This is a genomic window from Methyloversatilis sp. XJ19-13, from assembly GCF_024580155.1.
Lineage (GTDB): Bacteria > Pseudomonadota > Gammaproteobacteria > Burkholderiales > Rhodocyclaceae > Methyloversatilis.
The window spans coordinates 170,714-286,056 of sequence record NZ_JANINH010000002.1 but is presented as its reverse complement, the minus strand read 5'-3'; the positions used below and the strand labels follow the sequence as shown (position 1 = coordinate 286,056).

Here is a 115,343-nt window from a genome sequence, read left to right as displayed (position 1 = left end):
CAAGGAGTTGCCGGGCCCTTTGCTGGCCCGCTTGACGCAGATCGACTACGACCGCGAAATGGCGCTGGTGGCCATCACCGGTGATGGCGACAGCGAAGAGCAGATCGGCGTCTGTCGCTATGTCGTCAATCCGGATGGTGAATCGTGTGAATTCGCCATCGTCGTCGCCGACGCCTGGCAGCGTCAGGGCCTGGCCCGCACGATGATGAATCTGCTGATCGAAGCGGCGCGCGAACGCGGCCTCAAGGTGATGGAAGGCGTGTTTCTCGCCAACAACGAACGCATGCTGCGTTTCGTGCAGAGCCTGGGTTTCCACATCAATCGCGACCCGGAAGACAGTTCGCTGTTCAACGGCGAACTGGAACTGCGTCCGTCGTGAGCGCACTGCCTGCCCGCTGCAGCTGGTGCGGACAGGACCCGCTGTACGTCGCTTATCACGACACCGAATGGGGGGTGCCGGTGCGCGATGAGGCGGCGCTTTTCGAACGCCTCATTCTCGAAGGTGCGCAGGCTGGTCTGGCCTGGATCACAATACTGCGCAAACGCGAAGGCTATCGGCGCGCCTTCGACGGTTTCGACGCCGGGCGCATCGCGCGCTACGGCGACGAGGACCGCACACGCCTGCTGGCCGATGCCGGCATCGTGCGCAACCGGCTGAAGATCGATGCCACCATCGGTAACGCGCGCGCGCTGCTGGCGCTGCACGAGCGCGGCGAAACACTTGCCGGATTGCTGTGGGACAGGGTGGACGGCCAGCCGCTGATCAACCACTGGCGCCGGCCGGCCGATTGCCCGGCGACGACCGACCTGTCGGACCAGCTGTCGAAACAGCTCGCCCAGCGCGGCTTCCGCTTCGTCGGCAGCACCATCGTCTATGCCTGGATGCAGTCGGTTGGGGTCGTGAATGACCATATGGTCGACTGCTTCCGTCACCGAGAACTGGTGCGTCCCCTGGCCTGAAGCGCGCGAACCGCGCGGCGTACGGATAGTCTGTGCACCGTCTGCCTGCCCCCTTCCCCCGATGTCCGATCCGGAAATACCGTCCGACGAACCGACGCGTGCCGACATCCGGCGCATTGTCGCGTCGTCTTCGCTCGGCCGGCAGCTGCGCGCCGCGCGGGCGAAGCAGCAGCGCGAGCAGGCGGCCGGGCAAACAGGCGAGCGCGTGGCGCCCCGGCCGGCCCGACGTGCCCGGCGTGCCGGTGGTGCGCTGCCCGACGTCGCCGCACTGCAGGCGCGCATCGATGGCCTGTACGCCGAACGCGGCTGGCGCGTGTTCGATTTCCAGCGCACGGTGTGGGCACATCTGCAGCAGGGTTGCAGCGGCCTGCTGCACGCCGGGACCGGATCGGGCAAGACCCTGGCGGTGTGGCTCGGGGCGCTGCTGCGGGCCGCGGCCCGGCCCGCCCCGGGGCTGCGCGTGCTGTGGATCACACCGATGCGCGCACTGGCTGCGGACACCGCGCTGACGCTGGGCGAGTCGGCGCGCGTGCTCGGTCTGGACTGGGAGGTCGGCCTGCGCACCGGCGACACCGGTTCGGCCGAGCGCTCCCGACAGGCGCGCGCGTTGCCGCAGGCGCTGGTCACTACGCCGGAAAGCCTCACGCTGATGCTTTCGCACGACACCGCGCGCGATCAGCTGGGCGGGCTGTGCGCCGTGGTGGTCGATGAGTGGCATGAACTGATCGCCAACAAGCGCGGCGTGCAGACGCAACTCGCGCTGGCCCGGCTGCGCGAGTGGAATCCAGCGCTGCCGGTGTGGGGACTGTCCGCCACATTGGGTAATCCGGACCATGCGATGGAGGTGCTGTGCGGTCCGGGGGGCGCACGGGTCGCCAGCGAAGTCGACCGGCCGGTCAGGCTGGACAGCCTGATTCCGGCGCGCACCGAACGCTTTCCGTGGGCCGGCCATCTGGGGGTGAAACTGCTCGACGCCGTACTGACCGAACTGGACGCCAGTCCGTCGACCTTGCTGTTTACCAACACGCGGTCGCAGGCCGAGCTGTGGTACCAGGCGTTGCTGGCGGCGCGCCCGGACTGGGCAGGACTGATCGCGCTGCATCACGGCTCGCTGTCGCGCGAGGTGCGCGAATGGGTCGAAGCCGGGCTGAAGAACGGCACGCTGCGCGCCGTGGTGTGCACCTCCAGCCTCGATCTGGGCGTGGACTTCCTGCCGGTGGAGCGCGTGCTGCAGCTGGGCTCGCCGAAAGGTGTGGCGCGGCTGATGCAGCGCGCCGGCCGCTCTGGCCACGCGCCGGGCCGCACGCCGCACGCCACCTGCGTGCCCGGTCACGGCCTGGAACTGATCGATTCGGCCGCCGCGCGCCGCGCAGTCGCAGCCGGGCGCATCGAACCGCGCCACAGCCCCGAGGCGCCGGTCGACGTGCTGGTGCAGCACCTGGTGACGCTGGCGCTGGCCGGCGGTTTCGACGCCGACGCACTGAAGGCGGAAATCCGCACGACCCATGCCTATCGCACGCTGGACGACCGCACCTGGGACTGGGCGATGGATTTCGTCAGCCGCGGCGGGGCGTCGCTGTCCGCCTACCCGGATTACCGCAAGGTCGAACGCGATGCCGATGGCCGCCACCGCGTGCCGCGCGCCGACATCGCCCGCCGCCACCGCATGCAGATCGGCACCATCACTGCGGATTCGGCGGTCGATGTGCGCTGGGCGAAGGGTGGAAAGAGCGGTGGAAAGAGCGGTGGAGGAAGCGGCGGTCAGAGCGCCCCCGCGTCCGGCGCTGCGGCGCTGGCCGGTGGCCGGCTCGGTCAGGTCGAGGAATCCTTCATCGGCCGTCTGAAGCCGGGCGACTGTTTCCTGTTCGCCGGCCGGGTGCTCGAACTGGTCGTGGTGCGTGACATGCAGGCGCTGGTGCGCGCCGGCAACGCGGCGCGCGGCACAGTGCCGCGCTGGGCCGGCGGACGCATGCCGCTGTCCAGCGAACTGGCACAGGAAATCCGCACGCTGATCGCACTCGCCGCGCAAGGCGACTACCCGGAGCCGGAAATGCGGGCGCTGCGCCCGCTGCTCGACGTGCAGCGCGGCTGGTCGGCGCTGCCGTGCGAAGACGAACTGCTGATCGAAGTCATGCAGTCGCGCGAAGGGCATCACGCCTTTTTCTTCCCGTTCGCCGGCCGGCCGGTGCATGCCGGGCTGGCCGCACTGCTCGCCGGGCGCATTTCGCGCAGCCGGCCGATCACCTTTTCGCTGTCGTTCAACGACTACGGCTTCGAGCTGTTGTCGGCCTCGCCGGTCGACTGGGCGCAGGAAATCGCGGCCGGTCTGCTGTCCGGCGACGCGCTGGATGCCGACATCGAACATTGCCTGAACGCGGCCCAGCTCGCGCGCCGCCGCTTTCGCGAAGTGGCCCGGGTGGCCGGCCTGACCTTCCAGGGCTATCCCGGACAGGGCAAGAGCGCACGCCAGCTTCAGGTCAGCAGCGAGTTGCTGTTCGACGTGTTTTCGCGCCACGACCCGGACAACCTGCTTCTGCAGCAGGCGAAGCAGGAAGCCCTGCAGGATGAACTGGATGCCGAACGCATCGCCGGCACGCTGGCTGCGATGCGCGCCGCCCGGCACTGCATCACGCGTCCGCCGTCCATGACCCCGTTTGCGTTTCCGTTGCTGGTGGCGCGGCTGCGCGAGCGGCTGTCGAGCGAACAGCTGTCCGAGAGGGTGGCACGCATGGTGGCGCTGCTGGAAAAAGCGGCCGGGCCCTGAAGTCATGCTGCAGATCGACCTTGCCGGCGAATCGCTGACGCTGCTCGCCGAACGTGCGCTGTGGTGGCCGGCGCAATCCACCCTGCTGATCGCCGATGCGCATTTCGGCAAGGGTCTGACCTTCCGCGCGCGCGGTGTGGCCGTGCCTTCGGGTACCAGCGACGACACGATGGACCGGCTGGCGGCACTGCTTGCCCGCACGGGTGCCGACCGCGTCGTGTTTCTCGGCGATCTGCTGCACGCCCGCGAAGCACGCCAGCCGGCGTTGATGGCGACGCTGGCCGGGCTGCGCGCACCGGGCGTCGAGTGGGTGTTGGTGCGCGGCAACCACGACATGCACGCAGGGGTGCCGACCGAACTGGGGCTGACCGTGGTCGACGAGCCCATGCTGATGGCGCCGTTCGCGCTGTGCCATCACCCGGATGCGCGACCGGGCCATTACGTGCTGGCCGGCCACGTCCATCCGGCGTTGCGCGTCGAGGCGGGAGGCGACCGGCTGCGCCTGCCCTGCTTTGCCTTCGGCCCGGATGTCGGGCTGCTCCCGGCCTTCGGCAGCTTCACCGGACACATGACGCTGGAGCCCGACGCCGGCATGCGCTGCTTCGTCGCCGCCGCCGACCGCGTGCTGGAAGTGCCGCATGCCTCGGCACGCCGGCGCAGCAAGGCCTAAAATGCAGCGCTTGCGTGATCCGTCGCGCGGCGACTCCCGTTTCCCGGAACCCGAATGCCAATCAGCCCGAACGCCCTGAACACCGCCTCGCTGCCTGCGCTATACAGCGCAGAGGCGCTGCGGCGCATCGAGCGGCACTATGCACCGCGCAGCTCACCGCGCCTGATGGAGCGTGCCGGTGCGATCGGGGCGGCCAAGGCGATGGAAATCATGGGTGGCCGGCACGGCCGCGTGCTCGTGATGTGCGGGCCGGGCAACAACGGCGGCGACGGCTTCGTGATCGCCCGCCAGCTGCGTCAGACCGGCTTCGACGTGGTCGTGGCCTATATCGGCGACGAACATGCGCAAGCCACCGATGCCGTATCAGCGTGGGCATCGTGGCGTGCCATCGGCGGTGTCACGCTGCCGCGCCTGCCGCGCCTGCCGCAGGGCGAGTACTCGCTGGTGGTCGATGCGCTGTACGGCATCGGCCTGACCCGACCGGTCGAAGGCGAGCACGCGGCCTGGATCGACGCAGTCAATGACATGACCTGCCCGGTGCTGGCCATCGACGTGCCGAGCGGATTGAACGCCGACACCGGCCGCGTGCTGGGTCGCGCCATCCGTGCGTCGCACACGGCGACGATGATCGCGCTGAAACCCGGCCTGCTGACGCTGGACGGGCCTGACCACTGCGGCGAGCTGTCGCTGCACGATCTGGGACTCGACTGCGCGCTGGTCGCGCGGCCGTCCGGCTGGCAGGTCGGCCGCGCGCTGTTCGACCACCTGCTGCGCCCGCGCGCACGCAACAGTCACAAGGGCACCAACGGCAATGCGGTGCTGATCGGCGGCGCGCGCGGCATGGCCGGTGCCGCGTTGCTGGCCGGGCGCGCCGCCTTGAAGGTGGGGGCCGGCCGTGTCTATGTCGGCATGCTCGACCACGCCGCCCTGCCGCTCGATCCCGAACAGCCGGAACTGATGATCCGCTCGCCGGGTGAAGTCCTGACTGGCGATCTGGCGACCTGTGTCGCCATCGGACCGGGCCTGGGTCAGAGCCCGGCGGCGCTGGAACTGATGCGCGAGGCGATTGCGACCACCGCCACGCTGGTGCTCGACGCCGACGCGCTGAATCTGTTGTCGCAACACCCGGATCTGGCACAGGCGGTGCACGACCGCAGCGCGCCGACACTGCTCACGCCACACCCCACCGAAGCGGCGCGTCTGCTCGGCAGCACGACGCCGCAGGTGCAGGAAGACCGCATCGCCTCGGCCTGCGCCATCGCGCGCCGCTACCACGCCGCGACCGTGCTCAAGGGCTGCGGCAGCGTGATCGCATTGGCCGACGGACGCTGGTTCATCAACACCACCGGCAATCCGGGCATGGCGTCGGCCGGCATGGGCGATGTGCTGACCGGGCTGATCGCCGGTCTGCTGGCGCAGGGCTGGCCGGCCGATCTGGCGCTGATCGGCGGCGTGCATCTGCACGGGCTGGCCGGCGACCGTCTGGTCGCGCTCGGCAAGGGACCGAACGGCCTGACCGCTGGCGAAGTGATCGAATCGGCGCGCGCCGCCTTCAATGCGCTGATCGCCGGCACCGATCTGCAGGAAGTCAGCCATATCCCGCTCTGACCGCTCGCAGCCGCTTATCGGCGTCATGCTGATGCTGGCGGCCCTGTTCTGCTTCGCTGTACTGGACACGACCGGCAAGTACCTGTCGCAGCGTTATCCGGTCGGCGTTCTGGTCTGGGCGCGCTATCTGGTACCGGCCATCGTGCTGGGCGCCGTGCTGTACCCGCGCATGGGACGCACCCTCGTGGTCACAGCCCGCTGGCGGCTGCAGATCGTGCGTGCAGCGCTGCTGGCCGGCGTGTCCTTCCTGATCATGGGAGGCCTGCGCACGATTCCGATGGCCGAAGGCACGTCGCTGTTCTTCATCACGCCGCTCATCGTCACGCTGCTGGCCGGTCCCGTGCTGGGCGAGCGGGTGACCGGGGCGCACTGGCTGCTTGCGCTGTTCGGCTTTTCCGGCGTGCTGCTGATCGCCCGCCCCGATGGCGACCTGCCCCTGGTGCCGGTGCTGATGCTGCTGGCCGGCTCGCTGCTTTACGCGCTGTACCAGCTGGCGACGCGCACGCTGGCGCCGACCGAGCGACCTTTGACCACCTTGTTCTACACCGCGCTGATCGGCGCCGGGATCTCTTCCGTTGCGCTGCCGGCGGCTGCACACAGTGACATCCCGGGTTGGCAGGACACCCTGCTCGTGCTGTCGCTGGGCGTGTCCGGCATGGCCGGTCACTTCCTGCTGATCCGCGCGATGGCTTTCGCGCCGGCGTCGACGCTGAGCCCGCTCATCTATGTACAACTGGTCTGGGCGACGCTGATGGGCTGGCTGGTGTTCGGTGACCTGCCAGGCGCCAGTGCCATCGGCGGGGCCGCCATCATCGTGGCCAGCGGACTGCTGAGTGTCTGGCTGGCGCACCGACGCTGAGCGTGTCCGGTGTGACTGCCGCCGCATGGCGCGCACGGGCGCGATGCTAGAATCCGCCGCTTCGATCTACCGGTCACTGCCATGCGGGAAAATGAACAGCTGTCCATCGAAATCCAGCGCAATGTGTCGCAGGCGCTCGCCGAGGATGTCGGCACCGGCGATCTGACGGCGCGCCTGATTCCGCCCGGGCGTGCTGCGCAGGGCCTGGTGACGGCGCGCGAGGAAGCGGTGCTGTGCGGTCGCGACTGGTTCGAAGCCTGCCTGCGCGCGCTCGACCCGAAAGCGACGGTCGCCTGGCATGTGCCGGAAGGCGAATGGGTGGCGCCGGACCAGAAGCTGTGCGAAATCCTGTCCGAAACGCGCGCCCTGCTGACGGCCGAACGTGCTGCGCTGAATTTCGTGCAGCTGCTGTCGGCCACTGCCACGATGACCCGGCGATTCGTCGATGCGATTTCGGGTACGTCGGCGCGCATCGTCGATACGCGCAAGACACTGCCCGGGCTGCGACTTGCGCAGAAGTACGCGGTGCGCATCGGCGGCGGGCTGAACCACCGCATGGGGCTGTATGACGGCATCCTGATCAAGGAAAACCACATCATGGCGGCTGGCGGCATCCGCCCGGTGCTGACACGGGCGCGCGGCATTGCACCGTCGAACGCGTTCATACAGATCGAGGTGGAGACACTGGCGCAGCTGCGCGAGGCGCTGGACGCCGGAGCCACCATGGTGCTGCTGGACAACATGAGCATTGACCAAATGCGCGAGGCAGTGGCGATCAATGACGACCGGGCAGAACTCGAAGCGTCCGGTGGTGTGGATCTGGACCGGGTGCGCGCCATTGCGGAAACCGGGGTGGACCGCATTTCGATCGGCGTGCTGACCAAGAACGTACGCGCGATCGACCTTTCCCTTCGTCATGTCGAACGCTGAGCGTCCGGCACACGCGACAGAAACCTGCGGAGACCCGGTCTGATGTGGTTCATCCTCTATTACATCGTTGCAATCACCGTACTCATCCTGCACTTCACCGGTTTTCTCGCCCGCAACAACATCGAGTGGCTGGTGTTCGTGCTGGCCGTGACCGTGTTCCCCGCAGTGCTCTACCTGTAGTGGGCGCCTCGATCGGCACGTTTCCGGACTGACCAGCACCGCAGCGGCTGCCTGATCCGGCAGCCGCTTTCCCCATGTCGATGTCTGCCCGACGCCCTCGAGCGGGACCGGGTACGGGTGTCTGCCGCCCTCAAGCAACGGGCGAAATGTTGAATTTGGTTGAGAATCATTCAACTTCCTATTACCATTCTTGCGCAGATGACCCGGCCCATCCAAGGCATCGCCCCCGCAAGGAGCACGCATGAATCAGCCGGTCGCTGTGACCGATTCGAACCTGAAGCCTGAGCGCGCCCGAAGCCATGAAGCCGGTGCCAAGCGGAATGTGCTGGCCGGGTCGCTGTTGATCCATGGCGCGCTGTTCGGCACCGAAGTGCGCGCCACCGGCCGCGCGATGTCGCGGCAGAACCCGCTTGCCGGTAACACCTTCCAGGAAAGCGGGTTCAAGAAGTCGAACGACGTGGTGCAGCCCGGACAGAAACTTGACAATGCGCCACGCCACACCTTCATTGCGTGGGCTCGCAGCCCGCTGCCCCATGAACCGAGTGACGGTGGCGGCGTGCAATATGTCGATACCCGGAAGAACACCAGCGCCAGCAGTGCCGGCACAGTCCTCGAGGTCGTTTTCGACGACTGCGGGTCGTGCGATGCGGCCAGCGGCCAACGCATTCCGGGAGCCGGCCGAGCGGGCGCGCTACCGGGCAACCATTCTTTCTGATCCTTGCTGCCCATGCTGCTGACGATAGACGATCTGCTGGCGAACGATGAAGTCGCCCTGGTGCGCGCGCTGCTCGACCGTGCCGAGTGGTCGAGCGGTGCGGCCACCGCCGGCACGCAGGCCGTCACCGTCAAGAACAACCAGCAGATCGCCGAAGATGCGCCGCTGCTGCCGGAGTTGCGGCGCATCGTACTGGCGGCACTGAACCGTTCGCCGATGTTTTTCACCGCAGTGCTGCCACACCGCATCGTGCCACCCTGCTTCAACCGCTACGCCGACGATGCCGACCGCTACGGTGCGCACATCGACAATTCGATGCGCGCACTGCCCGATGGCAGCGGCTATGTGCGTGCCGACATATCGGCAACGCTTTTCCTGTCAGATCCGGCCGATTACGACGGTGGCGAACTGGTGATCGAAGACACCTACGGCCGTCATGAAGTGAAGCTGCCGGCCGGCAGTCTGGTCGTTTATCCGTCGTCGTCGGTGCATCAGGTACAGCCGGTGACGCGCGGTGAGCGCATCGGCTGCTTCATGTTCATCCAGAGTCTGGTGCGGGACGCCGAACAGCGACGCCTGCTGTTCGATCTCGACATGGAATTGCTGGCGCTGCGCCAGCAGTTGGGTGAAACGCCATCCATGGTCAGATTGACCGGTGTCTATCACAACCTGCTGCGCCGCTGGGGTGACACCTGAACGTGACCATCCCTGCGCCGCGTTCCATCGGCGATTATCGCGAGCTGGCGCGCACACGCCTGCACCCTGAACTCTGGCACTACCTCGACGACGGCCGCGAAACGCCGTGCGGGCGCGCCAACCGCGCAGCGTTCGACGCTGCGCCGCTGACGCCGCGCCCGCTGACCGATGTGCGCGGTGGCCATACCCGCATCGAACTGTTCGGCGAGGTGCTCGGCCATCCGATGCTGCTCGCCCCGATCGCCTATCAGCGCCTGTATCACCCGGATGGCGAACAGGCGAGTGCCATGGCAGCGAATGCGCAGGACGGGCAGATGATCATCAGCTCGCTGGCCAGTCGGCCATTCGACGCCATCGCACGTGCCGCAGAGCGCGCGCCGTGGTTCCAGCTTTACTGGCAAGGCAGCCGAGAAGCGACACGCCGGTTGCTCGATCGCGCCATCGCTTCCGGCGCCCGCGCGCTGGTGTTCACGGTCGATGCGCCGGTGAAGCAGACCGCGCTGGCGCTGCCGGTGCAGGTCGGCGCAGTCAATCTCGATGCACCTGCGCGCCCGGTCGCCATCGCCGACGGCCAGAGTCAGGTGTTCGACGGCTGGATGGCGCAGGCACCGACCTGGGACGATCTGGACTGGCTGCGCGAACGCACGTCGCTGCCCCTGCTGCTCAAGGGCGTGCTCCACCCGGACGACGCAGTGCAAGCGGTGCGTCGGGGCTGTGACGGCATTGTCGTGTCCAACCACGGCGGACGCGTGCTGCCCGGGGCACCGGCCAGCCTGGCGGCGCTGCCGGCCGTCGTGAGCGCCGTCGGGCCCGGTGTGCCGGTGCTGCTCGACAGTGGCATCGACAATGGCATCGACGTGCATCGCGCACTGGCGGCGGGCGCGCATGCGGTACTGATCGGGCGACCGTGCATCTGGGGGCTGGCCGGCAACGGTGCGCTCGGTGTTGCGCACGTCATTCGCCTGTTGCGCGACGAACTGGAACAGAGCATGGCGCTGTGCGGCCATGCCAGCGTGGCAGCTATCCGCCCCGGCAGACCCTAGCGCAGGAAAGTCCGGCTGATTTCGCGGAACTCGTCCGAGCCAGCCGCACCCAGCCATTCGAATGCCACCATTTCGCGCGACACCACGATTACGCCGTGCTGACGCATGCGGTCGATGGCCACCAGGCGGTTGGACGGGTCGCGTGACGCGATGCAATCGGCGGCGACGAACACCTGCTTGCCGCTGGACTGCAGGTCCAGCGCACTCTGCAGCACGCAGATATGCGCTTCGATGCCGCAGATCACGACCTGCGGCCGCAGCAGCCCTGTCATCGTGTCCAGGCAGCCATCGGTGACGCATGAAAAGTGCATCTTGGGCGCGATGGACTGAGCCGGTACGAGGTCGCGCAGCGCCCGCACCGTCGCACCCAGACCTTTCGGATTCTGCTCGCAGATTGAAACCGGAACCGACAGGCGTTGCGCGATGCGCACCATCCAGACGACATTGTCGAGCAGGCGTTCAGCGTCATCCATCGCGGGCAACAGGCGCTCCTGCATGTCGATCAGCAGCAGCGACGATCCGTGGCGGTCAATCAGCATCGAACACTCCGTCCATCCTTGTTGCACAAGAGCTTAACAGCCCTTGATGACAGCCGGCATCGCCCGGCTCAGAGCAGCAGCATGGACGCCACCGACAGCTCGTCCAGCCGGGCCAGTTCTTCAGTGGTCTGCCAGGCACGGTATTCGATCACGCCGAGCGCGACCGCGGCCAGCATGGAACACAGCACCAGCCCGGTCATCCAGCCACGCAGCACGCGCGGGCGGCGATGTGGTGCACCGGCAAGCAGCCGTTGCTGCAGGTCGTGTGACGGCGTCGGTTCGGGCATTTCGCGCAGCGCACTGCGCAGCGCATCGTCTGCGAACGGGCCCGACGCGGCATCCGGTGTGACACCCGGCAGTGGTTCAGTCATGTGCGTCCCCTCCTGACAGCAGGGTCTTGAGCCGGGTCCGGGCCCGGAACAACAGTTGATGGACCGCATTTTCTGCCAGCCCCAGTTCGTGTGCAATGGCCGCGATGTCGCATTCTTCCCACGCCCACATCATCAGCGCGCTGCGCTGGCGCGCCGGCAGCCGCTCGAGGGCCTCGTGCAGTCGCGCGCTGCGTACGCCCGCCAGCCAGTGCTGCTCCGGTGTGGCTGCCGGATCAACCAGATCGTCGAGCACGGATGGGTCTGCGCGCTCCACCTCGCGGCGGAAGCGGTCCATGCACAGATTGCGCACGATGGTCAGGAACCAGGTCGACACCGAAGCGCGGGGCTCGAAGCGCGGCGCGTGCTGCCACAGACGACAGAATGCCTCCTGCACGACATCCTCCGCGTCCGCCCTGTTGCCGGTCAGCCGCCACGCAAGTGCATGGGCCCGTGGCAGCAGGCGTCGCACCAGTTCCTCGGAGGCGGCCCGCGTCCCCGCATGCGCCTGCTGCAGCAACGCAGCGTCACTGCGCCAGGCGCGCGGCAGCAGGCCATCGAGTGCCGGCAGGCCGAATTCAGCAGCCACGGATGTCTGCGGCCACAGGTCTAGCGTCCGATCTCGCGCTGCCATCGGCGACGCTCTTCAGGTTTCATGCGGTCCAGCAGTTCGCGCCGCTCGCGCAGCAGGGCCTCGCGTTCTTCTGCCGACAAGGAGCGGATGTATTCCCGTCGCTCGGCACGCAGGCGATCCCGATCGGCGTCACTCATGGCTTTCCAGTCTTCGCGCAGCCGGTCAGCGATTTCGCGCCGCTGCTCCGGCGGCAACGCCGACAGGCGTTCGCGCAGACGTTCGCGAAACTTCCGGCGCTCGTCCGGCGTGGCGGCACGCAGCTTCTCGCGCAGGGCGCCGGCACGCGCATCGCGCTCGGCGGCCGGCAGGGTGCTCCAGGTCTGCGGGTCGGGTACTTCGGGCAGCGCGGCCTGTGCGCTGCCCGACAGGATCCCGAACGCGAGCACGCACACGATCAGGAGCAGGATCGGAATCGGGAGGTACGGCCGGCCCATGGCGTCGTCGGAGGAGAGTGTGAACAAGTTGGTTCCAGGCATCACGGTCACCAGCATTGAACGCGCGGGACGACGGATTCTTACGCGACATCCGGGGCCGCCGCAAAACCTTGCATCCGCTTACATACGGGCGACGTAAGGACCTGCGGGCGCGCAGCGTTCAAGCGATGCAGGCGATGCATTCGCACGCCGCTGATCTTCCGGAGACCACCATGAAAGCCCTTCCGCTCGCCGCCCTGCTCGCCCTTGCCTTCAGCACCGTGGCACTCGCTCAGCCCACGCTGTCCGATCGCATGGAAACCCGCATCGACAACCGGCAGGACAGACAGGAAACGCGGATCGACCGCGGAATCGAAAAGGGGGCGGTCACCGCGCACGAAGCCGCCCGGCTGGAACATCAGCAGGCGCATATCGATCGCGTGGACAGCCGGGCAATGGCCGATGGCGCGATCGATCACAAGGAAGCCGTCAGGATGGAACGCATGCAGGATCGCGCCAATGCCAGCATCCGGCATCAGAAGCATGATCGTCAGCTGCGTCGCTGACGGTCAGCAGCCCTTAATGCGCGCGCTGCTGGCCGAGCGCCTGGCTGACCGCCCGGTCGAACATCGGCTGATTGTCGACCACGCGTGCTTCGCCGTTCGCCAGTTGCAGCGCCAGCGCGTCAGGTGCGATCGAGGTGGCCCGCGTCGAACCGGGATTGGTGAACAGGTAAATGCCGCGTTGCGGGCTGACCCAGTTCAGGCGCATGCGTACGAAACTGCCGTCAACCTGGCGAAACTCGATCCAGTCGCCGCGCTTGAGTTCGAACACACGGTCCTGCTCCTGGATGTCGAGTGGTGACGGCAGGTTCAATGAAATGTCATTGAGCTCCAGGCCGTCCTGCTCGACATGCTCGCTGACCACTTCCGGTGCCGGCACATCGTCATTCGCGGAGTAGGCCTCGGGTACCCACTGTTCAACTGCCGGTGGAGCTGTCACCGCACCGGGTTTGAGCCACTGTGCGTGCAGGTCGAACAGGCCGTTGAGCAGCATCAGCTTGTCGGCAGGATGGGCGCCTGCCAGGTCGAAGCCCTGGTTGAGGCGGCGCAGCAAACCGGGCAGCGCCACCACGAGGGCGCGGCGTTCGTCCGCATCGGCCTTGGCCTGTACGCTCCAGATCAGTTCGTCGATGGTGGCGAGCGCCTGCTGGTAATCAACGGCCGCATCCGGACCGGTATCGACATGCTTGCGCAGCAGCCGCCGCCACACGCCATCGAGCAGACTTTGCACCACACCGGGCAGCGGCTTGCGCAACCGGTCATCAATTTCGTCGTCGGCGGCTCGCCGCGCATCTTCGCGGCGCAGTCGTTCCTGCTCGCGCGCACTGGCGATCAGCGCCGCGGCTTCCGCACGTTGCGTCTCGTCTGCTTCCAGTTCGGTGACGAAGGCGCGCAGGTCTTCGCTGCAGGCCTCGAACAGGCTCAGATCGCGATCGAAATCTCGCAGGATGCGGTCGACGATTTCCGCCAGCTTGATGTAAAGGGGGTCTTCGTGACCGACGTCGCGCCCCCAGCGCATCATCGAGTTGGAAATCAGGTCGAGCAGTCGGCGCGCCGGATGCGCCTTGCTGGAGAAGAAGCTGCGGTCCAGCATGGCCACCTTGACCAGCGGAATCTGCAGCCGGCCGACCAGCGCCTTGATCGGATCGGCGATATCGGCGTCGTCGAAGATGAGGTCGAACAGCATGGCGACGATGTCGACCGTGATCGCATCGAACTGCCCGAGATGGCGGCCCAGTTCGGAGGTACGGAAATTGCGCAGCAGATTGGGCGGAATGCCGAGGTTGAAGGACGCAGCGGCCGGCACAGAAAGGTCGGCGTCGGACTGAAGTGCGCTGAGCGCCTCGAACACGAAGGGCGACGCCAGCCCGGCCGGGTTTGCTCCGGCTGCGCCGATCGGCGGCAGCGTAATGCCCTGTGCCGCCATCTGGCCCTGGACCAGTTGCGACAGCATGGCGTAGATATCGCCGTCAGCGTCCGCAGCAGCGCCAAACGCAGCTTGCTCGCCGAAGCCGCCACTCACGGACGACATGCCGAAGCCGGGCATCGATGCGGTGAAGCCTGCGTCCTGGGCGCCGCCTGTCGAAGGAAAGCCACCCTGCCCGCTTACAGACTGCGCAAAACCACCGCTGACCATTCCCGCCGGATCGCCGGCTGCGCCATTGCCCTGCATGGGCGGTACGCCCGCCACGCCGGCGCGTGCTCCGACGTTGCGGCGGAAGCCGCGACGCAGTCCCGGCAGGACGTTCTGCCGCTGCAGTCGTACGTTGAGGTCCTGGTAAAGCTTTGAAAGTTCGCGTGAAATCTGCGATTCGAGCGACTGCAGCAGCACCAGCCGCATCTGCACGCTGGCATCGACCTCTTCGCACGCAGCGCGCAGCGCCTTGGCGACGCCTTCGGTGCCGAGCGGATTGTCCTGATCGGTCGGGTCTGACTTGCCGAGCAGTGAACCCAGACGCTGTTCGACGCCGAACAGCTCCTCGTCGCAGTGTTCCTTCAGCTTGCGGGTGAGTTCATGGACAGCCAGATCCTGAGTCAGGTCGTCTTCGCCCACCAGGCTGAGTTCGTCAAGTGAAGTCGGTACCGCTGAGCGTGACGATTCGACCGGCTCGCCGCGTACGCGCGCGTCGAAATAGCGAGTCAGGTGGTCGATGAACGTTTGTTCGATGCCGGCCCACTGCTGGCGGGCCTTGCCGCAGGTGAACATGTAGAGGTTGCGCTGGTCGCGATCGAGTTCCGCCTCGGCCCGGGCGACCAGATCTTCTTCGATCTTTTCGAGCATGCCGCGCAGCGAATCACGCAGGCGCCGGATCGTGAAATCGCGGCAGTCGCTGATCACCCGCCCTCGTTCGGGCGGTACGGCAGTCTGTTTCGGCAGGGGTACAGCGCTCATGATTCACCTTTGCGGCCGCGCACGGCGGTCGGTAAAGGCTGAAACGGGGCGCAAAGTCAGGACCGGACGCGAGGCGGGGTACAGCTTCGCGGCGGCCCCGCTGTCGTGGGGCGCCGGGGCACCCGGTAGACCGGAAACTTTGCGTCGCCACCTTTCGGTGGGTTTGCCCTGGTTCAGCTTCAATATGTCGTCACATCATTTAACGACTGCGCTGCGCCCGACTTTAGGGTCTGCAAGAATTTGATTCGTACATCACTTTTACAGTCGGCGCATCGCTGGGCAACGCGACGCACCCATCAAACGAGAACAGATCCAAGCTCTCAAATCTGCAATGTGGCGATGATGGAATCGATCTCTTCCTTCGATTCCGCAACCACCGCTTCCAGCGTTTCGTTGTCGATGTCCGAGGTCGCCGCGTCGGCGAGCAGACCGTCTTCTTCCGGCGACAGCGTGGTGAACGGATTCGGAAATGCCGCCATGCTCTCGGCAAGGAACAGCACATCACCCAGCGAACGGGGCGGCACGACGGCACCTTCGAACGACGGTGCATCGACGGCTGCGATGACCTGCTCCGGTACCTTGAGCGATTCGAGCACCGCGCGGCCGACGCTCTGGCTGAAACTGAACATCAGCCCACCCAGTTCGGCTTCGCGCTGCAGCAGCGCAGGAAAGGCCGATGCGCGGGCCAGCAGGTAGAACTGGCCGATCTCATGGACCAGACCGGCGAACATGGCCGTATCGGCGTTCAGCCGCGAAAGGCGACGCGCGATCACGTAGCTCAGCGCCGAAACGTGGATGGTGTGCCGCCACAGGTCGTGCGTCAGGACGCGCAGACGTTCGTCGGCGCGCGCATCGACCATCTGGCGGACGATGAGCGACATCGTGAGCATGCGGATCGGCTCGGTACCGACGCGCGTCACCGCGGTGCGGACGTCCGTTATTTCGTTGCCGCTGCGGTTGTAGGCGACCGAATTGGCGAGGCGCAGCGCCTTCGCGCTGAGCACCGGCTCGGCGCCAACCAGCCGGCACACCTCATTGACGTTGATATCGGGATTTTCAAGCGCCTGCCGGATGCGAAGCGACACATCAATGCTGGTCGGGAAGACGATGTCGCCCGATTCAAGTTCGGCTGAAAGCCGCTGCAGTGCCTCAAGCGATGAATTCACCGGCTCACCCATGACATGTTCTCCGTGACGCACCGCGGTGCGCATGTGGTTCGATGCCTGTGTATACGGCAGCGTGCGGTTCGGACTTGATCCCCGATTCCGCCCGCGCTGCTGCCTGCCTGCCGATTATCCAGTGTTGCGGGCAATGAAGGCCTTCATTGCGGCCACGTCGGTACCCATCACCTCGTAGCGCTGCGGCAACGATTCGAGGTGCTCCATGCCGTGCGGGCGGACCGGCTCGCAGCCCAGTGCTTCGACCACGGTTTCCGAGAACTTGGCCGGCAGTGCAGTTTCGAGCACCACCATCGGCACACCGGCTTCGCGCCGCTCCAGCGCCACCTTCAGGCCGTCGGCGGTATGCGTGTCGATGGCGCGCCCCCAGCGCTGATGCGCCAGCCGCATCGTGGCGACACGATGGGCATGGTTGCTCGAACCGGACTGGAAGCCGTACTCGGACGCGACCTTGCCGAACAGCCCGGTGCCCGACAGATCGAACGGGCGGCCGCGATCGACTTCGCCCCACATCGCCCTCACCTGCCCGGTGTCGCGACCGGTGAGATCGAAGATGAAGCGCTCGAAATTGCTCGCCTTGGAAATATCCATCGACGGGCTCGTGGTGTGCAGCGTTTCCGCATTGCCGCGCGGCCGATAGACGCCGGTGCGGAAAAACTCGTCGAGGACGTCGTTTTCGTTCGTGGCCACCACCAGATGCCGGATCGGCAGGCCCATCATGCGGGCGATGTGACCGGCGCACACATTGCCGAAGTTGCCGGACGGCACGGTGAAGCTCACCTGCTGGTCATCGCGCTGCGTCGCGGCGAAGTACGCCTTGAAATAGTAGACAACCTGCGCCGACACGCGCGCCCAGTTGATCGAATTGACGGTGCCGATGCGGTACTTCGCCTTGAAATCGAGGTCGTTCGATACCGCCTTCACCATGTCCTGGCAGTCGTCGAACACACCGCGCACCGCGATATTGAAGATGTTCGGGTCCTGGAGACTGAACATCTGGGCGCTCTGGAAGCGGCTCATCTTGCCGTGCGGACTGAGCATGAACACGCGGATGCCGCGCTTGCCGCGCATTGCGTATTCGGCGCTCGAACCGGTATCGCCCGACGTGGCGCCGAAGATGTTCAGCTCGGCACCATTTTTCGCCAGTGCATACTCGAACAGGTTGCCGAGCAACTGCATCGCCATGTCCTTGAACGCCAGCGTCGGGCCGTTCGACAGTTCGAGCAGATGCAGGTCGGGTTCCAGCGTGTACAGCGGCGTGATGTCGCGGGCGTCGGAGCCCGACACGGTGTTGCAGTAAACCTCGGGCCGATAGGTGCGTTCGATCAGCGTGCGCAGGTCGTCGGACGGCAGGTCGTCGGCGAAGCGCGACAGCACCGCGAAGGCCAGCTGGCGGTAATCCATGCCGCGCATGGACCCGAGCTCGGCCGGTGTGAACGTCGGGTAGTGCACAGGCATGGCGAGACCGCCATCCTCCATCAGTCCGCCCAGCAGGATGTCGGTGAAGCGCTTCTGCGGCGCGAGGCCGCGGGTGGATACGTAATACATTGATATTTACTGATATCGGAAGTGGCTGCAAACCAATCTGAAAAATAATAAAAATCTAGTGGCCACAGACTTTCTCTCCCCTGAAGTCTTGGTCAAGAAACTTCTTCAAGTCGCAGATAATGCACATTAAGGGTTCTCATTTCTGATGCCCATATTACAAAATAATCGCCCCTGATGGGATAAAATCGATTTTTCTGGTCGAAGGTCTCGCTCGCGTCCTGCGATATTTCTCGACGCGACACATCCTCAAGAACAAGCCGGTCAATTGAACCATCTGGGTTCAGGAAAAACTCTACGAGGCGCCCTAAATAAAGCTGGGCACTCCCTCCAACTTCAACCACTGCCGCAACCAAAACCCCATCCGGTGGCGTATCGGCATCGTAACCATTCAACAGGTAATACCACGGTGTATCAAAACGAAACCAACGTGAAAGTATTGTACCGTCCCGGTCTAGACGGAAGTGAGTGATTGCGCCGCGCAGTGCGCGGCCGACGAGAAAAGCCGCAAAGTATAGAATCAGGAAATAAGCAGCTATCGCATTACGGTGAGAAGCCACCCTGGTCACCGCATCGGCGTAGCCAACTGCGCGGTCACCCGACATCAATAACAGCAAGTCATCGACCCGCACAATCCAAGGTGTGAAAATTTCGACGGATACACTTCCCAACCCATTCAGAACGAAGGCCAGCAATATAGCGTTAGTGATCGACCGGCTAAATGGAAGGGTGTCAAGTACGGTACGTTCAGGTCGTCTGAATTCCGCCTGCAGTATAAAACCTGGAAGTAGAAGTAGAAACAAGATAACTGTCGGTAGCGCGATATTCATAAGCAGTGCTCAGCAAGCACATTCCGCTGCCGTGTTGCCACGTTGAATTGGGTGGGCTGACAGATCCTTAGTCACCACCCCGCACCGTACGAATCGGGACCACAGAGATTCGAACCTTGCCTTTACTAAGCTCTATTGTTACCTCATCCGGCTCACGGCCCGAGGTCACCGATTGCATGGCCTGGCGAAGTTGCTCCCGATCCTTGGGCACTTTCAGAAAATTCATCAGTTTCGAGCTAGCAGCCACTTTCATAGCGCGTCTCCCAGTTGTTAATGTACTGAAAATACGATTGCTCTCCTCGAATTGCAAGTCACTCAGCCGTTCAGCTCTTCAAGGCGCAGACGCGTCACGCTGCCCACCGTGCTGTCGAGTGCTTCGATGCGTGCGATGGCGGCATCGACCTTTTTCTCGCGCGTCACGTGGGTCAGCATGATGATGTTCGCCTGCTGTTCGCCTTCCGACGGCTCTTTCTGCAGCATGGCGTCGATGCTGATTTCCTGGTCGGCGAGGATGCGAGTGATGTCGGCCAGCACCCCCGGCCTGTCCTGCACGCGCAGGCGCAGATAGTAGGCGCTCTCGACTTCGCTGATCGGAAGGATGGGGGTGTCGGACAGCTGATCGGCGCGGAATGCCAGATGCGGCACGCGATGTTCCGGGTCAGCCGTGTGCAGACGGGTCACGTCGACCAGGTCGGCGATCACCGAGCTCGCTGTCGGCTCGGCGCCGGCACCGCGGCCGTAATACAGCGTGGCGCCGACCGCGTCGCCTTTCACCAGCACCGCATTCATCACGCCCTCGACATTGGCGATCAGGCGCTTCGACGGGATCAGCGTCGGGTGCACGCGCAGTTCGAAACCGTCGGCCTTGCGCTTGGTGATGCCCAGCAGCTTGATGCGATAGCCCAGCGCTTCGGCGTAGCGTATGTCGTCGGCGGTCAGTTTCGTGATGCCTTCGATGTGCGCGCGGTCGAACTGGACCGGGATGCCGAACGCGATCGACGACAGCAAGGTGATCTTGTGTGCGGCATCGACGCCTTCGATGTCGAAGGTCGGATCGGCTTCGGCGTAGCCCAGCCGCTGTGCGTCGGCCAGCGCGTCGGCGAAGGTCAGGCCCTTGTCGCGCATTTCCGACAGGATGTAGTTGGTGGTTCCGTTGATGATGCCGGCCACCCACTCGATGCGGTTGGCCGTCAGCCCTTCACGCACCGCCTTGATGATGGGGATGCCACCGGCGACCGCAGCCTCGAACGCCACCATGACGCCCTTGGCCTGCGCCGCGGCGAATATTTCCTGCCCGTGCGTGGCCAGCAGCGCCTTGTTGGCGGTCACCACATGCTTGCCATGGGCGATCGCCTCGAGCACCAGTTCCTTCGCGATGGTGTAGCCACCGATCAGTTCGACCACGATGTCGATGTTCGGGTCGCGCACGACCTCGAAGGCATCGCCGGTCACTTTCACCTTGCCACCGGTCAGCTGCTGCGCGCGGGCGGTATCGCGGTCGGCTACCGCGGTGATCTGGATCGGCCGACCGGCGCGACGGGTGATTTCTTCCTGGTTGCGGGTCAGGACCGTCCAGGTTCCGCCACCGACGGTGCCGATGCCGAGCAGACCTACATTGATGGGTTTCATGCCTTGCCTCGTGTGGAATGTCGTTGCGGGACCGTGTCCAGATCCCGCGAAAAAAGGAAACAGGCGATGTGCATGCCTTCGCGATGGTAGAAGCGGCGCGCATCGACGCGCTGTGTGCCGGAGTCAAGCCTGAGGCGCGTGGCCCCGCGTTCTGTTGCCTCGTGCGCAAGCCAGTCGAGAAGGGTCTTGCCGACCCCCTGCGAGCGAGCCGCCGGTGCGGTGACCAGGTCATCTATATAGAAGTGCACACCGCTCGACGTGTTGCGGTGACAGCGGAAGACCGCCACGCCGAGCACCTGGTCATCGCGGACGGCCACGACCATTTCGCCGCCGTCGTCGAAAATGCCCTGCAATGTGCCGACGTAATCCGCAGGCAGATCGGGCCGGAGTGCGCGATGCACCGCTTCCGCGCGCGCCAGCCAGGATGGTTCGAGAACGGCGCGCCGGGCGGCCACCCGCACGACGGTGACCTCAGCGGCCATGACGCTTTCGGAAGCCGTCGAGGAAGCGGGCGATGCGTCCGATGGCTTCGCGCAGGTCGTCCTCGTGCGGCAGGAAGACGACGCGGAAGTGGTCCGGCCGCGGCCAGTTGAAGCCGGTGCCCTGCACCAGCAGCACACGCTGCTCTTCCAGCAGTTCGAGAATGAAGCGCTGATCGTCCTCGATCGGGTAGAGCTTCGGGTCAAGCCGCGGAAAAAGGTAAAGCGAGGCGCGCGGCTTGACGCAGCTGACGCCCGGGATCTGCGTCAGCAGCTCCCACGCGGTGTCGCGCTGTCGCGCCAGTCGTCCGCCCGGCGCAACCAGATCGTTGATCGTCTGATAGCCGCCGAGTGCGGTCTGGATCGCGAACTGGCCCGGGACGTTGGAGCACAGTCGCATCGACGCCAGCATGTTCAACCCGTCGATGTAGTCGCGCGCATGACGCTTGTCGCCCGATACGACCATCCAGCCGGCGCGGTAGCCGCAGGCGCGGTAGTTCTTCGACAGGCCGTTGAAGGTGACGAACAACAGGTCGTCGGCCAGCGAGGCGATCGACGTGTGGGTGGCGCCGTCGTACAGTGTCTTGTCGTAGATTTCGTCGGCAAACACGATCAGGTTGTTCTGGCGCGCGATCTCCACCAGATCCTGCAGCAGCGCGTCGGAGTACAGCGCGCCGGTCGGATTGTTCGGGTTGATGATGACGATGGCGCGCGTGTTGGCCGTGATCTTGGCGCGGATGTCGGCCAGATCGGGCATCCAGTCGGCGCCTTCGTCACAGATGTAGTGACGCGCCGTGCCGCCGGCCAGCGTCACTGCCGCGGTCCACAGCGGGTAGTCGGGCGCCGGCACGAGTACTTCGTCGCCGCTGTTGAGCAGGCCCTGCATGGCCATCACGATGAGCTCGGACGCACCATTGCCGATGAAGATGTCGTCCACGCCCACGCCCGGAATCCGCTTTTCCTGGCTGTACTGCATGATGGCCTTGCGCGGTGCAAACAAGCCGCGCGAATCGGTGTAGCCGGATGCGTCGGGCAGGTTGCGGATCACGTCCTGCACGATTTCCTCAGGCGCTTCGAAACCGAATGGCGCGAGGTTGCCGATGTTGAGCTTGATGACGCGCTGCCCTTCTTCCTCCATCTGGCGGGCCCGGGCGAGCACGGGGCCGCGGATGTCGTAACAGACGTTGGCGAGCTTTGAAGACTTCGAAACCGGAGGATGCACGATGGGGCGATCTGGAGAGGCGATGATTGGATGACTGGGCATGGGGCAGGTTGCGGCAGTCACCGGGATGACCGCCGTCGCGCGGACTTCATTGTCCGCCGACGAAAAAAGATATGATTGTATGCGAGCCCGCAAGGCAGGGCAAAAGCCGGTTGCCGGCGGCACCCGAAGACCACCTGGATCCTCTCCGACCGAACCACCGTGAAGCTGCACCAGACCCCGCGCCCGACCACCTACCTTGTCACCGGATTCGGTGATGGCTATCTGCAGATCGGCGAGCGCCAGCTGACGCGCACCGTGGTGCTCGGCCCCGGACTGCTGCGCGAGGACTGGGGTGCCGGCAGCATCGACCAGCTCGATGCCGCCGACTTTGCGCAACTGACCTCGCTCGATGCACAGATTCTTCTGCTCGGCACCGGCCCGACACAGCAGTTCCCGCACCCTTCCCTGCTGCGTCCGTTGATCGACGCCGGCATCGGCGTTGAAGTCATGGACACGCTGGCCGCAGCGCGCACCTACAACATACTGGTCGCGGAAGGCCGTGCCGTGGCCGCAGCACTCATCCTGCCGGAGGCTGTGCCGTCAGCGTGACCCCGAAACCACTCAAGGAGAGACGGCTCAGATGAGCACCACCCAGATCGACGATTTCACACTCGCTTCCACCTCGGGACAGGACTTCAACCTGTCCGCTGCCGCCAAGCCGCTGGTCATCTACTTCTACCCGAAGGACAGCACACCGGGCTGCACCACCGAAAGCGCAGCCTTTCGCGATCTTTATCCGCAGTTCGTTGCCGCCGGCTGCGGCGTGATCGGCATTTCGCGTGACAGCATCAAGTCGCATCAGAATTTCAAGGCCAGGCTCGAGCTCCCGTTCGAACTGATTTCCGATCCCGATGAAACCGCGTGCGCAATTTTCGACGTCATGAAGATGAAGAACATGTACGGAAAGCAGGTGCGCGGCGTGGAGCGGAGCACTTTCGTGATCGGCACCGGCAACCTTATCCTGCGCCAGTGGCGCGGCGTGAAAGTGCCGGGGCACGCGGACGAGGTGCTCGACTTCGTCAATACACTCTGAAACCCGGCGCAACCGACAAAGAAAAGATCCAATGGCCACCCGACGCCCCGCCGCAGCACCCGCACCGCGCACCCGCAAGTCCGCCCCCGCCACCAAGCTCTTCATCCTCGACACCAACGTGCTGATGCACGACCCGACCAGCCTGTTCCGCTTCGAGGAGCACGACATTTTCGTGCCGATCATGACGCTGGAAGAGCTGGACAACAACAAGAAGGGCATGACCGAGGTCGCGCGAAACGCGCGCCAGGCCAGCCGGTTGCTGGATGAGATCGTCAGCGGTGCGGAAGACCTCATCGCCCTGGGGATACCGCTGGCGGCGGCGTCGAGCGACCTGGCGAGTGGCCACTTGCTGCTGCAGACCGAGGCGATCGATGGCGTGCTGCCGGCCGGACTGCCCACCGCCAAGGCGGACAACCAGATCATCGCGGTCGTGATGCACCTGTCGCAGCGCTATCCGGCGCGTCAGGTCATCCTGGTGTCGAAAGACATCAACATGCGCATCAAGGCTCGCGCGCTCGGGCTGCATGCGCAGGATTACTTCAACGACAAGGTGCTCGAAGACACCGACATGCTCTACACCGGCACGCGCGAGCTGCCGGAGAAGTTCTGGGACGAGCATGGCGGCAACCTTGAATCGTGGAAGGAGAGCGGCCGCACGCTTTATCGGGTGAAGGGCCCGCTGTGCCCCGACCTGCTGATCAACGAATTCGTTTACCGTGAAGCGGGCGCGAAGCAGGACAAGCCTTTCCATGCCGCAGTGCGCGAACGCAGCGGCAAGACCGCGGTGCTGGAAACGCTGGTCGACTACGGACACCACAAGAATTCGGTCTGGGGCATTCTGGCGCGCAACCGCGAACAGAACTTCGCGCTGAACCTGCTGATGAATCCGGATATCGATTTCGTCACCCTGCTCGGCCAGGCGGGCACCGGCAAAACGCTGCTGACGCTGGCTGCCGGACTGACCCAGGTGCTGGAGAGCAAGCTCTACAGCGAAATCATCATGACGCGCGTGACCGTGCCGGTCGGCGAAGACATCGGTTTCCTGCCGGGTACCGAAGAAGAGAAGATGACGCCGTGGATGGGCGCGCTCGAAGACAACCTCGACGTGCTGAACAAGACCGACGACCCGAACGCCTCCGGTGAGTGGGGCCGCGCCGCCACGCTCGACCTGATTCGCAGCAGGATCAAGGTCAAGTCGCTCAATTTCATGCGCGGGCGCACCTTCCTGAACAAGTTCCTGATCATCGACGAGGCGCAGAACCTGACGCCCAAGCAGATGAAAACGCTGATCACCCGCGCCGGCCCTGGCACCAAGGTGATCTGCCTGGGCAATATTGCGCAGATCGATACGCCCTATCTGACCGAAGGCAGTTCCGGTTTGACCTATGTCGTTGACCGTTTCAAGGGCTGGCCGCACAGTGGTCACGTGACCTTGCAGCGTGGCGAGCGCTCGCGCCTTGCCGATCATGCAGCCGAAGTGCTATGAGTGCCATGTGTGAAGTGATGAAGGAGCCGCAACCATGATTGATCCCATGCTTCTTGACCAGCAGTTGTGTTTCGCCCTCTATGCAGCGACGCATGCCATCACCCGTTGTTACTCGCCAGGGCTCAAGGCCCTCGGCCTGACCTACCCGCAATATCTGGTGATGCTGGTTCTGTGGCAGGAAGACGCGCTGACGCTCAAGGCGCTTGCCGAACGTCTGGATCTCGATTCGCCCACGCTGACGCCGCTGCTCAAGCGGCTTGAAGGCGCCGGCTACATCACGCGGGCGCGCAGCCGGATCGACGAGCGGGCTCTGGAAATCCGGCTGACCGATGCCGGACGCGCACTGCGGGAACAGGCGCGGCCCGTGCATGCCGGGGTGGCCGAACAGTCCGGTCTGCCGCCGGACGTCTTTGCGCGCATGCGCTCCGAACTGCACATGCTGAGCGCGCACCTGAAGCAGCATGATCAGGCCGCTCACGGCGCTGGCTGAACGAGCCGTCGCTCGCAGCCAGCCATTCAGTCGCCGAACAGTTTGCCCACCGCGTCGCCGACGCCTTTCACGACCGAACTGCCGGCACTGCCTACCCCGCGCACCAGGCCGCCGAGACTGACGCCGACCGATTCGGCGACGGCGCCGGTGACGCGGGTGGCGAATCCTTCGTTCAGCGAGAACGAAGGATCATCGATGCGGCCTTCCAGCGTGAAGTCGACGCTGATGCGCTCGTCCCTGTCCTTCATCAGCCCGACCACGGCCGCCCGCGGCAAGCCCATGAACGAGCCGCCGGAGGCAAGCTCCAGTCCTTTCAGCGTCAGCCTGCCGGGCGCTTTCAGGCGCTGTTCGACGACGACCGGCCGGATGTCCAGATCCATCGTGCCGCGCTTGACGCCGGTTTCCGCCGCCTTGATCAGATAGGGCTGGAAGGCCACCAGATCGACATCGCGCAGCGACAGTTCCAGCCGTGCATCGCGAGTCGCGGGCAGCACTTCGCCCTGCAACGTCAGGCGGCCGTCCTGTCGCACGCCTTTGACGACGCCCTCCATCTTGAGCGTGCTGGCGGTATCCAGCGCAGGAAGATCGAACGGTCCGATCTCTGCGTTCAATGCCTGCAAGGTCATCCGATGCGGTGTCCGGCGCACACTGGCGTCGTAGAAATCGAGCGCCGCGTCACGCAATTCGATGCGCGATACATGAACCGGAACGGGCTTTCGGGGAGATGCGTCCTGAGCGCCTTCCTGAACAGGCAACTTCTCCAGCAGCACCGGCAGCACCCTCAGTACGCCGTCACGCGTGCGCAACATCGACAGATAGGCGCCATCGACCGTGATGCGCTCGATGCGCACGCGTGCCGACAGCAGGTCGCGCAGTTGCGGACGCACTTCGACGCGTCGCGCACGCAGCTCGTCATCGGTCGGCCATCCCTGCTTGCCATCGCGCACGGCGCGAATGCGCACGTCGTGCAGCACGACCGACCCGAATCCGACATCGATCTTCGCAACCTCGCCGCGCGGCCCGAGGGCCGTCTCGATCTGATTGCGAAGCAGCAGCGGCGCAAGCAGGAAGGCGCCGAGCAACGACACGCCCGTCAGGGCCAGGAGCAGAACGGCGCGGCGCAGCCCGGAACGCATGTTCGCGTCAGTAGGAACCCGGCCGCGCCGCGTTGACGAAGCGGGTGTGTTCGCCCTGGAAGCCGAGCGTGACCGTGCCGGTCGGGCCGTTCCGGTGCTTGCCGATGATGATTTCGGCCAGCCCCTTGTCCTGCGTGTCCGGGTTGTAGACCTCGTCCCGGTAGATGAACATGATGATGTCCGCGTCCTGTTCGATGGCGCCGGATTCGCGCAGGTCGCTCATTACCGGGCGCTTGTTGGGTCGCTGTTCCAGTGCGCGGTTCAGCTGCGACAACGCGATGATCGGTACGTGCAGTTCCTTGGCCAGCGACTTGATGGAGCGTGAAATTTCGGAAATTTCCGCCGTTCGGTTCTCGCCATCGCGCGTGCCTGACATCAGCTGCAGGTAATCGACCACGATCAGGCCGAGCTTGCCGCATTGCCGGTACAGCCGCCGTGCACGGGCGCGCAGGTCGGTCGGATTGATGCCGCCCGTCTCGTCGATGTGGATGGGCGCTTCATGCAGCTTGCCCAGTGCCATCGTCAGCCGGCCCCAGTCATCGTCGGTCAGCCGTCCGGTGCGCAGACGGCCCTGATCGATCTTGGCGACCGATGACACGAAACGCATGGCCAGCTGGGTGCCTGGCATTTCGAGCGAGAAGATGGCGACCGGCAGCCCGATGTCGACGGCGATGTGCTCGGCGATATTCAGCGCGAACGAGGTTTTGCCCATGGCCGGACGGCCGGCGACGATGATCATGTCGCCCGGTTGCAGGCCGGCCGTCTTCGCATCAAGGTCGATGTAGCCAGTCGGCACACCGGTGACGTCGGACGGATCGTCGCGGTCGTACAGTTCCTGGATACGGTTCACCACCTGGACCAGCAAGGGCTGGATGGCGACGAAGCCGGAGCCGCTGCTGGCACCGGCTTCCGCAATCTCGAAAATCTTCGATTCCGCTTCGTCGAGCAAGGTCTTGGCATCGCGTCCGCGCGGTGACAGCGCACTCGCCGCGATTTCATCGCCCACGCTGACCAGCTTGCGCAGGATGGCGCGCTCGCGGACGATTTCCGCGTAACGGCGGATGTTCGCTGCCGACGGCGTGTTGTTGGCGATTTCGCCCAGATACGCCAATCCTCCGGTCTGTTGTCCCTCGTCGGACTTTTCGATCGACTCGTACACGGTGACGACGTCGGCCGGCTTTCCCTGTTCGATCAGCTTCGCGATGTGGCGGAAGATGCGACGATGGTCATCGCGGTAGAAATCGGATTCGCCGACCTGGTCACCGACGCGGTCCCAGGTACTGTTGTCGAGCAGCAGCCCGCCGATCAGGGATTGTTCGGCTTCGATCGAATGGGGCGGCAGCTTCAGTGCAGCGATCTGCCTGTCCTGCGAAGCCTGTGCGGCCTGCGCGTCGGGGTTGCCTGCGTTGCGCACGATGCTCATTGTGGTGTTTTCGTTTCCTGGAAGCGGTGCCGTCAATCCGGCAATCTAGTCCGGCCGGGCGTGCGGCACAACGGCACAAGCTGTGGATAAGCTGTGGGCAGCGATGTGGCTCTGCTGGAAGTACATCTGGACGCCAACTCGAAAACAAAAAAGCCACCCTGCGGTGGCTTTTTTGCTGCGACCCGGCCAGCTGGCCGGAAGCGACGATCAGCTTTCGCCGACCACTGCCACCGTGACGTTGACCAGCACATCCGAGTGCAGCGCGATTTCGAACTGGCTTTCGCCGGTCGTCTTCAGCGGACCATCGGGCATGCGGACCATCGACTTGTCGACCGGGAACGACTGGGCGACCAGCGCCTCGGCGATGTCGGACGTCGACACCGAGCCGAACAGGCGACCATCGACACCGGCCTTGCGCACGACCTGAACGGTCACGCCTTCCATCTTTTCGGCGACGGCCTTGGCGCCCGCCAGACGTTCGGCAGCCGCCTTTTCCAGTTCGGCGCGACGCGTTTCGAACACCGCCAGGTTTTCCGGCGTGACGCGCTTGGCGCGGCCGGTCGGAATCAGGAAATTGCGGGCGTAACCGTCACGCACCTTCACCACATCGCCCAGATCGCCGAGCTTGGCCACTTTATCCATCAGGATGACTTGCATGGTTGTCTCCTCGCTTACTGGTGCAGGTCAGTAAAAGGCATCAGCGCAAGGAAGCGGGCGCGCTTGATGGCCGTGGACAGCTGGCGCTGATAGCCGGCACGGGTGCCGGTCAGTCGGGCCGGCATGATCTTGCCGTTCTCGGAGATGAAATCCTTCAGGATTTCGACGTCCTTGTAGTCGATTTCTTCGATCTTCTCGGCGCTGAAGCGGCAGAACTTGCGGCGCTTGAACATGCTGCGCGATCCGCGATCGTCCTTCTTCTTTGCGTTCTTCGGTCTGAAAGCCATGGTGGTTCCTTCCATTTTTGCGACGGTTCGCGGGTCAGCGTTCCGTCACGAATTCAATGCTGTTCATGTGCATGACTGCCTGCCTGCTTCGTGCGCTGCGGGCAGCCATGAATCCCTGTGCGATCAACGCGGTTCCGAGCGGTGCGGCGGCGAGCAATCCGGCCTGGTCTCCGAGCAGCACGAAGTCTGTTTCAAGCCTGACTTCGCGCGGCACGCCGTTTTCGATCTGCTGCGAGTGGTGTTCGAGACATCCCCGCAGGATCGGCACGCCAGCCGGTGTGTGCCTCAGCGCGTCACGTTCGATCAGGATGGCGTGCAACGTGAAACTGTTGATCGCCTGACCGGACGGATTCGCCTTGCGCGCCGTATCCGTTCCGCCGTCGATCAAGCGGCCGGCTGTTCGGCGACCGGCTCGGCTTCTGCAGCCGGTGCCGGGTCAGCGGACGGTGCCAGCAGCGAACGCGACTTCTCTTCCTTCATCATCGGCGAAGGCGTCACGACAGCCTTGCGCATCTTGATCGTCAGATGGCGCAGGACGGCGTCGTTGAATTTGAAGGCGTGCTCGAGTTCGGCCAGCGTTTCGTTGTCGCACTCGATGTTCATGAGCACGTAGTGGGCCTTGTGTACCTTCTGGATCGGATAGGCCAGCTGACGGCGGCCCCAGTCTTCCAGACGGTGAATGCTGCCACTGCGACCGGTGACGAGCGTGCGGTAGCGCTCGACCATTGCGGGCACCTGCTCGCTCTGGTCCGGATGGACGATGAAAACCACTTCGTAATGTCGCATGTAATCTCCTTGCGGTTTTTGCCCGCCTGCCCTGCGGCAGACCTGGCGGTTAAGCCTCCCGGCATGCGAGTCCGGTGAGGCAAGGTAAGCCAAACATTATAGCCCGGAAAATCAAGGCCTCACAAGCCGGACCGGGCGCTGCGCTGGCGTCTGGCCTCGAACAGGCAGATGCCGCTGGCAACCGATACGTTCAGGCTTTCAACCGTGCCGTGCATCGGAATCATCGCCAGCACGTCGGCGGTTTCGCGCGTCAGCCGGCGCAGGCCGTCGCCTTCGGCGCCGAGCACCCAGGCCACCGCGCCGGACTGGTCGACGGCATACATCGACTGCGTCGCCTCGCCGGCCGCGCCGATGGTCAGGATGTCGCGCTCCTTCATTTCGCGCAGGCTGCGCGCCAGGTTGGTGACGGTCACATAGGGCACGGTATCTGCCGCGCCGCTGGCCACCTTGATTGCGGTGGCGTTGAGGCCGACCGCACGGTCGCGCGGCGCGACCACGGCATGGGCACCCGCCGCATCGGCGACTCGCAGGCAGGCGCCGAGATTGTGCGGATCCTGGATGCCGTCGAGTACCAGCAGCAGCGGCGGTTCGGACAGCGCATCGAGCACGTCGTCCAGCGAGCGATAGGGAATCTGCGCCAGCACGCGCGCCACTACACCCTGATGGCGGGCGGCCCCACCTGCCAGCCCGTCAAGCCGTGCCGGATCGGTCTGCACCAGCTTCACACCAGCCGCTTCGGCCGCGCGGACGAGGTCGCGCATGCGGCCGTCGGTCCGAGCCGTCGAAACGAACACTTCCTTCACGCTGTCCGCGGCGTGACGGATTTTTGCCGTCACCGCGTGGAAGCCGAAGATGTAACGCGTATCGCCACTCATTTCCGGCCACCACGCTTCGGTGCAGCCGGCTCAGGCGGGGTCTCGTTCGTCCCGCCGCCGTTTGCTGCGGCCGTCTTCGATGATCTGGCGGGCGACTTCGAGAGCAGCAGGGCCGCAGGTTTGCCGGCCGCTTTCGCAGCTGGCTTCGTGGCCTTCGATTTTGCAGCTTCACGCTTCGCGGGCTCCGGCTTTGCAGCCTTGGGCTTCGCAGCCTTTTTCGCGCCGCTTTTGGTTTGCTTGGCTGGCTTGGCTGGTGCGTCAGGCGCTGCTTTCGATGCCGCTTTCGGTTTCTTGCCAACGGACGGCTTGTCCGGAACAGCGTACGGGGACGAAGCGGCCGCAGACGCCTGAGCCGCCTTCCTGGCTGCCCGACCCCGACCGGCTTTCACCGCCTTCGGCGGCGGCGTGGGCTCGACCGGTTCGACGGCGACCCGCTTGCGCGATGAAGGACCGGTCGGCCCGGCTTTCGGCGTCAGCGATGCGCGCGGCACGCGCCCGAAATCGTCGCCACCGCCCGCCAGCCTGAATTCGATGCGGGTGTTGTCCAGATCGACTCGCACGACCTGAATGCGCACCCGGTCAGCGAGGCGATACATGCGTCCGCTGCGCTCGCCAACCAGACGATGCTTGCCCTCTTCGTAGTGGAAGTAGTCAGCGCCCAGTTCGGAAATGTGGACCAGCCCTTCGATGAAGACATTGTCCAGCGCGACGAACAGACCGAATGGCACGACAGCCGAAACGCTGCCTTCGAACTCTTCGCCGACGCGATCCTGCATGAAATAGCACTTGAGCCAGTTCTGGACGTCGCGACTGGCTTCGTCGGCACGCCGCTCGGTGGTCGAGCAGTGCAGGCCGATGTCCGACCAGTCACCCGGCTCGTACCGCTTCTTCGCGAGCGCCGCCTTGATCGCGCGATGCACGAGCAAATCGGGATAACGACGGATGGGCGACGTGAAGTGGGTGTAGGCCTCGTAGGCAAGACCGAAGTGGCCGACGTTGTCGGGGCTGTACACCGCCTGACGCAACGAACGCAGCATCACGGTCTGCAGCAACTGGCGGTCCGGCCGATCGCCGATCTGCGTCAGCAGCGCGGCGTAGTCCTTCGCGTGCGGCTTGTCGCCACCGCCGAGCTGGAAGCCGAATTCGCCGAGGAAGGCGCGCAGCTTCTGCAACCGGTCCTCGCTCGGGCCTTCGTGCACGCGATACAGCGTCGGCTGCTTGCTGTCTTCGAGAAAGCGTGACGCGCACACGTTGGCCGCGAGCATGCATTCCTCGATCAGCCGGTGCGCATCATTGCGGGCATACGGAACGATGCGGTCGATCTTGCCTTCATCGTTGAACAGCATCAGCGTTTCGACGGTTTCGAAGTCGATTGCGCCGCGCTTGGCACGCGCCTTCTCGAACACGCGGAACACCGCATCGAGTGCTTCGAGGCGCGGCAGCAGCGGCTGCAGGCGTTCGCGCGTCGCAGGGTCCTTGTCGTAGATCGCAGCCGCCACTTCGGTATATGTCAGCCGTGCCTTCGAATTCATCACTGCAGCGTAAAAGCTGTAGTGCTGGATGGCGCCGGTGGCCGACACATCCATGTCGCACACCATGCACAGGCGATCGACTTCCGGGTTCAGCGAACACAGGCCATTCGACAGTTTCTCGGGCAGCATCGGAATGACGCGGCGCGGGAAATACACCGAATTGCCGCGTTCGAAGGCGTCGATGTCTAGCGGCGCATCCGGCTTCACGTAGTGACTGACATCGGCGATGGCGACGATCAGGCGGAAGCCCTTGCCCTGCCGTTCGGCGTAGACCGCATCGTCGAAGTCGCGCGCGGTTTCACCGTCGATGGTGACCAGCGGCAGCGCGCGCAGATCTTCGCGCTTGCCGATGTCTTCCGGCCGTACTTCGTCGGGCAGGCGTTTTGCCGCAGCGAGTGCCTTGGCGGAAAATTCGTGCGGCATGTCGTGCTTGCGCAGCGCGATTTCGATTTCCATGCCGGAATCGCCGAAATTTCCCAGGACCTCGACCACGCGGCCGATCGGCGGCGTGTAGCGGGTCGGCTGTTCGATCAGTTCGACTTCGACCACGCTGCCGGCGGCGGCCTTCAGTGCCCGCTTGCCCTTCTCGGGCGCGGCCAGCACGATTTGCTGGCGGATGCGGCGGTTCTCGGCAATGCAGAACTGCACGCCGTGCTCTTCGACGACGCGGGCGACCAGACGCGTATTGCCGCGCTCGGTGACCTCAACCACCCTGCCCTCACGGCGGCCGCGCCGATCTAGCCCGGTGACGCGCACCAGTACACGGTCGCCATGCAGCACGCTGCGCATTTCCTGTGCGCTGAGGAAGATGTCGCCCTTGTCGCCTTTTTCGCCCTTCTTGTCCTTGCCGTCACCGGTGATGACGAAGCCGAACCCGTCCGGGTGTCCTTCGACCCGCCCTGCCACGAGGTCTGCCTTGTCGGGAATGATGTAGGCATCGCGCCGGTTGCGCATCAGCTGTGCCTCGCGCTCCATCGCGCTCAGGCGGCGCACGAAGTGCTCGCGCTCCTCGGGCTGGATGTCCAGCGCTTGCACGAGCTCGTCGGCGCTCATCGGCATGCCGGTCTCTTCGAGCGTCTGCACGATGTACTCGCGGCTCGGCAGGGGATTGTCGTAACGCGTCGACTCGCGTTCGAAGAACGGGTCGGCGCGTCGAATCTTGCTCGGTGAATTCTTCTTCTCTGTTTCTCTTGACAACGTGAATGCTTTCTTTAGAATGCGCAGCCTCTTGCCCAGGTGGCGAAATTGGTAGACGCGCTAGTTTCAGGTACTAGTGCCGCAAGGTGTGGAGGTTCGAGTCCTCTCCTGGGCACCAAGAAGCAAGGACGAAAGCCGACAGCGATGTCGGCTTTTTTCTTTTCCTGTCCGCTTTATTCCTGCCGACGTTCCTGACGGCATCGGTCACTGTACCCATTATGAACCGCATGGCCTTCACGGACATGCGGCCCCCGGCCCCGCCATCACTCACTCGAACGGATGGCGCAGCAGAATGGTTTCGGTACGGTCAGGTCCGGTGGAAATCATGTCGACCGGTACGCCGCAGATTTCCTCGATGCGCTTGAGGTAACTGCGGGCATTCGCCGGCAGTTCATCAAGCGCCTTGATGCCGAAGGTCGTGTCCTTCCAGCCCGGTAGCGTTTCATACACCGGCTCGCAGCGCGACAGCTCTTCGGCGCCGACGGGCAGGATGTCCGACAGCTCTCCTTCGATGCGGTAACCGGTACACACCTTCAGTTCCTCGACGCCATCCAGCACGTCAAGCTTGGTCACGCACAGGCCGGATATGCCGTTGATCTGGATCGAACGCTTCAGCGCGGCGGCATCGAACCAGCCACAGCGACGCGGACGACCCGTGGTGGCACCGAATTCATTGCCCTTGGTGGCCAGATGGCGTCCGGTGTCATCGAACAGTTCAGTCGGGAACGGTCCGCCGCCGACGCGCGTCGTGTAAGCCTTGGTGATGCCGAGCACGTAATGCAGCATCGTCGGGCCGACGCCGGCACCCGCCGCCGCCGCACCCGCGACGCAATTGCTCGACGTGACAAAGGGATAGGTGCCGTGGTCAATGTCGAGCAACGTGCCTTGGGCCCCCTCGAACAGCAGGTTCGAGCCCGCCTTGTTCGCTTCGTACAGGGCGCGCGGCACGTCGGCCACCAGTTTTTCGATGCGCGGCGCCAGCGCCAGCGCGCCATCCAGCGTTTGCTGGAAGTCGACCTTGGGCGCGCCGAAATACTGCGTCAGCACGAAGTTGTGATAATCGAGTATCTCCGCCAGCTTGGCTGCAAAACGCGTCGGGCGCAGCAGGTCCTGCAGGCGCAGCGCACGGCGCGCCACCTTGTCCTCGTAGGCTGGGCCGATGCCTCGACCGGTGGTGCCGATCTTGTTCTCGCCCTTGGCGGTTTCGCGGGCACGATCGAGCGCCTGGTGGTACGGCAGGATCAGGGGACAGGCTTCCGAAATGCGCAGGCGCGCCGCAACATCGACTCCGGCAGCCTCCAGTTCGTCCATCTCGGACAACAGCGCCTCGGGTGACAGCACGACACCATTGCCGATGTAGCAGGCCACGCCTTCGCGCAGCACGCCGCTCGGAATCAGGTGCAACACGGTCTTCTTGCCACCGATCACCAGCGTATGGCCAGCGTTGTGACCGCCCTGGAAGCGCACCACGCCCTGTACCGAATCGGTCAGCCAGTCGACGACCTTGCCCTTGCCCTCGTCGCCCCATTGACTGCCGACGACCACTACGTTCTTTGCCATGCTTAAACCTTTCTATCGAGCGACACGATCTGCCACTCACCTTCAACGAATTCCAATTGGCGGTCACATCCCAGTTCGGCGACATCGTCCGGATGACCCGGCAGGTCCACCACGACGATTTCGCCGGCGTCACGCAATGCGCGAACCCGCTGCATCAGCGCGGCATCATGGACATACGGCGCGCGGATGCCCGACCGCCGTTCGAGTTGCGGCGCCTGACGCGCCAGCTGGCGCAGATCCAGGCTGAATCCGGTCGCCGGACGCGCCCGGCCGAAACTCTTGCCCACTTCATCGTAGCGCCCGCCGAGCGCGATCGCCTGCGCCTGACCGGCACAGTATGCGGCGAACGTAATTCCACTGTGGTAGTGGTAGCCGCGCAGGTCCGCGAGGTCAAAACCGAGTGCATCGGCATCGACTGTCGCACCCACGCGTTCAAGTTCCGCCAGCGCGGTCGCGATTTCCGGGAAATCCGGCAGCGCTGCGCGCGCTCGCGCCAGCGTGTCAGCCTTCCCGTACAGATCGGGCAGTGCGAGGAAGGCAGCCTTGAGCGTGGCGGGTTCATCCACCAGCAGTTGCCGAAGCGACGGCATGTCCTTGGCCTGAAGCGCTGCAAACAAGTCCTGCAATCCGTCTTCGCTGCGCAGCTGAGGTGACTCCAGGCGGTCGGCCAGCGCTCGAAAAATGCCGACATGGCCAAAATCGATGCGTGCGAGCGCAACCTGCGCAACATCGAGCGCCGTCAGCAGCAAGGTGACCAGTTCGACGTCTGCCTCGATCCCTGCGTGGCCGTAAAGCTCTGCACCGAGCTGTATCGGTTCTCGCGTCGCGTTGAATCCGGACGGCAGCGCATGGACGACCGGGCCGCAGTAGCACAGGCGCACCACGCCGCTGCGGTTCAGCAGGTGGGAGTCGATGCGTGCGACCTGGGGCGTGATGTCGGCACGCAGTCCCATCGTTCGACCAGACAGCTGATCCACCAGTTTGAAGGTACGCAGATCCATGTCGCGCCCGCTGCCGGTCAGCAACGATTCGATGTATTCGACGAGGGGCGGGACGACGAGCTCGTAGCCCTGGGTCAGGCACTCATCCAGCAGGCGCCGACGCAGGCTTTCGACCTGACGTGCCTCATCGGGCAGCAGGTCTTCGATCGATTCGGGCAATAACCAGCGACGCATCACTTGAACAGCGCAATCAGCGCAATACCGATAATCATTGAGGTCAGACCGACGAAACGAAGCTGGCCGTCGGCCAGCTCGGTCGCTCTGCGGAAAGTTTCACGCCACAGGCGCGGCGCCACGAAAGGCAGGACGCCCTCCAGGACGAGCATCAAACCCAAAGCGATGAGAAGTATTGAATCCATCACGAAAAAAGCACAGCCCGCATTGCGGGCTGGTGACTTTTCATTCCGTACGGCGAATAAATAACCGGTGGACTATACAGCAGCGCGGACGCCTGGGGTTCCGATGCTCATTTCACCGGCTGCCGACCGCTGTTGTTGAGATAGCGGAAGAAATCGGACGTCGGCTCGATGACCATCAGGTCGCTCTTGTTGCGAAAGCTCTTCTGATACGCGTCCATGCTGCGGTAGAAGGCGTAGAACTCCGGGTTGGAGCCGAATGCGTCGGAGTAGATGGCCGCTGCCTGGGCGTCGCCGTCACCCTTGACCTTCTGCGCTTCCCGGTAGGCCTCTGCGACGATGATTTCACGCTGACGGTCGGCGTCGGCACGGATCTTCTCCGCTTCGGCCGAACCGAGCGAGCGCAGCTCGTTGGCAACACGCTTGCGCTCCGCTTCCATCCGGCGATACACCGATTCGGACACCTCGGTCGGCAGGTCGACGCGTTTCAGCCGCACATCGACGATTTCCACACCGATCTTGACCGCATCGACATTGGCCTTGCTGCGCATGTCTTCCATGATCTTTTCGCGCTCGCCCGACACGACCTCATTGACCGTGCGCCGACCGAATTCCTCGCGCAACCCTGCGTTCACCGTCTGCAGCAGGCGCGTTTCCGCGAGTCGCTCGTTGCCACCGACCGAGATGTAGTACTGCTTGACGTCGGTGATGCGCCATTTGATGAACAGATCGACCAGCACGTTCTTCTTTTCCGACGTGATGTAGCGCTCCGGGTCAGCGCTGTCGAGCGTCAGGATGCGGCGGTCAAACAGGCGCACGTTCTGCACCAGCGGCCATTTGAAATGCAGGCCGGGCTGCTCGATCACGGTGCGCACTTCACCGAGCTGGAACACGATGGCGTACTGGCGCTGATCGACAGTGAACAGCGAGCTGGACAGCACGATCAGCGCAACGATGATTCCACCGAAAAAAAGAGGTAGCTTTTCGCGCATCAACGCTCTCCTCGCTCACGTGCGCGCAGAGCATCGCGCGATCGCATGTCGGCCGCCGCAGCGTCACCGGACATGGACGGAAGCGTCGTCGATTCATTGCTGCGACTGCCCGCCGCGACATCGACCGCAGCGGCGCCTGCCTGTTGCATAAGCTTGTCGAGCGGGAGATACAGCAGGTTATTGCCGCCCTTCGCGTCGAGCAGCACCTTGCTCGTATTCATCATGACCTGTTGCACCGTGTCTATATACATACGCTGGCGTGTGACTTCCGGCGCTTTCACGTATTCGGCAAGAATCTGCTTGAAGCGGCTCGCATCACCCTGCGAAGTCGCAATGATCCGTTCCTTGTAGCCGTTGGCCTCTTCAAGCAATCGCGAGGCGGTACCGCGTGCCTTGGGGATCACGTCATTGGCGTACGCCTGACCTTCGTTCTTTTGCCGTTCCAGATCCTGTCCCGCCTTGACTGCGTCATCGAATGCGGCCTGCACCTGCTCCGGCGGCTGCGCGTTCTGCAGCGTCAGGCGGCTGATCTGGATGCCGGTCTGATAGCGGTCCAATATCTGCTGCATGATGCGCTGCGCGTCGGCTGCGATCTGTTCCCGTCCTTCGTAAAGCACGAAGTCCATCTTGCTCTTGCCGACCACCTCCCGCATTGCGGTTTCAGCGGCATGTACAACCGACTCCTCGGGCAGGCGGTTCTGAAACAGGTAAGCGACGGGATCCTTCAGAATGTACTGCACCGCGAACTGGATGTTGATGATGTTCTCGTCGTCGGTCAGCATCAGTGCTTCCTTGAGCACCTTGTTGCGTTCTGCACCGCGATAGCCCACTTCGACCGTGCGCACGCCGGTCAGATTGACCAGCTCGTGCGAGTCAATCGGATACGGCAGGCGCCACTGAAGTCCCGGGTCGGTCGTCTCGACAAGCTTGCCGAAACGCAACACGACGCCGCGCTGGCTTGCGTCAACGATGTAAAGACCGCTGGCCAGCCAGACGATGACGATCAGGCCGAGCACCACGCCGATGCCGCTGCCGAACTGACGTGGCGTCACCGGCGGACGGCTTTCGCCACCGCCATTGTTCGACTTGCCGCCGAAAAGCCCGGACAGACGCTTGTTGAAATCGCGCCACAGGTCTTCCAGATCGGGAGGTCCCTGGTTGCCGCCTTTGTTGCCATTGCCGCCCTGATTGCCCCAGCGGGGGTCATTCAGCGACATCAAGATCGCATTCAGCACGTTCGGATTGGACAGGTAAGGATGAAAGTTGAGGGGAGCGCTTGTCGTCTTCCGTGGAAGACATGTCACCGCTCTCTGCTGAGTTGATCACTCGGAGTGCGGAATTCGTCCGCGGTTCCAGGTTCAGGCCTCGGGGATCGTCATTTGGCTGCACCCGCTGCGCGGCGGCAATCATTTCAGCCTGTAATCGCGCTGCGATGACTGACCGCAGATCAGCCAAACCCGCACCGGTGCGAGCACTCACGCGCACTTTGCAAATGTTATCACAGCCAGCCGGATCGGCTCCCGGCTGCAGCGCAGGCATCAGGTCTACCTTGTTCAGCACCCGTATCTGCGGCACCGCATCGGCGCCGATTTCGGCCAGTACACGATCAACCGCGGCAATCTGCGCATCGCGATCCGGTGCCGACGAGTCGATGACATGCAGCAGAAGGTCGGCGCCGGCAGTTTCTTCCAGCGTCGCGTGGAAGGCCGCGACCAGTGTATGCGGCAGGTCGCGTATGAAACCCACCGTATCCGACAAAACCACCTGCCCGAATTCACCGAGGTAGAGCTGCCGCGACGTCGTGTCCAGCGTGGCGAACAACTGATCCGCGGCATAGCTGCCCGCCTTCGTCAGGGCATTGAACAACGTGGACTTGCCGGCATTCGTGTAACCGACCAGCGCGACCACAGGCGTCGACTGCCGCTCGCGCGACTTCCGGCGCACGCCGCGTTGGCGCTCGACCTTTTCAAGCCGCTCCTTCAGCGCCTTCACCCGGTGGCCAAGCAGGCGGCGGTCGGTTTCAAGCTGCGTTTCACCCGGACCACGCAAGCCGATGCCGCCCTTCTGCCGTTCCAGGTGGGTCCAGCCGCGGACCAGACGGGTCGACAGGTGTTCGAGCTGGGCCAGTTCGACCTGCAGCTTGCCCTCATGACTGCGCGCGCGCAGCGCAAAGATATCGAGGATGAGCGCATTGCGATCGATGACGCGTCGCGAGAGCGCCCGCTCGAGATTGCGCTGCTGGCTGGCCGACAACTCGTGATTGAACAGGACGATGTCCGCTTCGTTGGCATTGGCGAGGTCGAGAATCTCGGCGACCTTGCCCTTGCCGGCGAAGGTTGCCGGATCGGGAGCTTGCCGCTTGCCCCCTGCTCGCGCTACCGGCACCGCACCCGCACTCAGTGCGAGCAGCGTGAATTCGTCCAGCCGGTCCTCGTAATCGCCTTTGCCGAGATCAAGCTGGACGATGACTGCACGCTCGCCTGTCTCCGGCCGCTCAATCATGTGAACGAAGTACCTGCCGATGACCGTTTTCGCCGGTCAAGCGCCGTCGCCCTGGTCGTGCTGGATGTTCACCGGGCGCGCGGGCACTACAGTCGAAATTGCGTGCTTGTAGACCATCTGCGTCACCGTGTTCTTGAGCAGTACAACGTACTGGTCGAACGACTCGATCTGACCCTGGAGCTTGATGCCATTAACAAGGTAGATCGCGACCGGCACGTGCTCACGGCGCAGGGTGTTGAGGAAGGGGTCTTGTAGCATTTGCCCTTTGTTGCTCATGTGGACACCTCTTGTTTATTTGAAATAGGACTCTACTGGATTTTTTGATGCACCGCAGCTTCAGACCCCCGGCCACGCATTTTGATCCCCGATTGCTTCATCATTTCTTCGATGCGACGAACGGATTGTGCGCGGTACGGAATTCGACCCTAAGCGGCGTGCCCTGAAGCCGGAATATTTCCAGAAAATAGTGTTCGAGATAGCGCCGGTAACTTTCGGCAATATGTTCGAGTGCGGCGCCGTGAATGACGATGACCGGCGGATTCATTCCGCCCTGGTGGGCATAGCGCATCTTGGGCCGGAAAAGACCGTGCTTCGGGGGCGACTGCTTCTCGACCGCCGCCTGCAGCGCACGCGTCAGCCTGGGCGTCGGAAGTTTGGTCATCGCCGCTGCGTAGGCGGCGTCCACGGCACCGAACAGGCCGCTCACGCCCAGCCCCTCCAATGCCGAAATGTACAGATGGCGCGCAAAGCCCAGAAAACCCAGCTTGCGCGCGATTTCACGCTTGAAGATTTCGCGCCGGTAACTGTCCACGGCGTCCCACTTGTTGACCGCCAGCACCAGGGCACGGCCGCTTTCGACGATGAAACCACCGATATGGGCGTCCTGATCGGAGACTTCCTGCGTTGCATCGAGCACCAGCACACACACGTTCGCCTGCTCGATCGCCTGCACTGTCTTGATGACCGAAAACTTCTCGATCGTTTCGAACACCCGTCCCTTGCGGCGCAGCCCGGCGGTATCGATCAGCGTGTAGCGCTTGCCGTTGCGTTCGAACGGGATGCTGATCGCGTCACGCGTCGTACCCGCCTGATCGAAGGCGATGACACGCTCTTCGCCCAGCAGCGCGTTGATCAGCGTCGATTTCCCGACGTTCGGGCGACCGGCCACGGCAATCTTCGGGACCCGGTCATCCGGTTCCACCTCGTTGTCGTCGGCAAAGCCGCTCAGGCAATGGTCAAGCAGGCTGCGCACGCCCTCGCCGTGGGCGGAGGAAATCACGTGCAGATCACCCAGCCCGAGCTCGTGAAATTCGGCCGCGACGATTTCCTGCCGCATGCCTTCGGCCTTGTTCACCGCTACCACCAGAGGTTTGCCGACACGGCGCAGACGGGCGGCGATTTCCCGGTCATGCGCGGTCAGACCGGCTCGACCATCGACCAGGAAAATCAGTACATCCGCTTCGGCAATTGCCTGTTCGGCCTGCGCCGCCATTTCGACCATGATGCCGTCGCGTGCGGTCGGCTCGAATCCACCGGTATCGACTACGAGAAACGGCCGGTCACCGAGGCGGCCGTTGCCGTAATGACGGTCGCGCGTCAGACCGGGAAAATCGGCGACCAGCGCGTCTCGGGTTTTGGTCAGCCGGTTGAACAGTGTCGACTTGCCGACGTTGGGGCGACCTACGAGTACCAGGACGGGTTTCAAGCTATATCCTCAGCGGGCCGCCAGGGCCCGCACGATGCCGGCGCGGCTCTGCGCCACGAAAGCTGTGCCATAAGGACGCAGCGACGCATTGACCGTGCTGCCGTCACCCTTGACCCGGGCGAGGAAGGCGCCGTTCTCGGTGCTCAGCAGATGCAGCAGTCCCTCGCCATCGGCGACCGCTACAGCGCCATCGAGCGCCAGTGGCCGCCCTGGATAGCGGCGCTTGAGCTTGTCCTGCTTCCAGACGCTGGCGCCGGTCGCGCGATCCAGCGCATGAATGGCACCATTGTCGTCACTGACGTAGAGATTCTGGGCGTCGATATCGATGCCGGCGGCACTCGATATATCGCGTGTCCAGATCGATTTTCCGGTACTCAGTTCGAAGCACGCCACTCGCCCCTGAAAGGCCGAGGCGCACACGTCCCGACCGACGATGACCGGCAGGCTGGATACGTCGGCGATGCGTTCGAGCTCCGTCGCGCCACGCGACAGCGCCACGTTGGATTCCCACACCGCTACGCCGGTGCTGCGGTTGATGGCGACGAGCTTGCCGCCCGGGAACCCTGCAATCAGCAAGGACGGGGTGCTGATCAGCCCGGCGTGGGTGCGCAGCGTCAGCGACGGATTCGGTCGCTGGTAATTCCACTTGCGCGCGCCATCAATCGCCGTGAATGCCTGGATGCGGTTGTCGGCGCTGCGCACGAACACCATGTCGTCGGTTACCAGCGGCGCGCTCAGCACTTCGGAACTGACGAGACCTTCCCACAGCGGCTTGCCGTCGAGGTCGAACGCCAGCACATCGCCCTTTTCAGTGCCGACGACAAGTTGCCGCTCATTGGCGCCGATGCCACCCGACAAGGGCTTGCCGGCGTTGATCTTCCAGATCTGCCTGCCGTCGTCCAGACGGGCGATCGTTCCATCGCGCGCGGCGACGAAGATGCGGCTGCCGATCACCGCAGGTTCGAAAACCGAATTGCCGGACTGACCGACTTCGTAGCGCCATAGTTCGGTTATCGGAACACTGGCTTCAAGCGGCTCGAGTAGCGGCATCTTGGGCCTGGGCGGGCCGCTGAACGGATTGAGGCTGTCCAGGCTGTCGAGCGTTGAGCCACACCCCGCCAGCAGTGCGCTGGCCACCAGCAGAACGGTCAGTCGCGTCACCGGGCGCCACCGACCGCATCGAGCTTGATCTCGACCACGTTGCGATAGCCCTGCGGTGCAGCGTTGGCCAGCGCGCCACCTGCCTTGGCGTTGTCGTCGATCTTCGTCAGCGCGGACTGATAGGCCGTGCGCGCTTCGTCCCGCTTGTCCTGCATCAGCAGCACATCACCGCGCGCTTCGAGAAAGCGCGCTTCAAGCGCTGGGGCGACCTTGCCGTCGAGCTGTTTGTTCGCCTCGTCAAACGCCTGTTCCTCGATCAGCACATACGCCAGCCGCAGGCGGCCCAGATCGCGCAGCATGTCTTCCGGAGCGTTCGCCTTCACCCATTCCAGCTGCGCGCGCGCAGTCTTGGTGTCGCCGTTGTCGACATGCAGCTTGGCCGACAGCAGCGCGCCGAGGCTCGCATACGTACTGCCGCCGAAATGTTCGGTCAGCTGTCCGGCGGTTTCGCGGGTTTTCTTCAGGTCGCCGGCAAGGGCGGCGTCCTGCAGCGCGTCGAACACGACGCTGGCCTTCACCGCCTGGTCACGGTTGTACCAGTTCCACGCCTGATAACCGATCAGCGATGCTGACACCGCGATCACCGTCCAGGTGATCAGATTGCCCCAAGCCGCCCACCATGCCTTGATGGTTGAAAGCTGTTCCTGCTCTTCAAGATCGAGTGCTGCCATGTCCTGGACTCCTGTCCGGTTATTCCGGTTGTAGATTGATTTTCAGTGCAACAACGGTTCTTCGTCGTCGGTGTCGTCGCCACCGAGCAGCAGCATGGCGAGGTGTTCGGCCACGTCGTCACGGCTGATGCGCATCTGGTCTCCCCCGCGCAAGGGCTTGAACGTCACATCGCCCGATGCGACTTCGTCTTCGCCCAGTATCAGCGCGACCGCAGCGCCGGAGGCGTCGGCGCGCTTCATCTGCGACTTGAAGCTGCCACCGCCGCAATGCATCAGCGTGGCGAAGCCCGCGTCGCGCAGCTGCTCCGACAGCGCGAATGCCTCCGCCTGGACGCCTTCTCCCGAGTGGACGACATACGCTTCCGGACGTTCGATCAGCGCGTCGGCCTGTACCGGATTCCACAGCGACAGCAGACGTTCGATGCCCATTGCAAAGCCGGCTGCCGGGGCAGGCTTGCCGCCGAGCTGCGAAACCAGTCCGTCGTAGCGGCCGCCAGCACACACCGTTCCCTGGGCGCCAAGCTGGTCGGTCACCCACTCGAATACGGTGAGGTTGTAGTAATCCAGGCCGCGCACCAGCCTCGGATTGATGCGGAACGGGATATTGGCGGCGCGCAGCGTGTCCTGGATGGCGGTGAAATGCGCCAGCGATTCCTTGCCCAGATAGTCGGACAGCTTCGGCGCCGCCTCGACCAGCGCCTGCATGGCCGGGTTCTTGGTGTCGAGGATGCGCAGCGGATTGCTGTGCAGGCGGCGCTTCGCGTCCTCGTCCAGTTGCTCCTGGTGCGCTTCGAAATAGGCGATGAGTTCGGCGCGATGCTGCAGGCGCTCCTCGGGCGAGCCGAGCGAGTTGATTTCCAGCCGGATGCCCATCAGGTCGAGGTCGTCCCACAGGCGCTGGCACATCATGATCAGTTCGGCGTCGACATCGGGCCCGGCGTAGCCGAGCGCTTCCACGCCGACTTGATGGAACTGGCGGTAGCGACCTTTCTGCGGGCGCTCGTGACGGAACATCGGGCCCATGTACCAGAGCTTGCGTGGGCTGTCATACAGCAGATTGTGCTCGGTCACGGCGCGCACGCAGGAGGCGGTGCCTTCCGGGCGCAGCGTCAGGTTTTCACCATTGAGCGCATCTTCGAAGGAATACATTTCCTTTTCGACGATGTCAGTCACTTCGCCGATCGCGCGCTTGAACAACGGCGTGTGCTCGAGCAGCGGCATGCGGATCGGGCGGTATCCGTACGCGCGCAGCCAGTCACGCACGATGGTTTCGAAGGCTTCCCAGCGTTCTGCCTCGTCCGGCAGGATGTCGTTCATGCCGCGAACGGCTTGCAGTTTGCTCATTGTTCTTTGTTCAGGCGCCGGTCGTGCCGGCGATCTTCCGGGTGTAAGTGCGGGCAACGTAGGCGTCGACGATGCCGCGGAACTCGGCGGCGATGTTGTCGCCCTTCAGCGTGACGGTCTTTTCGCCGTCCTCGAATACCGGTGCCACCGGCGTCTCACCGGTGCCCGGCAGCGAAATGCCGATGTTGGCATGCTTGCTTTCACCCGGGCCATTCACGACGCAGCCCATCACGGCCAGCGTCATCCGTTCGACGCCGTCGTACTGCGTTTTCCAGTCAGGCATCCGGTCGCGCACATGGTTCTGGATGTCGGACGCCAGTTCCTGGAAGAAGGTTGAGGTGGTGCGTCCGCAGCCCGGACAGGCGGCGACCATAGGCGTGAAGGCACGCAGACCCATGGTCTGCAGCATTTCCTGCGCCACGATCACTTCCTTCGTGCGGTCACCGTTGGGTTCGGGCGTCAGCGACACGCGGATGGTGTCACCGATACCCTGTTGCAGCAGCACGGCCATCGCCGCGGTCGACGCCACGATGCCCTTGGACCCCATACCGGCTTCCGTCAGGCCCAGATGCAGGGGGTAATCGCAGCCCTTCGCGAGTTCGCTGTAGATGGCGATCAGGTCCTGCACGCCGCTGACCTTGCACGACAGGATGATGCGATCCGGCGAAAGACCCCACTCGACCGCTTGCGTCGCACTTTCAAGCGCCGACGTCACCATGGCTTCGCGCATCACTTCGATGGCGTCCTTGGGCTGCGGCCGGCGGGCGTTTTCGTCCATCACGCGCGCCAGCAAGGTCTGGTCAAGACTGCCCCAGTTCACGCCGATGCGCACCGGCTTGTCGTAACGGCAGGCGATTTCGATCAGCGCTGCGTACTGTTCGTCGCGCTTGCTGCCCTTGCCCACATTGCCCGGATTGATGCGCAGCTTGTCCAGTGCCTCGGCGCAGGCCGGATGTTCTCGCAGCAGCTTGTGACCGTTGAAGTGGAAGTCGCCCACGAGCGGCACATCCACATTCATCTTCAGCAACTGCTCGCGCACCTTGGGCACGGCGGCCGCGGCCTCCATCGTGTTCACCGTGATGCGCACGATTTCCGAACCGGCACGCGCCAGCTGGGCCACCTGGATGGCGGTCGAAATGTGGTCTTCGGTGTCGGTATTGGTCATTGATTGCACGACCACCGGCGCGGCCGAACCAATCGTGACGCCTGCGACCCTGACTGTACGTGTCGCGCGACGGACCAGCGCACTCATTGCTTGATCACCCATTACTCGAGCCTCAGTCGCGCGACATCAACCTTGATCGACGGCCCCAGGTCATGCGGCTGTCCATCGACCTTCAGGGTCACGGAACGCGCATTTCCGATGACCAGGGAGACCGGAAAGGTGGCATTTACCGTCCGCGTGCTGCCGCTCCGGTTCAGGTCCGACAGCAGGATGGCGTCACTGGCATCCCGGATTTCCACCCACGAGTCCGTGCTGAAGGTGAATTCAAGTCGGTGCTGCCCCGGTGCCGCCGCGGCAACGGCTTCCGGTGGCGTCGTGGTGGCGATCGCATCTGAGGCCGCATCACTCGACAATTCGGCCGGCGGCGGCAGCACATCGCTGGCCGACGCATCGACCTGATCGAAGCGGACACTGTCGGTTGCGTCCGGGGATGCGGGACCGTCGAGTGGCGACGGATCGATCCGGGAAATGTCCGCCTGCCCGGTGACCGGCACATCAGCTGGCCAGAACTCGAACCATACATAGAGGGCGAGGCCCGCCAGCACCGGAACGCTCATCGCAAGCAGCGGCAACAGCCACTTGCGCCGGGCAGACTGCACCGGCATGGCGACACCGACATTGGCCTGTTCGATCAACTGCGGCGTGGCGCGTACATGCTGCTGGTCGAGACTGCCGAGCAAAGTCTGCGCGTCCAGACCGATCAGCGCCGCGTAGTTGCGTATGAAACCTCGAACATAGGTCGGGCTCATCAGGCTGTCGAAATCGTCCGCTTCGATGGCTTCAACCTGACGCGGTGCCAGCTTGATCGCACGTCCGACACTGTCGATGGACATGCCGCGCGCTTCGCGCGCCTGCCTCAATCGCGTGCCGACCGAACCTGTGAGCGCGTCGCGCGGCAGATCGTCCACCTCGTCCTGCTCAGACATCAGTCGTAGTTCCCCTGCATCAGTTGCTGGTGTTCAGGCGTGCCCGCAAAGCGGCGGCGCAACTGGCTGGCGAAGCCGGCCTCCGACACCTTGTCGCCCAGTTTGCGTTCGATGCGCACGGCAAGCCAGAGACTTTCCGCCACCGAATCGCGCTGCGCGTGGAAATTGCTCAATTGCTTGCGCGCCTCGAGATAGCTGCCCTTGCGATACAGCAGTGCCGCCAGGTTGTAGATCGCCTGCGTATTGCCCGGATCGGCGTTGATCGCCAGCAGGAAATTGACTTCGGCGGTCTGCAGGTCGTTCCCCTGCAATGCGCACAGCCCGGCGTTCGTATAAGGACGGGTCGGGGAGGCATACAGCGGGTTCCTGATCGCCTCGTTGAACAGCTGCATCGCACGCGCGGTGTCGCCGTTCTGACACAGGAACCAGCCGTAGTTGTTGTTGATGTCCGGATCGCTCGACGCAAGCCGCAGCGCACGCTCGAAGTTGTCGCGCGCCTGCTGCTTCTCGCCAAGGTACATGTGCGCCAGCCCCATCAGGTTGTAGGCCGGACCGTAGGACGAATCGTCGCGCAGTGCGGTGCGCCCTTCTTCAAGCGCGATCGCAACATTTCCGGCCTCGAGGTAGGCCATGCCCAGCTCGGTATGCGATTTTGCCCGCGTGCGGGCCGCCCCCGTTACGATGGGTTCGATAGGCTTGTACTCCGACGACTGCGCACCGGTACGACTTTGCACGGTGGTGGTCGTATTCGGATTGCCCGTCGTGGAGCCGGTTGAATTCCCGCCCTGGCTGCCTGCGCATCCGGCGAGCAGGACGGCGAGCGACAGGATGGTCGCAACACCTGCTGAAAATCTGGTCACCGTGCTGGAACCTCCACGAGCGGAATGGTTTTCTGCGTACGTCGGGTGCGGTCGAGCACCTGGCCGGCAAGTTGCCCGCAAGCGGCATCGACATCGTCGCCGCGCGTCTTGCGGGTCGTCGTGACGATGCCTTCCGCCATCAGGATGTCTGAAAACGCACGGATGCGCTCTTTCGACGACCGCCCGAACGGCGCCGCAGGAAACGGGTTGAACGGAATCAGGTTGTACTTGCACGGCACCTGACGCGCAATCGCGACCAATTCGCGCGCATGGGCGTCGCTGTCGTTCACGCCGTCCAGCATCACGTATTCGAAGGTGATGAAATCGCGCGGCGCGTGATCGAGGTAGCGCACACAAGCGGCCAGCAGCTCGCGCAGTGGATACTTCCTGTTTATCGGCACAAGCTCATCGCGCAGCGCATCATTCGGCGCATGCAGCGATACGGCCAGTGCGACCGGGCAGGCTTCGCCGAGGCGGTCCATGGCCGGCACGATGCCGGAGGTCGACACCGTCACCCGACGACGCGACAAGCCGTAGGCGTTGTCGTCCAGCATCAGGCGCAGCGCCTTCACCGTGGCATCGAAATTGGCCAGCGGCTCGCCCATCCCCATCATCACGACGTTCGAGATCACACGTTCGCCGTCATTCTCGCCACCACGCACGGCGCCCAGCGCACGATTGGCCAACCACAGCTGACCGATGATTTCCGACACCTCGAGATTGCGATTGAAGCCCTGCTTGCCGGTCGAGCAGAACGCACAATCGAGCGCACAGCCCGCCTGGGTCGAAATGCACAGCGTGCCGCGACGCTCTTCGGGAATGAAGACGGTTTCGATGGCATTGCCGGCGCCGACATCGATCAGCCACTTGCGCGTGCCATCGGTGCTGGTGCTGTCGCGCACCGGCACCGGTGCCTCCACGCAGGCGATCTGCTCGAGTTTCGCGCGCAACGACTTGGCGACATCGCTCATCTGAGCGAACTCCCCCTCGCCGTTGCGGTGAATCCAGCGCATGACCTGCCGCGCGCGGAAGGGCTTTTCGCCAAGACCGGCGAAAAAGTCTGCGAACCCCTCGGCGTCGAACTGCAGCAGGTTGGTGCGGGTCACGCGGCGGCTCTCAGCGCGAGTAGACGTTCAGCGCGGGGAAGAAGTAGGCGATTTCGACGGCGGCGGTTTCCGGCGCGTCCGAGCCATGCACGGCGTTGGCATCGATCGAATCGGCGAAATCGGCGCGGATGGTGCCCGGCGCGGCCTTCTTCGGGTCAGTGGCACCCATCAGGTCGCGATTCTTGAGGATGGCGCCTTCGCCTTCCAGTACCTGGATCATCACGGGGCCGGAAATCATGAAATCGACCAGATCCTTGAAGAACGGACGCTCGCGGTGCACGGCGTAGAAACCTTCGGCCTCGGCGCGCGACAGCTGGGTCATGCGCGATGCGGCGATCTTGAGTCCGGCGTCTTCGAAGCGCTGGTAGATCTTGCCGATGACGTTCTTGGCGACGGCATCGGGCTTGATGATCGAAAGGGTGCGTTCTGCTGCCATGGTGAATCTCCGGAAAAGTGCTGCGGGACGTAGAAGGACAACCATAGAGTGTAGCAAGACCGGGGCTACAAGTCTTCGCTCTTGGCGTTGAGGATCGGCCGCCGGCTGTCCGATGGCGACCTCTTCAGGAAGTTATCGAAGTTTCAGTAATTACTGAAATTTGATGTACATTAATGAAACCGCAAACAGCCCTTGCAATCCACGCGTTCATGACACCCCTCGTACAGAGCTTTGTCGGCCACTTCGGCGAGATGGGCAGCCGCTGGGGCATCAATCGCACGGTCGGCCAGATCTACGCGCTGATCTTCGTGTCGCCGACTGCGCTGTGCGCCGACGAGATTGCGGACACGCTCGCCTGTTCGCGCTCGAATGTGAGCATGGGGCTGAAGGAACTGCAGTCCTGGCGGCTGGTGAAGATGAAGCATGTCGCGGGAGACCGGCGGGAATTTTTCGAGGCACCGACCGATGCGTGGGAAGTATTCCGGACGCTGGCCGAAGAACGCCGCCGGCGCGAGATGGAACCTACCCTGTCCATGCTGCGCAGCGCGCTGCTCGAAGAACCTGGCAGCGAAGCCGACCGCATTGCACAGGAACGCATGCGCAGCATGCACGATCTGATCGACCTGATGAGCACGTGGTTCGACGATGTGCAGCGGCTTGATGCCCAGACCCTCGCAAAACTGATGCGTATGGGTTCCAAGGTTCAGAAATTGCTGGAACTGACCGGCCAGCTCAAATCCGGCAGCAAGGAGTGACCTGATGGATCTCGATCCCGTCCTGCTGGCGCGCATCCAGTTTGCGGCCAATATCACCTTCCACATCCTGTTTCCGACCATCACGATCGCGCTCGGCTGGATGCTGCTGTTCATGCGCTGGCGCTGGCTGAAGACAAACCAGCGCCCCTGGCTGACGGCTTACCGCTTCTGGACCAAGGTTTTCGCACTCACCTTCGCGTTGGGCGTGGTCAGCGGTATCACGATGAGTTTCCAGTTCGGTACCAACTGGCCGGGTTTCATGGAAAGGGTCGGGAACATCGCCGGTCCGCTGCTGGGCTTCGAAGTGCTGACCGCCTTCTTCCTCGAGGCGACCTTCCTCGGTGTCATGCTGTTCGGTCATGGCCGTGTCAGCGAACGCATACATATGCTGGCCACCTTCCTGGTCGCCTTCGGCACCACGATGAGTGCTTTCTGGATCCTGGTGCTCAACTCCTGGATGCAGACGCCGGTCGGCTACGAAATCATCAATGGCGAATTCCACGTGACCAGCTGGCTGGAAATCATCTTCAATCCTTCCTTCCCGTGGCGATTCGCGCACATGCTGCTGGCGTCCTTCCTGACCATGTCCTTCCTGGTGGCGGGCGTTTCGGCCTGGCAGGTGCTGCGGCGCAAGGCGAATCCGTCCAGTGCGGTGGCGCTGCGTGCCGCACTGACGCTGGCCGCCCTGCTTATTCCGGTGCAGATTGTCGTGGGTGACATGCATGGCCTCAACACCCTGCAGCACCAGCCGCAGAAGATCGCTGCGATCGAGGGGGTGTGGGAGACCGAAAAGGGCGCCCCGTTGCTGCTGTTCGCACTGCCGAACGAGGCGGAACGGCGCAACGACCTCGCGATCGGCATTCCGAAGATGGCTTCTTTCATCCTGACCCACGAATGGGACGGCGAATTGAAAGGACTGAACGAGTTCGAGAATCATCCGCCGGTCAAACCGCTGTTTTTCGGTTTTCGCATCATGGTCGCCGTCGGCACGCTGATGTTGCTGGTCAGCTGGGTCGGCTGCTGGATACTGCGCCGCCACGGCTGGCAGCCCGAGCGGGCGCCGCGCTGGCTGATTGCGTCGATTGCCGGCATGACGTTTTCCGGCTGGGTGGCCACCGTCGCAGGTTGGTATGTGACCGAAATCGGCCGTCAGCCGTGGATCGTGCAGGGCCTGATCAAGACCGCGGACGTCGCGTCGTCGACGCCTGCGCCCTACATCGCGCTCACGCTGGCCGGCTATCTGATCACGTACGCCGCGCTGATCACCTGCTACATCGGCGTGCTGCGCTACATGGCTGAAAAGCCTTCCGACACCTACGACCCGGCGCCCACCGGCGGCGCGGCCGTGCTCGGTGGCGCGCAACTGGCGCGCAAGGCAGGTGACGCATGACCTGGGCCGAGTTTCTACCGGTCATCTTCATGGGCCTGATGGGCCTGTCGATGTTCCTCTATGTGGTACTGGACGGTTTCGACCTGGGTGTCGGCATGCTGCTGCATCGCGCCGACGACAGTCAGAAGGACATGATGATCGCGTCCATCGGACCGTTCTGGGACGCCAACGAAACCTGGCTGGTGCTCGGCGTCGGCATTCTGCTGATCGCCTTCCCGAAGGCACACGGCGTCGTGATGACTGCGCTTTATCTTCCGATCGCGCTGATGCTGATCGGGCTGATCCTGCGCGGCGTCGCCTTTGATTTCCGGGTCAAGGCGCAGGACACCCACAAGCCGCTGTGGAACCGCGGCTTCTTCATTGGCTCGACCGTCACGTCGGTGGCGCAGGGCTGGATGCTCGGACGATTCATCACCGGCTTCGCCGAAGGCGCCGTCTATGACCTGTTCGCGCTGGCCATCGCCATCGCCCTGCCCTGCGCCTACGTGTTGATGGGCGCCAGCTGGCTGGTACTGAAGACGGACGGCGAACTGCAGCGTCGCGCTGCACAGTGGGGCCGGACTGCCCTGATACCGGTGATCATCGGCATGGGCCTGATCTCGCTGGCCACGCCCTGGGTCAGCAGCACGGTGGCCGAACGCTGGTTCAGCCTGCCGCAACTCATCGGTCTGCTGCCCATACCGTTCGCCACCTTCGCCTGCTTCGTGGCGCTGTGGTGGACGCTGTCGGGCGCGCGCGCATTGGGTACGCTGTGCTGGCTGCCGTTCATCCTGACGATCGGCGTGTTCCTCATGGGGGGGCTGGGCCTGGCCTACAGCCTCTATCCGTATGTCGTGATGGACCGCATCACGATCTGGCAGGCTGCCAGTTCAACAGCAGCCCTCAACCTCATCCTTGCCGGCTGCGCCTTCACGGTGCCGGCCATACTGGGTTACACCTTCTTCGCCCATCGCGTGTTCTGGGGCAAGGCCACCGAACTGCGCTACGGCTGACCGGCTGAGGGGCAGACGCCGCATGGCCTCCGCCCCTCAGCCGCAGCGCAGCATGTCGCGCCCCAAATTCCGGAATTTCTTCGCGCAATCATCGTCCCTGCAGCGTGAAGAAATGCTTCAAGTATCCGGCCGTAGCGTCCGCTAACCACGAATCCACAGGGCGTGCCGATCGCCTTGCTACAGGTTCGCCACAAGCGGACGCATAAAGGGGGAATAAAAAAATGCTGAACAGCCTTTTCGGGTCGAACTTGCATCAGGAAATCCAGAAGATTGCAGACAACGCATCGCGTGGTGACGGCTACGCACCTCCGGCCGGTGGCGGCGCACGACAGCGCGCGTTGCTGGGTTCGCTGGCGAATGCGCTGAATGGCCTGAGAAAGGGATTGCACGACGCGGAAGAGCAGGTTCGGCAGCTGGAAGGCGATCTCGCGGCCACGAAGGCTGAGCTGAATGAAGCCCGTGAGGCGGGTGATCAGGCGCGTACGCGCAGCGAAATGATGGCATCGGTGTCCGATGCGGGTTTGTGGGAAGCCACGCCCGGCGACAGCCGCACGCTGGATACGAAAGCGCCTGTCTGGTGGTCCGACACCGTGCGTCACATGCTGGGCTTCGACAGCGAAGCCGACTTTCCGAACCGGCTCGAGAGCTGGTCGAGCCGTCTGCACCCGGATGATCGCAAAGCCACTCTGGAGGCACTGAGCCACGCCTGGTGTAACCGTCGTGATGGCAGCTGGCCCGATATGCAGTACCGGATCGCAGCCAAGGATGGCAGCTACCGGTGGATGCGTGGCCGCGTCGTGACAGCCTTAGATGCGTCCGGCCAGTCCCTGCGCATTGCCGGTTCGATGACCGACATCACGCAGCGCCGGGAAGACGAAGCCATGCTTGACATCACGTTGACCCGCTTCACGCTGGCCAGCGAAATGCTCAACGACGGCATCTGGGACCTCGACGTCGTCGCCGGCGACCCGGTCAATCCGTCGAACACCTTCTGGTGGTCGGACCAGTTCCGCCAGCTGGTCGGATTCGAGACCGAAGAGGAGTTTCCGAACGTACTCGACAGTTGGGCTTCGCGTCTGCATCCGGACGAGAAGCAGGCTGTGTTCAAGGCCTTCATCGACCATCTGATGGACCGCAGCGGCCGCACGCCCTACTGCATCGACTACCGGCTGCGCTGCAAGGACAACCAGTACCGCTGGTTCCGCGCCCGCGGCCGTACCCGGCGCGCCGCCGACGGCACGCCGCTGCGTGCCGTCGGGGCGCTGACCAGCATCGATAGCGAACTGAACGAACGCCATCTGCAGGAACTGGAACTGAACCAGCGCCAGCAGCTGAAGGATAACGTGCAGAAGATTCACGAAATCGTCACCACGATCCGCGACATTGCCAGCCAGACGAACCGTCTGGCACTCAATGCCGCGATCGAGGCAGCGCGCGCCGGTGATGCCGGTCGCGGTTTTTCGGTGGTGGCCGACGAGGTGCGCACACTGTCCGAACGCACGCGCGAAGCGACCGAACAGATTGCCCACATCATTCCGTCGGAGGAAGCCAGCCGCTGAAACAGGCGCTCAGGCAGATCGATCCGCCCCCCGGGCGTAGCGGCTACTTGATCGAAAAATCGGCGCGAGCCGGTGATGTCCTGGCATCACTTGCTTTCTCGCCGGTTTTCGCCATCGTGTTTGGCGCAATGACAAACAGCCGTGCGTCATCGATCTTCGCCTGCTGTGCAAGATAGTCCTTCACCGCCTGCGCACGCGCCAGACCGAGCAGGCGAAGATCTTCATCGCTCACTTCGGTATTGGTGAGCAGGAGTGTTTCCATCTCGCCGACCGGCAGGCTTTTCGTCAGCCCGACAATATTGCGCGGCTTCGGAAACGACGCCGCCTTGTATACCCTCTCCAGCAGATCCGGGTACTCCGCCGGATCAACCACCACCTCGTCGACCGGCACCTTGGTTTTCGCCGCCTTGACCGCCTTCACCTTGTTGTCGAGCAGAGCGCGGCGATACCCCTCGACGTCGGTCGCGCGGTCGGTACGGCCGGTGACTTCGATCTTCAGCGCCGGCCGGTCGGCCAGCGCCTTGCCGAGTGTGTCGAGCTTGCCGCGCGCGGTGTCGCCAAGCGAAGCCCGTCCGGGTTCGAACGCGACGTGGTCGAGGTCGGCCTCCGAGCCGAACAGCGACCCGAGCAGCGCAAATGGCGATGTGACGGCCTTGACGATCAGGTTCACGATCACCTTCACCACCAGACCACCGATCGAGAACTGTGGATCGGACAGCGACCCGCTGATCGGCAGATTGATGTCGATGACGCCGTTGCGGTCCTTCAGCAGCGACACGGCAAGAAGGATCGGTGCCTTGATCGCGTCCGGACTGTCGACCGGCGCGCCAAAGGTGAGCTGGTCGAGCACCACATTGTTCTGTGCCGTGAGCTGGTCATTCTCGATCTTGTAGGCGATGCTGACGCTCAGCTTGCCCTTCTCGATGCCGTAGCCCACGTACTTGCCCGAGTACGGGGACAGCGGCGCCAGCTCGATGCCGCGCGCATTCGCCTTGATGTCGAGGAACAGCGGTCCGGCCAGCGGATTGATGCGGCCCGTGATGTCGATCGGCGCCGAACCTTCGACCACGCCGCGCAGTTCGACTTCACCTGCGGTACCCGACTTCGAACTGAGGCCGGATACCCGTCCGCCGAGCTTCGAAAGTTGCGCGCGGTAGTTCGGCTTGATGAAGAAGTCGCTGAAATCGACCTGTCCGCCCTGCAGTACGATCGTCTTCACGTCAACCGGCGGCCGCGCCGCATCGATCATCTTCGCCAGCGCCGCACCCTGTGAGAGAGGTGGCTTGGGCGCCGGAGGAGGCGCGGCAACGACCGGAGCGGCCGGCGGTGCAACGGACGTGGCGGCGCTGGCCGGCTGCTTCACGATATCCTGCAGATTGAGCCGGCCCTCTTTTGAAAGAATGATGCGAGCGAAGTAATCGGACAGCGCAACCTCTCCGACCGACAGCGACGACAGCAGATCGGGTTTGCTGCTGTCGAGCTTCAATGCCACCGCACCGATGAAAAGCGTGCGCCACTTCAGCAGGTCGGAGGCATGGATCTTGTCGGTCAGATGTACATCGGCCACCGTCGTCTCGCCGTTCCACGACAGGGCCCAGGTCCCCGCTGGTGCGACCTGCACGCCCAGATCACCGCGCAAGCTGACATTGCCGCGCAGAAGTTCGGCGTTGAGCCGCTCGGCCATCCAGGGTTGCCCGGCCAGCAGGTCAAGACGGCGCGCGTCCAGTTTGAGGCTGGCTGACACCGGCTGCAGCGAAAAGCCGCCGCGCGCACCGAACAGGCCGCCCGCCGCATCGCGGAACGCCAGGTCGATACGTGACTTTAGGGTCTTGTCCGTGCCGATGTTGTCCACCGTCAGCGCGATCTTGTCCAGTTCGACCACACCAGGCTTGGCCAGCGTGCGGTCTTCGAACCGGACCGCACCCTCCTTCAGGCGGAAAGCGCCAAGCAAGGCGGTCCACGGCGCACCGTTCGGCTGAGGGTCGCCCGCTGTCGATGCCGCAGCCAGGGGCGGCGGCGCCGCCGTGACAAGTCCTGCGAGATCGATGTTGCCATCGGCTTCACGCACCGCGCGCAATTTCGGATGCACGATATCGAACGCGTCCGCCTTCACCGTGCGGGCCGCCAGATCCACTGTCGCGCCGGACAGCACGATATCGTCAGCCTGAACGAAAGGCTGCCTGGCGCCCTTGCGCACCAGCTTGAGCCCGCCGACCCCCGCTTCAGTCACCGTCACTTCACCCTGCGGCACGCCCTCGACCAGCGCGATCTTCAACTTCGCGCCGAACCGCGCCTGCGCCTGCTCGATCATGAAGTCGAGCGATGTCGGCAGATAGCCGGCAAAGCGCGGGACATCCAGGCTGGCGACGGACAGCTCCCCGTCGGCAGTCATTGTCGCGGCCGTCACACGGGCATCCACCTTGATCTGCAGGCCGCCATCGCCCTTTGCGTCCACCACCAGCGTAGCCGGCGCTTCGCCCTGCAGCGAAAAGTCGCGGAGCACGACGTCGATCGGTTCAACGACGAAGGCGAACGGGCGTAACGGCACCGCATCGACGACGCCGATGCGGGCCTGCACCACTTCGAGTAGCGTGATCCTGATGTCCGGCTTCGTGGCGGCTGCAGGCTGCGCAGTGGCCGCGGTGGTGGCCGGGGCAATATCGGTCGGCGCCGTCCCGCCCGATGGCACGAGCGACAACAGGTTGAGGCGACCGTCCTTTGCACGCGCGACATCGATATCCGGCTGGTCGATGCGAACGCTGGCGATGTCGACCTTGCCGATCAGCGGTTCAATCTCGTTCAATACGACGTCGAGCGCCGGCAGCTTGATCAGCGCGGAACCGGCCTTGTCGTCAAGTTTCAGATCATGCAGCCCCAGCGTTCCACGCAGCGTGATGCGCGGCTCGCCATCCAGCGGCTGCCGGAAACCGATCTCGATGTCGGTATCGAGCGTGCCGCTGGCGATGCGGAAGTCCAGCGGTACCGGCGAGTATTCGTCGCTTCGCGCCAGATTGAGTGCCTTCAGTTCCAGCTTGAGCGTCGCTTCGCGCTCGTCGGTGAAGGGTCGTACTTTGCCTTGCAGCGCAAACGCGGCGTCATTGACCCGCGCGGAAATCGACGGCTCGACATGAAGTGCCACGTCCGACGGCAGATTGGATACGAAGGGCAAACCGATTTCGATGTTGCTGATCGTGTGCTGACGCCCCAGAGGCTGGTCATCGATGTCGATGTGACCGCCGCGCAGCACGATGTTGTTGATCGAGAAGCGCGCTGGCTCGTCATCGGTCGAGGGCTGATCGAGAATCTTGTTCAGCACGTCGCTGAAGTTGTAGGTCGACGCATCGATGCGTGCCAGACGAATGTGCGGCTGATCGATCTCCACCGAGCGAACGATCGGCGCACCACGGAACAGCGAAGACCACTCGACATCTACCGCCAGCCGGGCAAGGCTCAGCGCCTCGGTTTCCTCGTTCGACTCCAGGATGCGCAAGCCGGCCAGCGACAGTTCGAGCGTATAGGGATTGATCGAAACCTCTTGCAGGGTGACCTGCCGGCCGAGAAATTCCGAGCCATGCTTTTCCGCCAGTGACCGCACGATGTGCGGCGCTGCAAGGAATCCGAACAGGCCGAACAGGACCAGAAAAATGATCAAACCGATCAGAGTCTTGCGAAGGCGTGGGCGGGAATCAAGAATGTGGACAGGCATGCTGCATCCATCGGGCACGGGGAAAACGGAGCGTATCACCGCCCGGCACCGTCGGCGCCCCGGGAATCCGCGATGACCGATGGCGCGGACGGCACTCAAGTGCAGGTGGATCCGGGCCGATAACCCGAACGAATCTCCTACTTCCGGACACACCGCCGTTTATGTCAGACCTCATCGGATCAGTCGCCAATCTCACCGGATACCGCGACCGTGATCTCATTGACAGTACCTTTGTTTCGGTGCTCGGGGACTGGCTCGACCCGCTGCGTTTGAATCTGTATCGCTGCGTTGGTGACGGATCAGATCTGCGTCTTGTGCTGCAGGCCGGTATGGAAAAAGGTCAAGGCATGGTTGCCGTCGACCCTTCCTGGACGCCGCTCGAAGCGCTGCCACAACTGACTTCACGCCCCCAGTTCGAGCAGGCTTTCGCACAGGACGAACCGCTGCTTGATCTGCCGCTGGACGACGACGATGGTCCGTGGCTCAATCTTTTTGCCGTCTGGGCCGGGCCGCGACGCTTCGGCATCATCGAGCTGATCAGCGAGCAGCCACTGTTGCCGGTGCAGCTGCGCCTGGTGAGCGGCCTGCTGAAGATCTATCGCAATCAGATCACGCTGCTCGATTACAGCGAACGCGACAGCCTGACAGGCTTGCTGAACCGAAAAACCTTTGACGAACAGTTCCTGAAGTGCATTGAACCGACGAAGGACGACAGGCCCTTGTCATGGTGGCTGGGCGTAATAGACATCGATCATTTCAAACGGGTGAATGACAATTTCGGCCACCTGATCGGCGACGAAGTGTTGCTGCTGGTTGCGCGCCTGCTGCGCAGTGCGTTTCGCCAGAGCGAACAACTCTATCGTTTCGGCGGCGAAGAATTCATCGTGCTGTTGCGCGCCGAACACGAAGGTGAAGCCATGCTCGCATTCGAGTTCTTTCGCGAACAGCTTTCCGGCTTCAGCTTCCCGCAGGTCGGCACGGTCACCGCGAGCGTGGGATTCACCCGGGTCCGCGAAATGGACAACGCGAGCAGCGCAGTCGACCGGGGCGACCGCGCCGTCTATCACGCAAAGAAGCACGGTCGCAATCAGGTGCATTCGCACGAGGCGCTGCTGCGCAGCGACGAATTGCTCGAAATCGACAACTCTGGCGCAATCGAACTGTTCTGAATCGCCGGGCTGCGATCGATCGCAACGAAATGCGCGTTTGAAGAGAGGGGAAAAAGAAAAGGGCCGCATGAGCGGCCCTCCCTTTGACCGAGGCACATGCTGTGCCCCGGTTATTGCTGGCGGAGTGGACGGGACTCGAACCCGCGACCCCCGGCGTGACAGGCCGGTATTCTAACCAACTGAACTACCACTCCTTGTTGGTGCCGGCACTAGCATTTCCGGACTCACTTTACTGACCAGCGGTATCACTGGCGTCCCCACGGGGATTCGAACCCCGGTACCTACCGTGAAAGGGTAGTGTCCTAGGCCTCTAGACGATGGGGACCTAGTATTTACTGCTTTTGCTGCTTCTCTTTCGCCTGGTGGAGGTAAGCGGGATCGAACCGCTGACCTCTTGCATGCCATGCAAGCGCTCTCCCAGCTGAGCTATACCCCCGTCGAAAGAGACGCGCATTATAAGCAGTCCGGACGCTTTGTAAAGTGAGCCGGGCGATTATTTTTGTCCGATCAGTACGCGTATTCCGTGTGAGTAGCGAATCTGACTATCGGCGGCCAGCGCGCTTTCAGATAAAAGGCGGTGGCAGCAGCTTGCCTGGATTCATCAGGGCTTGCGGATCGAGTGCGCGTTTCACCGCACGCATCAGGTCGAGCTCCACCGGACTTTTGCACGCAGCCAGCAGTTGCGGCTTGAGCTGTCCGATCCCGTGCTCGGCAGATACCGATCCCGCCAACTCGCGCACCGTTTCATAGACAAGTGCGTTGGCGGTTGCTGCGTCGGCCAGCAGCCGCGCGTTGTCTTCTGCCTGCGGGAAAGACAGGTTGTAGTGCAGGTTGCCATCGCCGGCATGGCCAAACACCACGATACGTATGCCGGGCAATGCCCGAAAGATGCGTTCCCCGGCCTGATCGATGAAACAAGGAATCGCGCTGACCGGCACACTGATGTCGTGCTTCACGCTGAAACCCTCGATGCGCTGCGCCTCGGAAATGTTCTCGCGCAGTGCCCACAGCGCAGTCGCCTGCGCAAGATCCTGCGCGATCACCGCGTCGCGCATCACGCCCTGCTCCATCAGCTTGCCCAGCAGCTCAGCCAGGCGTTCATCGAGCCCGGGTTGGTTGCCTGACAGTTCGATCAGCGCATACCAGGGCGAAATGCCAGGCAACGGGTCGCGCGCGTGGGGCATGTGCTTGAGTACCAGCGTCAGCGCCTCGCGCCCGACCAGTTCGAACGCGTTCAGCACATCGCTTGCCTGTGCGCGCAGATGCGCCAGTACATCGATGCCGCGTTGCGCATCATCCAGTGCCACCCAGGCCAGTGCGGAATGCGCCGGCAGCGGCGACAGCTTCAACACGGCAGCGCTGATGAAGCCCAGCGTGCCCTCGGCGCCGATGAACAGGTGTTTGAGGTCGTAGCCGGTATTGTCCTTGCGCAAGGCGCGCAGGCCGTCCCAGACGCGACCGTCGGGCAGCACGACTTCCAGCCCGAGCACCTGGTCGCGCGCATTACCGTGACGCAACACATGCACGCCGCCCGCGTTGGTCGACAGGTTGCCGCCGATTTCGCATGAGCCTTCCGACGCGAGGCTGAGCGGAAACAGCAGGCCCGCGTCGCGGGCAGCCGCCTGAACGGCAGCCAGTTTGCAGCCGGCTTCGACAATGATCGACGCGTTGTCGCGATCCAGCTCACGGATGCGATTCAGGCGCGACAGATTGACCAGTACCTCGCCCTGCCCTGCACGCGGCGTGGCGCCGCCGCACAGGCCGGTGTTGCCACCCTGCGGCACCATGGGAAGGCCGGCATCGGCGCACAGCCGCACCACGCGAGACAGATCTTCCGTCGTCGCGGGTCGCACGACGCACAGCGCATCACCGGTGTAGCGGCCGCGCCAGTCAGTCAGGTACGGTGCGGTATCGGCAGCCGTCGTCAGCACGTGAGCGTCGCCAACTACACCGCGCAGCCCGGCGAGCGCGTCAGCGAGGCGCTCGCGCTCCATCGTCAGTCCTCGATGACCAGCTCGGCATACAGGTCATGCACGTCGCAGTCGGTGATGCGTACGCGTACGAAGTCGCCGACATCGAGGTCCTGACCGTCGAGGATGTGCACCAGACCGTCGATGTCCGGCGCATCGCCCTCGCTGCGCGCCACGGCGCCATCGTCATCCACTTCGTCGACGAGCACGATCATTTCGCGATCGATCTTCTCTTCCAGCCGCTGCGTGCTGATGTCTTCCTGAAACTCCATCAGACGCTGCCTGCGCTCTTCGCGCACCTCTTCCGGCACTGCACCCGGCAGATCGTTGGCGGTCGCTCCATCGACCGGGGAATAGGCGAAACAGCCAACGCGGTCCAGCCGCGCTTCGCCGAGGAACTGCAGCAGCTCTTCGAATTCGGCGTCTGTTTCGCCCGGAAAGCCGGCGATGAAGGTACTGCGTATCGTGATGTCCGGACAGATTTCGCGCCAGGCGCGGATGCGTTCGAGATTGTTCTCGGCATTGGCCGGCCGCTTCATCGCCTTCAGGATGCGCGGGCTGGCGTGCTGGAACGGCACGTCGAGATAGGGAAGTATCTTGCCTTCCGCCATCAGCGGCAGGATGTCGTCGACATGCGGATACGGGTATACATAATGCATGCGCACCCAGATGCCCAGTTCGCCCAGCGCACTTGCCAGGTCGTACAGCTTGGTGCGCAGCGGCTTGCCGCCCCAGAACCCGGTGCGGTACTTCACATCGACGCCATAGGCGCTGGTGTCCTGCGACACGATCAGCAGTTCGCGCACGCCGGCATCGCGCAGCGTTTCGGCTTCGCGCATGACATCGCCGATCGGCCGGCTGACCAGATCGCCGCGCATCGACGGAATGATGCAGAAGCTGCAGCGGTGGTTGCAGCCTTCGGAAATCTTCAGATAGGCATAGTGCGACGGCGTCAGGCGGATGCCTTGAGGTGGCACCAGATCGGTGAACGGGTCATGCGGCTTGGGCAGATGGCGATGCACCGCATTCATGACCTCCTCGGTCGCGTGCGGACCGGTCACGGCCAGTACCTGCGGGTGCGTTTCCAGCACCTGCTGGCGCTTCGGGCCTTCGGCGCCCATGCAGCCGGTCACGATGACCTTGCCGTTCTCGGCCAGCGCCTCGCCGATTGCATCGAGCGACTCCTCCACCGCAGCATCGATGAAGCCACAGGTATTCACCACAACGATGTCGGCACCGTCATAGGTCGGTGAAATGTCGTAGCCCTCGGAGCGCAGCCGGGTCAGGATGGATTCGGAGTCTACCGTGGCCTTGGGACACCCCAGGCTGAGGAAGCCCACACTCGGATTCTTGCTCATGAAGCACTCGATAGGAAATCAACGCGCAAGTATACCGCCCCGCTCGTCCCGGACCGGCGATCGGACGTGGTCGATCATGTCGAGCGGCAAATCGGCGTGCGGCGGCATCGAATCAAGGCGGCGAAATCCCATCGATCCGAGCATGCGGAGCGACGTCAGATTGTCGCGATGCACTGCAGCATGCACGGGCCGTTCGTCGCCCAGACTGGCGAGAAACCCGAGTACGGACAGACAGGCTTCGCGGGCGAATCCGTGCCCCCAATGCGCCCGGGAGAGGAAGTAGCCGATCTGCAGGTCGCCGTTGCGCCGTTGCCCGAGTTGCAGGAAGCCGACCGGTTCGCCTGTTCTGAGACGAATCACATGCTTGATGCGGTGGGCGTCGTTGGCGACCACGCTGCGCACCCAGCGCCCGGCATCGAATGGCTGCGGAATGTCCGGGATGTACCGGAAAATCGACGCGTCGGCCGCGATCAGCGCAAGATCGGATGCGTCGTCGTGAGTCATCGGCACCAGCACCAGCCGATCGGCGAGCAGGCAGGCATTGATCAACGCGACAGCTCCGCAAACAAAAGAGCCGATCCTGCGGATCGGCTCTGAGTGGTTCGCACCATCTTCCGTTGCCGCTTACTTGGTCGGCGGCGGACCCTTGTCGCCACTTTGCGGCGGCGTGAAGCCCGGAAACTTGAAGCCGGACATCATGGAGCGCGTCTGTTGTTCGATCTGTTCCTGCATCTGCACGAACATGCGCTTGCTCTGTTCCATGTAGGCGCCCATCATGCTTTGCATGGCGGGACCCTGGAAGTTCAGGAACTGTGCCCACAGATCCTTGCTCATGGCGTTGTTGTCACCATAGATGGCGCGCGCCTGATCCTGCAGTTTGGACTGTACGTCGGTGAAGGCCTTGATGTTGCCCTCCAGATATTTGCCCATCATGCCCTGCATCGCGTTGCCATAGAAGCGGATCATCTGCGACAGCAGGTCAGACGTGAACATCGGCACGCCTTCACTCTCTTCTTCGATGATGATCTGAAGCAGGATGCTGCGCGTGAGGTCATCGCCGGTCTTCGCGTCGACCACCTGGAATTCCGCGTTCTCGAGGACCAGTTCCTTCACGTCGGACAACGTAATGTAGGAACTCGTACGGGTGTCGTAAAGCCGGCGGTTGGGGTATTTCTTGATCAGCCTGTGGGTGGAACTGGTCCCCTCGCGGCTTTGCGAAACGCTCATTGTGTCCTGTCCTCGCTCGTTGGCTCTTCGTCGGGACGGTGGGTTCCGTCCGCTACATTTTTTTGATCATACAGCAAGCAAAGGCCTTATGCGGCAGTGCCGCATAAGGCCTTTGGTTCAATGCTTGGTACAACAGTTCTTTACGATCTAACCTTACTGGTAATACAGCCCGCCGTTGATGTTCAGCGTTGCGCCGGTCACGTAGCCTGCGAGCTCCGACGCAAGATAGGACACCGCCGCACCGATCTCTTCCGGCTTGCCGAGACGCTTCATCGGCACCGAGTCGATGATGCTCTGACGGATATCGTCGCGGATAGACATGACCATTTCAGTGCCGACATAGCCCGGCGAAATGGCATTGACGGTGACGCCCTTGGTGGCCATTTCAGCCGCCAGCGCCTTGGTGAAGCCGATCACGCCAGCCTTGGCGGCCGAGTAGTTCGTCTGACCTGCCTGACCCTTGACGCCATTGACCGACGAAATGTTGATGATGCGTCCCCAGCCACGCTCGGCCATGCGGCCGGCAACCTGATGGGTCACGTTGAACAGGCTGTCGAGATTGGTGGTCAGCACGGCGTCCCACTGACCCTTGTCCATCTTCGAAAAGAACTTGTCGCGGGTGATGCCGGCGTTGTTGACGACGACATCAACGGGTCCGAAATCCTGCTCGACCTTTTCGATCATGGCCTTGCAGGATTCGTAGTCCGACACGTCACCTTCGGCAGCCTTCAGGTCAAAACCTTCCGTCTGCATCTTCGTCAGCCATTCGTCCTTCTGCGGGAAACCCGGCAGACAGTTGGCCACCACGGTGTAGCCGTCCTTTGCCAGTGCCTTGCAGATTGCCGTTCCCAGGCCGCCCATACCGCCGGTTACCAGCGCCACTCTTTTCGTCATCACTCATCTCCCAGCCAGCTGCGTCAGTGAGCTTCCACCCCCGCCGGACGGGGTGGAAGTTTTGCGCGGACATCCGCGCTGGCGGTCAGGCCATATGCTGACCACCGTTGATTGCAATGTTGGCGCCGGTGACGAAAGCGGCTTCGTCCGACGCCAGGTAGGCCACGAGGCCTGCAATTTCTTCCGGCTTTCCCAGACGCGACACCGGAATCTGCGGCAGGATCTTGCTGTCGAGAATCTCCTGCGGAATCGCCATCACCATCTTGGTGCCGATGTAGCCCGGTGAAATCGTGTTGACCGTGACGCCGTTGCGCGCCACTTCAAGCGCCAGCGCCTTGGTGAAGCCATGCATGCCGGCCTTGGCAGCCGAATAGTTGGTCTGGCCGAAGGCGCCCTTGGAGCCATTGACCGACGACACATTGATGACGCGGCCCCACTTGCGCTCGGTCATGCCGTCGATGACCTGCTTGGTCATGTTGAAGCAGGAGTCGAGATTGGTCGAGATCACCACTTTCCAGTCCGCCGCCGTCATCTTCTTGAATGTCATGTCGCGCGTGATGCCGGCGTTGTTCACCAGCACATCCACCGGTCCCACTTCCCGGGTCACGGTTTCCACGCACGCCTTGCAGGAATCGAAATCCGACACATCGCACGCGTACGCCTTGAACCCGTAGCCCATGTTGTTCATCGCCTGCAGCCATTCGGCAGCCTTCGTATTGCCCGGGCTGTGCGTGGTGACCACGCGGAAACCCAGCGCCGCGAGCTTGATGCAGACCGCTTCCCCCAGTCCGCCCATGCCACCCGTTACCAGTGCGACTCTTGCCATGCTTGTCTCCTCCGATTTTGTTGAGGGTATTTCGCTGCCGCGGCCCCCCTCTTTAAGGCCGCCATTTCTCAAGTCGTTGCAAGCCCTTTCACGTACCGTCCGGGGGCCGCTTCAATCACGGCGTACCGGGCATTTCCGGGGGCTTTCGGCGCGGCCACCTTCTTGCCGGACTTGCCCGCCAGCCACACGGCGTAGTGCTTCCACCAGCTGCCCGGATGTTCGGTGGCGCCCGCGCGCCATTCCAGCGCGGTCGATGCGTCGCCGCCTGTCCAGTGCGAGCGTTTGTCCTTCGAAACCGGATTGATCGTGCCGGCAACATGGCCGCTGGCGCCGAGCACGAAAGTGGTGTCGCCGCCGAGCAGTCCGCGCGCCAGATAGGCACCCGTCCAGGGCACGATGTGATCTTCCGATGTGGCGAGCAGGTAGGCCGGCATGTCGATCTTGCCCAGATCGAGCCGCACGCCGAGTACCTCGAGCTTGCCCGGCACGCGCAGGCTGTTTTCCAGATAAAGATTGCGCAGATACCAGGCCAGGAAGGGCCCGGGCAGATTCGTGCTGTCGCAGTTCCAGTGCAGGATGTCGAAAGGCGGGGGCGTTTCGCCCTTCAGGTAGTTGCCGACCACGTAATTCCAGATCAGGTCGTTCGGCCGCAGGCTGCTGAAGGTTTGCGCCAGTTCGCGCCCGGGCAGCACGCCACCGCGTCCGATGGTTGCTTCGCGCGCAGCCACCATGCCTTCGTCGATCAGGCAGGCAAGTTCACCGGCGTCGGAAAAGTCGAGCAGCGTGGTCAGCAAGGCCATGCTGGCCGCCGGTTTCTCGCCGCGACCGCAAGCCACGGCGAGCGCCGAGGCCAGAATGGTGCCGCCGACGCAGAAACCCAGCGTGTTCGGCTGTGCGTCACCCGTGATGTCGCGTACGACATCCAGCGCCGTCAGCGGGCCGAGACTGAGGTAGTTTTCCCAAGTCAGTTTACCCATCGAGTCGTCCGGATTGCGCCACGACACGAGGAAAACGGTAAAGCCCTGTTCCACCAGGTAACGCACCAGAGAGTTTTCCGGCTGCAAGTCCATCAGGTAATACTTGTTGATGCAGGGCGGAATGATCAGCAGTGGCTTCGCATGCACCTTCTCGGTCAGCGGCGCGTACTGGATCAGCTGTATCAGCGTGTTCTCGAACACCACCGAACCTGGCGTCACGGCGAGGTTCCTGCCGACCTCGAAGGCACCTGGTGCCGACATCGAAATGTAACCCTGCTGCAGGTCGCGCAGAAGGTTCTCCATGCCCTTGCGGATGCTTTCGCCCTCCGTGCGCAGCGCTGTCTGGATGAATTCAGGGTTGGTCGCGGCGAAATTCGCCGGCGACATCGCCTCAATCATCTGCTTCGACAGGTAGCGCATGCGCTCCTTGGCGCGTCCGTCGGCCACCGGCGTCGCCTCGACGCATTCGCGCATGAAGGCCGAGTTGAGCGCATAAGCCTGGCGGAGATAGTCGAAATACGGGCTCTCCGACCATTCCGGCGCACGGAAGCGGCGATCCGACGGATCCATCCTGACCACCGGGGTGCCCGGCTCATCGGGTTTGCGTTGTGCAAAGGCCTGCCAGAGCTGATGCTGGCTGGCCAGCCACTGCTGATGCAGGGCGTTGAAGCGCTCGGCTTCGGGCGGCGGAAAACCGATTGGCGGAAGCGCTGTCTGAGCAGCAGCGGCGCGGGCGCCATCCGGTAGCTGCTGACGAGCCATGAAATCGCTGAAGTGGCGGCTCATGGCTGTCATGATGGCCATCCAGTCCTGGGTCTGTTCGCCGTTTGGCGGCATTGAAGATGACCCGGGGCTTGCCGATTCGCTGCTCATCTATTTCGATCCCTGTCGTTCCTGATGTACCCGTATGCACAGCCAGCGACGGTAAGCTGTGGTGTCATCGGGTACGGATTTACGGCTACCGAGCATAGCAGCGGCAACATCAAAGGACCTGTCTTCGGGTCCGGCATTGCATGAATGCAGCACATTTATACCCTGCGCCATTCAGCATCGCCAAGAATTGTTGCATTGCACAAAAACTGTGTCAATCCCGTAGTGCGGAAGGAGTCACACCTGATGTACATCGTCGCCATCGCCTGGATCTACGTCGTGCTGATGATGTCGATCACCGAACACTCCATCATCGCCGGCATCATGACCTTTGTTTTCTACGGTCTGGCGCCACTGGCCCTTTTTCTGTGGATTTTCGGCACGCCGGCGCGACGGCGAGCGACGCATCGGAAATCGCTGCTCGCGCAAGCCGAAGCTTCAGTAGGCGAATCCGTCGACCAGATGGTGGATCAGCACGATGCTGCCGATGCCGGCCGAAATGAGCACCACCTGCTGAATGGTGGCGGACAGCTCGGCACGGCGGTGCAGACCGGGGATCAGGTCGGCGACAGCGACATAGATCATGCTGGCAGCCGCGATGCACAGCAGGTAGGGCACCGCCCCTGATATCGACGCCAGCGCGAAGTACGCGCCGACGGCGCCGACCAGCGTGGCCATGCTCGACAGCAGATTGAAGGCGAGCGCCTTCATGCGGCTCATGCCCGAGTGCAGCAGGACCAGATAGTCGCCGACTTCCTGCGGGATTTCGTGCGCCACGATCGCGGTGGCGGTGACGATGCCCAGCGGAATGCTCTGCGTGAAGGCAGCGGCGATCAGCACCCCGTCGACAAAATTGTGGAAGGCGTCACCGATCAGGATCAACGATGCGCTGCGCATCGATTCCTCGCTGCCATAGCCATGCGCATGGCCACCACCCGGGGAGTGGCTGTGAGCCTTGAGCGCCAAGGGTGTCGCCGCCGGCGCAACTGGCCGGTATGAATGCGCAGTCGAGCTGCGCTTCACTTCGACCGGGTCATGCGCCTCGCAGCTCACTTCATGGCAGTGCCGCCACAGCACCAGCTTTTCCAGCAGGAAGAATCCGAGGATGCCGGCCAGCAGAATGCTTGTGGCAAGCTCGACGCTGCCGATTTCGGTGATCGCCTGCGGCAGCACACCGAGCAACGATGCACCGAGCAGCGCACCGACCGAATAGCTGATGAGCAGCGGAATGCTGTGCGGCTTCGCGGCAAAACCGACCAGGGCAGCGGCACATACACTGATCACGCCACCCACGAACGAGGCGAGCACGATCCACATGAGTACAGACATAAAGTGCCGCGAGTAGCTGAAAAGAGGCCGGATTATCCTTGATCCGGCGACATAGAGGGGTTTGCAGTCCGCCAGATCAGGCTGGCCATGCGCCCGGTGCGACCTTCGCGCCGGAACGAATGGAACAGCCCGGCCTGTCCGACCGTACACAAACCGCCTCCATACACGGCCTGCACGCCGGCCTGTGCGAGCTCGAGTCGGGCCAGCCGGTAGATATCGGCGAACAGCCGGTCGCCCTTTCCGGGCCTGAAGGCGTCTTCTGCCCGTGCCAGCCGTGCCGCAAAGACACCCTTCACTTCAGGTCCGACCTCGAACGCATCCGGCCCGATGGCTGGTCCGAGCCAGGCAAGGATGTCTGACGCCGGACATCCCATGCGTTCGACTGTACGGCTCAGCACACCCGCAGCAAGACCACGCCAGCCCGCATGCGCGGCAGCCACTACCGTGCCTTGCCGGTTGCAGAACAGCACCGGCAGGCAATCCGCGGTCAGCACCGCGCACACCGAACCCGGCTGATGCGACACCGATGCGTCGGCACACGCGGTGTGGGCAATATCGGCATCCGCCACGTCGACGCCGTGCACCTGATCGAGCCACAGCGGTTCGGCAGGCAGGCAGGCGCGCAGCAGCGCGCGATTGGCCGCAACAGCAGTCGGATCGTCGCCGACGTGCGACGCCGGGTTGAACGGGCCGAACGGAGGCTGACTGACCCCGCCGAGACGGGTCGTCACGGCCGCATGGATGCCGGGCGGGGCCGGCCAGTCGGGGCGGATCAGCGGCAGCGTCATCGGGGCACTCGCAGGCTGTCGATCAGCTGCACCAGATCATCCGGCAGCGGCACCTCCCAGGCGACGTCGGCGCCGCTTCGCGGGTGGATCAGTCCGAGGCGCCAGGCGTGCAGCGCCTGCCGGCCGAACTGCGCCGCCACCGGACGTGGCGCATAGGTGTCGTCACCGAGCAGCGGGTGACCGATGGATGCCATGTGTACGCGAATCTGGTGCGTGCGGCCGGTTTCCAGCCGGCACTCGACCGCCGTGGCGTCACGCAGCCGATCGCGCAAGGCGTAGTGGGTGCGCGCAGGCCGCCCGGTCGGCACGACAGCCATGCGCGTGCGATGCACCGGATGGCGGCCGATCGGCGCATCCACCACGCCGTCGGTCCGCACGGCACCGCTGACCACCGCAATGTAGCGGCGCGACACGGAGCGTGCCTGCAGCTGGCGCACCAGATCGGTCTGCGCTTCAAGCGTGCAGGCCACCACCAGAAGGCCGGTCGTGTCCTTGTCCAGCCGATGCACGATGCCCGCGCGCGGCACCTGCGCCAGCGCCGGGCGGTGATGCAGCAGTGCATTGAGCAAGGTGCCGTCCGGCACACCATTGCCCGGGTGCACGACCATGCCGGCCGGCTTGCTGACCACCAGCAGCGTGTCGTCTTCGTGGATGATGTCGAGCGGGATGTCCTGCGGAGCATGCACGGTGTCCGGCGCAGGTACGTCGGGATCGAGTTCGAGCCGCTCGCCGGTGAAGGTGCGGCGCCGGGTGTCGCTCGCCACCTCCTCGTCCACCTTCACCCGACCCGCGCGCAGCCAGTCCTGAAGCCGCGCCCGCGAGTACTGCGGCCACACTGCAGCCAGCACCACGTCGAGCCGCTGGCCGACCACGCCGGGCGGCACCACTGCATGAAGTCGATGACCGGGCGGCTCGGCGATATAATCCTCTTCTTGAATCTCTTCCAGGGCTGGTTCGGTCATGTGGCGTATTTTAACGATAGTGCTTGTGGTGATGCTGTCCGCTGGCTGCAACATCCTGCCGAAGAAGATCGACGAAACGGCAAACTGGTCGGCGCAGCGTCTGTACACCGAAGCCAAGCAACTGCTCGACGAAGGCGCCTTCGACCAGTCGGTCAAAATGTACGAAAAGCTGGAAGCGCGTTACCCCTACGGCCGTTACGCGCAGCAGGCGCAGATCGAGGTGGCCTACGCCTACTACCGCTCCGGTGACCGCGTACAGGCGCTTGCCGCCTGCGAACGATTCATCCGCCTGCACCCCAATCACCCGAACATCGATTACATCTTCTACCTGCGCGGCCTGGTCGACTTCAACGAAGACATGGGTTTCATGAGCAAGATTTCGCGTCAGGACATGACCGAGCGCGACCCCAAGGGCCTGCGCGACTCGTTCGATGCGCTGAAGGAACTGATCACGCGCTACCCGGACAGCAAGTATGTGCCGGACGCCAAGGCGCGCATGGGCTATCTGGTCAATGCGCTGGCCGCCGCAGAAGTGCATGTGGCGCGATACTACTTCCGGCGCGGCGCCTATCTCGCCGCGGCGAACCGCGCACAGTTCGCGATCAGCAATTTCCAGGAATCGCCGTCGACCGAAGAAGCGCTGTACATCCTCACCCGCTCGTATGAACAGCTCGGCCTGAGCGACTTGCAGGAAGATGCCCAGCGCGTCATGGTGAAGAACTTCCCCGAGAGCACCTATCCGGAACTGGGCTTCCAGGACGGCAAGGACGACCCGTGGTGGAAGCTCTGGTAATCATCCTGCCGCGCAGCCCCGCGCGGCAGATCTGACTGTATCGACAGGGAGCGTCCCATGTACAGCAAGGTCCTGCTCGCCTACGACGGATCCGAATCCGGCCGCCGCGCGCTGTTCGAGTGTGCCGACATCAATAACCTGCTGCATGCCGACATTCACCTGCTGGCGGTCGCGCCGATTGCACCGACGCTATTCGTCGCCGAAGGCTTTGTCGCCGACGTGCCGCAGGAAGAGGAAAACGCACGCTTCGCGCAGGTGCTCGACGATGGCCTGGCCCAGCTCGCGGCACGCAACGTGAAGGCGGCCGGCCATCTGGTGACCGGTGACGCGGTGCGCGAGATCAGCCGCATGGCGCGCGAACTGAAGGTCGACCTCATCGTGATCGGCCACAAGCACCACCCGTCGCGGCTGGAGCGCTGGTGGAAGGGCTCGGTAGGCGCTTCGCTTGTCGAGGAAGCGCCATGCAGCATCCTGGTCGCCGTGCAGAACCCGTGACGGCTGCGGCGCGCGCGGGCACGCGCGACTGGCAGCAGTATTCGGTGCTGGTGGTCGACGACGAAGAAGGCATGCGGAGTTTCATCACGCGCGCGCTAGGTGTGCGCTGTGGTCTGGTGGAAGCCGCCGGCAGCGTCGAATCCGCGCAGCAACTGTTCGCCAGGCTGCACTTCGACCTCATCATTCTCGACATTACCCTGCCCGGCCGCAGCGGCCTTGAATGGCTCAACGAGCTGCGCGAGCAGGGGCACCAGTGCGATGTCATCCTGATCACCGCGTTTGCCGACATCGAGACCGCCATCAACGCGCTGCGTGCCGGTGCGTCGGACTTCATCCTGAAGCCCTTCCGCATCGATCAGCTGATGAATGCCGTCGGCCGCTGCTTCGACCGCGCCGGCCTGCTTCGTGAAAACTATGTGCTGCGGCGGGAGATCGCGCGCCAGACCGAAGGCGTTGAAGGCATGGTCGGCGAATCCGCACCGGTGCGCGAACTGGCCACCGTGCTGCGACGCGCCGCGGCGATGCCCAGCACCGTGCTGCTGACCGGTGAGTCCGGCGTCGGCAAGGAAGTCGCCGCGCGTGCGCTGCACCAGATGAGCCCGCGCGCCGCAGCACCGTTCGTGCCGGTCAACTGCGGCGCCATCAGTGCCGAACTGATCGAATCCGAACTGTTCGGTCACGTGAAGGGCGCGTTCACCGGCGCTCAGGACAACTCCCCCGGTTTGCTGTTCTATGCCCAGGGCGGCACGCTGTTCCTCGACGAAATTTCCGAGCTGCCGCAAGCCATGCAGACCAAGCTGCTGCGCGTGCTCGAAGATCGCATGATCCGCCCGGTCGGTTCGACGCGCGAAGTCCCGGTCGACATCCGCATCGTCGCCGCGAGCAACCGCGACCTTGCAACCGAAGTGCGCACCGGCCGCTTCCGGCAGGATCTGTTCTACCGGCTCGACGTCGTGCGCATCACCATTCCGCCGCTGCGCGAACGGCGTGAAGACGTGAAGCTGCTGATCGCCCACTTCATGGCGCAACTGTCGTGCCGCCTCGGCGTGGCACCGATTCCGCTCGACCGCGACACCGTGCTTCGCATGGCCGGCTACGATTGGCCCGGCAACATCCGCGAGCTGCGCAACCTGGTCGAACGCGCCCTCATCCTCGGCTATTTTCCGGCCGACGCCCTCGGCAGCCTGACCCCGCCCGCCCCCGCCGCAGGCGAGCGCACCGCGCTCGATGACGTCGAACGCAAGCACATCCTCGATGTGCTCACCGCCTGCGGCGGCAACAAATCCGAAGCCGCCCGCCAGCTGGGCGTGTCGCGCAAGACCATAGAACGCAAATGCGCGATGTGGGGTGTCGCCGGGGTTTAGCGACGCATGCGTCGCTCCGGCGACACGGGTCGGCTGTACCCAGCCGACCTCCCACATCCGGGGTTTAGCGACGCATGCGTCGCCCCGGCGACACAGGTGGTACGGCGGATGTGTTGGGCATCGCTGCGCTCACCCCAACCTACGGAGTGCGGCGCGTAGGTTGGGGTGAGCGCAGCGATGCCCAACAACGGGCTGAAGACGGGCGCCCGACGAGCCGTCAGACGACCGCATCGTGCTCGATGGCGCGCAGCCTCTGGCGCACGCGCCGCACCGCTTCGCTGTCGAGTTCGCTGCCGCGCTCGCGCCCGACGCACAGCGCGCCGCGAAAGCCAAGGTAGTCCGGAGCCTGCAAAGCCAGTGCGTCGATGTGCTCCATACGCAACGAGCCGGCCAGGCCGCACATGAGGCTGCGGCCGTGAGCGCGCGCAACGAAATCGGCCAGCCACCCGGAAGATGCGACATCGCACAGGCTGCGGCCCTGCTTCAGCGCGGTATCGACCATGACACCGTCGAAGCCGGCTTCGGCCACCGCGTCCACCAGTTCAAGCGGCGGGGCCAGATCGGCGAACAGGACCGCGATGCGGCGTACGCCGGGCAGCGGCTGCAGCCCGTTGAGACAGTCGAACACCTCGATGTAGCCTCGCCCGCCGTCCGCCCAGCCACGCGGAAACAGGCCGGCCTTCACGTAATCGACGCCGGTGGCCGCGATGCGCGCCATCGCTGCCTGCAGTTCGCTGGCATCCGGGTCGAGGTTGCCGGCGGTGGCGCTGGAGATCGTGCGGCCGGCAACGAAGTCGACGACTGCGCGGATGACATCGACCGGCAGCGCGCCGAGAGCACCATCGGCGGGGTTTTTCAGATCGATCAGATCGACGCCGGCGTCGAGCACGACCCGCGCCTCGGCCAGGTCTCGCACGCTGGCGAGCATGCGGATCAAGACTGCACTCCGGCGCGATGGGCGTCGATCTTCTCGATCAGCCAGCCCCAGGCCTCGCGTTCGGCCGGGCCGGCCGTCTTGTCGATGGCGATCTGTAGATAGGCCAGTTCGGCATCAATCTTCTCGATGGGCAACATGTGCAGGCGGCTGACCAGGATGGCGGCTTCGACCACGGCCGATCGGGCGCGGTTGAAACCGGGGAAGGCACCGTGACCGGCCTCGTGCACGGTGCGACAGTAAAGACGCGGGCGCACGTCGTCTTCCTCGACCTCGACCAGTTCCAGTTCGCGATGGGCCAGCGTGTTGACCAGCCGCGCGCAGGCAACTTGTTCACCGGGCTGAACCGGCCAGTCGCGCCGGCCGGTCAGACACCCGGCGAATACGCGCACATCGTCGGTGAAATTGACCACCGCCACGCGGTTGGCAAGCACGTTGTCCAGTGTGGAGGACGGGCGGAACGGCGACAGTACGGTGAGCCCGCGCTCCTCGCGGATGCCCAATGGCGTGACGTGGGTGCGACCCTGCACGTCGACGGTGGTCAGTATGGCTTCCCAGATCATGGCGTGTCCTGTATGCGGTCCTGGTCGGGATTCTGTGTGCCGTCGGGCATGCTGCCTTGCTGTGCGTCGGCCAGCCGCTCGGCGGCTTTCTTCGGCTTCTTCTTCGTGGTGCTGCCCGGCGCGCGATGCACCTGCAGGTCGACCGGCTTCGCATCGACCGCAGCGCCCCACTCCAGCTCTTCATCCTGCGCGTAGCGCTTGCCCAGCTGATACGCGATCTGCGCGCGCGCCAGCTCCACACCGAGGTAGAACGCGTGACCGGCGTCGTCCTCGACGCCCAGCTTCGGGTAAAGATCGAACGGGTCGGTCGCGACCTGGTGGCCGTCGCGGTTGTAGATATGCACGCCGTTCTCGGCGACCTGGATGCGGAAATTGCGGTCGCGCACCGCGCCGGCCACGTCGACGATTTCCTGCGGCGTGTCGGTGTAGGGGCGACGCGCATGCGTGGTCATCAGCGCACCGGAATAGTCGCGCGGCAGCGCGTTGTCCTCGCGCGCAGCAAACATGATGCGGCGCGCCCAGTCGGCCTCGCGCACGGCGCGACGCGCATGCGGGCTGACTTCGGTCGCGAGGATGGCGCCCACGCGCAGCTCCGAAATGATACCCATCAGAAGCGCATTGATGCCGCTGGTGTCGGCGTCGGTCAGTTCGGTCAGATTGCCCACGCCCATCATCATCGGAATGTCGGGGTGGCTGCGCCGCAGCTCGTGGAAACGCACGATGGACGCGGTCAGTCCGAAGTGGATGGGTTCAAGTATCGGGTCGGCGAAGAAAGGCCGGCCGCGCGCGACCATCAGGTCGACCACGCGACGCAGCGAATCGAGGTCGCCCGGCGTGTTCGGAATCAGGATGGGCGTGGCGTCGACCTCGTCGGCCACCCACAGCGTGTCTTCCTTCAGGCTGAGCAGGAAATCCGCGCCGGCATGGGCACCGCGCAGCAGGTCCTTTGGATCGAGCGAATCGACGCTGACGCGGAAACCTTCGGCCTTGAGCGCGCGCACGCAGTCTTCGAGATGCGGAAAATCGGTGTCGGGCAGGCAACCGATGTCGATCACGTCCGCCCCGTCGCGCCGGTAGCGCTGCGCACGTTCGACGACGGCAGCCACTTCGACCCGGGGCGCATCGACGATCTCGGCAAAGATCAGCACGTCGTGCTTCGACAGGTCGACCACCTTCGCCTTGCGCCCGAAGTGCAGCGGCAGGTCCTTCAGTTCGTCCGGTCCGCGCTGCACCGGCACGCCATAGTGCTGCGCCAGCGCCTCGAGATCGCCGCGGCAGCGGCCGGGCACGATGATGCGGTCGGCGGCGACCGGCGCCGGCAGGCGGCGACGGATCAGTTCGGCCGTCATCAGCCCGGCGACATTGACGCCGATGTCGAGCACCTCGGGCGCGAAGGGCAGCGGCTGCATGTCGTCGAGTATTCGGTGCAGGCTTTTCTGCGCCAGATGCCCGGTCAGGAAGAGGACGCGTTCGACGGAGCGGGCGGAGTCGTTTTCAGGCATGCCAATCTTTGCTTGAGCGCAGCGTTCAGCGCCTCGACGCTGTCGACCACGGTCACGTGTTCGAAGGTCCCGAGGGTCGCGGTATGCGCGAGGTCGATGGCGCGCGGGTAAAGCGTCACCCATTCGCTGGGCGATTCGGTGATCACCACCGGCTCGCTGTCGCAGGCGAACACAATGGTCGGAATGCGCAGCTTGCCGGCCTGCGCAAAGATATTGCTCACCAGCGTATCGGAAATGCCCAGCGCGCACTTGGCCACGGTGTTCGACGTCGCCGGCGCGATCACCACGGTGTGGTACTGCCCCTGGTAGAACAGCCCGACCGGCGCCGCGCTCGCGGTGTTGTCGCGGAAGATGCGATAGCGCTTCTTCATGTCGGCCAGCGGATAGCCGTACATGTTCAGCACTTCTTCACCGGCGCGCGTCATGAAGAGGTCGATGCCGTTCATGGCGTCCGCCAGTTCGAGCGACTCCTTCAGGAAGTGACCGGACCCGGTCAGCCCCCACGCAATGCGCGCGTCGGGCAGCAGTTCCAGCGGGTCCCACTGCGGGTCGAGCCGCGGATCAGAAGCCATCGCCGACCTGCGCGTCAGTGTCGATATCGAGCCGCTTCATCTTGCGGTAGATGGTGTTGCGGCTGACGCCCAGCTCGCGCGCCAACCCGGCGATGTTCCAGCGATGGCGACGCAGCTCGCTCAGCAGCGCGTCACGCTCGGCTGATTGCAACGGATTGAGGTTGCTCGGCGGCGCAGCTGCAACCGCTGTGGTCTCATGCGCGGGTTCGTGCGTGATGGTGGCGGGCGGCAGCGGTTCGGGCGCGTCCAGCATTTCGGCTGGCATGTCGCGCAGCGTGATTTCAGGTCCGTCGCACAGCGCGACCAGCGTGCGCAGCACATAGCGCAGCTGACGGATATTACCCGGCCAGCGGAAGCGGTCGAGCACACTCATCGCCGCATGGCCCAGGCGCACCGGCGGGTGGCGCCCGGCACTTTCCTCGCTCAGGCAGCGCTCGATCAGCGAGCGGCGGTCAGTGCGCTCGCGCAACGGGGGCAGACTGATTTCCATGCCGCGCAGACGGTAGTACAGGTCTTCGCGGAAGCTGCCGTCGCGCACCATGGCGCGCAGATCACGGTGTGTCGCGCACACCAGCTGCAGATCGACCGGCACCGCGTTCTCGCCACCCAGCGGTGTCACCTTGCGCTCTTCGAGCACGCGCAGCAGGCGTGCCTGGAGCTGCAGCGGCATGTCGCCGATCTCGTCGAGGAACAGCGTGCCGCCGTCGGCCTGCAGCACCTTGCCGCGACGGCCGTCGCGATTGGCGCCGGTGAAGGCGCCCTGCTTGTAGCCGAACAGTTCGGATTCGATCAGTGCTTCGGGCAGCGACGCGCAGTTGATCGCGACGAAAGGCCCGCGTGCGCGCTGGCTCGACGCATGAAAGGCGCGCGCGAACACTTCCTTGCCGGTGCCGGTTTCGCCAGCGATCAGCAGCGGAATGTCGCGATCGAGGATGCGCATCGCGCTGTGTACATTGCCGGCCATGCGCAGGTCGCCCAGGTCCAGCTCGGCCAGCGCCTGCGCGGCCGACGCGGAATCGCTGGCGCGTGTACCGCTTTGCGTGCGGGTACGCGAGGGTTGCTGGGCCAGCAGATGCCAGGTCTGGTGCTGCGGCATCGACAGCGCGAGCGGATGAAAACCGGCGCGGAAGGTACGCGACAGCAGTTCCGGCAGCGACTGGCCGAAAAATTCGGTCACTTCGCGTCCGAGCAGCGCCTCGCCCTCCGGCGACAGCAGTTCGAACGCAATGTGATTGGCTTCGATCACCTCACCCTCCGGCGACAGCGCAAGCAGACCGTCGACCGCAGTCAGAACGCGGCCGGCGTGGGCGTGGAAGCGGATGATGTAGTCGGCGGCATGGCGTGCCCGGAAGGCGCGGTGTTCGATCACCCGTGCCGAACGCTCGATCAGCGCTCGCAGCGCGCGTGCGCCGCCCGGAGCGAGCGAACATACCGCCAGCACCGCCGCCGCCTCGCCGACGCCGTCGTAGATCGGTGCCGCGGCGCACACCATGTCGGTATGGCGCGCAAAAAAGTGCTCTTCGCCGGCGATCACCAGCGAATGACGTTCGGCCAGCACGGTGCCGATGCCATTCGTGCCCTGCACGTCCTCGCTCCAGCGCGCGCCTTCAACCAGTCCGCGCAGCGACGCTTCACGCGCGAAACCCGGGTGACGCACGATGCTGACGATGACGCCCTCGGCGTCTGCCAGCACCAGCGCCGACTGCGGGTCGTCGAGCTGACGATGCAGTGTCTGCATTTCCGGGATTGCGCTGTCCATGACCTCACCCAGCCGGTCGCCGCGTTCGCGCCAGGCCTGGGGCGCCAGCGGTGGCGGGCTGTCTTCGGCGGCCGGGTCGAGGCCCAGTTCGTGAAAGCAGCGCAACCACGAGCGGGCCACGAGTTCGTGGCCTGCCGGGCGTTGCGGACGGCTGATGATGGCGTGAACCGAACGGACGTGTTCCGCCACCGAATTGGAAGACACCATGAATTCAAGCCTTGGGAGCCCGGGCCGCTCAGTGCGCGCCGCGGTGTGCCGGACGCATCGTTGTGCAGGCCGCGCAGGTCGTGGGAAAAGCAGCGAATGGTATCACCGGGGCAACATCCCGGGCCAGCCGGCGCCCTGCCCGAACCGACAACCGCGAGACTGCGGCCGGACCGCCGCGCGGGCGCGGCAGAGGTGATGACCTGCGCGGTGCCGGCGGTCAGTCGTAGATGTCGGTCGACATGGCGCCCGGATCGGCGCCGAGCGCCAGCAGATGGGCGACGGCCAGCCGCTGCTTCTTGAATACCGCCCAGTACAGCGCATTGAAACCGCCGCGATCCGGAATGTTCGGGTCGAAACCGGCCTCCAGCAACTGGTCGAGCACGTTCAGATGACCCAGTGAGGCCGCCAGCGACAGCGCATGGCGGCCGAATTCGCGCTCGGTCTGGAATTCCCATTGCGGCCGGTGGCGCAGCAGCACGGCCACCACCTCGCTGCGGTCGAGCATCACGGCATCGATCAGCGGCGTGTGGCCGTTCGAACTTTTGGCGTCGATGTCGGCACCGGCGCGCAGCAGCAGATCGACCACCTTGTGATGGCCGGCGAGCGCTGCCGCGCCCAGCGGCGTGAAGCCCTTCGAGCCGCGCCGGTCGACATGGGCACCGGCGTTGATCAGCGCGCGCACGAATTCGGTTTCACCGGCCGCCGCCGCATGTACCAGCACGCTGTCGCCCCACACGTCTCGTGCGTTGGCCGGCGCACCGGCCTTCAGCAGTTTCGCCGCGGTAACCCACTCACCGCGACGCGCAGCAGAGAGCAGCGCGATATCAGCCGCACGATAAGTGCGTGGTTCGACGTCGGCACCGCTGCGCCGGATGTCGGCGTACTCAAGCGCGGTCACCGGCACGGCAGCGCGCGGCCGTTCGGGCTCGGCGATGCGGCCCTGCCACTCGGGTGGTACATCCTGTGCCTGCGCGCCGGCCAGCCAGAAGCCCAGCAGAAGGAAAAATGTCTGGCGCTGCAGCATCGATATCGTCCTGTTCATGACATGTCCCGCGCCGTTTCGACGCCGCCTTCGTGTGCACGCAGCGCAGTGATCCGCGCCACGGCCTGTGCGCGGTTGGTCACGTCGAGCTTGCGCAGGATTTTCTGGATATGGTTCTTTACGGTCAGTGGGCTGATGTCCAGGATCTGCCCGATTTCCTGATTCGTCTTGCCTTCGCGCACCCAGTCGAGCACCTGCAGCTCGCGTCCGCTCAGTGTCGCCTGAAAAGGCGAGCGTCTGCCCGTGCGCTCACCCGATTCGGCGCGCTCGAACTCGACGATGCGCAGCAGTGCCAGGTGAAGATTGGGCATCAGCAGTTCGATGTGGCGCGCGTCCTGACTGGTCGGCGCCGCCGGCACGCCAAGCAGTGCAAAAAAAGTGGACTGTTCGCCGCGCGCTTCGCGACAGCCGTGCACCAGGGCATGCTCGATGCCCAGCGTGCGCAGCAGCGCCGTACTGCTGTCGCGGTTGCGCGGACCGCTCGAACGGGCCAGCGGTTCACGCGCGCCGTTGCGCCAGTCCTCGATCAGACGGCCGATCAACCCATCGACCGGATTGGTCATCTGCGCCTCGATCTCGGGCGCAAGCACGGAACGCGAAAACACCAGCGCGCGGAAGTTGCCGCGATCCAGATCACCACAGGCGCAAAGCAGGGTTTCGTGCGGCAGAAAGGTCTGCAGCGAACCCTGCGCCCACAGAAAGAACTGGAACCGCTTGACCACCCGGATCGACGTTTCGATCGTGAACAGCAGCAGCTGAACGTCCCCCTGTTCCTGCGCGAGCGAGTCTTTCATGGAGCGCCTGAACGGTCTTGTATGTCTGGACGCATGACCGGTCCGTCGTTGTGTGCGGTATGTCCGCTCCGCGAGTCCGTGATGGGCGCGAAGCGGAAAATGGGACTGAATGGCTTGCGCAGCGATGAGTGGCACGCCGCAACCGCGGATTCTCAAGGGTGAATGTTGCAATCGGGTGACGAGAGCGCCAACCCGGGGCAGGTCTTGCGTTGCACAGGGGCGCTGTGGCGCGGCGCGATGGCGCAATCCGGCAGCCCCCGGACTGCGTTCCGTCGCGTTCAGGCCGGCATGTCCTGCCGGTCGCGCGTGAGGCCATCCAGACCGGAGCGTTTCAGCCGCTCGTCGATGCCGAAGCGTTTGAGCTTCACGTAGAGCGTGCTCTTGGCGATGCCTGCTTCGCGCGCAGCGGCGGTCATGTTTCCGCCATGCTTGATGATGGCGTTCAAGATCACTTCCCGTTCGGCATTCTCCATGCCGGTCAATGGCGTGGCGACGTCCGCAACCGTCATTGCCGCGACGGATCCCGCCGGTACAACGGTCGCCGCTGCGGGACTTGGTGCGGATGACAGTGGCGACAGCACATGGGGCGGAAGATCGCTCACGTCCAGCACCGTGTTCCCGGACATGAGCAGCATGCTTTCCATCACGTTGCGGAATTCGCGGATGTTTCCTTGCCACGCGTGCTGTTGCAATACGGTCAGAACGGCCGGTGACAAGGTCCGCCCGGGCATGTCGTGCCGTTGCGACAATTGCGTCAGGAAATACTCGCCGAGCAGCGCGATATCGTCGGTGCGGTCACGCAGCGACGGGATGTTGATACTGGTGACGGCCACCCGGTAAAACAGGTCCATGCGGAATCCGCCGGACTGGATTTCCTTGCGCAGGTCGCGATTGGTTGCAGCAATGAGCCGGAAGTTCACCTTTCTCGGCTTGTTTTCACCGATGCGATAGACCTCGCCTTCCTCGAGCACACGCAGGAAATGCGGCTGCAGATCGAGCGGCATTTCGCCGATTTCATCGAGAAAGAGGGTGCCGCCGCTGGCCGCTTCAATCTTGCCGATGGCCCCGCCCTGCCGGGCACCGGTGAAGGCGCCCTCGGCGTAACCAAAAAGTTCGCTCGACAGCAGCTCGCGCGAAAAGCCACCGCAATTCAACGCGACGAACGGCGCGCCCTCCGACGTCCCTGATTCATGGATGCAGCGCGCGAACACATCCTTGCCGACGCCCGTTTCCCCCAGCAGCAGCACCGGCACGCGCGACTTGGCCAGCTGCTGGGCGCGGCTGACTGCCTGCATCAGGGCATCGGATTGACCGATGATCCTCTCGAAACCGCGCTTGTCGGATGCGTCGCCGCTGGCAGCAGGCAGACTGCTGCGGCGGCTGCCAGCCAGCATCGATCCGCGCCGGCTCGGCAGCGTCAGCACGCTGCCGATGTGCTCGCCGTTCTCGATGACGGGCTCGATCCACTCCCGGCGTATCCAGTCGGGCAGATCGTCCGGCGAATCCTTCCGCTTGTTCCAGCGCAAGGTCAGCGATGACAGCCCTTCCGGGTCGACGGCGGCCGCGTCGATGCCCAGATCGGAAATGATCGCCGACGAGCGCCCGTTGGACTTGATGGCACGCCCGCGACGGTCGAACACGATGACGCCATCGGTGGTCCGGCTGGACAGCCGGTCGACGCACTCTTCGAGCAGGCGGTAACGGATGTCCAGTTCCAGCTTGGCCAGCCGGTTTTCGATGCGGCCTGCCGTCGCGAGCACCAGCGCAAGACTGAGACGGTTGTAGGACTCGGTCAGGGCGGACACATCGACGACACCGAGAATGGACTTGTCGTACGGGTCGCGCACCACGGTCGCCGCGCAGGACCAGCGCTTGATGCCGGCGCAGTAGTGCTCCGCCGAGTGGATCTGCACGGCGTGCCCGACCGCCAGCGCGGTACCGATCGCGTTGGTGCCGCAGGCGAGTTCGCTCCAGTTGGCGCCTGACAGCAGATGCACATCCTCGGCGGCGCCACGCGTGGACATGTCGCCTTCGAGATTCAGGATCGTGCCGCTCTGGTCGGTCAGCACCATGACCGTACCTGTTTCCGCGAGGAAGTCACGCGCCGAAGCCATCACCGGCGTGCTCGCCGTCAGTAGTTCGCTGCATTCGGTCTGCAGCGAGTGCAGCGAGTTTTCCTTGATCGGCGGCGGCGCCTGATAGATCGCCGGATCGACGCTGGCGCCCTGGCAGCGTCGCCATGAATCATCGATCAGGCGGCGCAGGGCATCCGCACCACCCTCGTCGCCATTCAGGAAACGCTCCCACGACGCCATCACCTGATGATCGTTTTCCGGCTCGGAAAACAGCTGCGCTGAAGTGGTCGAACTCATGCACCTCCCTGGTTTGTCCTGAAGCACCGCCGCATCCGCGCATCGTCTTGCAGATGCCGTCCAGCGGCACGCGTCGGCAATGCCGCAGCGATCCGGAACATTCTGGCCCACATGCGGTTGATCGGACTGCCCCGCCTTGCAACGGGAGAGGAGCACAGGTCTGCCGGTGACGCCGCTGCGCTGCGCGCGTGCGCGGCGACCGATGCCACGAGAACCGCTGACCGGCTGCTTGGTGCGTCGGTGTTCCGAGGCGGACACGAGAGCGACGCGGCCCCGACCCTCTACAATGATGCCTTATACCAAAGTACGACCGCCTGCACCACGCTCGCAACCGCCACGAACGGGGTTCGGTCATTGATAACAAAGGTGAAATGCGTCGCCGAAACGGACTGGACACGCCATCGGCTGCTTGTGCGAAAGCCGCACCGGCGCCGGTCAGGCACACCCCGGTCCGCGACTTGAGTACCGTTGCAACGCGCCAGACGATTCCGGGATCCCGGAATCGCCCGCGCCGAAAGAACCTTCGGAGAAGCCCTTGACCTATCGTGTTCCATCCACTGCCCGCACCGGTTCCGCCCCGGTAGACAGGATCCCGGTGAGCCTGCTGACCGGCTTTCTCGGTGCTGGCAAGACGACCCTTCTGAACCGGCTGATGAAGCATCCGGCGATGGCCGGCACTGCAGTCCTGATCAACGAATTCGGCGAGGTGGGCATCGACCACCATCTGGTGGAAAGACTCGACGACACCACGGTGCTGCTCGATTCCGGCTGCCTGTGCTGCAGCGTGCAGGGCGATCTGGTGGCGGCACTCAAGCAGCTGCACCTCAGAAGTTCGAAGCGCGAAATTCCGCCGGTCACGCGGGTGCTCATCGAAACCACCGGTCTGGCCGACCCGGTGCCGGTCATCTACACGCTGATGGAAGAGCGCTTCATTGCCGCACGTTTCGTGTGCGACAGCGTGCTGACCGCGGTCGATGCGACACACGGCCTGGAACAGATCGACCGCCATCAGGAGGCGCTGCGCCAGATCGCCATGGCCGACCGCCTGCTGATCACCAAGGGCGATCTGGCCGACGCCGACAGCCGAACGGCGCTCGATGCGCGGCTCGACATGCTCAATCCGGGCGCCCTGCGTCTGGAGGTGCGCCACGGGCGGATCGAGCCCGACCAGCTGTTCGGCAGCGGCATCTATTCCACAGCCGGCAAGCTGCCGGATGTGACGGCGTGGCTGGGTGAGGAACGCATCCTCGATGAAAGCGCCCGGGCCGCACAGGCCGCGGCCCCGCTGCGCTGGACCGCGCAGCCGGCGCCGGCGCGTGCAACGTCGGCGCGCCACGACGATTCGGTATCGAGCTTCGTCGTCCGCTTCGAAGCACCGGTTCCCTGGTACGGATTTTCTGTGGCCATGGGCCGCATCCTGGAGACCTGGGGCCCGCGTCTGCTGCGGGTGAAAGGCTTGATGAATGTGGCCGGCGACGACCTGCCGCAGGTGATCCAGTGCGTGCAGGACGTGGCCTACCCGCCGCTGCGCCTGCCCGCGTGGCCGGCAGGCGGCCCGTTCGACGATCGCCACGGGCGTCTGGTGTTCATCACGCGCGACATCGGTGAAGACGAGCGCGACCTCATCCGCACGATGCTTGCCAATCTTCCGCCGCAGGCAGCCGCCGCGCGCGCGGTGGCCGCCAACCCTTTCATGGCGACGCGCTGCTGGCTGTCGCAGAGAATGCCGGTCGCGCAGGCCGGCGGCCTGCAGGCTGATGGCTGGGTCGTCCAGGCGCGGCGCTTTTCGGCGCGCCCCGCACCGGTTCGCGGCGGCGGCTGAGCGGCGTCAGGCGGCGCCGGCGAAGCGCGCAGACAGCGGCTCGAGATAGCGCTCCAGGAGATCCTGCGCGTTCTGCCCGAACAAGCGGATGCGGCCGGTGTTGTTCAGCATCAGCAGGCCGACGGTGTGGGCGAAGATCGCGGTGGTTTCGATCAGCGCCTCCGCTTCATTCAGACCGAGCCGGACCAGCAAGTCCTGGATCGGCTGCAGCGTGGCCTGCAACCGGCCGTTCAGCTGCCGGTTCAGTTCCGGGGTCAGGCCGCGTGGCCGCGCGCCATTGAACAGATAGAACCCGAGGTCCATGTCCTGCGGGTGCTCGCGATAGAAGTCGAAAAAAGCCATCACCCGGGCACGCAGCAACGCGATCAGCGCGGCACGCTCATCCGTCGCGGGCGCGCTATCCGCTGGCGTCGCGTCATCCACACGGCGCTGCAGACGCAGCAGCGACTCGCCGAGCAGTGCGGCGTAGATTTCCTCACGGCTGCCGAAGTAGCTGTACAGCGCGCCCGGCGTGTAGCCGGCACGCTTGGCGATTTCCCGCAGGCTGGCGCCATCGAGCCCCAGTTCCAGGAATGCGGACCGCGCGGCATCAAGAATCAGCATGCGCCGCGTTTCGTTGATGACGGCCTCGCGCAGCACGCGCGGCGCGCTTGGTGCAGCCTGCGCCGGCGCGTCGTCCGGTGACCCTACGGTTGACGTGACCATGGCCTGATTTTAACCTGACGCAATTATTTGAACAGTGTTCAATCAATGGAACACACCACACTTCCCATGCACAAGCACGCGCTACCCGGCACCGCCACGCTGATGACCGGACAGGACTACCGTGAGTCCCTGCGCAGGTACGCCCCCACCGTGTACGTCGATGGCCAGCGGATCGATTCGGTCGTCGATGCGCCGTCGCTGCAGCCCGGCATCAACGCGCTCGCAGTGAGCTACGACTTCGCGCACGACCCGGCCAGGGCCCCGCTGATGACGGCATTGCAGACGCGCAGCGGCCGCACGGTCAATCGCATGCTGCACATCAACGAGTCGTCCGGCGACCTGCTGAACAAGCTCGAAGCGGTGCGCATCCTGTGTCAGGAAACCGGCTGCGCGCAGCGCTATCTGGCGCATGACGCACTCAATGGCATCGGTCAGGCGGTGGCGCGGCTGGATGACGCGCGGGGCAACACCGAATACGGCGCCCGCTTCGCCGACTATCTGCAGCGCGTGCAGGACGAAGACCTGACGCTGGGCATCGCGATGACCGACGCCAAGGGCGACCGCAGCCTGCGGCCGCACCAGCAGTCGAATCCGGACGTCTATCTGCACATCGTCGAGCGCAACGCCCGCGGCATCGTCATTTCCGGCACCAAGGCCATCGTCACCGGTGCGCCCTACATGCATGAGTTCCTGGTCATGCCGTCGCGCAACATGACCGAAGCGGACGCCGACTTTGCCGTGTGCTGCGCGGTGCCGGTCGACGCGCCAGGCATCACCATCGTCGCCCGACCCGCCGGGCGCCCGGGCGAGAAACCCGAACACGGCTCGCCGCTGTTTTCGCGCCGCTACGGCCAGTCCACCGGCGTGGTCATCTTCGACCGCGTGTTCGTGCCCTGGGAGCGCGTGTTCCTGGCCGGCGAATGGGAACACTCGGGCGCCGTCACCTACAACTACGCCACCCATCACCGCCACAGCTGCATCGCGGCGCGCGCAGGCTTCGGCGATCTGCTGATCGGCGCCGCCGCGCTGATGTGCGAAGCCAACGGTCTGGACCCGGACCGCAAGGCCAATCTGCGCGACCCGATGGTCGAGCTGATCAAGATCACCGAAGGTTTCTACGCCTGCGGCGTGGCGGCCAGCGTCTATGCGGCGGCCGATCCGTACTCGCACACTTTCATGCCGGAGCCGGTGTTCGCCAATATCGGCAAGCTGCTGCTGTCCACCCAGATCTACGACATGCACCGGCTGGCGCACGAAGTGTCGGGCGGCCTGATCGTCGCCCTGCCCGGCCCGGACGAAGACCACAATCCGGCCACGGCCGCGACGCTGGCCGAGGTGCTGCGCGCCAATCCGGACATCCCGTACGACAAGCGGATCGAGGTCGCGCGCTTCATGGAAGACCTGACCGCTTCGTACCAGGGTGGCTGGTATTCGCTGATCAGCCTGCACGGCGGCGGATCGCCGGCCGCACTGAAGCAGGAAATCTGGCGCAACTACCCGGTCGGCGACAAGGTCGATCTGGTCGAGCGTCTGCTCGATCGCGGTGTGCTGGCCGACGAAAAGCGTTCGATCACGCGCAACCGGCAGCCCGGCCGCTGCTGCGACGCAGGCTGCAGCCAGCCCGGACAGGCCGTGATGGTGCCGCTGCCGCTCGCGCTCCCGACCGATGACTGACGACCGGGCCTGACCCGCACACCAGCCGCCTCCCGCAACGGCGGGAGACCGGCGCAACAGGAAAAAGCCAGCATGCGCATCAAACCTCGCGAATCCGTACTTCTGGTCATCGATCTGCAGGGACGCCTGCTGCCCGCCATCGATGACGGCCGGACCGTTCTCGAGAACGCGACCTGGTTGGTCGATGTGGCACAGGCGATCGGCGTGCCGATACTGGCGACCGAGCAGTATCCGCACGGCCTCGGGCCGACCGAAGCCGGTCTGCGGGCCCGCTTTCCGGACGGCACCATCGTCGAGAAGACGCACTTCTCGGCGCTTGCCGAAGGCAGACTGCTCAGCGCACCCGAAGCCGGACGCAGACAATGGGTTGTCGTCGGTACCGAGGCGCACGTCTGCGTGCAGCAGACCGTGCTCGACCGGCTCGCCATGGGTCGGCAGGTGTTCGTCGTCGAGGATGCGGTCGGCTCGCGACGCGCCCGCGACAAGGCGCTCGCGCTGCAACGCATGCAGCAGAACGGCGCCGAAATCGTCAGCCGCGAAATGGTGGCGTTCGAATGGCTCGAACAATCGAACACGCCGGTCTTCCGCGCCGTGCTGCAACGCTTTATCCGCTGAGCACAAGGCCGGCTGCCCTGACGTGCCCTGACGTGCCCGACCGCGCGAACGCCCTGCCCTCCCGCCCGGCTTTCCGTTTCCCTTTCCGCGCGGCAATCCGTCCCCCGGGGCTTGTCCTGAGCCCGACCCGAAGCGGCGTCGATATTGCGTCGCAGCAATCCCGAGGTGCCGGACGATCGTCCGGTTGGCGGACCATCGTCTGGCTCCCCGCGTAGCTCCTCCATTTTTGTTCCCATATCGATCAAGGACTTGAAAGAAATCACCGTGTGGCACAGCGCTTGCGTTAGTGCTGTCGGGAAGTCCACGAGTCACACGGGTCCCGTCCGCCGGCCGATGACATCGAAGCCGCGGACAGGCCGTGCGGCGTCGGTATCGATTTCTGATCTTCTAAAAGCGGTCTTGATCCACGAATGGATGGCGGGAGGGAATGGGGAATGGCAGTGCACATCAACATCGATAACGGTGGAACGCTCACCGATATCTGCATCATGACGGACGGCGTCGTCAAAAAGACCAAGGTGCTCACGACACCCTATGACCTGAGCAAGTGCTTTTTCGACGGTCTTCAGAAAGCGTCCGAAGTGATCTACGGCGCAGCGGATGTGAAGCGTCTGCTCGAAGAAGTGGACCTGATCCGCTACTCGACCACGCAGGGCACGAATGCCATCTGCGAACGCAAGGGCCCGCGTCTTGGACTGATTGTCGACGGCAAGTCGCGTGACCTGCCGGTCCGTCTGGCCGAGCATGACCCGGAAGTGTACGAAGCGCTGGTTGGTGATCGCGTGGTGTTCCTCGACGGTGCGGACGTCACCGGCGCCAATGCAGAAATCGAAGTGGTCAAGGCGATCAACAAGCTGACCGCGATGGGGGCCAGCCGCCTCGTCGTGAGCTTCGACGGCGCCGACTTCATGGCGGTGGAAACCTGCTTCAAGAAGGTGGCGCTGCGCAAGTACCCGCGCCACCTGCTCGGCGCGGTGCCCATCCTGTACGGCAGCGACCTGTCCACCGACCGCGACATGGTCCGCCGCACCTGGACCTCGCTGATCAATTCCTTCCTCCATCCGGCGATGGAAGCCTTCCTGTTCAATGCGGAAAAACGCCTGCGTGACTACCGCACCAAGAACCCTCTGCTGATTTTCCGCAATGACGGCGACGCGTCGCGCGTGGCCAAGACCGTGGCGATCAAGACCTACAGTTCGGGCCCGCGCGGCGGCATGGAGGGCATGAAGTCCTTCGCCCGGCTGTACGGGCTGTCGGACGTGGTCGGCATCGACGTCGGCGGCACGACGACCGACATCGGCCAGTGCCTGGACGGCAAGGTTGCCGAGGTCCAGCGCGGTCACGTGGAAGGCATCAGCGTGTCCTTCCCGCTGTGCGAAATCATGAGCGCGGGCGCCGGTGGCAGTTCCATCATCAAGGTGGTGAACGGCCGCGTCGTCATCGGCCCGGAAAGCGTCGGCGCCGTGCCCGGACCGGCTGCATTCGGCCGTGGCGGCAAGGAAGCCACCATCACTGACGCCAGCCTGCTCAGCGGCCTGTTCGATCCGAAGTCCTACTTCGGCGGCGGCATGGCGCTCGATCTGGACCGCGCCGCGACGGCTGTGCAGGTCAGGATCGCCGAACCGCTCGGCGTCGGTCTCGACGAAGCGCTGCTCAAGATGGAACACGCCTACGAAGACAAGATCGCCGTCGAACTGCACCGCTTCACGAAGATTTCGAAGAACACCGTGATGCTGGCCTTCGGTGGCGCAGGCCCGCTGAATGCCTGCGGCGTCGCCGAAAAGGCCGGCATCGACAAGGTGGCCGTGCCGAAGCTGGCCGCCGTGTTCAGCGCCTTCGGCATCGGCTCCTGCGATATCTCGCAGCGCTACGCCGTGGCGCTCAACGACCGCAGCGACAAGGCACTGGGCGCGGCGCTGGAAGCGCTGAAGGTCAAGGCGTCGCGCGACATGTTCGCCGAAGGCTTCGGCGCCGGCGAATACGACGTCGAAGCCTGGCTGGTGGGCGAGAACAGCGACGGCAGCGAAAGCACGCACGCGATCTCCGGCACGCCCACCCTGCCCGCCGCGCTGGCCAGTGCCGTCGCGGTTGAACTGCAGCTCAGGGCGGTGAAGTCGCTGCGCACCAGCGCTGCCGACACGGCACGCTTCGTCGCAGGGGGCGCCGCCAGGGCCGACGGCACACGCAAGGTGCTGATCCGCGACAAGGGACGCGTCGACGTGCCGGTCTACAAGCTGAGCCAGCTCAAGGCGGGCGACCAGGCCGCCGGACCGGCCATTCTCGAAGAAGACTACTTTACCTGCCGGGTGCTCGATGGCTGGAGTTTCGTCATCAGCGACGCGGGCGACATCATGCTGAACAGGAAGGGCTGAAACAAATGAAAGTACTGATGACCGAATATCTGCGCATCGACCTGGACACCGAGAACTGGGAATGCCGCGTGTGCGACCACGTGATCGGCTCGGCCACGAAGAGCTACAAGGAAGGTCTGCTGGTGCACAACCGTGACCCGCGCGAAATCCATCCGCCCATCCTCGACCCGGAAAAGTACCGCTTCACCTTCAGCCCCGATCCGGAATGGGTGCGCATCCTCGAATTCTGCTGCCCGTCCTGCGGCACGCAGGTGGAAACCGAATACGCCATCCCCGGCCATCCGCCGCTGTACGACATGGAACCCGACCTGCCCGCACTCAAGGCCCAGTGGGCCAGCCGCGGCGAGCAGAAGACGCCGGTCGTCGGCCCCGCAGTCGCTGCGGACAAGGGACACGGCCACTGAGCCCGGATGGTTTGCCGGCGTGCGGACCCGCAGGGGCGCCGCACGCCAGTACGAACGAATTGAGGAGATAGCATGAGGCGCGTATCAGTTGATATCGGTGGCACATTCACCGATTGTTTCGTGGTGTGGGACGGCAAGCACATCGAGGCCAAGGCCCTGACCACCCACCACAACCTTGCACTGGGCTTCAACGAAGCGCTGAGCAAGGCCTATCACGTGCTCGGTCTGGAACTGGAAGAAATCCTGTCCCAGGTCGATTCGGTCCGTTACGCCACGACGCTGGGCACCAATGCCCTGATCGAACACAAGGGCCCGAAGATCGGCATGCTGGTGACCGCCGGCTTCGAAGCGACGGTGCCGCTGAGCCGCGCCCGCGGCTACGGCGAAGGTCTGGACAACCTCGGTCAGCAGGATCTGCCGAACGCGCAGCGCCCCGAGCCGCTGGTGCTGGCACACATGATCCGCGGCGTGCGCGAACGCCTCGACTTCCAGGGCGAGCAGGTCATGCCGCTCGACGAAGAAGACGTGCGCACGCAGATCCGCGAACTGGTGGACCGCGGCGCCGAAATCATCGTCGTGGCACTGGTGAATTCGGTGGTCAACCCGGTGAACGAGCAGCGCATCGAAGAAATCCTGCTCGAGGAATATCCGTCGCACCTGCTCGGCGCGATCCCGATCATCCTGTCGCACCAGGTAGCCGGCCGCAAGGGCGAGTACGTGCGCGCCACCTCGGCCGTCATCGATGGCTACCTGCACTCGACCATGTATCACGCGCTGTCGGCGCTCGAGCAGAACCTGCGCGCCCACAAGTATGAAAAGCCGATGCTGGTGATCCACAACTCCGGCGGCATGGCACAGCTGAATTCGACCGACGCGCTGCAGACCATCCACTCCGGCCCGGTGTCGGGCATCGCGGCGTCGGAACACCTGGCCATGCAGTGCGACCTGGGCAATGTGGTGGCGACCGACATGGGCGGCACCAGCTACGACATCGGCATCGTGGTCGAAGGCGGCATCAAGCACTATGACTTCAACCCGGTCATCGACCGCTGGCTGGTGTCCGTGCCGATGGTTCACCTGGTCACGCTGGGCGCCGGTGGCGGTTCGATCGCCAGCTACGACCGCATGTACAACACGGTGAAGTGCGGTCCGGAGTCGGCCGGCTCTGACCCCGGCCCGGCCTGCTACGACCGCGGCGGCATGAATCCGACCGTGACCGACGCCGACCTGCTGCTCGGCTATCTCGACCCGGCCAACTACGCCGGTGGCTCGATTCCGCTGAATCCGCGTCGTGCCAAGGCGGCCATCGAAGACGCGCTGTGCGACGACCTCGACTGTGAGGTGATCGAAGCAGCGCTGTTGATTCGCGAGAAGGTCGATGCCAACATGGCCAACGGCCTGTTCACCGAACTGCGCGCCCGGGGCTACGACCCGAAGGAATTCACCATGCTGGCCTACGGTGGAAACGGTCCGCTGCACTGCTGCGGCATCGCGCAGAACCTGAGCATCGACAAGATCCTTGCGCCGCCGCTCAGTTCGGTGTTCTCGGCGGTCGGTGCCGGCAACATGCACCAGCTGCACATCCACGAACAGTCGCTCTACATGGTGCTGTACGACTCGAACACGCGTCACCTGTTCGACGACTACGCCCGCTTCAATTCCATCGTGGCCGAGCTGAAGGAACTGGGCACCCAGGATCTGCAGCGCCAGGGCGTGCCGCGTGAGGACGTCTGCCACAGCCTCGAGCTGGACATGCGCTACGGCAACCAGCTGGTGCAGACCACCGCCGTCATCCCGCAGCATGAAGTGCATGGCGTGAGCGACGTGATGGCCATCATCACGCAATTCTCCAACGACTACGGCAAGCGCTTCGGCGAAGGCTCGCAGGCGCCGGAAGCGGGCATCCGCATCAACACCATCCGGGTCGCCGCCTTCGTGCGCCACGAAACGGTGAAGTTCGAGAACATCAAGCCGGTACCTGCTGAAGCGCGTACGGCTGCGCCCGCCCCGGCCAGCCGCCGCAAGTGCTGGTTCGTGGGCCACGAAAGTGCCTTCGATACCCCGGTATGGAGCCGCGATGCGATCGAGCCCGGCATGCAGATCGCCGGCCCGGCCATCATCGCCTCCGAAGTCACGACCTTCCTGGTGGATCCGGGCTGGACCTTCGTGGCCGCGAAACAGGGTGCGTCCTGGTTCCTGCGCGGCTGAACGCGCGGGCATCCCGATCAAACCCATACAGATGACAGGATTGAAAATGAGCGAGACAAGCACGAAGGTGGCACCGAAAATGCCGAGCGCCGAAGAAGTTGCGCTGATCAAGAAGTTCCTGAACGACACCACGCTGTTTCTGGGCCCTGACCCGGAAATCATGCAGAACCATGATCTGATGCCGCGCAGCGCCGAAGAAGACGCCGCGATGAAGACCATCAGCGACGCGCACACCGTGGCCAAGATCCGCGACCGCATCCAGGCGGGCTGCGACGAAGGCTACGAAATGGTCGAGCAGATGGGTGCCGCACCCGGCGCCAAGTGGGGCGACATCATCACCGGCGTGTATTCCGCGTCCGGTGACCTGGCGATCGCCAGCGCCGGCGGCGTGCTGATTTTCTCGGCGCTGGTGCACCACCCGATCAAGTTCATCATCAAGAACTGGGTGAACGAGCCGACGGTGGGCGTACGCGACGGCGACGGCTTCATCCACAACGACTCGCGTTACGGCAACGTCCACAACACCGACCAGTCGATGATCCTGCCCATCTTCCACAAGGGCAAGCTGGTGTGCTGGGTGGCGTCCACCGTGCATGAGGGCGAGAACGGCGCGATCGAGCCGGGCGGCATGCCTTCGATGGCCGAAAGCCCGTCCGACGAAGGCCTCAAGATGTGCCCGTTCAAGGTGGTCGAGAACTACCAGATCAAGCGCGACATCCTGACCTTCCTGCAGAACTCGGTGCGCGAGCCCAAGCTGCAGTACGAAGACATGAAGGTGAAGCTGTTCGCCTGCCTGCGCATCAAGCAGCGCATCGAGGAAACGCTGAACAGCGACGGTCCGGAAGCTTTGGTCGCGACGCTGCGCACGACGATGGAAAACGTCCGTGCCGAAGTAAAGCGCCGGGTCAGCGAGTGGCCCGACATGACGGTGCGCACCTACATCATTCAGGACTCGACGCTGCGCGAGAACTGCGTGGTGAAGATCAACTGCAAGCTGACCAAGACCGGCGACCGGCTGATCTTCGACTTCCGCGGCTCCAGCCCGGAATTCACCAACCGCGCCACCAACACCATCCTGGCCGGCTTGAAGGGCATGCTGGCGCAGTGCTTCCTGTGCTACGTGTGGCCGGACCTGCCGCGCGGCCAGGCGGCGTTCGCACCGATCGAGGTGATCACCGATCCGCACTCCATCGTCAATTCGTCGTATGACGCGCCGAACTCGCAGTCACTGATGTCCATCTTCACCGGCTTCACCGCCGGTCAGCACGCCGTGGCCAAGTTCCTCTACAGCTGCCCGGAGAAGTACACCAAGGTGCATGCGCCGACCTTCAACATGATCAACACCTTCATCTGGGGTGGAGTCAGCCAGCACGGCGAAACGCTGGGCAACCTGTGTGCCGACCTGAACGGCATGGGCGGCGGCGCCCGTTCCGACACCGACGGCGAGCATGCCCTCGCCCCGATCTTCGCCACCATGGCGGACATCGGCGAGCAGGAGCTGAACGAGGAAGACGTGCCCTTCCTGCAGCTGGTGTCGAAGAAGATGACGCGTGATGCCATCGCCCCGGGCAAGTACCGCGGCGGCCAGGGCTACACGATGATCGTGGCGACCAAGGATTCCGAACAGTGGGGCTTCATGACCACCACCCAGGGCGCGAAGATTCCGCCGATCCAGGGTCTTTTCGGCGGCTACGCCTGCGGCTGCTATCCGCTGTCGAAGGTCAAGGGCGTGGATGTCTACGACGTCCTGCTCAACGAGCCGGAGAAGTTCAAGCACTCGATCGAGGAAATCATGAACGAGCGCCCGTTCGAAGGTGCCGCCTACACCACCCATCACATGGGCATGGGCTTCGAAATTTCGAAGCGCGGCGAGCTGTTCATGATTTCGCAGGGTGCCGGCGCCGGTTACGGTGACCTGCTGGAGCGCGATCCGGCCGGGGTCATCCGCGACATCGAGGAAGGCCTGATCTCGCCGGGGGTTGCAGAGCGCCTGTACAAGGTGAAGTTCGACCCGGTGACGCTGGCCATCAACCAGGAAGCGACCGACGCCGCGCGCGATGCCGAACGCAAGGCGCGGATCGCCCGCAGCGTGCCGTACGCCGAATTCATCAAGAGCTGGAACAAGCCGACGCCGCCGACGCATCTGCAGTATTTCGGCTGCTGGGGCGACGACATCACCAAGCTCTACATGGGCAGCGCCGACAAGTTCCGCGACGCCAACACGCCGCGCCCGAACTATATGGTGCACCCGAAGGACGTGCGGATCGCCGAACTGGAAGCCCGTCTGGCTGCGCTGGGTGCGATGGGGAGCGACAAGCAATGAGTCAGCGCCTCGCCGACATCCTGCCCGGTCAGCAAGGCGGAAGCGGCCTCAAGGTCTGGTTGAAGTCCTCCGCCTACACCCGGCGACTGCTGCTGGGTGAAGGCGGCGATCCCTGGCTCAGCGGTGCCCAGTATCTGGCGTACTTCTCGCAGGCCCAGGGGCTGCTGCGGCCCGACGTGGCCGTGGTGGAGGTCGGCGAGCTGTTCGATTCATGGCTGGTGCGTCACCCGGAGGTGCGCGCCGAACTCGGGTCGAAGAAGCGGCTCTCCTTTCCGCTGCGCAAGCTGCTGGAGCAGGACGAGCCGCGCCTGCTGCTGGCGGAGATCGTCGAGGCGGTCATCGCCAATCTGCGCGGCCAGACGCCGCTGGTGCTGTCGATGCCCTCGCCCAAGCACTGGCTGTTTCACGCCAACGAGCTGGCAGGCCGCACCGACATCGAACTGGATCCGGACGGCATCGAAGATGCGGCCATGTACATGGCGGATCTGATCCGTTCGGTGTCCGCTCACCCGGTCGGCGGCATCCTGCTGGAGGAACATCCGGACGACGCCCGCATGGGCGACACCGACGTCGAACGCTATCGTCCGCTGATCAATGTCGCGAAGCACTATCGCTGGTCCATCGCGCTGCGCCCGCAGGGCGATGCCCTGCTGCCCTCGCCTGCACTGGCCGATTTCGATGCCGTGATTTCGCCGAGCCTGCGCGTGCCGGCACCGTCGTCGACCGGCGTCGATGTCAGTCAGGCGCTGTGGAGCGGTACGGCGCTGCCGGTTCTCGAAGCCGGTCAGTTCTGCTTCGCCGACATTCCGGCGAGCCAGAAACCCGAGTCCGTCCTCGAATCGCTGGCTGCGCTGCGCGCGTCGATCGACGGCTGAACAACCGGGGACATCCCGCCCGGGATGCCCCCTGACACCGCGCATCAAGCCCGCAGGCCTTACCGGCCTGCGCGGTCGCGGTGCCTTACCACAGGCGACCGCGAATGCACGCCCGCCTGCGCCGGATACTGACCGGCGCAGGCAGGGCTTTTCACTCTCCGCACACCGCGACTTTCAGGGCTGATCCAGGCTGCCCATCGCACGCGGCCAGGTCACCACACCCCAGGGCAGTTTCTTGTCCTCGATCCGGGCGGTGACTTCGAGTTTTGCCACGTCTACGACCACGAGTTGATTCGAGCGGCCGCACGCCACCAGGATGTGCTTTTCGTCCGGTGTGAAGGTGAAGTGCCAGCAGCGCTCGGCGACGAGCGGCACATCCTTGATCCTGGCGAAGGTTTTCGCGTCGAACACTTCGAGCGCCTGGGCCCGCGCGGTGGCGACATACAGCCGCTCGCCCTTGCGGTCAAAGGCCACGCCATAAGGTGTCTGGCCGGTCGCGACGGTCTTGATCGGCGTGAGCTTGTCGTCCAGCACCAGGAAGTTGTTGCCGAATTCCAGCGTGGCGATATAGGTCTTGCCATCCGGCGACAGCTTGATGCCACGCGGGCGGGCACCGTACTTTTCGACATCGACCTTCTTCACCAGCTTGCCCGACTTGATGTCGTGCAGTGTCAGCGTGTTGTCGGCTTCGTTGGTGACCACGAGGCTCTTGCCGTCGGGCGAAAACTCGATGCCTTCCGTCTCCGGGCCGCCAACGATGTTGCGCACCACCTTGCCGGCCTTCAGATCAACCACGGCGACCTGTGCCGGCTCCCGGTCCTCGTCATCGTCGTCGTCATCATGGCCGTGGCCACCTTCCTTGCCACCGTCCTTCTTTTCTTCCTTCTTTTCCGCACCCGGCTTGGGCGGCGGCCCGAGCTTCGAGGTCGGCTCGAAGGACACGAATGCCATGTCTCCGCGCACGCGCACGAATTCCGGGTTCTTGCCGATCCTGACGCGCTTGATGATCTTGCCGCTGGCCGTGTCGATCAGCGCAACATCACCGGTTTCACGCACCGCGACTACCAGCGTCTTGCCGTCGTCGGTGACGCCGAGGCCGCGCGGCACCTTGCCGCCGACCGCGTATTCGCCGGTCACCTGCATCTTCGCCAGATCGATGATCGAAATGCCGCCTTCCTGATTGCTCACGTAGGCGGTGCCCTCTGCCTGCGCCAGACCGGCACCGGCAAACATCGAAAGAAGTGCGGCAGACCACAGGCTGCGCGCTGCGATCATCGGCGGGGTCATCGTTTTCATGGGGCTTCCTCCTTGATTCATTCTTATTGGACTGCCGTCGGCCGCATCGAACCCCAACGCGCGTGCCAGGCGCAGGGACGACGTGATCGAAGCGCTGCAGTATAGAGACCGTCGAGCGGCCTTCGGTTCAGGAAATCCGCCAATCGGGGGCTGCGGGCGACGCGGATGCGCCGCCGCCGACCGGGAAAACCTCCCGCTACGGTGTCGCACCGCCACCCCGCGTTACAAGGGAAATCGTCCCGGCACACCCACGGCCCGGCGAGGGCGAACAGCGCGCCGCACGCCTGCCATGGGCCTGCGCACCGTGCCCGGCCGCTGCAGCCGGTACAATCACCGGTTTTCCGTATTCCGGGCCCGCACATCATGGAAGCAGAACGTCTCAACGCCATCGCCAATCATCTGACCGACCTGCAGTCGCGGGCCGGCGAACTGCGGAGGTACCTTTGACTTCGATGCCAAGGCATCGCGGCTCGAAGAGGTAGAACGCGCGCTGGAAGATCCGGGCATCTGGAGCGACACGGCGCGCGCCCAGGAACTGGGCAAGGAAAAGCACACGCTGGAAGCGGTCGTGCGCGCCATCGAATCGATTGACGCGCGGCTTGCCGACGCCAGCGAACTGTTCGAACTGGCCCGCGAGGAAGCCGATGAAGACACCGTGGTGGCGATCGAAGCCGACAAGGCGAAGGTCGAAGCCGATGTGGCCGGACTCGAATTCCGCCGCATGTTCAACAACCCGCAGGACCCGAATCCCTGCTTCCTGGAAATCCAGGCCGGCGCCGGCGGCACCGAAGCGCAGGACTGGGCATCGATGCTGCTGCGCATGTACGTGAAGTACTGCGAGCGCAAGGGCTTCGACGTCGAAGTGATGGAAGAATCGGAAGGCGACGTGGCCGGCATCAAGAGCGCCACCATCAAGGTGACCGCCGAATACGCCTACGGCACGCTGCGCACCGAAACCGGTATCCACCGGCTGGTGCGCAAGAGCCCGTTCGATTCCGGCGCGCGCCGGCACACCAGTTTTTCCAGCGTGTTCGTCTATCCGGAAGCGGACGACTCGATCGAGATCGAAATCAATCCGGCCGACCTGCGGGTCGATACCTTCCGCGCGTCGGGCGCCGGCGGCCAGCACATCAACAAGACCGACTCGGCGATCCGCATCACGCACCTGCCGTCCGGCATCGTCGTGCAGTGCCAGAGCGACCGCAGCCAGCACCGCAACCGCGCCGAGGCGATGGCCATGCTGAAGTCGCGCCTGTATGAGGCCGAACTGCGCAAGCGGCAGAGCGAGCAGCAGGCGCTGGAAGATTCCAAGACCGACATCGGCTGGGGTCACCAGATCCGCTCCTACGTACTCGACCAGAGCCGCATCAAGGATCTGCGCACCAATTACGAAGTGGGCAACACGCAGGGCGTGCTCGACGGCGACCTCGACGGCTTCATCCAGGCCAGCCTGAAGCAGGGCGTGTGAAGTTGCTGAAGTTCCTGCTGTGGGGGGTGCCGCTGTCGCTGCTGCTTGCGCTGGCCGCGGTGATCGGTGCGGTGTCGCTGATGCTCGATGCCAACCCGGCACTGCCCGAGCCACCGGTGGTGGCGCCGGCCGACGCCGAAAAGCTGCTGCAGCAGCTCGCCCTGAACGACCCGCGCCGCCTGCGTACCGGCCAGCGCAGCGAAATCCGGCTCGGCACGGCTGACCTGAAGCTGCTGGCGCAGGAAGCGGGACGCCGGCTGCCGGCGACCCGCCTCGATCTGCAGCCGGACGCCGGCGGAATGAACATCGCCGCCAGCGTCGAACTGCCGGCCGCATCACGCTGGGTCAATGTGCAGGCGCGCGTGGCGGTGTCCGACACCGGCCAGCCTGAACTCGACACCCTGCGCATCGGCCAGCTCACCGTGCCCGACTTCATTGCGCAGCCGCTGGTGCGCCGAGCCGTGCCGAAGGCGCTCGAAATGGCCGGCGTAGGCATCGATCCGCAGCGTTTCGTCGATCTGCTCGACCAGGTGCAGATCAGCCCGGCGGGCATCGCGCTGAACTACGTCTGGTCGACCGAACTGTGGAAGGAAGGCGTGCAGTCGATGTTGCCGGCTGGCGAAGCGGAAAGGCTCGGCTTCTATCACGAGGCACTGGTGAAGGTCGTCGTGGGCATGCGCAAGGATGGCGACAGCGAATTGCTGCGCGCCATGCAGGCGCTGTTTGCGCTGGCCGAACTGCGCTCCGGCGACGGCGACGCGCAGGCGGAACAACGGTCGGCCGTGCTCGCGCTGGCGCTGTTCGTCAATGGCCGCCATCCGCGCGATGTAGTGCCGCAGGCCGCCGAATGGTTGCGCGTGCCGCGGCTGAGCCTGACCCTGCGCGGCCGGGAGGATCTGTCGCAACACTATGTCGGCTCCGCGCTGCTCGCCCTGCACGCGGGTGCCGCCTGGGCCGACGCCATCGGTCTGTCGAAAGAAGTGAGCGATGCCCGCATCGGCAGCGGCTTTTCCTTCACCGACCTGCTGGCCGACCGTGCCGGCACGCGGCTGGGCGAGCAGATTGCCGCGGGCCGCGGCAACATCGCGCAGCGCTTTGCGGCCGGTCTGCCGGTCGACGACGTGCTGCCGCCGCTCGACGGCCTGCCCGAATTCATGCCGGAAGCTGAATTTCGCCGGCGCTACGGTGGCGTCGATGCCCCTGCCTACAAGGCCGTGATCGACGACATCGAGGCGCGCCTCGCAAGACTGGAGCTGTACCGGTGAGCGCGGGCGAATTCCGGGTCGATCCTGCGGTGGACTTCGCCGATTTTCTCTCGCCCGGCGTCAGCCCCGGCGACCTGCCGGAACTTGACCGGCTGGTGCGCGCCCGGCCCCTGCTGTCCGCCTTCACGACGCTGTTTCACGGCTCGGAAGCCGAGGTGCTGTTGCGCGTGCTGGTGCTGGGCGAAATCGGCCGCACCGCCGACGCGCCGCGCTGGTCGCCCGAGGCGCTGCGCGCACGCTTCGCCTTCATCGACCCGGTCAAGCTCGAAACCGTGTTGCGCCGCCTGCGCGACCACGCGTTGCTGCGCGTCGCGGACAGCCAGTACCAGTTGTCCGACATCGGCCGCAACGCATGCGCCGCGCTGGCCATGCTGCTCGAACTGTCCGGCGACGAAGATGTGGAGCTGGGCTTCCTGACCGCACAGATCGCCGGTTTGCAGGCGGTCGACGGCGACACCGGCGACGCACTGCAGCACCTGCTGGGCAAGCTGAACGATCTCACGCTGCACTTCGAGGACGCAATCGCCTCCGGGTCGGAATTCCGCATCATCGCGGCGCGCCGCCGTCTGGATGCCAACGGCCGCTGGCTGGAACGGGGCACCGCGCTGCTGCGCGACCTGCTCGCCGATGACGACCTGCCGTTCGAGCGTGCCCGTCTGGCACAGCGCATCGGCCTGGCGCAGTCACGCCTGGCCCGGGTCGACGCGTCGTTCCAGCGCGCGCTGAACAAGATCGAGTCGCAGCGCGTGACGCTCGGCGGCTCGGGCATTTCGTCGTCGGACGTCGCCGGCTGGCTGCGCCGGCTCGACAGCGCGGCGCTCGCGGCGCTGGCCGCCGACGCACTCGCGCCCTGCCCCGACCTCACCCTGCTGGCTGGCGACCACGAACTGCTGGACCGCGCCGAACCGACCTTGTCCGCCGCGCCGGTCAGCGAAACCGATACGGCGCTGCCGGCGCCCGACGACGCACCGGTTGCCGCGGCACCGCCCGCGGAAGACCTGCACCTGCTCGAACGATTCGCGCATCGACTCGGCGCGCTGGCCGGTCCGGCGGCGCTGGCCGAGGTGATCCCCGGCAGCGGCTTCGCGCAGGCGTCCTACCGCATGTCACTGCTCGCGCTGCTGCGCGACGCCGGTTCCGGTGGCGACCCGGCGGTGGAAGCCGGTGAAGGCCCGGTCGCCGACTTCCTGCGTCTGGCCATCGATGTGCGTTTCACCGAAGACCTGCAGCCGCTGGCCGACGAGGACATCGCCGCGATCACGGTCGGCGAAGTGCTGCCGCGGAGCGCGTCGTGAAGCGTCTGCGCGCCGGATGGTCGCAGCCAAAACGGAACGCGGCGACCTTGCCGCGTGTTTCATCCGCCCTGACCGGATCGTCCCGCGTTCATTCGCGGCACGTCCCTTGAGCTGACCGACATGGAAACAGAACTTCGCACCCTGACCGCGCGCCTGCTGGCGCACCGCTCGATGCCGCGCACAGACCGGCTGGCGCGCCGCGCCCTGGTCGATGACGGCTTCCGCCACGCGCTCGACCAGCGGCTGGCCGCAGTCGGCCTGCAGCTGTTCGACAATCCCTATGCCGCACACATTGCGGTCGGCATCGCCGACGACATGCGCGAGCCGGTGTTCGGCCAGACACGCGAATACGCCGCCAGCAATGTCGGGCTGATGCGCGACGAACTGGCCTGGCTGATGGTGATCTGGTCGCTGATCGTGCTGCCCAAGCGCGAACGCCAGGTCAGCCGACGCGCACTGAACGACGAAGGGCAGGACGACATGTTCGGCGCCGAACAGCCGGTCGAGCACGGCGATGCGGTATCGGGCGCACTCACCGAAGCGTCGCTGGTGGCAGACTTCGGTGCCCGGCTTGGTGGCATCACGAAGCTCAGATTCACACTCGGCAAGCTGTCGCGTCTCGGATTCATCGAGCGACGCAACGGTCTGGTGTTCGAAGGCCCGCTGCTCGACGTGCTGCTCGACTACCGCATCCTGGCCGACCGCGTCATCCACGGCACGCTGGCCGACGTGCTCACCGGCGCCGGCCACGCCATGCCCGAAGCCAACGCCTTCGAACTGGCCGCCGCGGCGGACGACGACGAGGCCGAAGCATGATGCGCCCGTCCCTGGCCGGCGCGCGCCCTGCCCGCGATACGCCAGTCGATCATCGGCAGGCGGCTGATCACGGGCACCATCGCTGCCACAGCCCGCTCCCGCACACTTCTCACGCACGCTGACGAGCCACCCATGTTCCACATCAAGCAACTCGAACTGGTGCATTGGGATTTCTGGCGGCGCTTCACGCTGCCGCTCGATGCACAGATCATCACCATCGTCGGGCCGAATGGCTCGGGCAAGACCACGCTGCTTGATGCGCTGCGCACGCTGTTCGCGCTGCGCTGTTCCGGCAAGCGCGACTTCCGCCGCTACGTGCGGCGCGGCGATCACGACTACGCATGGATACGCGCCGTCGTGGCCAACGTGGCGAGCGGCACCGGCAAGCGGCCGTTCTTTCCGTGCATCCATGATGAAGTGACGCTGGCCTGCCGCATCAAGCGCGCCGGCGGCGACTGGACGCGCGACTACGCCATCCTCGACGGCAATGTCGCGATCGAAACGCTGGAATCCGGTGGCGAATGGACCGGCCTGCGCGACTACCAGAACCGCCTCGCCTGGGGCGGGCTGACGCCGGCCATCGCCAAGGTGCTGTCGCTGGAACAGGGCGACACCGACAAGCTGTGCGAATACTCGCCGCGCGCCCTGCTCGACCTGGTGTTCGACGTGTTCGGCGACAAGGAGGTGCTGGACAACTACCAGGCCGCGCGCGAGGAACAGAAAGGCGCCGAACGCGAACTCGAAGGCATCGGCCTCGACCTCGAACGGCTGCGCGCACAGGCCGAAGCCAAGCGCCTCGAAGCCGACAACTACCGGCAGTGGAAGCAGCACGCCGACGAGGTGCTGGCGCTGGAAACCGAAATCGTGCCGCGGCTCGAAGTCGCCGAACTGACGCGCGACATGTCGAACGAGCGCGGCGACCTCGCCCGGTTGCGCGATGACCTGCGCTGGCTCGGCCGCGAACAGGCCACGCTTTCGGACCGGCTTGCCGCCGTGACGGCCGAACGCGAAGCGGCCGTCGCCGCACTGGCCGAGGTGCGCGCCGACGCGCAGCAGGCGGAAGCCCGCCAGCTGGCCGCCCACGATGCGCTGCGCGACGTCGAGCGGCTGCTCGAGGAAGAACGCAAGCTGCGCGAGCGGGTGGCCAGCGAACATGGCGCCGATGCGCTGACGCTGGAAGCCGAGCACGCCGCAGCCGAAGCGCTGGCGACGAAACTGGCGGGCGAGGAGCGCATGCTGGTGGCGCAGTTCGAAGACAAGGCCGAACAACTGCGCGCCGCACAGGAACGACGCGGCGCGCCGGGCGACGCCGAGGTGAGCGCCTTCCGGGCGAATCTGGACGACGCCGGCATCGCGCACTGCGTGCTGTCCGACGTGGTCGAGGTGACCGACGTCGCCTGGCAGGCCGCGCTGGAAGCCGTGCTGCGACCATACCGCCACCTCGTGCTGCTGGAACGCGAGGACGACCGTCACGCGGCCTGGGCGCTGGGCGAACAGGCGCGCTTTCGCCACTTCATCGTCGCCGAACGCGAAACCGCGGCCGCACCGCGTGCCGGCTCGCTGGCCGAAGTGGTGCGCTTTGCCGCCGCGGTGCCGCGCTGGCTCGCCGACCTGCTGGGCCGCATGCAGCGCGTGGACAGCGCCGATGCCGCGCGTCACCTGCCGCGCGACACCGAATGGATCACCCGCGACGGCTATCACCGCGAGCGCCGCGGTGCCCGTCACCTCGGCCGCCCGGCCGAATTCCACTTCGGCGAACTGGCCCGGCAGGCGCGCATCGAGCAATTGAGCCGCGACATCGCCGGACTCGATGCCGCGCGCCGCGCGCTCAGCCCCGAGCTGGACCGGGCACGCGAACAGGTGAGCGCGCTGCGCGCCCGCCTGCTCGGCCTGCAATCGGCCAGCCTGCTGGCCCTGCGCAGCAACGAATTTGCGCAGGCCCGGGCGGCACTGCCCGGTGCGCGTTCGAGCAACGACCAGACCCTCACCGCGCGCGATGCCGCGCTGCGCGAGGTCGAGCGCCTGCGCGAAAACCTGACCGGCATCGACACCGAAATCGACCGTCGCCGCCGCGAGTTGAATGCAGTGGGTACGCGCTTGCGCGATCTGACACAGCAACTGACGCCGCGTCGCACCGAACAGGCGCAGCGACTGGTGGCGCTGCGCGCCCGCCGCCGCGGCATGCCGGCGCACTGGCTCGACCCGCGCGAACTGGCCCAGCTGACCGAACGCTACGGCGACGCCCGCGCCGCGCGGCGCGAACTGGGTCGGCTGCGTGACCTTCTGGCGACTGGCGACTGGGTCACCGACCCGTCGGCGCTCACGCTGCGCGACCGGCTGAAGGATGATCTTGCGCGGCGCGAACAGGACTACGCCAGCCGCCAGGGTTACTGCGCCACCGCCCGCCGTCACACTGACGACGCCCGCGCCGCCTACATCGCCAAACTGCGCGCCACCGTGCGTCAGTACGGCAAGAACCTGCGCGCGCTGGGCGAACTGGCCAACGTGGGCGTGGACTGCGGCGCACCGCCGCTGGACAACGACGATCTGGCGCTCGCCCAGGCCGGACTGGACGTGAGTTTCGACTTCGACCGCAAGGGCGCGGTCGGCCTGAATGACGGCGAAGCATCCGGCGGCCAGCAGGTGATGAAGTCGCTGATCCTGCTGATCGCACTGCTGATGGACGACACCCGCCCCGGCGGCTTCGTGTTCATCGACGAGCCGTTCGCCCACCTGGACGTCGCCAACATCGACCGCGTCGGCCGCTTCCTTGGCGCCACCCGCGCGCAATATCTCATCACCACCCCGGTGACGCACAACGCCAACGTGTTCGCGCCCTCCCAGCTGACACTGGTCACCAGCAAAAAGTCTCCCACCGAAAGCTGGGCACCGCCTATCGGCATCCTCAAGCGCGCGAAGTAGCGCCTGGGGGATCAGAATCTTCAGGTCAGGACGCTGTGGAAGCGGCCTGTGGGCAGCATCACCTGTGAGCAGCTTCACCTGTGGGAGCGGCGGCCTTGCCGCGATCGGCGCGTTGATCAACGATCATCGCGACATCAATCGCGGCAAGGCCGCCGCTCCCACAAGGTGGCTCCACAGGGTCGCTCCCACAGGGCCGCCTCACTGAAAGTGGCTGCGGCCCCTTGCTGCGCCTTGATCAGCCTGCCCCGCCGATGCGCGGATGAGCGGGACGCAAGGCAGCCTGAACTCGACCGTGGTGCCGACGGCGAGCGTGCTGTGCACTTCGATGCGGCCGCGCATCAGTTCGGCCATGCGCTTGCTGATCGCAAGCCCGAGACCGCTGCCGCCGAAACGTCGGGTGGTTGAGCCGTCACCCTGCTGGAACGGATTGAACAGCTGCTCGAGTTGCGAGGTGTTCATGCCGATGCCGGTATCCGACACCACGAACACGAGCTGCCCGTCGTGCAGCGACACCGACAGCCGGATACAACCGTGCTCGGTGTACTTGACCGCATTCGACAGCAGATTGAACAACACCTGCCCGATCCGCATCGGGTCGCCGAGGCAGGTGTCGGGCAGGTCTGCCGCCCGCTCGACCCGCAACTCGAGCCCCTTTGCCTGCGCGAGGACGTGCACCAGATCCACCGCGTGTGAGATGACCTCGCGCAGATCGACCGGCGTCTGTTCCATCACCATCTTGCCGGCCTCGATCTTCGAAAAGTCGAGCACATCCTCGATCACACCGAGCAGCCGGACTCCCGATGCCTGGATCTTCTCGAATGCCTCGCGCGCCTTGTCGCTGTTGCGATGGTTGCGCAGGCCTATTTCGGCGAAGCCGAGCACACCGTTGAGCGGCGTGCGGATTTCATGGCTCATGTTGGCGAGGAATTCGCTGCGCGTGCGCGCCAGTTGCTCGGCGGCCGCCAGCGCACGCTCGCTGGCGCGCGCGGCAGCAGACTGCGCGCTCATGTCGACGAAACTGATGACGGCGCCGGTGACGTCGCCGCGCTGCACGATGGGATGGACCTCATACATGACCGGAATGGCATGTCCATCGGCGTGCCAATACACCTCGTCGTCGACACGCAGCTTGCTGCCCGACACCAGCGCGCCATGGCTCGGACAGTCTGCCAGCGGGTAAGGCGATCCGTCCGGCCGGCTGTGGTGGAACAAGGTGTGGCCCGAGGTACCGATCATCTTATCGGCCGGATAACCCAGCATGTCGCAGGCAGCCGGATTGACGAAGGTGATGATGCCTTGTGTATCCACGCCGAACAGGCCGGCCGCGCTCGATTGCACGATGTGTGTGGCACGCGCTTCGGTATCGAGCAGCTCGGCGGTGCGTTGCGCGACCAGGCCTTCAAGGTTGCGGCGATGCTGGTCGAGCTCGATTTCGCTGCGCTTGCGCTCGCTGATGTCACGCCCTACTTCGACCATGGCGCGCCGCTGCTGTACATCGTCGAACAGCGGCACCCGAATCACTTCGCGCCAGGTCGGCTGCCCTTCGGCATCGACGCCGCGCTCTTCGGTGCGCGACGTCCCGCCGGCGGTCCACGCGGCGTCCTCGTATGCATGCGCCGCCGTCAGCCGGTCGACCAGTTCCGGGTGCCGGGCAAGCAGTTCGGCATCGGTGCATCCCTGCCAGTCATCGGCCTCGAGGCCGAAATTCCGGAGGCAGACGCTGTTGGCCATCAGCCAGCGGCCGTCAGCGTCCTTGAAGCGGATGGAGTCGGGCACGACTTCGATCAGCGTCTGCAGTTGCGCCTTGCGTTCGGCGAGCGCCCGGCCGCTGCGTTCAGCTTCGCCGATCTGACGCATCAGCCCTCCGCCGAGCAGCACCGACAGCAGCGCAAAACCGCCCGCCAGACCGAAGGCGACCCATACTTCGTCATCCCAGGTCGCCAGGTAATCGTCGCTCGCGGTGGCGGCGACAACCACCATCGGCACGCTTTCCATGCGCCGCAAGGTCACGATGCGTTCGTAACCGTCGGCGCCGACCGGGGTGTAGTAGGTCGTGACACGCGCGCCCTCGCCGTAAAGCTTCATCATTTCGGGCGATACACCGCGATTCCCGATCTGGCCGGCCGGCTTGTCCGGAATCGGCGGCTGGCGGGCGATCAGACCAAGTTCGGCATCACGCAATATCAGCGTGCCATACGTGCCGAGATCATAGCGACCGAGCACTTCGGAAAAATGGTCCACGGCAATGGGCGCCGCTATCACCCCGGCGAAGCGACCATCCGGATGGTTGTAGCGCAGCGTGAACGCCACGATGTACTTTTGTGCAATACGGCCGACGATCGGTTTCGTCACCCGTATCGCGTCTCCGGCGTGTTCGCGGTGCCAGGCGAAGTAGTCGCGGTCCGACCAGCTGGCGCGCACGCTGTCACTGACGCCCTTGCCCAGAATGACGACGCCGTCGGCATCGGCCACGCGAAACGACTCCAGTTCCGGCAGGCGGCCGGCATGGCGCTCGAGCATCGTGTTCATCAGCGGTACATCGATGCGGCCATCGGCCAGCTCGCGCTCGAGCTCGTCGGCGACGACGCGCAGCGCGAATTCGATCTTGCCGATGCTGTTCGACAGCGTCTGTTCGAGCGCGATCGCGACGTTCCGGGTCAGCGATTCCGCTTCCAGTTCGTGCTGCTTGCGGCTTTGCAGCACCGAATGAACGGACAGCGCGAGCACCAGCACGTTGAAGACAATCAGCGCGCCGATCAACCGCAGGCGCAAGGCGCGTGACGGCGCGTCAAGACCGAGCGTGAAGCCGCTCACTCTTCTGCGCCTTCCATCTTTCGAAGGCGAACGGCCGGGCTCGTCCAGCCACTGGAACCGCTACGCTCAAAGCCGAGCGTGGAACGATCGGTACTCCGCACCAAATCAGAACCGGGAAATTGTCACCGGCGCGAAGAATACGCCCTTGTGCGTAGATTGGCCCAATTTGACCGGGGTCTTTGATGATTGGGCGCTGCCGGCGGCATCGCTGTCCTGACCGCGGATTCAGCGTCGCCAGACTGCCCAGGCCAGCGCCAGCCAGCCGCCGATGAAAGCAAGCCCGCCCAGCGGCGTCACTGCGCCGAGGCCGCGCACACCGCTCAGCGCGAGGGCGTACAGACTACCGCTGAACAGCAGCAGCCCGAGCAGCATCAGCCAGCCGGCAGCACGCAGCGCGCGATCGTCCCGCCGATGAAGCATCAGTACGCCGATCAGGCCCAGCGCCAGCGCATGCCAGAAATGGTATTGCACGGCGGTCTGCCACACAGCCAGCAGATCGGGGGTCAGGTTCGCCTTCAAGGCGTGCGCGCCGAAGGCACCGGTCATCACGGCCAGTGCGCCGGCCAGTGCGGCCAGCGTCAGCGTGCGCCGCGCGGCAGGGTTCAATTCCGGTTGCGTATACATATATGCAGGGCAGGTGAAAAGAGGCGCTTGTCAGCGAGCGCGCTGACGAAACGGCTCAGCGCGTCTTGCGGAACACCACCACATGCTGCCATGGCAGACCGGTTTCGGTGCGCACCCATTCCAGCGCGTGAGCCGACGCCTCGCGCCGGATCTGCGACTCGCTCATCTTGTGCAGCGGCTTGATCGGCACAGTCGGGTCTTCCGCCTTGTACTCGACAAACACCACTTCGCCGCCCGGCTTGAGCGCGCGCAGGATGCTGGCCAGCACTTCGTGCGGGAAGGTGAGCTCGTGATAGACATCGACCATGACCGCCAGATCGACCGACGCCGGCGCCAGATTCACATCCGTCTCGCTGCCCAGCCTTGGTTCGATATTCGTCTGTCCGGTGCGTTTCGCAAGTCCTTCGAGCAGCCGGATCATTTCCGGCTGCACATCCACCGCCAGCACCCTGCCCCCGGGGGCGACGATTTCCGCCATGCGCCGCGACAGATAACCCGTACCGGCGCCGATGTCCGCGACCACCATGCCGGATTTCAGCGCCAGCGCCTTCAGCAGCAGGTCGGTGCGCTCTTCCTGCTCCCGCTCCGACCGTTCCAGCCAGGCCGCGCCCTGCCAGCCCATCACCATCGAAATCTCGCGCCCCATGTAGACCTTGCCGATGCCGTCCCGGCTCGGCGCGCGCTCGGCATGGCGCGCGTACTGCGCCCACGCCGGCGTCAAGGCGAAGGCGATCAGCAGCAGGAAGAAACGATGCAGGACTCGGTTCATGGCGGGCCGGATGTCGGGGGATCGAAGTGTCATGAGTGAAACCCGCCCGATAAGTTCGCGCTCGCGTGACGCCCGCCTCAGGCAGCAAGGGCTGTCGGAGCCCGGTCACCTGACCAGCCGCCCATTCGCGATCAATGGATCGCTCCCACAGGAGTGTCGCCGGATGACCGGCGTCGAGAAGCGAGCCTTTTCCGGGAGCGATCCACTGGCCGCGAACAGCCACGTCGATCCCGCCCCGTCACCTGACCCGCCACCGATTCGTGATCAATGGATCGCTCCCACGGGGGTGTCGCCGGGTGACGGTCATCAGTGAGGCGGAGTTCTTGTGGGAGCGATCCATTGATCGCGAAAGCGCGTTGCCCGGTGCAGCGGCCGATCCGTGTCGCGCCGGCAAGAAACCACATGAAACTCGTCAGGTTACGGCAAGCACTTTCCACAGGGCATAATCCGCCAGCCCGATCGTGGCTCCTGCTATGCGACCAACTCTTGAGCCACGCCCGCCACCGATGACGCACGAAGACGCATTGCCCGAGATCGATCCCGCCGCCGTCTCCGCCTTCATCGCCCGCTGGCGCGATGCAGACGGCACCGAACTGGCCAACGCGCAGACCTTCACGCGCGAACTGTGCGAACTGCTGGCGCTGCCACTGCCCGAACCGTCACGCGCCGACACGCAGGACAACGCCTATGTGTTCGAACGCCGCGTGATGTTCAGCCATGGAGACGGCAGCACCTCGGAAGGCCGCATCGACTGCTACCGGCGCGGCGCCTTTGTGCTGGAAGCCAAGCGCCTGCAGGCCGGCGCCCACACCCGCGGCTTCGACGACGCACTGCTGCGCGCCCGCACCCAGGCCGAACGCTATGCCCGAGCATTGCCGGTGGCCGAGGGCCGTCCGCCCTTCGTCGTCGTGGTCGACGTCGGCCGCGTGATCGAGCTGTACGCCGAGTTCTCGCGCAGCGGCGCCACCTACACGCCCTACCCCGACCCGCGCAGCCACCGCATCCGGCTCGACGACCTCGCGAAGCCCGAGATCCGGGCGCGCCTGCGCGCCGTGTGGCTCGATCCGGCTGCCCTCGACCCGGCGCGCATTTCCGGCAAGGTGACGCGCGACGTTGCGGTGCGGCTGGCCAGCGTCGCCAAATCGCTCGAAGCCGACGGCCACGACGCCGAAGCCGTCGCCGGCTTTCTCACCCGCTGCCTGTTTTCGATGTTCGCCGAAGACGTGGGCCTGTTGCCGGCGCGCAGCTTCAGCACCCTGCTCGACGACCTGTCGCGGAACACGCAGCAGTTCGTGCCGCTGCTCGCCGCGCTGTGGCGCGAAATGGATGTCGGCGGTTTTTCCGCCGTGCTGCGCGACACGCTGCCGCGCTTCAACGGCAAGCTGTTCAAGCAACCCGAGGTGCTGCCGCTCAAGCGCGAACAGATCGTGCTGCTGCGCGAAGCCGCGCGCGCCGACTGGCGCCAGGTCGAGCCGGCCATCTTCGGCACCCTGCTCGAACGCGCGCTCGACCCGGACGAACGCCACGCGCTCGGCGCCCACTACACGCCGCGCAGCTATGTCGAGCGCCTCGTGCTGCCCACCGTCATCGAGCCGCTGCGCATGCAGTGGGCCAATGTGCAGGCGGCCGCGCTCACGCTGGCGCGCGAAGGCAAGGTTGACGCCGCACGCGCCGAAATCAGCCGCTTTCACCACCAGCTGTGCAACATCCGCGTACTCGACCCGGCCTGCGGCAGCGGCAACTTCCTGTACGTCACGCTGGAACACCTGAAGCGGCTGGAAGGCGAGGTGCTGAATCAGGCCGGCGAACTGGGCGCCTCGATGGCGCTGGAAACCGAAGGTCTGAGCGTCGACCCGCACCAGTTTCTCGGGCTGGAAATCAACCCGCGCGCGGCCGCCATTGCCGAACTGGTGTTGTGGATCGGTTATCTGCAGTGGCACTTCCGCACCCGCGGTGCCGGTCTGCCCCCGCAGCCGGTGCTGCGCGACTTCCGCAACATCGAATGCCGCGATGCCGTGCTCGCCTGCGACCGCATCGAATTCGCGACCGACCCGGCCGGCGTTCCGCTCACCCGCTGGGACGGCCACACCTTCAAGCCGCACCCGGCCACCGGCGAGCCGGTGCCCGACGACAACGCCCGCGTGCCGCTCGAGCGCCACATCAACCCGCGCCGCGCAGACTGGCCGGCGGCCGACTATGTGGTCGGCAACCCGCCGTTCATCGGCGCCGGGCCGATGCGCGCCGCACTCGGTGACGGCTATGTCGACGCGCTGCGCCATGTGTGGCACGACGTGCCCGACTCGGCCGATTTCGTCATGTTCTGGTGGCATCACGCCGCCGACCTGACGCGCGCCGGGGCGCTGCAGCGCTTCGGTTTCATCACGACCAACAGCCTGAAACAGACCTTCAACCGCCGCGTCGTCGACGCCCAGTTGAAAGCCGCGCCGCCACTGTCGCTCGCCTTCGCCATCCCCGACCACCCGTGGGTGGACAGCGCCAACGGCGCCGCCGTGCGCATTGCGATGACGGTGGGCCGCGCGGGCGCGGGCAGCGGACGGCTGCTGACCGTCGTGGCCGAGACGCCGACCAGGGACGATGAGGTGGCGGTGACGCTGGCCGACAAAGCCGGAGTACTGCATGCCGACCTGACCATTGGAGCCGACCTCGTCGCTGCCCGCGCGTTGAAATCCAACGGCGGTCTGTCATCGCCGGGTTTCAAGCTGCACGGCGCGGGCTTCATCGTCACACCGGATCAGGCTGCGTCGCTTTCCGTCGACGGCGACACCGGGCTGAAGGCGCTCATCAAGCCCTACCGCAACGGCCGCGACCTGACCGACCGGCCGCGCGGCGTGCTCATCATCGACGCCTTCGGCCTGACCGCTGACGAACTGCGCGCGCGCTTTCCGGCTGTCTATCAGTGGCTGCTCGAACGGGTGAAGCCGGAGCGCGACGCGAAGGGGAATACGAAAGACGGCGCCGGCTATGCAAAGTACTGGTGGCTGTTCGGCAAACCCCGTCAGGAACTGCGGAAGTTTCTCGTCGGCCTGCCCCGCTACATCGCCACCGTCGAGACCGCGAAGCACCGCGCTTTCCAGTTCCTGGACGCCAGTGTGGCGCCCGACAACATGCTGGTGTGCATCGCGCTCGACGACGCCACGGCGCTCGGCGTGCTGTCCAGCCGCGTCCATACCGCATGGGCACTCGCCGCCGGCAGCCGGCTCGGTGTCGGCAATGATCCGCGCTACAACAAAACCCGCTGCTTCGAACCCTTCCCCTTTCCCGACTTGTCTTCCGACCTGCGCCTGCGCATCGCCGCGCTGGCCGAACAGATCGACGCCCACCGCAAGCGCCAGCAGGCGGCGCACGCCGACGTGACGCTGACCGGCATGTACAACGTGCTGGAAAAGCTGCGGCGCGACGAGCCGCTGAACGCAAAGGAAAAGACCCTGCACCAGCACGGCCTGGTCGCCGTGCTCGACCAGTTGCACCGCGAACTCGACGCGGCAGTGCTCGACGCCTACGGCTGGAGCGACCTCGCCCCCGCGCTGGTCGGCGCCCCCGGCGCGCTCACCCCGCTGACCGACAAGCCCGAGGCGCTGGCGCAGGCGGAAGCCGAGCTGCTGGAACGTCTGGTCGCGCTGAACGCCGCGCGCGCCGCCGAAGAGGCGCAGGGGCTGGTGCGCTGGCTGCGCCCCGACTTCCAGACGGCCGGCAGCGCAAGCCGCGTGCAGACCGAAATCGAAGGCGCCGACACCGAAGCGCCCGCCGCCCCGCCTGTACCGGTCGCCCGCCAGCCCTGGCCGGCCGAACTGCCGCAGCAGATCGCCGCTGTGGCCGGCGTGCTCGCCGCCAGCGCCGCGCCGCTCGACCTCGCCGCGCTGGCCGGCCACTTCACCGGCAAGGGCGCGTGGAAGAAGCGCCTGCCGCAACTGCTCGACACGCTCGCCGCGCTCGGCCGTGCACGCTGTGACGACCAGCGCTGGCGCAGCACCTGAGCCCGCGCAAAGGGCCATGGCTGGCGTCCTGGAAACCGGGCGAGCGGGACGATCTGTTTTCGAGCCGGTGCGCGATTGCGCGTGGCAAACCTGTCTGCATATATATATAGGTGGCCCGGGCGTGATGCCCGCTCCGCCGGAGAGGCTGCATGAACCCGACCACGCCGACGCCGGATTCCACCCCGCCCGACTGGACCTCACCCGATGCCGAAGGTCTGAGCTGCCTGCGCCCGGGCGACCCGACGCGCGCGACGCTGCGTGACCGTCGCCACTGGCGCTGCCTGCGCCCGGTGTCGCCGCAGATGGACACCTGGCCGGGCGAGTGGCGCACCATGGTTGCCCACTGGGTGGCGCGACGCGGTGATGCGCCGGTGCGACGCGACGTCCTGCTCAAAGCGGCGGGTGCGGCACGCGCGCACGACATGGACCGCGTGATCGGCCTGCTGCTGCGCGCCGGGCAGATCGAGACCGAAGAGCGTTTCGAGCGCGGCAGCTGGTGGCTGCATGCCGTGCGCTTCACGGGTGCATCGGCCCTGCGTGCCGCGCTGGGCCTGCCCGAACCGGATCGCGCACGACAGGACTGGGCCGGCCGTCGCATGCAGCGCTTTGCCGATACCGAACTCGATGCGGCTGCGGAGGCGCTCGACGCCGGACCTCCGGCACGTGCGCTGGCGCGCCTGACGCTGCTCGAATCGCTCGCCGCATGGAGCGCTCAGGGCCGCAGCGGCACCTGGCGCGATTTCGCGCAGTTCGCGCGCGGTGACACGAAAGCCATCGGCAGCAGCGAACGCGACTGGCTGAACACCGCCGTGAGCCTTGCTCAACGCGGGATCGAAGATCACACGCCCTTGCTGCGCCTGCGCGCGCCGCTGCGACTGCACAGCGCAACAGGCACGCTGGACATCGCCGCTGCCGGTGATTTCATCGGTTTGAGCGTGCGCACCCTGATGGCGGCGCGCATCGACGGTCACCCAGACTGCTGGCGGCTGGTCGAGAACCTCAGCAGCTTCGAGCGTGTGGCGCGCAGCGCATCCGCGGGCGACGCCGTGTTGTGGCTGCCCGGCTATCCGCCGGCGTGGTGGCTGGGCGCGGTGCGAACCCTGCTTGCGGCTGCGCCCGCTCCCGCCTTCATCGCCTGCGACCCCGACCCGGACGGTATCGCCATCGCCTTGCAGGCAGCCGCGCCGTGGCGCGATGCAGGGCTGGACTGGGAACCGTGGAAAATGTCGGACGACGACCTCGCTGCGCTGCCGGTGCGCCGCCCGCTCGGCGCTCGTGACGCCGACAAGGCGCGTGGTCTGCTCGACAACGGCCTGCCGCCAGTGCTGGACAGCCTGGCGCGCTGGATGCTGGAACACGGCGAAAAGGGCGAGCAGGAGGCGATGCTGTGATGCGCTCAGCGCATCGGAGACGCTTGAAACCGCGAGCACTGATTCCATGCACCTGCCGGCCTGCGCCGCACATCGCCCCGTGCGGCAAGGCATTGCCCGGCATGGCTGCCGGTGGCGCGCTGAATGCCTGTGCCGGTCGCGTTGCCGCAACCCGGAGCCCACCCGTGCCCGTCCGCCATCTGCCCGCCACCCGCGCCGTGGCCATCGCGCTGTCCCCGGCCCCGTTCAGGCCGAACTGCTGTCCGGCGATACCGGGCCGCTCGACGAACCGACGCTGATCTGCATCCGCATGGACAGCGTCGACTTCGCGTTCGCCTGGGGCGCGAACACCGTTGGTCGCGCCTGCCTGCATCGCAGCGAAACGGCGCGGGCGGAGGGCGCGGCGAACCCTCCCGGGGCGGCAGTGGATCGCCGCGCCCGCAACAACGCGCCGCCCGCAGCGCGGCGCCGCTCACACCATGCGTTCGGGCCTCACCCAGTCATCGAACTGGTCGGCGCTGACGTCGCCGAGCGCCAGTGCCGCCTCGCGCAGGCTCAGTCCGTTGGCGTGGGCGTGATGCGCGATGGCGGCGGCGCGGTCGTAGCCGATGTGCGGGCTGAGCGCGGTCACCAGCATCAGCGATCGCGACAGCAGGTCGGCGATGCGTGCACGGTCCGGCTCGATGCCGCGGGCGCAGTGTGAATCGAAGCTCGCCACGGCATCGGTCAGCAGGCGAGTGCTCTGCATGAAGTTATGAGCAATCAATGGCTTGAAGACATTAAGCTCGAAACTGCCTGAAGCTGCGCCGATGCCCAGAGCCACGTCATTGCCCATGACCTGGCAGCACACCATGGTGAGTGCCTCGCACTGCGTGGGATTGACCTTGCCCGGCATGATGGAACTGCCCGGCTCGTTCTCGGGAAGCACCAGTTCGCCCAATCCGCAGCGCGGGCCGGAGGCCAGCCAACGGACGTCATTGGCAATCTTCATCAACGCACCGGCCAGGGTTTTCAGCGCACCATGCGCGGTCATCAGCGCTTCATGTCCGGCCAGCGCGGCATAGGGATTCGCTGCGCGACGAAACGACAGGCCGGTGTCGCACGCAAGGCGGGCGGCCACCCGCTGGCCGAATTCCGGATGGGTGTTGAGCCCGGTGCCGACCGCGGTGGCGCCGACCGCCAGCTCGAGCAGGCCGTCGAGGCTGGTCCGCACGCCCTGCTCCGCCAGCGCGAGTTGCGCCACCCAGCCCGACATTTCCTGCCCGAGCGTCAGCGGCGTGGCGTCCTGCAGATGGGTGCGGCCGATCTTCACGATGCCGGCGAACGCCGATGACTTGCCGTCCAGCGTGGCGCGCAGCGACGCCAGCGCCGGCAACAGCGTATGCGTCACGGCCTGCGCGGCAGCGACGTGCATCGCGGTGGGAAAGATGTCGTTCGACGACTGACCCAGATTGACGTGGTCGTTGGGATGAACGCGGCGCGCCTCGCCCCGGCCGCCCCCCATGCGCTCCGACGCCAGATTGGCCAGCACCTCGT

General features: G+C 64.8%; 99 protein-coding genes, 4 tRNA genes and 1 riboswitch (2 of these 104 running past the window's edge). Of the genes, 40 read left to right on the top strand and 63 right to left on the bottom strand.

All coding sequences use genetic code 11. The annotated features are described in order from the left end of the window. The 11 genes from NMQ14_RS03890 to NMQ14_RS03840 form a co-directional block, all read left to right on the top strand. Window positions 1-379: the end of a GNAT family N-acetyltransferase gene (locus NMQ14_RS03890; protein ID WP_257093647.1), read on the top strand. 2,315 nt of this gene lie to the left of the window's left edge; the window shows 379 of its 2,694 coding nt (coding positions 2,316-2,694); its start codon lies beyond the left edge, outside the window; it ends in the stop codon at window positions 377-379. Next, on the top strand, window positions 376-960 hold the full coding sequence (locus NMQ14_RS03885) for a DNA-3-methyladenine glycosylase I (RefSeq protein ID WP_257093645.1): 585 nt from the start codon (window positions 376-378) through the stop codon (window positions 958-960). Before NMQ14_RS03890 ends, NMQ14_RS03885 begins: the two co-directional genes overlap by 4 nt. A gap of 61 nt (window positions 961-1,021) precedes the next feature. Continuing rightward, complete coding sequence (locus NMQ14_RS03880) at window positions 1,022-3,724, top strand: ligase-associated DNA damage response DEXH box helicase (RefSeq protein ID WP_257093643.1); 2,703 nt, start codon at window positions 1,022-1,024, stop codon at window positions 3,722-3,724. A 4-nt stretch (window positions 3,725-3,728) separates the two neighbouring features. Continuing rightward, complete coding sequence (gene pdeM, locus NMQ14_RS03875) at window positions 3,729-4,394, top strand: ligase-associated DNA damage response endonuclease PdeM (protein WP_257093641.1); 666 nt, start codon at window positions 3,729-3,731, stop codon at window positions 4,392-4,394. Window positions 4,395-4,448: 54 nt separating this feature from the next. Further along, entirely contained in the window at window positions 4,449-6,002 is a 1,554-nt protein-coding gene (locus NMQ14_RS03870; protein WP_257093639.1) for an NAD(P)H-hydrate dehydratase, read from the top strand. Beyond that, a complete protein-coding gene (locus NMQ14_RS03865; protein WP_373457178.1) occupies window positions 5,971-6,861 on the top strand; it encodes a DMT family transporter in 891 nt (296 codons plus the stop codon). The genes NMQ14_RS03870 and NMQ14_RS03865 overlap by 32 nt, the downstream gene beginning before the upstream one ends. A gap of 81 nt (window positions 6,862-6,942) precedes the next feature. Continuing rightward, window positions 6,943-7,791: a carboxylating nicotinate-nucleotide diphosphorylase gene (nadC, locus tag NMQ14_RS03860; RefSeq protein ID WP_257093635.1), complete on the top strand. Its 849-nt coding sequence runs from the start codon at window positions 6,943-6,945 to the stop codon at window positions 7,789-7,791. Window positions 7,792-7,833: 42 nt separating this feature from the next. Beyond that, window positions 7,834-7,971, top strand: coding sequence for a hypothetical protein (locus NMQ14_RS03855; RefSeq protein WP_190295037.1), 138 nt, complete (start codon window positions 7,834-7,836; stop codon window positions 7,969-7,971). A 241-nt stretch (window positions 7,972-8,212) separates the two neighbouring features. Next, on the top strand, window positions 8,213-8,686 hold the full coding sequence (locus tag NMQ14_RS03850) for a hypothetical protein (RefSeq protein WP_257093633.1): 474 nt from the start codon (window positions 8,213-8,215) through the stop codon (window positions 8,684-8,686). A gap of 12 nt (window positions 8,687-8,698) precedes the next feature. Then, window positions 8,699-9,382, top strand: a complete 684-nt coding sequence (locus NMQ14_RS03845; protein ID WP_257093631.1) for a Fe2+-dependent dioxygenase — start codon at window positions 8,699-8,701, stop codon at window positions 9,380-9,382. Between the two features lie 2 nt (window positions 9,383-9,384). Beyond that, window positions 9,385-10,425: an alpha-hydroxy acid oxidase gene (locus NMQ14_RS03840; protein ID WP_257093629.1), complete on the top strand. Its 1,041-nt coding sequence runs from the start codon at window positions 9,385-9,387 to the stop codon at window positions 10,423-10,425. Here the strand turns inward: NMQ14_RS03840 and NMQ14_RS03835 are convergent. The 4 genes from NMQ14_RS03835 to NMQ14_RS03820 all read right to left on the bottom strand — a co-directional run bounded on the left by NMQ14_RS03835 (window position 10,422) and on the right by NMQ14_RS03820 (window position 12,457). Then, complete coding sequence (locus NMQ14_RS03835; RefSeq protein ID WP_257093627.1) at window positions 10,422-10,964, bottom strand: hydrolase; 543 nt, start codon at window positions 10,962-10,964, stop codon at window positions 10,422-10,424. The genes NMQ14_RS03840 and NMQ14_RS03835 overlap by 4 nt on opposite strands. Window positions 10,965-11,032: 68 nt before the next feature. Continuing rightward, on the bottom strand, window positions 11,033-11,335 hold the full coding sequence (locus NMQ14_RS03830; protein WP_257093625.1) for a hypothetical protein: 303 nt from the start codon (window positions 11,333-11,335) through the stop codon (window positions 11,033-11,035). Then, a complete protein-coding gene (locus tag NMQ14_RS03825; protein ID WP_257093623.1) occupies window positions 11,328-11,921 on the bottom strand; it encodes a sigma-70 family RNA polymerase sigma factor in 594 nt (197 codons plus the stop codon). Before NMQ14_RS03825 ends, NMQ14_RS03830 begins: the two co-directional genes overlap by 8 nt. Before the next feature lie 20 nt (window positions 11,922-11,941). Then, window positions 11,942-12,457 carry a DUF3106 domain-containing protein gene (locus tag NMQ14_RS03820; RefSeq protein ID WP_257093621.1) on the bottom strand — a complete coding sequence of 172 codons (516 nt, stop codon included), beginning with the start codon at window positions 12,455-12,457 and terminating at the stop codon, window positions 11,942-11,944. Between the two features lie 155 nt (window positions 12,458-12,612). On the opposite strand from NMQ14_RS03820, the gene NMQ14_RS03815 reads away from it, so the two are divergent. Continuing rightward, window positions 12,613-12,945, top strand: a complete 333-nt coding sequence (locus NMQ14_RS03815; protein ID WP_257093619.1) for a hypothetical protein — start codon at window positions 12,613-12,615, stop codon at window positions 12,943-12,945. A gap of 13 nt (window positions 12,946-12,958) precedes the next feature. Here the strand turns inward: NMQ14_RS03815 and NMQ14_RS03810 are convergent, their stop codons facing one another. From NMQ14_RS03810 to NMQ14_RS03780, 7 genes are all read right to left on the bottom strand, one after another. Beyond that, window positions 12,959-15,334: a DUF1631 domain-containing protein gene (locus tag NMQ14_RS03810; RefSeq protein WP_257093617.1), complete on the bottom strand. Its 2,376-nt coding sequence runs from the start codon at window positions 15,332-15,334 to the stop codon at window positions 12,959-12,961. 87 nt (window positions 15,335-15,421) lie between these two features. Further along, window positions 15,422-15,512: riboswitch (cyclic di-GMP riboswitch) on the bottom strand. Between the two features lie 142 nt (window positions 15,513-15,654). Continuing rightward, window positions 15,655-16,512, bottom strand: coding sequence for an HDOD domain-containing protein (locus NMQ14_RS03805; protein ID WP_257093615.1), 858 nt, complete (start codon window positions 16,510-16,512; stop codon window positions 15,655-15,657). Window positions 16,513-16,626: 114 nt separating this feature from the next. Beyond that, window positions 16,627-18,060: a threonine synthase gene (thrC, locus tag NMQ14_RS03800; RefSeq protein WP_257093613.1), complete on the bottom strand. Its 1,434-nt coding sequence runs from the start codon at window positions 18,058-18,060 to the stop codon at window positions 16,627-16,629. Between the two features lie 92 nt (window positions 18,061-18,152). Next, window positions 18,153-18,887 carry a hypothetical protein gene (locus NMQ14_RS03795; protein WP_257093611.1) on the bottom strand — a complete coding sequence of 245 codons (735 nt, stop codon included), beginning with the start codon at window positions 18,885-18,887 and terminating at the stop codon, window positions 18,153-18,155. A 315-nt stretch (window positions 18,888-19,202) separates the two neighbouring features. Beyond that, a complete protein-coding gene (locus tag NMQ14_RS03790; RefSeq protein WP_257078484.1) occupies window positions 19,203-20,516 on the bottom strand; it encodes a homoserine dehydrogenase in 1,314 nt (437 codons plus the stop codon). After that, complete coding sequence (locus NMQ14_RS03785; RefSeq protein WP_257093609.1) at window positions 20,513-20,998, bottom strand: GNAT family N-acetyltransferase; 486 nt, start codon at window positions 20,996-20,998, stop codon at window positions 20,513-20,515. The genes NMQ14_RS03790 and NMQ14_RS03785 overlap by 4 nt, the downstream gene beginning before the upstream one ends. Beyond that, a complete protein-coding gene (locus NMQ14_RS03780; protein ID WP_257078482.1) occupies window positions 20,988-22,259 on the bottom strand; it encodes a pyridoxal phosphate-dependent aminotransferase in 1,272 nt (423 codons plus the stop codon). The genes NMQ14_RS03785 and NMQ14_RS03780 overlap by 11 nt, the downstream gene beginning before the upstream one ends. A 159-nt stretch (window positions 22,260-22,418) precedes the next feature. Here NMQ14_RS03780 and NMQ14_RS03775 point away from each other — a divergent pair, with 159 nt between their 5' ends. The 4 genes from NMQ14_RS03775 to NMQ14_RS03760 are packed head-to-tail and all read left to right on the top strand — an operon-like array spanning window position 22,419 to window position 25,268. Then, window positions 22,419-22,808: an Mth938-like domain-containing protein gene (locus NMQ14_RS03775; RefSeq protein WP_257093606.1), complete on the top strand. Its 390-nt coding sequence runs from the start codon at window positions 22,419-22,421 to the stop codon at window positions 22,806-22,808. Between the two features lie 31 nt (window positions 22,809-22,839). After that, window positions 22,840-23,292 carry a peroxiredoxin gene (locus NMQ14_RS03770; protein ID WP_257093604.1) on the top strand — a complete coding sequence of 151 codons (453 nt, stop codon included), beginning with the start codon at window positions 22,840-22,842 and terminating at the stop codon, window positions 23,290-23,292. 31 nt (window positions 23,293-23,323) lie between these two features. Then, window positions 23,324-24,778, top strand: a complete 1,455-nt coding sequence (locus NMQ14_RS03765) for a PhoH family protein (protein WP_257093602.1) — start codon at window positions 23,324-23,326, stop codon at window positions 24,776-24,778. 34 nt (window positions 24,779-24,812) lie between these two features. After that, window positions 24,813-25,268 carry a MarR family winged helix-turn-helix transcriptional regulator gene (locus NMQ14_RS03760; RefSeq protein WP_257093600.1) on the top strand — a complete coding sequence of 152 codons (456 nt, stop codon included), beginning with the start codon at window positions 24,813-24,815 and terminating at the stop codon, window positions 25,266-25,268. 26 nt (window positions 25,269-25,294) lie between these two features. Here NMQ14_RS03760 and NMQ14_RS03755 read toward each other — a convergent pair whose 3' ends face one another. The 8 genes from NMQ14_RS03755 to rnr form a co-directional block, all read right to left on the bottom strand. After that, the gene (locus NMQ14_RS03755; protein WP_257093598.1) at window positions 25,295-26,404 is read right to left on the bottom strand and encodes a DUF748 domain-containing protein; all 1,110 of its coding nucleotides are present in this window, start codon (window positions 26,402-26,404) and stop codon (window positions 25,295-25,297) included. A gap of 7 nt (window positions 26,405-26,411) precedes the next feature. Continuing rightward, window positions 26,412-27,827 carry a replicative DNA helicase gene (gene dnaB / locus NMQ14_RS03750; RefSeq protein WP_257078476.1) on the bottom strand — a complete coding sequence of 472 codons (1,416 nt, stop codon included), beginning with the start codon at window positions 27,825-27,827 and terminating at the stop codon, window positions 26,412-26,414. Window positions 27,828-28,034: 207 nt separating this feature from the next. Further along, window positions 28,035-28,484, bottom strand: a complete 450-nt coding sequence (rplI, locus tag NMQ14_RS03745; RefSeq protein ID WP_257093597.1) for a 50S ribosomal protein L9 — start codon at window positions 28,482-28,484, stop codon at window positions 28,035-28,037. Between the two features lie 14 nt (window positions 28,485-28,498). Continuing rightward, window positions 28,499-28,771 (bottom strand): 30S ribosomal protein S18, encoded by a 273-nt coding sequence (gene rpsR / locus NMQ14_RS03740; RefSeq protein ID WP_069040341.1) that lies wholly within the window; start codon window positions 28,769-28,771, stop codon window positions 28,499-28,501. Window positions 28,772-28,805: 34 nt separating this feature from the next. Then, a complete protein-coding gene (gene priB / locus NMQ14_RS03735) occupies window positions 28,806-29,159 on the bottom strand; it encodes a primosomal replication protein N (RefSeq protein ID WP_257093595.1) in 354 nt (117 codons plus the stop codon). Continuing rightward, a complete protein-coding gene (gene rpsF, locus NMQ14_RS03730) occupies window positions 29,156-29,557 on the bottom strand; it encodes a 30S ribosomal protein S6 (protein ID WP_257093593.1) in 402 nt (133 codons plus the stop codon). Before rpsF ends, priB begins: the two co-directional genes overlap by 4 nt. A 119-nt stretch (window positions 29,558-29,676) precedes the next feature. Further along, the gene (gene rlmB, locus NMQ14_RS03725) at window positions 29,677-30,432 is read right to left on the bottom strand and encodes a 23S rRNA (guanosine(2251)-2'-O)-methyltransferase RlmB (protein WP_257078473.1); all 756 of its coding nucleotides are present in this window, start codon (window positions 30,430-30,432) and stop codon (window positions 29,677-29,679) included. Further along, window positions 30,429-33,161, bottom strand: coding sequence for a ribonuclease R (gene rnr / locus NMQ14_RS03720; RefSeq protein ID WP_257093591.1), 2,733 nt, complete (start codon window positions 33,159-33,161; stop codon window positions 30,429-30,431). The genes rlmB and rnr overlap by 4 nt, the downstream gene beginning before the upstream one ends. 33 nt (window positions 33,162-33,194) lie before the next feature. On the opposite strand from rnr, the gene NMQ14_RS03715 reads away from it, so the two are divergent. Beyond that, window positions 33,195-33,279 (top strand) — tRNA-Leu (locus NMQ14_RS03715). Window positions 33,280-33,428: 149 nt separating this feature from the next. On the opposite strand, the gene NMQ14_RS03710 is transcribed toward NMQ14_RS03715, so the two are convergent. From NMQ14_RS03710 to ndk, 16 genes are all read right to left on the bottom strand, one after another. Continuing rightward, window positions 33,429-34,721 (bottom strand): adenylosuccinate synthase, encoded by a 1,293-nt coding sequence (locus tag NMQ14_RS03710; protein ID WP_257078471.1) that lies wholly within the window; start codon window positions 34,719-34,721, stop codon window positions 33,429-33,431. Window positions 34,722-34,723: 2 nt separating this feature from the next. Further along, entirely contained in the window at window positions 34,724-35,896 is a 1,173-nt protein-coding gene (locus NMQ14_RS03705) for an ATP phosphoribosyltransferase regulatory subunit (RefSeq protein ID WP_257093589.1), read from the bottom strand. Beyond that, window positions 35,896-36,081: a DUF2065 domain-containing protein gene (locus tag NMQ14_RS03700; RefSeq protein WP_257093587.1), complete on the bottom strand. Its 186-nt coding sequence runs from the start codon at window positions 36,079-36,081 to the stop codon at window positions 35,896-35,898. Before NMQ14_RS03700 ends, NMQ14_RS03705 begins: the two co-directional genes overlap by 1 nt. Before the next feature lie 107 nt (window positions 36,082-36,188). Then, window positions 36,189-37,070 (bottom strand): protease modulator HflC, encoded by an 882-nt coding sequence (gene hflC / locus NMQ14_RS03695; RefSeq protein ID WP_257093586.1) that lies wholly within the window; start codon window positions 37,068-37,070, stop codon window positions 36,189-36,191. Next, window positions 37,070-38,287: an FtsH protease activity modulator HflK gene (gene hflK, locus NMQ14_RS03690; protein ID WP_257093584.1), complete on the bottom strand. Its 1,218-nt coding sequence runs from the start codon at window positions 38,285-38,287 to the stop codon at window positions 37,070-37,072. The genes hflC and hflK overlap by 1 nt, the downstream gene beginning before the upstream one ends. Continuing rightward, window positions 38,274-39,572: a GTPase HflX gene (hflX, locus tag NMQ14_RS03685; RefSeq protein ID WP_257093582.1), complete on the bottom strand. Its 1,299-nt coding sequence runs from the start codon at window positions 39,570-39,572 to the stop codon at window positions 38,274-38,276. The genes hflK and hflX overlap by 14 nt, the downstream gene beginning before the upstream one ends. Before the next feature lie 36 nt (window positions 39,573-39,608). Then, the gene (gene hfq / locus NMQ14_RS03680) at window positions 39,609-39,848 is read right to left on the bottom strand and encodes an RNA chaperone Hfq (RefSeq protein ID WP_257078466.1); all 240 of its coding nucleotides are present in this window, start codon (window positions 39,846-39,848) and stop codon (window positions 39,609-39,611) included. A gap of 100 nt (window positions 39,849-39,948) precedes the next feature. Then, the gene (gene der / locus NMQ14_RS03675) at window positions 39,949-41,277 is read right to left on the bottom strand and encodes a ribosome biogenesis GTPase Der (protein ID WP_257093580.1); all 1,329 of its coding nucleotides are present in this window, start codon (window positions 41,275-41,277) and stop codon (window positions 39,949-39,951) included. A 9-nt stretch (window positions 41,278-41,286) separates the two neighbouring features. Beyond that, complete coding sequence (gene bamB, locus NMQ14_RS03670) at window positions 41,287-42,438, bottom strand: outer membrane protein assembly factor BamB (protein WP_257093577.1); 1,152 nt, start codon at window positions 42,436-42,438, stop codon at window positions 41,287-41,289. Further along, window positions 42,435-43,109 carry a tetratricopeptide repeat protein gene (locus tag NMQ14_RS03665; RefSeq protein WP_257093576.1) on the bottom strand — a complete coding sequence of 225 codons (675 nt, stop codon included), beginning with the start codon at window positions 43,107-43,109 and terminating at the stop codon, window positions 42,435-42,437. Before NMQ14_RS03665 ends, bamB begins: the two co-directional genes overlap by 4 nt. Before the next feature lie 42 nt (window positions 43,110-43,151). Then, complete coding sequence (gene hisS / locus NMQ14_RS03660) at window positions 43,152-44,453, bottom strand: histidine--tRNA ligase (RefSeq protein ID WP_257093574.1); 1,302 nt, start codon at window positions 44,451-44,453, stop codon at window positions 43,152-43,154. A 10-nt stretch (window positions 44,454-44,463) separates the two neighbouring features. After that, window positions 44,464-45,720, bottom strand: coding sequence for a flavodoxin-dependent (E)-4-hydroxy-3-methylbut-2-enyl-diphosphate synthase (gene ispG, locus NMQ14_RS03655; RefSeq protein ID WP_257093571.1), 1,257 nt, complete (start codon window positions 45,718-45,720; stop codon window positions 44,464-44,466). Next, window positions 45,720-46,604 (bottom strand): RodZ domain-containing protein, encoded by an 885-nt coding sequence (locus tag NMQ14_RS03650; protein WP_257093569.1) that lies wholly within the window; start codon window positions 46,602-46,604, stop codon window positions 45,720-45,722. The genes ispG and NMQ14_RS03650 overlap by 1 nt, the downstream gene beginning before the upstream one ends. Further along, window positions 46,604-47,464, bottom strand: a complete 861-nt coding sequence (pilW, locus tag NMQ14_RS03645; protein ID WP_257093566.1) for a type IV pilus biogenesis/stability protein PilW — start codon at window positions 47,462-47,464, stop codon at window positions 46,604-46,606. Before pilW ends, NMQ14_RS03650 begins: the two co-directional genes overlap by 1 nt. Further along, entirely contained in the window at window positions 47,461-48,570 is a 1,110-nt protein-coding gene (gene rlmN / locus NMQ14_RS03640) for a 23S rRNA (adenine(2503)-C(2))-methyltransferase RlmN (protein WP_257078458.1), read from the bottom strand. The genes pilW and rlmN overlap by 4 nt, the downstream gene beginning before the upstream one ends. A gap of 10 nt (window positions 48,571-48,580) precedes the next feature. Next, window positions 48,581-49,006: a nucleoside-diphosphate kinase gene (gene ndk / locus NMQ14_RS03635; protein WP_069037375.1), complete on the bottom strand. Its 426-nt coding sequence runs from the start codon at window positions 49,004-49,006 to the stop codon at window positions 48,581-48,583. 209 nt (window positions 49,007-49,215) lie between these two features. On the opposite strand from ndk, the gene NMQ14_RS03630 reads away from it, so the two are divergent. The 4 genes from NMQ14_RS03630 (at window position 49,216) to NMQ14_RS19695 (ending at window position 53,702) form a co-directional block, all read left to right on the top strand. Further along, window positions 49,216-49,761, top strand: coding sequence for a GbsR/MarR family transcriptional regulator (locus NMQ14_RS03630; RefSeq protein ID WP_069037376.1), 546 nt, complete (start codon window positions 49,216-49,218; stop codon window positions 49,759-49,761). Between the two features lie 4 nt (window positions 49,762-49,765). Beyond that, window positions 49,766-51,151 carry a cytochrome ubiquinol oxidase subunit I gene (locus tag NMQ14_RS03625; RefSeq protein WP_257093564.1) on the top strand — a complete coding sequence of 462 codons (1,386 nt, stop codon included), beginning with the start codon at window positions 49,766-49,768 and terminating at the stop codon, window positions 51,149-51,151. Beyond that, window positions 51,148-52,143 (top strand): cytochrome d ubiquinol oxidase subunit II, encoded by a 996-nt coding sequence (locus NMQ14_RS03620; protein ID WP_257093562.1) that lies wholly within the window; start codon window positions 51,148-51,150, stop codon window positions 52,141-52,143. The genes NMQ14_RS03625 and NMQ14_RS03620 overlap by 4 nt, the downstream gene beginning before the upstream one ends. A gap of 221 nt (window positions 52,144-52,364) precedes the next feature. After that, on the top strand, window positions 52,365-53,702 hold the full coding sequence (locus tag NMQ14_RS19695) for a PAS domain-containing protein (RefSeq protein ID WP_306441055.1): 1,338 nt from the start codon (window positions 52,365-52,367) through the stop codon (window positions 53,700-53,702). 43 nt (window positions 53,703-53,745) lie between these two features. Here the strand turns inward: NMQ14_RS19695 and NMQ14_RS03605 are convergent, their stop codons facing one another. Then, on the bottom strand, window positions 53,746-57,408 hold the full coding sequence (locus NMQ14_RS03605) for a DUF748 domain-containing protein (RefSeq protein WP_257093560.1): 3,663 nt from the start codon (window positions 57,406-57,408) through the stop codon (window positions 53,746-53,748). A gap of 347 nt (window positions 57,409-57,755) precedes the next feature. Here NMQ14_RS03605 and NMQ14_RS03600 point away from each other — a divergent pair, with 347 nt between their 5' ends. Next, a complete protein-coding gene (locus tag NMQ14_RS03600; RefSeq protein ID WP_257093558.1) occupies window positions 57,756-58,577 on the top strand; it encodes a GGDEF domain-containing protein in 822 nt (273 codons plus the stop codon). Between the two features lie 117 nt (window positions 58,578-58,694). Here the strand turns inward: NMQ14_RS03600 and NMQ14_RS03595 are convergent. The 13 genes from NMQ14_RS03595 to rluD form a co-directional block, all read right to left on the bottom strand. Next, a tRNA-Asp gene (locus tag NMQ14_RS03595) sits at window positions 58,695-58,771 on the bottom strand. A gap of 55 nt (window positions 58,772-58,826) precedes the next feature. Next, window positions 58,827-58,902: transfer RNA gene (locus NMQ14_RS03590), tRNA-Glu, on the bottom strand. Between the two features lie 35 nt (window positions 58,903-58,937). After that, window positions 58,938-59,013, bottom strand: a tRNA-Ala gene (locus NMQ14_RS03585). 127 nt (window positions 59,014-59,140) lie between these two features. Further along, entirely contained in the window at window positions 59,141-60,571 is a 1,431-nt protein-coding gene (locus tag NMQ14_RS03580; RefSeq protein ID WP_257093556.1) for an FAD-binding oxidoreductase, read from the bottom strand. A 2-nt stretch (window positions 60,572-60,573) separates the two neighbouring features. Then, window positions 60,574-61,905: a 30S ribosomal protein S12 methylthiotransferase RimO gene (gene rimO, locus NMQ14_RS03575; protein ID WP_257093554.1), complete on the bottom strand. Its 1,332-nt coding sequence runs from the start codon at window positions 61,903-61,905 to the stop codon at window positions 60,574-60,576. A gap of 18 nt (window positions 61,906-61,923) precedes the next feature. Continuing rightward, complete coding sequence (locus NMQ14_RS03570) at window positions 61,924-62,454, bottom strand: GNAT family N-acetyltransferase (RefSeq protein WP_257093549.1); 531 nt, start codon at window positions 62,452-62,454, stop codon at window positions 61,924-61,926. Between the two features lie 75 nt (window positions 62,455-62,529). Next, window positions 62,530-63,132, bottom strand: a complete 603-nt coding sequence (gene phaR / locus NMQ14_RS03565; RefSeq protein ID WP_257093547.1) for a polyhydroxyalkanoate synthesis repressor PhaR — start codon at window positions 63,130-63,132, stop codon at window positions 62,530-62,532. 153 nt (window positions 63,133-63,285) lie between these two features. Then, the gene (locus tag NMQ14_RS03560; RefSeq protein WP_069037385.1) at window positions 63,286-64,026 is read right to left on the bottom strand and encodes a beta-ketoacyl-ACP reductase; all 741 of its coding nucleotides are present in this window, start codon (window positions 64,024-64,026) and stop codon (window positions 63,286-63,288) included. An 85-nt stretch (window positions 64,027-64,111) separates the two neighbouring features. Beyond that, entirely contained in the window at window positions 64,112-64,852 is a 741-nt protein-coding gene (gene phbB / locus NMQ14_RS03555; RefSeq protein ID WP_257078448.1) for an acetoacetyl-CoA reductase, read from the bottom strand. Between the two features lie 68 nt (window positions 64,853-64,920). Next, entirely contained in the window at window positions 64,921-66,666 is a 1,746-nt protein-coding gene (phaC, locus tag NMQ14_RS03550; RefSeq protein ID WP_257093544.1) for a class I poly(R)-hydroxyalkanoic acid synthase, read from the bottom strand. Window positions 66,667-67,137: 471 nt separating this feature from the next. Next, window positions 67,138-68,028, bottom strand: coding sequence for a ZIP family metal transporter (locus tag NMQ14_RS03545; protein WP_257093542.1), 891 nt, complete (start codon window positions 68,026-68,028; stop codon window positions 67,138-67,140). 32 nt (window positions 68,029-68,060) lie between these two features. Further along, window positions 68,061-68,816, bottom strand: coding sequence for a peptidoglycan editing factor PgeF (gene pgeF / locus NMQ14_RS03540; protein ID WP_257093540.1), 756 nt, complete (start codon window positions 68,814-68,816; stop codon window positions 68,061-68,063). Then, window positions 68,813-69,778, bottom strand: a complete 966-nt coding sequence (rluD, locus tag NMQ14_RS03535) for a 23S rRNA pseudouridine(1911/1915/1917) synthase RluD (RefSeq protein WP_257093538.1) — start codon at window positions 69,776-69,778, stop codon at window positions 68,813-68,815. Before rluD ends, pgeF begins: the two co-directional genes overlap by 4 nt. Here rluD and NMQ14_RS03530 point away from each other — a divergent pair. Genes NMQ14_RS03530 through NMQ14_RS03520 form a run of 3 tightly spaced genes read left to right on the top strand, consistent with a single transcriptional unit; the run spans window position 69,777 to window position 72,430 of the window. Then, window positions 69,777-70,571 (top strand): outer membrane protein assembly factor BamD, encoded by a 795-nt coding sequence (locus tag NMQ14_RS03530; RefSeq protein ID WP_257078443.1) that lies wholly within the window; start codon window positions 69,777-69,779, stop codon window positions 70,569-70,571. The genes rluD and NMQ14_RS03530 overlap by 2 nt on opposite strands. A 57-nt stretch (window positions 70,572-70,628) precedes the next feature. Next, window positions 70,629-71,066 (top strand): universal stress protein, encoded by a 438-nt coding sequence (locus NMQ14_RS03525; protein WP_257078442.1) that lies wholly within the window; start codon window positions 70,629-70,631, stop codon window positions 71,064-71,066. After that, window positions 71,033-72,430: a sigma-54 dependent transcriptional regulator gene (locus NMQ14_RS03520; protein ID WP_257093535.1), complete on the top strand. Its 1,398-nt coding sequence runs from the start codon at window positions 71,033-71,035 to the stop codon at window positions 72,428-72,430. Before NMQ14_RS03525 ends, NMQ14_RS03520 begins: the two co-directional genes overlap by 34 nt. 217 nt (window positions 72,431-72,647) lie before the next feature. Here NMQ14_RS03520 and NMQ14_RS03515 read toward each other — a convergent pair whose 3' ends face one another. The 8 genes from NMQ14_RS03515 to NMQ14_RS03480 all read right to left on the bottom strand — a co-directional run bounded on the left by NMQ14_RS03515 (window position 72,648) and on the right by NMQ14_RS03480 (window position 82,175). After that, on the bottom strand, window positions 72,648-73,358 hold the full coding sequence (locus NMQ14_RS03515) for a (5-formylfuran-3-yl)methyl phosphate synthase (RefSeq protein WP_257093888.1): 711 nt from the start codon (window positions 73,356-73,358) through the stop codon (window positions 72,648-72,650). A 5-nt stretch (window positions 73,359-73,363) separates the two neighbouring features. Continuing rightward, window positions 73,364-73,927: a DUF447 domain-containing protein gene (locus NMQ14_RS03510; RefSeq protein WP_257093533.1), complete on the bottom strand. Its 564-nt coding sequence runs from the start codon at window positions 73,925-73,927 to the stop codon at window positions 73,364-73,366. Next, window positions 73,924-75,429 (bottom strand): DUF6513 domain-containing protein, encoded by a 1,506-nt coding sequence (locus NMQ14_RS03505; RefSeq protein WP_257093531.1) that lies wholly within the window; start codon window positions 75,427-75,429, stop codon window positions 73,924-73,926. Before NMQ14_RS03505 ends, NMQ14_RS03510 begins: the two co-directional genes overlap by 4 nt. Continuing rightward, window positions 75,381-76,001, bottom strand: a complete 621-nt coding sequence (locus NMQ14_RS03500) for a flavoprotein (RefSeq protein WP_257093529.1) — start codon at window positions 75,999-76,001, stop codon at window positions 75,381-75,383. Before NMQ14_RS03500 ends, NMQ14_RS03505 begins: the two co-directional genes overlap by 49 nt. Next, window positions 75,991-77,967: a sigma-54-dependent Fis family transcriptional regulator gene (locus NMQ14_RS03495; RefSeq protein WP_257093528.1), complete on the bottom strand. Its 1,977-nt coding sequence runs from the start codon at window positions 77,965-77,967 to the stop codon at window positions 75,991-75,993. Before NMQ14_RS03495 ends, NMQ14_RS03500 begins: the two co-directional genes overlap by 11 nt. A gap of 217 nt (window positions 77,968-78,184) precedes the next feature. After that, window positions 78,185-79,009, bottom strand: a complete 825-nt coding sequence (locus tag NMQ14_RS03490) for an ankyrin repeat domain-containing protein (RefSeq protein ID WP_257078436.1) — start codon at window positions 79,007-79,009, stop codon at window positions 78,185-78,187. Continuing rightward, window positions 79,006-79,803 carry an XrtB/PEP-CTERM-associated transcriptional regulator EpsA gene (gene epsA, locus NMQ14_RS03485; RefSeq protein ID WP_257093526.1) on the bottom strand — a complete coding sequence of 266 codons (798 nt, stop codon included), beginning with the start codon at window positions 79,801-79,803 and terminating at the stop codon, window positions 79,006-79,008. The genes NMQ14_RS03490 and epsA overlap by 4 nt, the downstream gene beginning before the upstream one ends. Before the next feature lie 278 nt (window positions 79,804-80,081). Continuing rightward, window positions 80,082-82,175, bottom strand: a complete 2,094-nt coding sequence (locus tag NMQ14_RS03480) for a sigma-54-dependent Fis family transcriptional regulator (protein ID WP_257093524.1) — start codon at window positions 82,173-82,175, stop codon at window positions 80,082-80,084. Between the two features lie 595 nt (window positions 82,176-82,770). Here NMQ14_RS03480 and NMQ14_RS03475 point away from each other — a divergent pair. Next, window positions 82,771-83,997 (top strand): GTP-binding protein, encoded by a 1,227-nt coding sequence (locus NMQ14_RS03475; RefSeq protein ID WP_257093522.1) that lies wholly within the window; start codon window positions 82,771-82,773, stop codon window positions 83,995-83,997. A 6-nt stretch (window positions 83,998-84,003) separates the two neighbouring features. On the opposite strand, the gene NMQ14_RS03470 is transcribed toward NMQ14_RS03475, so the two are convergent. Beyond that, entirely contained in the window at window positions 84,004-84,702 is a 699-nt protein-coding gene (locus NMQ14_RS03470) for a TetR/AcrR family transcriptional regulator (RefSeq protein WP_257093520.1), read from the bottom strand. 66 nt (window positions 84,703-84,768) lie between these two features. Between NMQ14_RS03470 and NMQ14_RS03465 the strand changes: the two genes are divergently transcribed. The 7 genes from NMQ14_RS03465 to NMQ14_RS03435 all read left to right on the top strand — a co-directional run bounded on the left by NMQ14_RS03465 (window position 84,769) and on the right by NMQ14_RS03435 (window position 95,173). After that, window positions 84,769-86,376 carry a 4-hydroxyphenylacetate 3-hydroxylase family protein gene (locus NMQ14_RS03465; protein WP_257093518.1) on the top strand — a complete coding sequence of 536 codons (1,608 nt, stop codon included), beginning with the start codon at window positions 84,769-84,771 and terminating at the stop codon, window positions 86,374-86,376. A gap of 72 nt (window positions 86,377-86,448) precedes the next feature. Further along, the gene (locus tag NMQ14_RS03460) at window positions 86,449-86,991 is read left to right on the top strand and encodes a hydrolase (RefSeq protein ID WP_257093516.1); all 543 of its coding nucleotides are present in this window, start codon (window positions 86,449-86,451) and stop codon (window positions 86,989-86,991) included. Window positions 86,992-87,425: 434 nt separating this feature from the next. Next, on the top strand, window positions 87,426-89,363 hold the full coding sequence (locus tag NMQ14_RS03455; protein ID WP_257093514.1) for a hydantoinase/oxoprolinase family protein: 1,938 nt from the start codon (window positions 87,426-87,428) through the stop codon (window positions 89,361-89,363). A 17-nt stretch (window positions 89,364-89,380) separates the two neighbouring features. Then, on the top strand, window positions 89,381-89,767 hold the full coding sequence (locus NMQ14_RS03450; RefSeq protein WP_257078428.1) for an acetone carboxylase subunit gamma: 387 nt from the start codon (window positions 89,381-89,383) through the stop codon (window positions 89,765-89,767). Between the two features lie 72 nt (window positions 89,768-89,839). Beyond that, window positions 89,840-91,975 carry a hydantoinase/oxoprolinase family protein gene (locus tag NMQ14_RS03445; protein ID WP_257093512.1) on the top strand — a complete coding sequence of 712 codons (2,136 nt, stop codon included), beginning with the start codon at window positions 89,840-89,842 and terminating at the stop codon, window positions 91,973-91,975. Between the two features lie 46 nt (window positions 91,976-92,021). After that, entirely contained in the window at window positions 92,022-94,298 is a 2,277-nt protein-coding gene (locus NMQ14_RS03440; RefSeq protein ID WP_257093510.1) for a hydantoinase B/oxoprolinase family protein, read from the top strand. Next, window positions 94,295-95,173, top strand: coding sequence for a hypothetical protein (locus NMQ14_RS03435; protein WP_257093508.1), 879 nt, complete (start codon window positions 94,295-94,297; stop codon window positions 95,171-95,173). Before NMQ14_RS03440 ends, NMQ14_RS03435 begins: the two co-directional genes overlap by 4 nt. A gap of 174 nt (window positions 95,174-95,347) precedes the next feature. Here NMQ14_RS03435 and NMQ14_RS03430 read toward each other — a convergent pair whose 3' ends face one another. After that, window positions 95,348-96,469, bottom strand: coding sequence for a beta-propeller fold lactonase family protein (locus NMQ14_RS03430; protein WP_257093506.1), 1,122 nt, complete (start codon window positions 96,467-96,469; stop codon window positions 95,348-95,350). Between the two features lie 363 nt (window positions 96,470-96,832). Between NMQ14_RS03430 and prfB the strand changes: the two genes are divergently transcribed. The 5 genes from prfB to NMQ14_RS03405 all read left to right on the top strand — a co-directional run bounded on the left by prfB (window position 96,833) and on the right by NMQ14_RS03405 (window position 104,235). Further along, window positions 96,833-97,937 (top strand): peptide chain release factor 2 gene (gene prfB, locus NMQ14_RS03425; protein WP_257078423.1). Its coding sequence is split into 2 segments (ribosomal slippage): window positions 96,833-96,913 and window positions 96,915-97,937, totalling 1,104 coding nucleotides; the frame shifts between segments, so codons are not numbered across the junction. Further along, a complete protein-coding gene (locus NMQ14_RS03420) occupies window positions 97,934-99,202 on the top strand; it encodes a hypothetical protein (protein WP_257093504.1) in 1,269 nt (422 codons plus the stop codon). The genes prfB and NMQ14_RS03420 overlap by 4 nt, the downstream gene beginning before the upstream one ends. Beyond that, window positions 99,199-100,497, top strand: coding sequence for a hypothetical protein (locus NMQ14_RS03415; RefSeq protein ID WP_257093502.1), 1,299 nt, complete (start codon window positions 99,199-99,201; stop codon window positions 100,495-100,497). The genes NMQ14_RS03420 and NMQ14_RS03415 overlap by 4 nt, the downstream gene beginning before the upstream one ends. Before the next feature lie 120 nt (window positions 100,498-100,617). Continuing rightward, the gene (locus NMQ14_RS03410; RefSeq protein WP_257093500.1) at window positions 100,618-101,313 is read left to right on the top strand and encodes a hypothetical protein; all 696 of its coding nucleotides are present in this window, start codon (window positions 100,618-100,620) and stop codon (window positions 101,311-101,313) included. 132 nt (window positions 101,314-101,445) lie between these two features. Beyond that, window positions 101,446-104,235, top strand: coding sequence for an AAA family ATPase (locus NMQ14_RS03405; protein ID WP_257093498.1), 2,790 nt, complete (start codon window positions 101,446-101,448; stop codon window positions 104,233-104,235). Between the two features lie 198 nt (window positions 104,236-104,433). Here NMQ14_RS03405 and NMQ14_RS19825 read toward each other — a convergent pair whose 3' ends face one another. The 3 genes from NMQ14_RS19825 to NMQ14_RS03390 all read right to left on the bottom strand — a co-directional run bounded on the left by NMQ14_RS19825 (window position 104,434) and on the right by NMQ14_RS03390 (window position 108,442). After that, entirely contained in the window at window positions 104,434-107,049 is a 2,616-nt protein-coding gene (locus NMQ14_RS19825) for an ATP-binding protein (RefSeq protein ID WP_257093496.1), read from the bottom strand. A gap of 225 nt (window positions 107,050-107,274) precedes the next feature. Then, window positions 107,275-107,673: a DUF423 domain-containing protein gene (locus NMQ14_RS03395; protein WP_373457174.1), complete on the bottom strand. Its 399-nt coding sequence runs from the start codon at window positions 107,671-107,673 to the stop codon at window positions 107,275-107,277. Window positions 107,674-107,728: 55 nt separating this feature from the next. Further along, window positions 107,729-108,442: a class I SAM-dependent methyltransferase gene (locus NMQ14_RS03390; RefSeq protein ID WP_257093494.1), complete on the bottom strand. Its 714-nt coding sequence runs from the start codon at window positions 108,440-108,442 to the stop codon at window positions 107,729-107,731. A gap of 506 nt (window positions 108,443-108,948) precedes the next feature. Between NMQ14_RS03390 and NMQ14_RS03385 the strand changes: the two genes are divergently transcribed. Beyond that, the gene (locus NMQ14_RS03385) at window positions 108,949-112,437 is read left to right on the top strand and encodes a DNA methyltransferase (RefSeq protein WP_257093492.1); all 3,489 of its coding nucleotides are present in this window, start codon (window positions 108,949-108,951) and stop codon (window positions 112,435-112,437) included. A 149-nt stretch (window positions 112,438-112,586) separates the two neighbouring features. Further along, window positions 112,587-113,828, top strand: coding sequence for a hypothetical protein (locus tag NMQ14_RS03380; protein ID WP_257093490.1), 1,242 nt, complete (start codon window positions 112,587-112,589; stop codon window positions 113,826-113,828). A gap of 451 nt (window positions 113,829-114,279) precedes the next feature. On the opposite strand, the gene fumC is transcribed toward NMQ14_RS03380, so the two are convergent. Next, window positions 114,280-115,343, bottom strand: partial view of a class II fumarate hydratase gene (gene fumC / locus NMQ14_RS03375; RefSeq protein WP_257093488.1) — the 3' portion only. It continues 322 nt past the right edge of the window; the window shows 1,064 of its 1,386 coding nt (coding positions 323-1,386); its start codon lies beyond the right edge, outside the window — the gene reads right to left on this strand; its stop codon occupies window positions 114,280-114,282.

Bases quoted from the DNA above. Each gene is read 5' to 3' on its own strand.
- NMQ14_RS03880 (WP_257093643.1), top strand. From the start codon at position 1,022: ATGTCCGATCCGGAAATACCGTCCGACGAACCGACGCGTGCCGACATC.
- pdeM (WP_257093641.1), top strand. From the start codon at position 3,729: ATGCTGCAGATCGACCTTGCCGGCGAATCGCTGACGCTGCTCGCCGAA.
- NMQ14_RS03870 (WP_257093639.1), top strand. From the start codon at position 4,449: ATGCCAATCAGCCCGAACGCCCTGAACACCGCCTCGCTGCCTGCGCTA.
- nadC (WP_257093635.1), top strand. From the start codon at position 6,943: ATGCGGGAAAATGAACAGCTGTCCATCGAAATCCAGCGCAATGTGTCG.
- NMQ14_RS03855 (WP_190295037.1), top strand. From the start codon at position 7,834: ATGTGGTTCATCCTCTATTACATCGTTGCAATCACCGTACTCATCCTG.
- NMQ14_RS03850 (WP_257093633.1), top strand. From the start codon at position 8,213: ATGAATCAGCCGGTCGCTGTGACCGATTCGAACCTGAAGCCTGAGCGC.
- NMQ14_RS03845 (WP_257093631.1), top strand. From the start codon at position 8,699: ATGCTGCTGACGATAGACGATCTGCTGGCGAACGATGAAGTCGCCCTG.
- NMQ14_RS03835 (WP_257093627.1), bottom strand. From the start codon at position 10,964: ATGCTGATTGACCGCCACGGATCGTCGCTGCTGCTGATCGACATGCAG.
- NMQ14_RS03830 (WP_257093625.1), bottom strand. From the start codon at position 11,335: ATGACTGAACCACTGCCGGGTGTCACACCGGATGCCGCGTCGGGCCCG.
- NMQ14_RS03820 (WP_257093621.1), bottom strand. From the start codon at position 12,457: ATGCTGGTGACCGTGATGCCTGGAACCAACTTGTTCACACTCTCCTCC.
- NMQ14_RS03815 (WP_257093619.1), top strand. From the start codon at position 12,613: ATGAAAGCCCTTCCGCTCGCCGCCCTGCTCGCCCTTGCCTTCAGCACC.
- NMQ14_RS03810 (WP_257093617.1), bottom strand. From the start codon at position 15,334: ATGAGCGCTGTACCCCTGCCGAAACAGACTGCCGTACCGCCCGAACGA.
- NMQ14_RS03805 (WP_257093615.1), bottom strand. From the start codon at position 16,512: ATGGGTGAGCCGGTGAATTCATCGCTTGAGGCACTGCAGCGGCTTTCA.
- thrC (WP_257093613.1), bottom strand. From the start codon at position 18,060: ATGTATTACGTATCCACCCGCGGCCTCGCGCCGCAGAAGCGCTTCACC.
- NMQ14_RS03795 (WP_257093611.1), bottom strand. From the start codon at position 18,887: ATGAATATCGCGCTACCGACAGTTATCTTGTTTCTACTTCTACTTCCA.
- NMQ14_RS03790 (WP_257078484.1), bottom strand. From the start codon at position 20,516: ATGAAACCCATCAATGTAGGTCTGCTCGGCATCGGCACCGTCGGTGGC.
- NMQ14_RS03785 (WP_257093609.1), bottom strand. From the start codon at position 20,998: ATGGCCGCTGAGGTCACCGTCGTGCGGGTGGCCGCCCGGCGCGCCGTT.
- NMQ14_RS03780 (WP_257078482.1), bottom strand. From the start codon at position 22,259: ATGCCCAGTCATCCAATCATCGCCTCTCCAGATCGCCCCATCGTGCAT.
- NMQ14_RS03770 (WP_257093604.1), top strand. From the start codon at position 22,840: ATGAGCACCACCCAGATCGACGATTTCACACTCGCTTCCACCTCGGGA.
- NMQ14_RS03765 (WP_257093602.1), top strand. From the start codon at position 23,324: ATGGCCACCCGACGCCCCGCCGCAGCACCCGCACCGCGCACCCGCAAG.
- NMQ14_RS03760 (WP_257093600.1), top strand. From the start codon at position 24,813: ATGATTGATCCCATGCTTCTTGACCAGCAGTTGTGTTTCGCCCTCTAT.
- NMQ14_RS03755 (WP_257093598.1), bottom strand. From the start codon at position 26,404: ATGCGTTCCGGGCTGCGCCGCGCCGTTCTGCTCCTGGCCCTGACGGGC.
- dnaB (WP_257078476.1), bottom strand. From the start codon at position 27,827: ATGAGCATCGTGCGCAACGCAGGCAACCCCGACGCGCAGGCCGCACAG.
- rplI (WP_257093597.1), bottom strand. From the start codon at position 28,484: ATGCAAGTCATCCTGATGGATAAAGTGGCCAAGCTCGGCGATCTGGGC.
- rpsR (WP_069040341.1), bottom strand. From the start codon at position 28,771: ATGGCTTTCAGACCGAAGAACGCAAAGAAGAAGGACGATCGCGGATCG.
- rpsF (WP_257093593.1), bottom strand. From the start codon at position 29,557: ATGCGACATTACGAAGTGGTTTTCATCGTCCATCCGGACCAGAGCGAG.
- rlmB (WP_257078473.1), bottom strand. From the start codon at position 30,432: ATGAGTGGCGATACGCGTTACATCTTCGGCTTCCACGCGGTGACGGCA.
- NMQ14_RS03710 (WP_257078471.1), bottom strand. From the start codon at position 34,721: ATGGCAAAGAACGTAGTGGTCGTCGGCAGTCAATGGGGCGACGAGGGC.
- NMQ14_RS03705 (WP_257093589.1), bottom strand. From the start codon at position 35,896: ATGCGTCGCTGGTTATTGCCCGAATCGATCGAAGACCTGCTGCCCGAT.
- NMQ14_RS03700 (WP_257093587.1), bottom strand. From the start codon at position 36,081: ATGGATTCAATACTTCTCATCGCTTTGGGTTTGATGCTCGTCCTGGAG.
- hflC (WP_257093586.1), bottom strand. From the start codon at position 37,070: ATGCGCGAAAAGCTACCTCTTTTTTTCGGTGGAATCATCGTTGCGCTG.
- hflK (WP_257093584.1), bottom strand. From the start codon at position 38,287: ATGTCGCTGAATGACCCCCGCTGGGGCAATCAGGGCGGCAATGGCAAC.
- hflX (WP_257093582.1), bottom strand. From the start codon at position 39,572: ATGATTGAGCGGCCGGAGACAGGCGAGCGTGCAGTCATCGTCCAGCTT.
- hfq (WP_257078466.1), bottom strand. From the start codon at position 39,848: ATGAGCAACAAAGGGCAAATGCTACAAGACCCCTTCCTCAACACCCTG.
- NMQ14_RS03665 (WP_257093576.1), bottom strand. From the start codon at position 43,109: ATGGCAGCACTCGATCTTGAAGAGCAGGAACAGCTTTCAACCATCAAG.
- hisS (WP_257093574.1), bottom strand. From the start codon at position 44,453: ATGAGCAAACTGCAAGCCGTTCGCGGCATGAACGACATCCTGCCGGAC.
- ispG (WP_257093571.1), bottom strand. From the start codon at position 45,720: ATGGGTGATCAAGCAATGAGTGCGCTGGTCCGTCGCGCGACACGTACA.
- NMQ14_RS03650 (WP_257093569.1), bottom strand. From the start codon at position 46,604: ATGTCTGAGCAGGACGAGGTGGACGATCTGCCGCGCGACGCGCTCACA.
- ndk (WP_069037375.1), bottom strand. From the start codon at position 49,006: ATGGCAGCAGAACGCACCCTTTCGATCATCAAGCCCGATGCCGTCGCC.
- NMQ14_RS03630 (WP_069037376.1), top strand. From the start codon at position 49,216: ATGACACCCCTCGTACAGAGCTTTGTCGGCCACTTCGGCGAGATGGGC.
- NMQ14_RS03625 (WP_257093564.1), top strand. From the start codon at position 49,766: ATGGATCTCGATCCCGTCCTGCTGGCGCGCATCCAGTTTGCGGCCAAT.
- NMQ14_RS03620 (WP_257093562.1), top strand. From the start codon at position 51,148: ATGACCTGGGCCGAGTTTCTACCGGTCATCTTCATGGGCCTGATGGGC.
- NMQ14_RS19695 (WP_306441055.1), top strand. From the start codon at position 52,365: ATGCTGAACAGCCTTTTCGGGTCGAACTTGCATCAGGAAATCCAGAAG.
- NMQ14_RS03605 (WP_257093560.1), bottom strand. From the start codon at position 57,408: ATGCCTGTCCACATTCTTGATTCCCGCCCACGCCTTCGCAAGACTCTG.
- NMQ14_RS03600 (WP_257093558.1), top strand. From the start codon at position 57,756: ATGGTTGCCGTCGACCCTTCCTGGACGCCGCTCGAAGCGCTGCCACAA.
- NMQ14_RS03580 (WP_257093556.1), bottom strand. From the start codon at position 60,571: ATGGAGCGCGAGCGCCTCGCTGACGCGCTCGCCGGGCTGCGCGGTGTA.
- rimO (WP_257093554.1), bottom strand. From the start codon at position 61,905: ATGAGCAAGAATCCGAGTGTGGGCTTCCTCAGCCTGGGGTGTCCCAAG.
- phaR (WP_257093547.1), bottom strand. From the start codon at position 63,132: ATGAGCGTTTCGCAAAGCCGCGAGGGGACCAGTTCCACCCACAGGCTG.
- NMQ14_RS03560 (WP_069037385.1), bottom strand. From the start codon at position 64,026: ATGACGAAAAGAGTGGCGCTGGTAACCGGCGGTATGGGCGGCCTGGGA.
- phbB (WP_257078448.1), bottom strand. From the start codon at position 64,852: ATGGCAAGAGTCGCACTGGTAACGGGTGGCATGGGCGGACTGGGGGAA.
- phaC (WP_257093544.1), bottom strand. From the start codon at position 66,666: ATGCCGCCAAACGGCGAACAGACCCAGGACTGGATGGCCATCATGACA.
- NMQ14_RS03545 (WP_257093542.1), bottom strand. From the start codon at position 68,028: ATGTCTGTACTCATGTGGATCGTGCTCGCCTCGTTCGTGGGTGGCGTG.
- pgeF (WP_257093540.1), bottom strand. From the start codon at position 68,816: ATGACGCTGCCGCTGATCCGCCCCGACTGGCCGGCCCCGCCCGGCATC.
- NMQ14_RS03530 (WP_257078443.1), top strand. From the start codon at position 69,777: ATGTGGCGTATTTTAACGATAGTGCTTGTGGTGATGCTGTCCGCTGGC.
- rluD (WP_257093538.1), bottom strand. From the start codon at position 69,778: ATGACCGAACCAGCCCTGGAAGAGATTCAAGAAGAGGATTATATCGCC.
- NMQ14_RS03525 (WP_257078442.1), top strand. From the start codon at position 70,629: ATGTACAGCAAGGTCCTGCTCGCCTACGACGGATCCGAATCCGGCCGC.
- NMQ14_RS03520 (WP_257093535.1), top strand. From the start codon at position 71,033: ATGCAGCATCCTGGTCGCCGTGCAGAACCCGTGACGGCTGCGGCGCGC.
- NMQ14_RS03515 (WP_257093888.1), bottom strand. From the start codon at position 73,358: ATGCTCGCCAGCGTGCGAGACCTGGCCGAGGCGCGGGTCGTGCTCGAC.
- NMQ14_RS03510 (WP_257093533.1), bottom strand. From the start codon at position 73,927: ATGATCTGGGAAGCCATACTGACCACCGTCGACGTGCAGGGTCGCACC.
- NMQ14_RS03505 (WP_257093531.1), bottom strand. From the start codon at position 75,429: ATGCCTGAAAACGACTCCGCCCGCTCCGTCGAACGCGTCCTCTTCCTG.
- NMQ14_RS03500 (WP_257093529.1), bottom strand. From the start codon at position 76,001: ATGGCTTCTGATCCGCGGCTCGACCCGCAGTGGGACCCGCTGGAACTG.
- NMQ14_RS03495 (WP_257093528.1), bottom strand. From the start codon at position 77,967: ATGGTGTCTTCCAATTCGGTGGCGGAACACGTCCGTTCGGTTCACGCC.
- NMQ14_RS03490 (WP_257078436.1), bottom strand. From the start codon at position 79,009: ATGAACAGGACGATATCGATGCTGCAGCGCCAGACATTTTTCCTTCTG.
- epsA (WP_257093526.1), bottom strand. From the start codon at position 79,803: ATGAAAGACTCGCTCGCGCAGGAACAGGGGGACGTTCAGCTGCTGCTG.
- NMQ14_RS03480 (WP_257093524.1), bottom strand. From the start codon at position 82,175: ATGAGTTCGACCACTTCAGCGCAGCTGTTTTCCGAGCCGGAAAACGAT.
- NMQ14_RS03470 (WP_257093520.1), bottom strand. From the start codon at position 84,702: ATGGTCACGTCAACCGTAGGGTCACCGGACGACGCGCCGGCGCAGGCT.
- NMQ14_RS03465 (WP_257093518.1), top strand. From the start codon at position 84,769: ATGCACAAGCACGCGCTACCCGGCACCGCCACGCTGATGACCGGACAG.
- NMQ14_RS03460 (WP_257093516.1), top strand. From the start codon at position 86,449: ATGCGCATCAAACCTCGCGAATCCGTACTTCTGGTCATCGATCTGCAG.
- NMQ14_RS03455 (WP_257093514.1), top strand. From the start codon at position 87,426: ATGGCAGTGCACATCAACATCGATAACGGTGGAACGCTCACCGATATC.
- NMQ14_RS03450 (WP_257078428.1), top strand. From the start codon at position 89,381: ATGACCGAATATCTGCGCATCGACCTGGACACCGAGAACTGGGAATGC.
- NMQ14_RS03445 (WP_257093512.1), top strand. From the start codon at position 89,840: ATGAGGCGCGTATCAGTTGATATCGGTGGCACATTCACCGATTGTTTC.
- NMQ14_RS03440 (WP_257093510.1), top strand. From the start codon at position 92,022: ATGAGCGAGACAAGCACGAAGGTGGCACCGAAAATGCCGAGCGCCGAA.
- NMQ14_RS03435 (WP_257093508.1), top strand. From the start codon at position 94,295: ATGAGTCAGCGCCTCGCCGACATCCTGCCCGGTCAGCAAGGCGGAAGC.
- NMQ14_RS03430 (WP_257093506.1), bottom strand. From the start codon at position 96,469: ATGAAAACGATGACCCCGCCGATGATCGCAGCGCGCAGCCTGTGGTCT.
- NMQ14_RS03410 (WP_257093500.1), top strand. From the start codon at position 100,618: ATGGAAACAGAACTTCGCACCCTGACCGCGCGCCTGCTGGCGCACCGC.
- NMQ14_RS03405 (WP_257093498.1), top strand. From the start codon at position 101,446: ATGTTCCACATCAAGCAACTCGAACTGGTGCATTGGGATTTCTGGCGG.
- NMQ14_RS03395 (WP_373457174.1), bottom strand. From the start codon at position 107,673: ATGTATACGCAACCGGAATTGAACCCTGCCGCGCGGCGCACGCTGACG.
- NMQ14_RS03390 (WP_257093494.1), bottom strand. From the start codon at position 108,442: ATGAACCGAGTCCTGCATCGTTTCTTCCTGCTGCTGATCGCCTTCGCC.
- NMQ14_RS03385 (WP_257093492.1), top strand. From the start codon at position 108,949: ATGACGCACGAAGACGCATTGCCCGAGATCGATCCCGCCGCCGTCTCC.
- NMQ14_RS03380 (WP_257093490.1), top strand. From the start codon at position 112,587: ATGAACCCGACCACGCCGACGCCGGATTCCACCCCGCCCGACTGGACC.